General features: G+C 36.7%; 81 protein-coding genes and 3 tRNA genes. 35 read left to right on the top strand and 49 right to left on the bottom strand.

What is annotated here, in order from left to right; all coding sequences use genetic code 11:
* Positions 1-444: 444 nt before the first annotated feature.
* Genes queD through BLS89_RS06335 form a run of 3 tightly spaced genes read left to right on the top strand, consistent with a single transcriptional unit; the run spans position 445 to position 2,352 of the window.
* Positions 445-891: a 6-carboxytetrahydropterin synthase QueD gene (gene queD, locus BLS89_RS06345; RefSeq protein WP_092736694.1), complete on the top strand. Its 447-nt coding sequence runs from the start codon at positions 445-447 to the stop codon at positions 889-891.
* Between the two features lie 4 nt (positions 892-895).
* Positions 896-1,663 carry a UDP-2,3-diacylglucosamine diphosphatase gene (locus BLS89_RS06340; RefSeq protein WP_092736712.1) on the top strand — a complete coding sequence of 256 codons (768 nt, stop codon included), beginning with the start codon at positions 896-898 and terminating at the stop codon, positions 1,661-1,663.
* A gap of 29 nt (positions 1,664-1,692) precedes the next feature.
* Complete coding sequence (locus BLS89_RS06335) at positions 1,693-2,352, top strand: ComF family protein (protein WP_092736692.1); 660 nt, start codon at positions 1,693-1,695, stop codon at positions 2,350-2,352.
* Here the strand turns inward: BLS89_RS06335 and BLS89_RS06330 are convergent.
* From BLS89_RS06330 to BLS89_RS06320, 3 genes are read right to left on the bottom strand one after another with little or no spacing between them, the layout of a single operon-like run.
* Positions 2,349-3,128 carry a rhomboid family intramembrane serine protease gene (locus tag BLS89_RS06330; protein ID WP_092736690.1) on the bottom strand — a complete coding sequence of 260 codons (780 nt, stop codon included), beginning with the start codon at positions 3,126-3,128 and terminating at the stop codon, positions 2,349-2,351. The two genes, BLS89_RS06335 and BLS89_RS06330, sit on opposite strands and share 4 nt — an antisense overlap.
* Positions 3,129-3,134: 6 nt before the next feature.
* Positions 3,135-3,638, bottom strand: a complete 504-nt coding sequence (locus tag BLS89_RS06325) for a hypothetical protein (protein WP_176763264.1) — start codon at positions 3,636-3,638, stop codon at positions 3,135-3,137.
* The gene (locus tag BLS89_RS06320) at positions 3,639-3,980 is read right to left on the bottom strand and encodes a phosphomannose isomerase type II C-terminal cupin domain (protein ID WP_092736688.1); all 342 of its coding nucleotides are present in this window, start codon (positions 3,978-3,980) and stop codon (positions 3,639-3,641) included.
* Positions 3,981-4,157: 177 nt separating this feature from the next.
* Between BLS89_RS06320 and gltX the strand changes: the two genes are divergently transcribed.
* The 8 genes from gltX (at position 4,158) to BLS89_RS06280 (ending at position 12,609) form a co-directional block, all read left to right on the top strand.
* The gene (gene gltX / locus BLS89_RS06315; protein ID WP_092736686.1) at positions 4,158-5,669 is read left to right on the top strand and encodes a glutamate--tRNA ligase; all 1,512 of its coding nucleotides are present in this window, start codon (positions 4,158-4,160) and stop codon (positions 5,667-5,669) included.
* 50 nt (positions 5,670-5,719) lie between these two features.
* The gene (locus tag BLS89_RS06310; protein ID WP_092736684.1) at positions 5,720-6,676 is read left to right on the top strand and encodes an acetyl-CoA carboxylase carboxyltransferase subunit alpha; all 957 of its coding nucleotides are present in this window, start codon (positions 5,720-5,722) and stop codon (positions 6,674-6,676) included.
* Between the two features lie 108 nt (positions 6,677-6,784).
* Positions 6,785-7,660 (top strand): GTPase Era, encoded by an 876-nt coding sequence (gene era / locus BLS89_RS06305; RefSeq protein WP_092736682.1) that lies wholly within the window; start codon positions 6,785-6,787, stop codon positions 7,658-7,660.
* Positions 7,661-7,954: 294 nt separating this feature from the next.
* Positions 7,955-9,610 (top strand): DNA repair protein RecN, encoded by a 1,656-nt coding sequence (locus BLS89_RS06300; protein ID WP_092736680.1) that lies wholly within the window; start codon positions 7,955-7,957, stop codon positions 9,608-9,610.
* A gap of 85 nt (positions 9,611-9,695) precedes the next feature.
* Positions 9,696-10,958 (top strand): DUF2851 family protein, encoded by a 1,263-nt coding sequence (locus BLS89_RS06295; RefSeq protein ID WP_092736678.1) that lies wholly within the window; start codon positions 9,696-9,698, stop codon positions 10,956-10,958.
* A 2-nt stretch (positions 10,959-10,960) separates the two neighbouring features.
* The gene (locus BLS89_RS06290) at positions 10,961-11,182 is read left to right on the top strand and encodes a PspC family transcriptional regulator (RefSeq protein WP_092736676.1); all 222 of its coding nucleotides are present in this window, start codon (positions 10,961-10,963) and stop codon (positions 11,180-11,182) included.
* Positions 11,183-11,185: 3 nt separating this feature from the next.
* Entirely contained in the window at positions 11,186-11,719 is a 534-nt protein-coding gene (locus BLS89_RS06285; protein ID WP_092736674.1) for a GNAT family N-acetyltransferase, read from the top strand.
* Positions 11,720-11,733: 14 nt separating this feature from the next.
* Entirely contained in the window at positions 11,734-12,609 is an 876-nt protein-coding gene (locus BLS89_RS06280; protein WP_092736672.1) for an SDR family oxidoreductase, read from the top strand.
* Between the two features lie 748 nt (positions 12,610-13,357).
* Here the strand turns inward: BLS89_RS06280 and BLS89_RS06275 are convergent.
* The 14 genes from BLS89_RS06275 to aroC all read right to left on the bottom strand — a co-directional run bounded on the left by BLS89_RS06275 (position 13,358) and on the right by aroC (position 24,772).
* Positions 13,358-13,777, bottom strand: coding sequence for a nucleoside-diphosphate kinase (locus tag BLS89_RS06275; RefSeq protein ID WP_092736670.1), 420 nt, complete (start codon positions 13,775-13,777; stop codon positions 13,358-13,360).
* Between the two features lie 517 nt (positions 13,778-14,294).
* The gene (locus BLS89_RS06265; RefSeq protein WP_092736666.1) at positions 14,295-14,585 is read right to left on the bottom strand and encodes a hypothetical protein; all 291 of its coding nucleotides are present in this window, start codon (positions 14,583-14,585) and stop codon (positions 14,295-14,297) included.
* 115 nt (positions 14,586-14,700) lie between these two features.
* Entirely contained in the window at positions 14,701-15,471 is a 771-nt protein-coding gene (locus tag BLS89_RS06260; RefSeq protein ID WP_092736664.1) for a succinate dehydrogenase/fumarate reductase iron-sulfur subunit, read from the bottom strand.
* A gap of 25 nt (positions 15,472-15,496) precedes the next feature.
* Positions 15,497-17,509: a fumarate reductase/succinate dehydrogenase flavoprotein subunit gene (locus BLS89_RS06255; RefSeq protein ID WP_092736662.1), complete on the bottom strand. Its 2,013-nt coding sequence runs from the start codon at positions 17,507-17,509 to the stop codon at positions 15,497-15,499.
* Positions 17,510-17,557: 48 nt separating this feature from the next.
* A complete protein-coding gene (locus BLS89_RS06250; protein WP_092736708.1) occupies positions 17,558-18,235 on the bottom strand; it encodes a succinate dehydrogenase cytochrome b subunit in 678 nt (225 codons plus the stop codon).
* A gap of 109 nt (positions 18,236-18,344) precedes the next feature.
* Positions 18,345-20,108 carry a ComEC/Rec2 family competence protein gene (locus BLS89_RS06245; RefSeq protein ID WP_092736660.1) on the bottom strand — a complete coding sequence of 588 codons (1,764 nt, stop codon included), beginning with the start codon at positions 20,106-20,108 and terminating at the stop codon, positions 18,345-18,347.
* Positions 20,098-21,207, bottom strand: coding sequence for a lipid-A-disaccharide synthase (lpxB, locus tag BLS89_RS06240; protein ID WP_092736658.1), 1,110 nt, complete (start codon positions 21,205-21,207; stop codon positions 20,098-20,100). The genes BLS89_RS06245 and lpxB overlap by 11 nt, the downstream gene beginning before the upstream one ends.
* 98 nt (positions 21,208-21,305) lie before the next feature.
* A tRNA-Val gene (locus tag BLS89_RS06235) sits at positions 21,306-21,380 on the bottom strand.
* A 5-nt stretch (positions 21,381-21,385) separates the two neighbouring features.
* Positions 21,386-21,460, bottom strand: a tRNA-Val gene (locus BLS89_RS06230).
* Positions 21,461-21,630: 170 nt separating this feature from the next.
* Positions 21,631-22,116, bottom strand: coding sequence for a YkgJ family cysteine cluster protein (locus BLS89_RS06225; RefSeq protein WP_092736656.1), 486 nt, complete (start codon positions 22,114-22,116; stop codon positions 21,631-21,633).
* A 54-nt stretch (positions 22,117-22,170) separates the two neighbouring features.
* Positions 22,171-22,491, bottom strand: coding sequence for a YkvA family protein (locus BLS89_RS06220; RefSeq protein ID WP_092736654.1), 321 nt, complete (start codon positions 22,489-22,491; stop codon positions 22,171-22,173).
* Between the two features lie 59 nt (positions 22,492-22,550).
* Positions 22,551-23,111, bottom strand: coding sequence for a TlpA family protein disulfide reductase (locus BLS89_RS06215; RefSeq protein ID WP_092736652.1), 561 nt, complete (start codon positions 23,109-23,111; stop codon positions 22,551-22,553).
* Between the two features lie 9 nt (positions 23,112-23,120).
* A complete protein-coding gene (locus tag BLS89_RS06210; RefSeq protein ID WP_092736650.1) occupies positions 23,121-23,684 on the bottom strand; it encodes a thioredoxin family protein in 564 nt (187 codons plus the stop codon).
* Positions 23,685-23,707: 23 nt separating this feature from the next.
* On the bottom strand, positions 23,708-24,772 hold the full coding sequence (aroC, locus tag BLS89_RS06205) for a chorismate synthase (RefSeq protein WP_092736648.1): 1,065 nt from the start codon (positions 24,770-24,772) through the stop codon (positions 23,708-23,710).
* 182 nt (positions 24,773-24,954) lie between these two features.
* On the opposite strand from aroC, the gene BLS89_RS06200 reads away from it, so the two are divergent.
* A complete protein-coding gene (locus BLS89_RS06200) occupies positions 24,955-25,743 on the top strand; it encodes a DUF2797 domain-containing protein (protein ID WP_092736646.1) in 789 nt (262 codons plus the stop codon).
* A 30-nt stretch (positions 25,744-25,773) separates the two neighbouring features.
* Here BLS89_RS06200 and BLS89_RS06195 read toward each other — a convergent pair whose 3' ends face one another.
* From BLS89_RS06195 to BLS89_RS06170, 6 genes are read right to left on the bottom strand one after another with little or no spacing between them, the layout of a single operon-like run.
* Positions 25,774-26,640 carry an NAD kinase gene (locus BLS89_RS06195; protein WP_092736644.1) on the bottom strand — a complete coding sequence of 289 codons (867 nt, stop codon included), beginning with the start codon at positions 26,638-26,640 and terminating at the stop codon, positions 25,774-25,776.
* A 37-nt stretch (positions 26,641-26,677) separates the two neighbouring features.
* Complete coding sequence (locus BLS89_RS06190; RefSeq protein WP_092736642.1) at positions 26,678-27,370, bottom strand: CBS domain-containing protein; 693 nt, start codon at positions 27,368-27,370, stop codon at positions 26,678-26,680.
* A gap of 36 nt (positions 27,371-27,406) precedes the next feature.
* Positions 27,407-28,180, bottom strand: a complete 774-nt coding sequence (locus tag BLS89_RS06185) for a TrmH family RNA methyltransferase (protein ID WP_176763263.1) — start codon at positions 28,178-28,180, stop codon at positions 27,407-27,409.
* A gap of 21 nt (positions 28,181-28,201) precedes the next feature.
* Positions 28,202-29,338 carry a tRNA guanosine(34) transglycosylase Tgt gene (tgt, locus tag BLS89_RS06180; RefSeq protein ID WP_092736704.1) on the bottom strand — a complete coding sequence of 379 codons (1,137 nt, stop codon included), beginning with the start codon at positions 29,336-29,338 and terminating at the stop codon, positions 28,202-28,204.
* On the bottom strand, positions 29,331-29,696 hold the full coding sequence (locus BLS89_RS06175) for a DUF4296 domain-containing protein (protein WP_092736640.1): 366 nt from the start codon (positions 29,694-29,696) through the stop codon (positions 29,331-29,333). Before BLS89_RS06175 ends, tgt begins: the two co-directional genes overlap by 8 nt.
* A complete protein-coding gene (locus BLS89_RS06170) occupies positions 29,693-30,409 on the bottom strand; it encodes a polyprenol monophosphomannose synthase (RefSeq protein WP_092736638.1) in 717 nt (238 codons plus the stop codon). The genes BLS89_RS06175 and BLS89_RS06170 overlap by 4 nt, the downstream gene beginning before the upstream one ends.
* A gap of 139 nt (positions 30,410-30,548) precedes the next feature.
* On the opposite strand from BLS89_RS06170, the gene hemN reads away from it, so the two are divergent.
* The 3 genes from hemN to BLS89_RS06155 all read left to right on the top strand — a co-directional run bounded on the left by hemN (position 30,549) and on the right by BLS89_RS06155 (position 35,776).
* On the top strand, positions 30,549-31,907 hold the full coding sequence (hemN, locus tag BLS89_RS06165; protein ID WP_092736636.1) for an oxygen-independent coproporphyrinogen III oxidase: 1,359 nt from the start codon (positions 30,549-30,551) through the stop codon (positions 31,905-31,907).
* 1,100 nt (positions 31,908-33,007) lie between these two features.
* Entirely contained in the window at positions 33,008-34,243 is a 1,236-nt protein-coding gene (locus tag BLS89_RS06160; RefSeq protein ID WP_092736634.1) for an OmpP1/FadL family transporter, read from the top strand.
* Between the two features lie 12 nt (positions 34,244-34,255).
* Positions 34,256-35,776: an SGNH/GDSL hydrolase family protein gene (locus BLS89_RS06155; RefSeq protein ID WP_092736632.1), complete on the top strand. Its 1,521-nt coding sequence runs from the start codon at positions 34,256-34,258 to the stop codon at positions 35,774-35,776.
* Between the two features lie 87 nt (positions 35,777-35,863).
* Here BLS89_RS06155 and clpB read toward each other — a convergent pair whose 3' ends face one another.
* Positions 35,864-38,455, bottom strand: a complete 2,592-nt coding sequence (gene clpB, locus BLS89_RS06150) for an ATP-dependent chaperone ClpB (protein ID WP_092736630.1) — start codon at positions 38,453-38,455, stop codon at positions 35,864-35,866.
* A gap of 251 nt (positions 38,456-38,706) precedes the next feature.
* On the opposite strand from clpB, the gene BLS89_RS06145 reads away from it, so the two are divergent.
* Positions 38,707-39,171: a regulatory protein RecX gene (locus tag BLS89_RS06145; protein ID WP_176763262.1), complete on the top strand. Its 465-nt coding sequence runs from the start codon at positions 38,707-38,709 to the stop codon at positions 39,169-39,171.
* Here the strand turns inward: BLS89_RS06145 and BLS89_RS06140 are convergent.
* Positions 39,166-39,927, bottom strand: a complete 762-nt coding sequence (locus tag BLS89_RS06140; protein ID WP_092736628.1) for an amidohydrolase — start codon at positions 39,925-39,927, stop codon at positions 39,166-39,168. The two genes, BLS89_RS06145 and BLS89_RS06140, sit on opposite strands and share 6 nt — an antisense overlap.
* 60 nt (positions 39,928-39,987) lie before the next feature.
* Between BLS89_RS06140 and BLS89_RS06135 the strand changes: the two genes are divergently transcribed.
* The 5 genes from BLS89_RS06135 (at position 39,988) to BLS89_RS06115 (ending at position 46,704) form a co-directional block, all read left to right on the top strand.
* Positions 39,988-40,425, top strand: coding sequence for a DUF6646 family protein (locus BLS89_RS06135; protein WP_245688900.1), 438 nt, complete (start codon positions 39,988-39,990; stop codon positions 40,423-40,425).
* Between the two features lie 116 nt (positions 40,426-40,541).
* Complete coding sequence (locus BLS89_RS06130) at positions 40,542-41,867, top strand: UDP-glucose dehydrogenase family protein (RefSeq protein ID WP_092736626.1); 1,326 nt, start codon at positions 40,542-40,544, stop codon at positions 41,865-41,867.
* Positions 41,868-43,658, top strand: coding sequence for an ABC transporter ATP-binding protein (locus BLS89_RS06125; protein WP_092736624.1), 1,791 nt, complete (start codon positions 41,868-41,870; stop codon positions 43,656-43,658).
* A gap of 23 nt (positions 43,659-43,681) precedes the next feature.
* Positions 43,682-44,359 (top strand): NAD-dependent epimerase/dehydratase family protein, encoded by a 678-nt coding sequence (locus tag BLS89_RS06120; RefSeq protein WP_092736622.1) that lies wholly within the window; start codon positions 43,682-43,684, stop codon positions 44,357-44,359.
* A gap of 143 nt (positions 44,360-44,502) precedes the next feature.
* Positions 44,503-46,704 carry a glutamine synthetase III family protein gene (locus BLS89_RS06115; protein WP_092736620.1) on the top strand — a complete coding sequence of 734 codons (2,202 nt, stop codon included), beginning with the start codon at positions 44,503-44,505 and terminating at the stop codon, positions 46,702-46,704.
* A 414-nt stretch (positions 46,705-47,118) separates the two neighbouring features.
* On the opposite strand, the gene BLS89_RS06110 is transcribed toward BLS89_RS06115, so the two are convergent.
* The 13 genes from BLS89_RS06110 to BLS89_RS06050 all read right to left on the bottom strand — a co-directional run bounded on the left by BLS89_RS06110 (position 47,119) and on the right by BLS89_RS06050 (position 58,734).
* Positions 47,119-47,613: a 5-methylcytosine restriction system specificity protein McrC gene (locus BLS89_RS06110; RefSeq protein WP_092736618.1), complete on the bottom strand. Its 495-nt coding sequence runs from the start codon at positions 47,611-47,613 to the stop codon at positions 47,119-47,121.
* Positions 47,614-47,702: 89 nt separating this feature from the next.
* Complete coding sequence (locus tag BLS89_RS06105; protein ID WP_092736616.1) at positions 47,703-49,235, bottom strand: YifB family Mg chelatase-like AAA ATPase; 1,533 nt, start codon at positions 49,233-49,235, stop codon at positions 47,703-47,705.
* Positions 49,236-49,712: 477 nt separating this feature from the next.
* Positions 49,713-50,315 (bottom strand): GTP cyclohydrolase II, encoded by a 603-nt coding sequence (gene ribA, locus BLS89_RS06100; protein WP_092736614.1) that lies wholly within the window; start codon positions 50,313-50,315, stop codon positions 49,713-49,715.
* Positions 50,316-50,333: 18 nt separating this feature from the next.
* Complete coding sequence (locus BLS89_RS06095) at positions 50,334-50,720, bottom strand: hypothetical protein (protein WP_143017737.1); 387 nt, start codon at positions 50,718-50,720, stop codon at positions 50,334-50,336.
* 73 nt (positions 50,721-50,793) lie between these two features.
* Entirely contained in the window at positions 50,794-51,408 is a 615-nt protein-coding gene (locus BLS89_RS06090; RefSeq protein ID WP_092736610.1) for a DUF4254 domain-containing protein, read from the bottom strand.
* A 29-nt stretch (positions 51,409-51,437) separates the two neighbouring features.
* Complete coding sequence (gene tatA, locus BLS89_RS06085; protein ID WP_092736608.1) at positions 51,438-51,632, bottom strand: twin-arginine translocase TatA/TatE family subunit; 195 nt, start codon at positions 51,630-51,632, stop codon at positions 51,438-51,440.
* Between the two features lie 34 nt (positions 51,633-51,666).
* A complete protein-coding gene (locus BLS89_RS06080; protein ID WP_092736606.1) occupies positions 51,667-53,202 on the bottom strand; it encodes a murein hydrolase activator EnvC family protein in 1,536 nt (511 codons plus the stop codon).
* Positions 53,199-54,008 (bottom strand): lipoprotein insertase outer membrane protein LolB1, encoded by an 810-nt coding sequence (locus BLS89_RS06075; RefSeq protein ID WP_092736604.1) that lies wholly within the window; start codon positions 54,006-54,008, stop codon positions 53,199-53,201. Before BLS89_RS06075 ends, BLS89_RS06080 begins: the two co-directional genes overlap by 4 nt.
* A gap of 42 nt (positions 54,009-54,050) precedes the next feature.
* Positions 54,051-55,067, bottom strand: coding sequence for a sugar phosphate nucleotidyltransferase (locus BLS89_RS06070; protein WP_092736602.1), 1,017 nt, complete (start codon positions 55,065-55,067; stop codon positions 54,051-54,053).
* Between the two features lie 945 nt (positions 55,068-56,012).
* Positions 56,013-56,882, bottom strand: a complete 870-nt coding sequence (locus tag BLS89_RS06065) for a DUF3078 domain-containing protein (RefSeq protein WP_092736600.1) — start codon at positions 56,880-56,882, stop codon at positions 56,013-56,015.
* A gap of 44 nt (positions 56,883-56,926) precedes the next feature.
* Positions 56,927-58,063 carry a DUF3078 domain-containing protein gene (locus tag BLS89_RS06060; RefSeq protein ID WP_092736598.1) on the bottom strand — a complete coding sequence of 379 codons (1,137 nt, stop codon included), beginning with the start codon at positions 58,061-58,063 and terminating at the stop codon, positions 56,927-56,929.
* 63 nt (positions 58,064-58,126) lie between these two features.
* Positions 58,127-58,426 (bottom strand): thioredoxin, encoded by a 300-nt coding sequence (gene trxA / locus BLS89_RS06055; protein ID WP_092736597.1) that lies wholly within the window; start codon positions 58,424-58,426, stop codon positions 58,127-58,129.
* An 11-nt stretch (positions 58,427-58,437) separates the two neighbouring features.
* The gene (locus BLS89_RS06050) at positions 58,438-58,734 is read right to left on the bottom strand and encodes a cupin domain-containing protein (protein ID WP_092736596.1); all 297 of its coding nucleotides are present in this window, start codon (positions 58,732-58,734) and stop codon (positions 58,438-58,440) included.
* A 3-nt stretch (positions 58,735-58,737) separates the two neighbouring features.
* Between BLS89_RS06050 and BLS89_RS10640 the strand changes: the two genes are divergently transcribed.
* The gene (locus tag BLS89_RS10640) at positions 58,738-58,911 is read left to right on the top strand and encodes a hypothetical protein (protein ID WP_176763261.1); all 174 of its coding nucleotides are present in this window, start codon (positions 58,738-58,740) and stop codon (positions 58,909-58,911) included.
* Between the two features lie 1,079 nt (positions 58,912-59,990).
* Here BLS89_RS10640 and groL read toward each other — a convergent pair.
* The 7 genes from groL to der all read right to left on the bottom strand — a co-directional run bounded on the left by groL (position 59,991) and on the right by der (position 68,489).
* Positions 59,991-61,619, bottom strand: coding sequence for a chaperonin GroEL (gene groL / locus BLS89_RS06040; protein WP_092736594.1), 1,629 nt, complete (start codon positions 61,617-61,619; stop codon positions 59,991-59,993).
* Between the two features lie 51 nt (positions 61,620-61,670).
* Complete coding sequence (gene groES, locus BLS89_RS06035) at positions 61,671-61,949, bottom strand: co-chaperone GroES (protein WP_092736593.1); 279 nt, start codon at positions 61,947-61,949, stop codon at positions 61,671-61,673.
* Positions 61,950-62,067: 118 nt separating this feature from the next.
* The gene (locus BLS89_RS06030; protein ID WP_092736592.1) at positions 62,068-63,402 is read right to left on the bottom strand and encodes a dihydroorotase; all 1,335 of its coding nucleotides are present in this window, start codon (positions 63,400-63,402) and stop codon (positions 62,068-62,070) included.
* 12 nt (positions 63,403-63,414) lie between these two features.
* A complete protein-coding gene (locus BLS89_RS06025; protein ID WP_092736698.1) occupies positions 63,415-64,329 on the bottom strand; it encodes a dimethylarginine dimethylaminohydrolase family protein in 915 nt (304 codons plus the stop codon).
* A gap of 113 nt (positions 64,330-64,442) precedes the next feature.
* Positions 64,443-65,729, bottom strand: coding sequence for a citrate synthase (locus tag BLS89_RS06020; protein WP_092736696.1), 1,287 nt, complete (start codon positions 65,727-65,729; stop codon positions 64,443-64,445).
* Positions 65,730-65,828: 99 nt separating this feature from the next.
* Entirely contained in the window at positions 65,829-67,121 is a 1,293-nt protein-coding gene (gene eno / locus BLS89_RS06015; protein ID WP_092736591.1) for a phosphopyruvate hydratase, read from the bottom strand.
* A 60-nt stretch (positions 67,122-67,181) separates the two neighbouring features.
* The gene (der, locus tag BLS89_RS06010) at positions 67,182-68,489 is read right to left on the bottom strand and encodes a ribosome biogenesis GTPase Der (RefSeq protein ID WP_092736590.1); all 1,308 of its coding nucleotides are present in this window, start codon (positions 68,487-68,489) and stop codon (positions 67,182-67,184) included.
* 140 nt (positions 68,490-68,629) lie between these two features.
* Here der and BLS89_RS06005 point away from each other — a divergent pair, with 140 nt between their 5' ends.
* Positions 68,630-69,070, top strand: a complete 441-nt coding sequence (locus BLS89_RS06005) for a thiol-disulfide oxidoreductase DCC family protein (protein WP_092736589.1) — start codon at positions 68,630-68,632, stop codon at positions 69,068-69,070.
* Positions 69,060-69,320, top strand: coding sequence for a hypothetical protein (locus tag BLS89_RS06000; protein ID WP_092736588.1), 261 nt, complete (start codon positions 69,060-69,062; stop codon positions 69,318-69,320). Before BLS89_RS06005 ends, BLS89_RS06000 begins: the two co-directional genes overlap by 11 nt.
* 453 nt (positions 69,321-69,773) lie before the next feature.
* Here BLS89_RS06000 and msrB read toward each other — a convergent pair whose 3' ends face one another.
* Positions 69,774-70,235, bottom strand: a complete 462-nt coding sequence (gene msrB, locus BLS89_RS05995; RefSeq protein WP_245688902.1) for a peptide-methionine (R)-S-oxide reductase MsrB — start codon at positions 70,233-70,235, stop codon at positions 69,774-69,776.
* A 222-nt stretch (positions 70,236-70,457) separates the two neighbouring features.
* Between msrB and trxB the strand changes: the two genes are divergently transcribed.
* The 11 genes from trxB (at position 70,458) to BLS89_RS05940 (ending at position 79,856) form a co-directional block, all read left to right on the top strand.
* Complete coding sequence (gene trxB / locus BLS89_RS05990) at positions 70,458-71,402, top strand: thioredoxin-disulfide reductase (RefSeq protein ID WP_092736586.1); 945 nt, start codon at positions 70,458-70,460, stop codon at positions 71,400-71,402.
* Between the two features lie 54 nt (positions 71,403-71,456).
* Complete coding sequence (gene crcB / locus BLS89_RS05985) at positions 71,457-71,825, top strand: fluoride efflux transporter CrcB (protein ID WP_092736585.1); 369 nt, start codon at positions 71,457-71,459, stop codon at positions 71,823-71,825.
* Between the two features lie 119 nt (positions 71,826-71,944).
* Positions 71,945-72,029, top strand: a tRNA-Ser gene (locus BLS89_RS05980).
* Positions 72,030-72,109: 80 nt separating this feature from the next.
* Positions 72,110-72,640, top strand: a complete 531-nt coding sequence (locus tag BLS89_RS05975) for a hypothetical protein (protein WP_092736584.1) — start codon at positions 72,110-72,112, stop codon at positions 72,638-72,640.
* Positions 72,641-72,821: 181 nt separating this feature from the next.
* Positions 72,822-75,086 carry an LPD23 domain-containing protein gene (locus BLS89_RS05970; protein ID WP_092736583.1) on the top strand — a complete coding sequence of 755 codons (2,265 nt, stop codon included), beginning with the start codon at positions 72,822-72,824 and terminating at the stop codon, positions 75,084-75,086.
* 110 nt (positions 75,087-75,196) lie between these two features.
* Positions 75,197-75,478, top strand: coding sequence for a hypothetical protein (locus BLS89_RS05965; RefSeq protein ID WP_092736582.1), 282 nt, complete (start codon positions 75,197-75,199; stop codon positions 75,476-75,478).
* Position 75,479: 1 nt separating this feature from the next.
* Positions 75,480-75,977: a hypothetical protein gene (locus BLS89_RS05960; protein WP_143017735.1), complete on the top strand. Its 498-nt coding sequence runs from the start codon at positions 75,480-75,482 to the stop codon at positions 75,975-75,977.
* Between the two features lie 100 nt (positions 75,978-76,077).
* Positions 76,078-76,731, top strand: coding sequence for a DUF7689 domain-containing protein (locus tag BLS89_RS05955; RefSeq protein WP_092736580.1), 654 nt, complete (start codon positions 76,078-76,080; stop codon positions 76,729-76,731).
* A 1,091-nt stretch (positions 76,732-77,822) separates the two neighbouring features.
* Positions 77,823-78,497 carry a hypothetical protein gene (locus BLS89_RS05950; RefSeq protein ID WP_092736579.1) on the top strand — a complete coding sequence of 225 codons (675 nt, stop codon included), beginning with the start codon at positions 77,823-77,825 and terminating at the stop codon, positions 78,495-78,497.
* 5 nt (positions 78,498-78,502) lie between these two features.
* A complete protein-coding gene (locus tag BLS89_RS05945) occupies positions 78,503-79,117 on the top strand; it encodes a hypothetical protein (RefSeq protein WP_143017734.1) in 615 nt (204 codons plus the stop codon).
* A gap of 10 nt (positions 79,118-79,127) precedes the next feature.
* On the top strand, positions 79,128-79,856 hold the full coding sequence (locus BLS89_RS05940; protein ID WP_092736577.1) for a hypothetical protein: 729 nt from the start codon (positions 79,128-79,130) through the stop codon (positions 79,854-79,856).
* A gap of 70 nt (positions 79,857-79,926) precedes the next feature.
* On the opposite strand, the gene BLS89_RS05935 is transcribed toward BLS89_RS05940, so the two are convergent.
* The 3 genes from BLS89_RS05935 to BLS89_RS05925 all read right to left on the bottom strand — a co-directional run bounded on the left by BLS89_RS05935 (position 79,927) and on the right by BLS89_RS05925 (position 83,238).
* Positions 79,927-81,399: a lipopolysaccharide biosynthesis protein gene (locus BLS89_RS05935; RefSeq protein WP_092736576.1), complete on the bottom strand. Its 1,473-nt coding sequence runs from the start codon at positions 81,397-81,399 to the stop codon at positions 79,927-79,929.
* Positions 81,400-81,414: 15 nt separating this feature from the next.
* A complete protein-coding gene (locus BLS89_RS05930) occupies positions 81,415-82,440 on the bottom strand; it encodes a hypothetical protein (protein ID WP_092736575.1) in 1,026 nt (341 codons plus the stop codon).
* Positions 82,441-82,557: 117 nt separating this feature from the next.
* Complete coding sequence (locus BLS89_RS05925; protein ID WP_092736574.1) at positions 82,558-83,238, bottom strand: C40 family peptidase; 681 nt, start codon at positions 83,236-83,238, stop codon at positions 82,558-82,560.
* Positions 83,239-83,715: the final 477 nt, after the last annotated feature.

The raw sequence follows: 83,715 nt of genomic DNA, 5'->3' as shown, positions 1-83,715 counted from the left end.
TGCTTTTTGTTCTTTTTGTTTCCGTTTTTGACTATCTTTGTACCTTGACAATTGGGGCAGTGGAGTTTAATTATTATTAACATTCAACAAAAATAGAACTTTATTTCCTGATTGTCAAATTTTTATATCATCATACTTTTTAAAACACGACCAAATATATAAAAGGAAACTACTAACTATCTACATACGTAAAAACTTATGATGAGCTTGCTGATCTAGGATACAAAAACATTGTAGTATTAAATATAATAAAATGAATTTACTTTAAATAGGCATCTATTCAATGGAATAGAGAGTTCTGGCTATGTAGTAAATTGATACAAAACAACCCGCTTAAATTATCTTGAACTTTTTATTTACAGTAGATTTTAGCTAAGAAGAGGCAATCTCGTTAACCAAACCAAAACTCACTCCTACATTCCCAAAAATAGTTATCTTTGCAAAATGATAAGAATTACTAAAATTTTCACTTTTGAAACCGCCCATGTACTCTATAATTACGATGGAAAGTGCAAAAATATGCATGGGCATTCTTACAAACTTTTTGTAACGGTAAAGGGAAAACCAATATCCGACCTCAACCACCCTAAAAATGGTATGGTAGTAGATTTCGGAGATATCAAAAAGATTGTAAAAGAGGAAATTGTAGACTGCTGGGATCACGCCGTCCTCGTAAATGGACTTTCCCCTCATAAGGAATTGGGTGATGAGCTTGCAAGTAAAGGGCATAAAGTCATTTATTGTGATTATCAACCCACTTGCGAGAATATGCTTTACGACATTGCTGAAAAAATAAAACAGCGGCTGCCCAGCCCTTTACAATTAGCCTACCTCAAACTTCACGAAACCGAGAACTCCTATGGCGAATGGCTGGCTGAAGAAAATCCATAAAACTATGGAAACGATATCCCTGAAAATTGGTAAAAAAATATACTTTGCTTCCGACCAACACTTCGGTGCGCCATCTCCGGAGGAAAGCAAGGTTCGCGAAGAGCGTTTTATCCGTTGGCTGGACAGCATAAAAAAAGACGCACAAGCTGTTTTTCTTATGGGAGATTTGTTCGATTTTTGGCACGAATGGCAATATGTGGTACCCAAAGGCTATGTGCGGCTGCTGGGAAAACTCGCGGAACTAAAAGACAGCGGCATTGATATCTTTTTCTTTGTAGGCAACCACGACCTCTGGATGAAAGACTATTTCGAAAAAGAATTGGGAATACCTGTTTATTTTGAAAAAAGATATTATTCTGTCAACAAAAAAATATTTCTTCTTGCCCACGGAGACGGATTGGGCCCCGGAGATAAAGGCTACAAAAGAATGAAAAAAGTTTTTACCAATCCATTAGCACAATGGGCTTTTCGATGGCTCCACCCGGACATTGCTATGAAATTAGCACTTTATCTTTCTCAAAAAAACAAGCTCATCAGCGGAGAAGAAGATAAAAAATTTTTAGGAGAAGACAAGGAATTTCTTATCCTCTATTCTAAAAAGAAATTAGAAACAGAAAAAATTGATTATTTTGTTTATGGACATCGCCATCTCCCGATGATTTTAGGCTTAGAAAAAAATGCCCAATATGTCAATCTTGGGGATTGGATAAGCTATTTTACCTACGCTGTTTTTGATGGTGAAAATATAGAACTTTTAAAATGGAAAGAATGATTTTGGCATTAAAAAAGTAAGAACTTTGTATGAATCTGATATTGGATCTACTTTTTCCCAACCGCTGTTTAGGATGTCAAAATATTATTGATGCAAATGACGCAGTATGCGATGCTTGTGTGTCTTTAATTGATTTTGCAAATTTCTCTTTTACGGAAACCAACCTACTGGAACAGAAATGCCGTCTTTTATTCCCTACCGAGAAAGCTGTAGCCCTTATGCTCTACCAAAAGAGTGGGCTTAGCCAAAAAATCATTCACGAACTAAAATACAACGGCAGAAGTATCATAGGAAAAACACTTGCGAAATGGACCGTAGAGAAAAATATTTTATCCTCTTTCGGAATAGACATTATCACGAGTATTCCTTTACATCCTCGTAAGCAAAAAGAGCGTGGATACAACCAGCTTCATCATTTTGTAGAATATATTTCAAAAGAGACTAAAATCCCTTATTCTCATAATCTTCTTAAAAGAAATTTTTATTCAAAACCTCAAGCTCAAAAAGACCGAGAACACCGTTCTGAAATTAAAAACTTGTTTTCGGTACAATGTGCTATACAAGATAAACATATTCTTCTCATAGATGATGTTTATACCACAGGAAACACTATAAGCAGTGCGGCTTGGGAACTCATTAAAAAAGGGAATAATAAAATCAGTATTTTGGTAATGGCGGTAGATTTTTAATGCTCATTTTTTCTAATTTCCTCCAGCCTGTCCCATATGTCCGGCTCTTTCATTCGCGGCAATTCATTGAAATCTTCCGGAAAACGAGCTTTGTACTCCTGCCAAAGTTTGTCGTCTTTCTCACTATAATAGTTGGGGTATTGCCATATAAATTTATTCTTATTTTCCTCGTTATATTTACGATACATAAACGCCAAAATGCTCCCCACTACAGCACCCGACAAATGTGCTTGCCAAGAGATATTGCTCCTATATTCCGGAGGCAAAAACAGTTCTTCGGGAAATATCCCCCAAATCAATCCTCCATAGTATAAAGCCACAATCAAAGAAATGGCCATAAGCCTGATGTCCCATCTGAATATTCCACTAAAAAATAAATAAAATGCCAAAACATAAACTACTCCGCTCGCACCAATAATACAAGTATAAGGAGATGCATCGTAAAAACTTATCGGAGGCATCAGCCAGAGTAAAAAACCGCTTACCAGCCACCCTGTTATAAATATGGTATCTGCTATTTTGGGATAAAACTGATAAAGCAGGAAAAGCAATACCACCATAGGTACAGAGTTTCCTGTAATGTGATTTATATTGGCGTGTAGGAGAGGCGAAAAGAAAATGCCTTTAAGCCCCTGCGGCACTAATGGAATGAGGGCTCCTTCGCAAGGCTCTATCAACCCTATCACTTGAAAAAAGAAAACAATCCACATCGCAGATAACACCAATATAGGTACTACAATTGCACGAATAGAAAAGTTTCTAAAAAGAGATTTCATAAGACCCTAACTTTTCTTACCGAAGAAAACGACTAAAGGAATATTGAAAGTACAATTAAAATTAACCCCTTTGAGGGTTTTTCCATTAAGCGTTTGGTTATTCCAAGGGAAAGCATACCCTCCCGAAAGTTCTATTAACCCAAATGCACTTATTCCTAATTTTGGAGAAAAAAACTTATTTGTGGCTTCTGCTCCCAAAACAAAGTAATGAGGCTGTTTTACACTATGCCCCTTGCTGAAATTAAATAAAACATCTGTTTGTAATTTAGGTATCACAGAGATTTTGCCTTTCACGCTGCCTATCAGAGCAGAGGCTCCTATGCGATATAGCATTTCATCTTTTTTTAAGAATAAAAGTTTCCCTCCAAGCTCTCCAAAATTTTGGTTTTGATACGTATAGCCTACAGTTGCCATAGGGTGCATTGTGAGCTGTGCTTGGGCTTTGCCCCCTAAAAGAAATAATGCAAAAATTAAAAAATACAGAACACTATGGAACATCAATCTTTTCATTCAATCTCTACTATAATCATCTTCTAACCTAATGATGTCATCTTCCCCAAAATATGTTCCGGTTTGGACTTCTATAAACACTAAAATATCTTCGCCGATATTTTGAATGCGGTGTTTAATCTGTCGGGGAATCTGCACTGTTTCTCCATACTTGAATACAATTTCTTCTCCGTCTAATGTTACCTTTGCTGTCCCTTGTATAATTGTCCAAGCCTCTTGTCTCTTATGATGATACTGATAAGAGAGTCTATGCCCAGGATTTACTTCTATTCTTTTTAGTTTGTAATTTGGCTGGTCTTCTAACACAAAATATTTCCCCCAAGGTCTTTCTCCTATTTCCATAAATTTCAAATTTAAATACAAAACTAAGCATTTTTTTGTTATTGAATATACTGATAGTTGAGATTAAACTCTGGCAAATACCCTTTTCTATACCTTCAACAAAAAAGTCTCTATGCAGAATCTTTATATTTTCTGTAAATTTGCGTTTTAATAATAGTTTATAATCCGAAAATTATCATGGAAAAAGTGAGAGTTCGTTTTGCCCCAAGTCCCACAGGAGCACTACATTTAGGAGGTGTAAGAACAGCCCTTTACGATTATCTTTTCGCTAAACATAATGGCGGAGATTTCGTCTTAAGAATAGAAGATACAGACACCGCCAGATATGTAGAAGGTGCCGAAGAGTATATTAGCAAATCTTTGGAATGGTGCGGAATAATACCGGATGAAAGCCCGGAGAAAGGAGGACCGTATGCCCCATACAGGCAATCTGAAAGGCGAGATATATACGATAAATATACCGCTCATATCTTAAAAACCAATTATGCCTATATGGCTTTTGACACCCCTGAAGAACTTGAACAAATCCGAAAAGAATACGAGGCAAGAGGAGAAGTTTTTGCCTATAATTACATTACCAGAAACCAACTGAGAAACAGCATATCTCTACCGGAAGAAGAGGTTCGGAAACTTTTGGATAACAATACCCCTTATGTGATAAGGTTCAAAATGCCGGTGGACAGAGTGGTTCAGATGGAAGATATTATCCGTGGTAAATTTAGTATTAACACTAATGATTTGGACGATAAGGTTTTGGTGAAAAATGACGGTATGCCTACCTATCATTTTGCCAACATCATCGATGATCACGAAATGAAAATATCGCATGTAATCCGTGGTGAGGAATGGCTGCCTTCTCTGCCGCTGCATCTTTTGCTCTACGAAGCTATGGGGTGGGAAGCACCTCAGTTCGCCCACCTTTCTCTTATCCTAAAACCGGAAGGTAAAGGAAAACTTTCCAAAAGAGACGGTGCAAAATTCGGTTTCCCTGTTTTTCCTATGGATTTTTACGACAAAGCTACAGATACAACCTACAAAGGTTACAGGGACGAAGGCTACTTCCCCGATGCCTTTATCAATATGGTGGCATTACTTGGGTGGTCGCCGGCAAATGACCGCGAAATCCTCTCTATGGAGGAAATGATAAACGAGTTCGACCTGTATAAAGTCCATAAAGCAGGAGCAAGGTTCAGTATCGAAAAAGCAAAGTGGTTCAATCAGCAGTACCTCCACAAAAAATCCAATGATGAGATTTTATCAATCATTAAAAAAGATGCAAATATTCCTCTGGAAAGCACAAACGATGATAAACTTCTAAAAATAATAGGACTGATGAAGGAGAGAGCTACTTTCGTGAAAGATATTTATAACGAAGGAAAATTCTTCTTCCACGCACCGCAAGAGTATGATGAGAAAGGCATAAAAAAGGCATGGAAAGAAGGCTCCAAAGACACACTTTCCAGCCTAAGCCAAGTATTAGAACAAACGGACTTTGAGGCAGAGAATTTGAAACAAACAATCCACCATTTCGTGGAAGAGAGATCAATGGGAATGGGTAAGGTAATGATGCCTCTCCGATTGGCTTTGGTAGGAGAACTGAAAGGCCCCGATATTCCCGATTTAATGGAAATATTAGGCAAAGAAGAAACATTAGAAAGAATACATAAAGCCATTACAACTATTAATTAAATTTGCTTTAGAAAAATTTCATTAAATTTGAGGCATAATTTTCATTAAATATGGAATACTTAGAATTTGAAACCCCAATAAAAGAGCTCATGGAGCAATACCAAACTTGTACTTTGGTAGGAGAAGAAAGTGGCGTAGATGTGAAGCTCGCATGCAGCCAGATAGAAGATAAAATCATAGAAAAGAAAAAAGAGATCTATGGTAACCTTACCCCTTGGCAGAGGGTGCAGCTGTCCAGACATCCGGATCGCCCTTATACTTTAGACTATATAAAAGGAATTGCCGATGAAGGTAGTTTTTTGGAATTGCACGGCGACCGTAATTTTGCCGATGACCCTGCAATGGTAGGAGGTTTGGCCAAAATAAACGGACAATCTGTAATGTTCATAGGAACACAAAAAGGAAGAACCACCAAAGAACGACAGCACCGGAGATTCGGAATGAGCAATCCGGAAGGCTATCGCAAGGCTCTTAGGCTGATGAAAATGGCTGAAAAATTCAACATCCCTATCGTTTGCTTTATCGATACTCCGGGAGCTTATCCGGGATTGGAAGCCGAAGAACGCGGACAGGGCGAAGCCATTGCAAGAAATATCTTTGAAATGTTTACTCTAAAAACCCCCGTTCTGTGCTATATCATAGGGGAAGGTGCCAGCGGAGGTGCGTTGGGAATAGGTGTGGGGAATAAAGTTTATATGATGGAGAATTCTTGGTACTCTGTGATTTCCCCCGAAAACTGTTCGGCAATTCTTTGGAGAAACTGGGAACACAAGGAGGAAGCTGCCTCTACGATGAAACTTACAGCACAAGATTCTTTGAAAGAAAAAATTATAGACGGTATAATAGAAGAGCCTCTGGGCGGTGCACACTACGACCCGAAAACAACTTTTGAAAATGTAAAGAAATCTATCCTCAGCAACATTAAAGCTTTCAAAAAATTCTCAAGAGAAGAACTGGAAGCCCAAAGACAGGAGAAATTTATCGCAATAGGTAAATACAAAGGCTAAACAGAGCTTTGTTATCATATTCAAGAGGGCGGTTAGCATAAATCGTCCTCTTTATATTTTGAAAATCATATTTAAAGTATATTCTTAAATTTGCAAAAATATCAACCAATGCACAAAGCCGGATTTGTAAATATAGTAGGAAAACCCAATGCTGGGAAATCTACACTGCTCAATCAATTGATGGGAGAGAAACTCGCCATCGTTACTCAAAAAGCACAAACCACAAGACACAGAATATTCGGAATCTATAATGAACCCGACTTACAGATTGTTTTTTCGGATACCCCGGGCGTCTTAGACCCTAAGTATCAGCTTCAAGAAAAAATGATGGATTTTGTAAAAGATTCTTTGCAAGATGCAGATGTCTTTTTGTTTATAGTAGATGTAACGGACAAGGAGATCCCTTCGGAATTTTTAACAGAAAAACTTAATAAAATCCCCGTACCGGTACTGATTTTAGTCAACAAGATAGATAAAAGCAACCAAGAGGAATTAGAAAAAGCGATGCTTTTTTGGCATCAGCAAATACCTAAGGCAGAAATCCTTCCTATATCTGCGTTGGAAGGATTCAATACCGATGCTATTTTACCGAAACTCAAATCTCTGCTGCCCGAGAATCCGCCGTACTACGACAAAGACCAATATACAGATAAGCCGGAGCGATTCTTCGTTAATGAAACGATTCGGGAAAAAATTCTTCTTAATTACGAGAAAGAAATCCCTTATTCTGTAGAAGTTGTCACAGAACTATTCAAAGAAAAGGAAAGTATTATATTTATTGATTCCATTATCTATGTAGAAAGAGAATCCCAGAAAGGAATAATAATAGGACATAAGGGTGAGGCTATCAAAAGAGTGGGTACACAGGCAAGAGAAGATTTAGAGAAATTCTTTGCAAAAAAAATACACCTCAATCTTTTTGTAAAAGTAAAAAAAGATTGGCGTAAAAATGAGCGAGATCTGAAAAACTTCGGATACAGATAGAAAAAACTCCAGCCCTATTGGACCGGAGTAAAAACTAATAACCATGAAAACTCAAATTAAACATGAGAATCCTGCAAAATAGTTCGCAATTATCGTGCCAATCACTGCATTACTAAAAGCCCGATGTTTTTTGACAGATAAGCGGACGTAACAACCAAATTAAAAAATATCATACACAGAAAATCATCACTTAGAATTTATTGGCGATAGAACTCCTCTTCTCTCGTTTTAGCCTAATACCAATTGGAAAAGGTAGGTGTTTTTTTCGAGGCGGTTTTTTCTTATCTTTGCCTAATGCTAAATAGGATTTTCATACAGAATTTTGCTTTGATAGATACCCTTGATATTCATCTGAACAAGGGGCTGCAAGTAATTACAGGTGAGACCGGTGCCGGAAAATCTATCATACTCGGTGCGTTGCGCCTTATACTCGGCGAAAGGGCAGATATTAAGTCTATTGCCAACCAAGATAAAAAAAGTGTGGTAGAGGCGGAGTTTGTGGCATCGGAGCGTCTTACCCCTTTCTTTGATGAGCACGATTTGGATTTTGAAAACCCTACCATCATACGCAGGGAAATTCTACCAAGTGGCAAATCCAGAGCTTTTGTAAACGATGTTCCCGTTACTTTGGATGTCCTGAAAATGCTCTCTTCCAAGCTGATTGATATCCACTCTCAGTTTGAGACTTCACAGCTATTCACCGATGCTTTTCAGTTCAAAATGATAGACCGACTCTGTGATAATAAATTGATTATAGAGGACTACCAAAAGCATTTCAGGGTTTACAAATCGCTAACGAAAGTGCTAAACAGCCTTCGGGAAAAACTGGCACAGAGCAACAAGGAAAGCGATTACAACAATTTTCTATTGCAAGAATTAGAGGAACTTCCTTTGGAGGATTTAGACTGGGAGGAGCTGCAAAATCAGCTGTCCATACAGGAAAATACGGAAGCGATAGCGGAGAATGTCAATCAAATTTTGAATTCGTTCTACCAAGAGGAATATGGCGTAGAGCCTCAGCTGAATGACATTAATAATAAACTCTCAAAGCTAGCCTCTTTTTCGTCTGCATTTGAGGAGCTCTATGCCCGCTGGGAGTCGGCGGTGCTGGAGATGAAAGATATCGTGAATGAAATATCCAACGAAAGCGACAAAATAAGCGTAAACCCCGAAGAAATCTTTATCCTTACAGAAAAGATAAATAAGATAAATGCTCTTTTCCTAAAACACCAAGTCCATTCCATAGAAGAGCTTATCGATATACGCCAAAATCTTGAAACCGAAAAAAATAGTTTTGACGATTTGGAGGCTCAAATAGAGGAAACACAGGCGACTATAGAGCGAGAACTTGCGGCTATGCGAGAGCTTTCGGAAACTTTGCATCGTCATCGTGAAGAAGCGGCGGAAACCTTTAAGGCTAAAATACAAGCGTTACTTTCTCAATTGGGATTAGACAAAGCCAAAATAGAAGTGAAATTTACCCCATCCGAAGACTACAACCTCTATGGCAAAGAAGATATAGAAATACTATTCCAAGCCAACTCCGGATTTCCACTAAAACCCATACATTCGGCTATTTCCGGTGGAGAACGCTCAAGGGTGATGCTTGCCATAAAGAAGATAATGGCAGAAAACGAGGAGCTTCCTACGCTTATTTTAGATGAAATAGACACGGGGGTTTCTGGGCGTATCGCCGAAGAAATAGGAAAAGTGATGAGGGAAATGTCTAAGGATATGCAGCTGATCGTCATTACGCACCTTGCTCAGGTTGCCGCAAAAGGCAGCCACCACTACAAAGTGATAAAAGAAGACTACGAAGGACGTACCCGCTCGAATATTATACCACTGTCCGCAGAAGAAAAACTAAAAGAAATAGCACAGCTTATCTCCGGAAGTAAAATTACAGATGCCGCTATCCAGCAAGCAAAGGAACTTATGGCTAAGGAATGATTTTACTCATTAAGAGCCTGTTTAAAATAATATTTTTTCAAAGTTAATAAAAATTACTATATTGGCACTGTAAAATCGGTCTTAGATGAACGAGAGTCTATTGCAATACTTTTGGAACTATAAAATATTCAAATCCTTTGATTTTAAGGATACGGAGGGGAATGTGATAGAGATTATGGACTTTGGAGAATGGAATCTCGATGCGGGACCGGATTTTCTCTTTGCAAAGATTAAAACCAAAAATCTCTGTTTTGTAGGAAACATAGAGCTTCATCTAAAGTCTTCGGATTATCTTTTGCATAAACACCATTTGGATAAAAATTTTGGTAATCTTATTCTGCACGCTGTTTATGAGCACGATAGAGATATTCCCCACCTTGTTCGGAATCATATTCCTACTTTGGAGCTAAAATCTTATATAGAGCCCTCTGTATTTGAAAAATACAAAATCCTTTCTTCCGAAAGGACCTTTATTCCTTGTACTCCTATTTTTGATAAGGATAAGGTACCCTTTCAATTTGCAGAGCATATACTTCTAAAGAAGCTTGAAGAAAAAGCCGATGTCATAGCAGAATATCTGAAGCGGTATAGAAATAATTACGAAGCGGTACTTTTTCATCTTCTTGCGTACGCCTTTGGACTGAAAGTGAATGCCCCTATCTTCCTGCAAACAGCCCAGAGTGTAGAGTATGCGGTCATCAACAAAATTAGGCAGAACAAGACGCAGTTGGAAGCACTTTTTTACGGAATAAGTGGCTGGCTGAACGAGCCTTTGGACGAGACAATGGAGATTTGGAAAAAAGAGTTTGACTACCTAAGAGTCAAGTTTCAGCTACCGGACATTACCATTACGCCAAAATTTTTAAGGCTTCGTCCGCCAAACTTTCCTACAATAAGATTTTCCCAGCTTGCAAGTCTTTACCACAGACATCAAAATTTATTTTCAAAATTAGTAAAGGCAGACGACTTGGGAGCACTGTATCAGGTTTTTGAGCCAATCTCCGCTTCCGAATATTGGGATAATCGTTATTCTTTCGGAAAAATTACGGCTAAAGAATATCCGAAAATACTTTCCAAAGATTTTATTCATCTGATATTGCTTAATGTGGTTTTGCCATTCAAATATGCTTACTATCGGGATATGCAGGAGGATACGCCGGATAAGATTTTGTCTTTCTATGAAAAGATACCGGTAGAAAAAAATAGTATCATCAGCGAATGGAAAAAGATGGGGCTTAGGATTAACAATGCCTTGGAGAGCCAAGCGTTACTTTTTCATCATAAAAATTCTTGTAGTCAGAAAAAATGTCTAAATTGCGGCATCGGTTATCATTTATTAAAAACTTAAAGATGTTCAGTAATATCAGGCATCGTTTCGAGAGAGAGTGGTTCGGCGTACTTACGCGTATGGGGGCGAAAATCGGGATACCGGTTTCCAAGCTGAGGGTGTTCTTTATCTACTCTACTTTTGCTACGGCAGGAGTTTTCTTTTTGATTTATTTGGGGTTGGCATTTACGCTTTGGATTAAGGATATGTTCATTACCAGACGACCGAGCGTTTTTGATTTGTAAATTATGTTAAGTATCAGAGATATCCTTTGTAAAGATGTTTTAGCCCAAGAAATCTATCAATGCTATTGCCGAACATTTCCACCTGATGAACGCCGAGATGAGGGGCAATTTTTTTCTTTGTTTGTTAATGAAAAAGTAGAAGTTCTCAGTATTCATCACAAAGATGCTATCGTTGGTTATTTGATTATTTGGCATTTGCAGGATTTTGTGTTTTTAGAACATTTTGAAATTTTTTCTCATTTCCGAGGACAAGGATTGGGCAGCGAGGTTCTTCAATTATTAAAGAATGAATATCGGCACATTGTTTTAGAATCTGAGCCCGACAGCCTTAGCAAAATTGCCAAAAAGCGGATTGAGTTTTATCAAAGAAATAGTTTTCGAATCATAGATGAGAACTATATTCAGCCCCCTTATTCAAAAGATAAAAATGCTTTGCCGCTGTTTCTGTTGGCTAATTTTAGCGATGCAGACAAGGCGGTGATTAAAGAGAATATTTATACTGTCGTTTATAATCAAGATAAAAAATCATTAACCTAAAAATTAGAAATCTTATGAATACTTATACAAACCCAATGCTGAGAGAAGATGCGCTAAAGGATAAAATCATCATTGTGACCGGAGGCGGCAGCGGCCTTGGTAAAGCAATGTCTAAGTACTTTTTGGAATTAGGCGCCAAGGTGGCTATCTCATCGAGGAATTTAGAAAAACTAAATAATACAGCCCAAGAGCTTGAGAACGAAACCGGCGGCGAGGTACTGCCTATTTCCTGTGATATCCCCCATTATGATGAAGTGGAAGCAATGAAAAATGCGGTGATTGAAAGATTTGGTAAAATAGATATTTTGGTGAACAATGCTGCGGGGAACTTTATATCCCCTACCGAAAGACTTTCGCCAAACGCCTTTGATGTGATTATCGATATTGTATTGAAGGGAACTAAAAACTGTACGCTTGCCGTTGGTAAACATTGGATAAACCAAAAAGAACGAGGCACGGTGCTCAATATTGTTACCACCTACTCTTGGACGGGGTCTGGCTATGTAGTGCCGTCAGCTTGTGCCAAAGCGGGGGTTTTGGCAATGACGAGAAGCCTTGCCGTAGAATGGGCGAAATATGGTATTCGGTTTAATGCCATTGCACCCGGTCCGTTTCCCACAAAAGGAGCGTGGGACAGATTGCTTCCGGGGAATCTGAAAGAGCAATTTGATATGACGAAAAAGATACCCCTTGGTAGAGTGGGCGTTCATCAGGAATTGGCGAATCTTGCGGCGTATTTGGTGTCGGATTTTTCAGCGTTTATCAATGGAGAAGTGGTTACCATAGATGGGGGAGAGTGGCTGCAAGGCGCAGGAGAATTCAATATGCTGGAGCAAATCCCGACAGAGATGTGGGACGCTTTAGAAATGATGATTAAAGCTAAGAAGTAGAGGATATATTTGTTGAAGTAATTATAATTTTAAATGTATTATAAAAAATAAAAATATACTATGGTGTTATTTAATCTTTTCTGAAATAGAAAAAAATAAATAATTCAAAGACAATAATAGGTTCTGTAATCGGTGATTTTATTGGTTCGGTATATGAGTGGCATAATCGAAAAACTACAGAATTTGATTTATTTAATCCTGATTCATGTTTTACGGATGACACAGTACTGACGATATCGATTACGAATAGTATTTAAACAAAAAAATATTTTGCCAACTGGAATATATTTAAGACTTAAGATAATTTTAAAAATATATCTTCTTATTTTATCAAATATCTTATTTGTAGTCAAGAAGGAAGATTCTAATAATATTACCCGTTTTTTTTGATTTCAATAGTCAATAAGAAGAAGTTAAAATCTTACAGAATTTTGTGTCAGAAATTCTTGAATGGACAATACACGTATTTTTCACATACTAAGAATAATTTACAAAATTATTTAAACTTTTAAATTATCTTAAACCTAAAATAATAATGAGTATCATAATGTATGATACTCAATAAAATCTAATTATCCCATAATCAAAATATAGTTTTTTTAGGGATACCTAAATCCAATTTCATGCATTTGATCTCAAGAAAATAATTCAATTATAAAAAATACTATCTTTATCATGAATCAATTATTATTTCGATCTATACATTTGTAATTTAAATCTAATATTTCTTAGACTACCTTGAAGCAAATTAAAATATTTCTCTTCCTGAAAAATGAAACTGAACTTCTATTTTTGCATTTTCATCAGAATCGGAACCATGAACAGCATTCTCTCCCACGCTCCTTGCAAACATTTTTCTGATAGTCCCCTCTGCTGCCTCTACAGGATTAGTAGCTCCAATAAGTTTTCTAAAATCTTCTACTGCATTTTCTTTTTCTAGAACTGCTGCTACGATAGGCCCTGAAGACATAAATGTAACCAATTCATCATAAAAAGGTCTTTCTGCGTGTACTTCATAAAATTTTTTTGCATCATCTACTGTAAGTTGAGTAAGCTTCATTGCTCTAAATTTAAATCCAGCTTTAGAAATTTTTCCGATAATCGCACCGATATGCCCATCTGCTACAGCATCAGGCTTAATCATTGTAAATGTAATTTTTCCTGCCATTTTAATCTATTTTTTACAAATGCAAAAATACAAACTTATTTATAAAAATTAAGAGTATGTTTAATATTTAATTTTTCTATTGTTTTTATTTTTGTTCAAGTTTATTATTTTTAGTTTTTTATACAGCTTTCTTTGTCGGAGTTATCTATTTCTATAGTGCTGTATTTCATATTTTTACCTTTATTAAAGTAATATCTTTTCGAGAAAACAATGCTCCTTGTAGAGAAATTACTGTATCTGTATGAATGGATGCCATTGATATTGCCAGTAAGCTCATTGTGATAAGTATTAAACAAATTATTTACTGAAATTGAGTCATTAAGTTTATTATCAAAAAATTTCGAGCTAATTTTATTATTGTTAAATGATACTTCAGGAATGATTTTCACAGTATTCTCAAAAGACGAATTCTAGAAGAAAGGATTATTATCGATTTCAATATCGTTGTCCCAAAACTTCTGCTCAGATTGCTTTTTCTCACTTTCATTACGACCCCTTGTATCCCTGCACTGCTTTTCTATAAATGAAATGCTTTGGAAGTGTTATCTACATTAATGGTTTCTTGATAAGGGGCAAAAATCCTTTTTTGGTTATGTTTACTGTGTAAATACCTTTGGCTAATGATGTGGTGTATATCTTTCTCTTCTTCATTAGAGGTGAGGCATAGTGTATCTTTATCTTTGGAAAAACAGACCTTTGCATCTGAAATTGGTTTATTTTGATTAACCGAAGATACGCTATATTCTATTTTTTGAGAGAAAAAAGCACAGGAAATCAACGAAGCTGAAAAAAGTAATAATGTTCTCATTTCTTACAATAGTGTATAATAATGTCGTTATATATTTGTTATAGTGGTTAAAACTAAAAAAAATCATTCTACGCAAGTTTACGCAGAATGATTTAAAAATATAACCAATTAAAATTTATTCTTTTGTAGAAAGTTTGGCACTTAGATATTCTCTGTTCATTCTTGCAATATTTTCCAAAGAAATACCTTTCGGGCATTCTACCTCGCAAGCACCGGTGTTAGAACAGTTACCAAATCCTTCTTCATCCATCGCGGCTACCATTTTTAGTACTCTTCTCTTAGCTTCCACACGTCCCTGAGGCAGGAGTGCAAACTGAGAAACCTTAGCACCTACAAACAGCATAGCAGAGCCGTTCTTACAAGTAGCCACGCAAGCACCACAACCGATACAAGCGGCAGCATCCATTGCTTTGTCGGCATTTTCTTTAGGAATTGGAATATTATTGGCATCTGTAGTATTACCAGAAGTGTTTACAGAAATAAATCCACCTGCAGCCATTACTCTGTCAAACGCACTTCTGTCCACTACAAGATCCTTAATCACAGGGAAAGCGGCACTTCTCCAAGGCTCAATGTGTATTGTTTCGCCATCTTTGAACATACGCATATGCAGCTGGCAAGTTGTAACTCCTGTATCTGGTCCGTGTGCTCTACCATTGATATAGAGCGAGCACATACCGCAGATACCCTCGCGACAGTCGTGGTCGAAAGCTACAGGCTCTTTACCCTCTTCTACCAAGTTTTCATTGAGCATATCAAGCATTTCAAGGAATGATGAATCCGGAGAAACATCAGACACTTTATAAGTCTCGAATTGCCCTTTTGATTTATTGTTTTTCTGTCTCCAAATTTTTAGAGTCAGGTTTAATCCTTTTTTAGCACTCATTTTTTTAGATTTTATTTATTGGAGATTATTTATAACTTCTTGTTTTCACTTCAATGTTCTCGTAAACCAATTCTTCTTTATGCAACGTTTCTGCATTGATGTCTTTTCCTTGATATTCCCAGGCAGATACATACATATAGTTTTGGTCGTCTCTTTTTGCCTCTCCATCTTCTGTAGAGTGATCCCAGCGAAAATGTCCGCCACAAGATTCCTCTCTTTTCAGAGCGTCCATTGCCATCAGCTGCCCTAACTCCAAGAAATCTGCTACTCTGCATGCTTTTTCCAGCTCAGGATTCATACTATTGGCTTCTCCGGGTACTTTTACATTTTTCCAGAAATCGTTTCTTACTTCTTCTATTTCTTTGATGGCTTCTTTTAACCCTTCCGGAGTTCTACCCATACCTACTTTGTTCCACATAATGTGCCCTAACTTTTTATGGAAATAATCAACGGAATGAGTTCCCTTATTAGTCATAAAGAAATTAATTCTTTCTTTAACACCCTTCTCTGCTTCATCAAAAGCCTCTGTATCGGTAGGGATAGCCCCTGTTCTAATATCAGCGGCCAGATAGTCTGCGATGGTATAAGGAAGTACAAAGTAACCGTCTGCAAGACCTTGCATCAATGCAGAGGCTCCAAGTCTGTTGGCACCGTGGTCTGAGAAATTGGCTTCTCCGATCACGAAACATCCAGGGATAGTGGACATCAAGTTGTAATCTACCCAAACGCCTCCCATAGAGTAGTGAACGGCAGGATATATTTTCATTGGTGTTTTGTAAGGGTTATCGGCGGTAATTTTTTCATACATTTGGAAAAGGTTACCATATTTTTCTTCTACCCATTTTTTACCAAGATCATAAATCTGTTGTTCAGAAGGATTGTGAATATTTTGTTCCAATACCGCTTCTTTACCTTTTTTCATAATCTCGGTGGAGAAATCAAGGAATACTCCTTCTTTGGTCTCATTATTTTCGATACCGAAACCGGCATCGCATCTTTCTTTTGCCGCTCTGGAAGCCACATCACGAGGAACGAGGTTACCAAATGCAGGATATCTTCTTTCGAGATAGTAGTCTCTGTCTTCTTCTTTTATGTTTTCCGGTTTCAATTTTCCTTCGCGGATGGCCACTGCATCTTCTATCTTTTTAGGTACCCAGATTCTTCCGGAGTTTCTAAGAGACTCAGACATCAAAGTCAGTTTAGACTGTTGCGTACCATGTACCGGGATACAAGTCGGGTGAATCTGAACGAAACAAGGGTTAGCAAAGAAAGCTCCTTTTTTGTGGATTTTCCAAGCTGCAGAGCAGTTTGATCCCATCGCATTCGTAGAAAGGAAATAAACATTTCCGTATCCACCGGAAGCGATTACCACTGCGTGAGCAGAGTGTCTCTCTATTTCACCGGTCACCAAGTTTCTGGCAATGATACCTCTTGCTTTTCCGTCCACGATAACCAAGTCCATCATCTCGTGACGGTTGTACATTTTGATTCTACCTTTACCTATCTGTCTGCTCATCGCTGCATAAGCACCGAGCAATAGCTGCTGCCCTGTTTGCCCTTTTGCGTAGAAAGTTCTTTTTACCTGAACCCCTCCAAACGAACGGTTGTCCAGCTGGCCGCCGTAATCACGCCCGAAAGGAACCCCCTGAGACACACATTGGTCAATAATATTGGCAGAAACCTCCGCAAGGCGATATACATTAGCCTCTCTGGCACGATAGTCTCCACCTTTTATAGTATCGTAGAAAAGTCTGTAGATAGAGTCGCCGTCACCTTGATAATTTTTAGCAGCATTGATCCCCCCTTGAGCAGCAATAGAGTGGGCTCTTCTTGGCGAATCTTGATAGCAGAATGCTTTTACATTATAACCTTGTTCTGCTAAGGTAGCTGCAGCAGAACCTCCCGCCAAACCCGTACCGATAACGATAATGTCTATCTTGTCTCGGTTATTAGGCGCTACCAAGTTCATATGGTCTTTATGATTTTTCCATTTATCCTTAAGCGGACCTGCTGGAATTTTAGAATCTAATTTACTCATTGTTATGTTGTTTTTAAAAAAAACTTTAAATTAAAACTAATCTAAAATTTAATGATGAGATTGAGTTACGAAATGGAATACTGCTACAAAAACAAATCCTAATGGGATAAGGATAGAATACCAAGTTCCCAACGCTTTGATGAAAGGCGTATATTTAGGGTGTCTTGCACCTATTGATTGGAATGAAGACTGGAATCCGTGTGCCAAGTGCAATCCCAATAAAACGAATGCCACAACATATGCTGCCACTCTAATCGGGTCTGCAAATTTCTCGTGAAGCTCTATCCAAAATCTTTCTATATCTTGAGAATCTCCGCCTCCAGGAAAATACTTATAAGACATCTCGTGAGCCCAAAAATCATACATATGAAGCACCAAAAATGCCAAAACAACCAAACCGGAATATATCATATTCCTTGACATCCAAGTAGAGTTTGCATTTGCTCCGTTTACAAGATATTTTACGGGTCTCGCCTTTCTGTTTTTGATTTCCAAAACAAATCCCATAATGAAGTGAAAAAACACCGCAAAGATGAGAATAGGCTGCATCAAAAACTGAACAAGAGGATTGTACCCCATAAAATAAGATGCCTCATCAAATGCTCCTTTGCTGAATACAGAGAGCATATTCACAGATAGGTGCATCACTAGGAAAACCAGCAAAAACAACGCTGAAAATGCCATTGCGTACTTTCTACCTATTGTAGAACTCGTTAAACCTGCCATAAGTTGATTTTTAATTTTGTACAAAGTTAAAAAATTGCTTATATTCATAAAAATGAGAATCGTCATTAAACGGTAGTTTATAATTTTTCTAAATAATTAACCTGCTTTCTTATAGAGGTTGCAAAATGTATTTTTCTCCGTTAAATACTATGGTATTCGTGCCTTTGGGCAAGAAATAAATATGGTATGAGGGCATTCGCTCTGCAATTTGTATAGGCAAAATCATTTTCTTAATATCTGCTTTCTCGGTATAATGGACAAAAAAGTAGAGCTTTCCTACTTCTTTTATCGCCAGCCCGTGCTCTCTGCCGTAGCTAAAGTGTATGGTTTCTTGTTTCTGATAATAATAAATATCTGTCAGTATCCTTAGCGCAAAGAATAATATCAATACCGCTCCAAATTTTAGAATATTTTTCAGACTTTGGTTTAGAATTAAAAATCTTAAAACATAGACCACTACAAACAGCGATAAGCATTCCAATAAGGTCATAGAAATTTCCGAGTGATAAGCCCCAGGAATATTAGCAAAGAAATGAATGCCTTTTAGCATAAAACCAATGCACCAATCATAAATATAAAAAAGCACATAAAAGCCCATATTTAAACCAATCAATATTGCGGCAACAAAAGAAAACATTATAATAATCTGAGCAAAAGGAATAATGACAATATTGGTAACAATTGCAATAAGCGAATATTGATGAAAATAATACAAAACAATAGGCATCGTGCCAAGCTGTGCCGAAATAGTAAGAGCTACCACAGAAATAAAAAACCTGTGAAATCTATTTTTAGAAAAAGAAAACCGTTTTTTTATAGGTCTATTAAACCAATAAACACCTAATACCGCCGCAAAGCTCAATTGAAATCCCAAATCAAACAACTGCTGCGGGCTAACGACTAAAATCCCCAATGCTGCCAAAGACAAACTATGCAAAACATCTTGCTTTCTCTGAATTATTTGATAAACAGCATAGACAGAAAGCATCAAGCACGCTCTTACGGAAGAACTACCGGCACCTATGAATACAGCAAAAAACCAAATTAGAATTAAACTCATGACAACACTAGTCTTACGGGAAACGAACCTTGACAATAGAAAAAGAAAAGCCTCAAAAATAATGGCAATATGGGTGCCCGAAATAGCTAAAAGATGCATAATACCGCTTTTACGGAAATCTTCGGTAGTAGAACTGTCCAGCTCGGTACGGTCTGCAAGGATAATGCTTTTCAGAAATTCCCGAGTGGACTTACCAAGAGGAGATGCCGAAATCCTAAGGAGCCAATTTTGGCGTTTTTGGTTGAGCCAATCTCGCAGAGAAAGTTTTGGTTTAATAGATTTGTGATAAGGCTCATAGAGGTAGCCTTGATATCCTATTCCCTTTCTTTCGAGATAGTGGGCATAGTCGAATTGATAATTGTTTAGTGGCGGAGATATGGGATATAAATAGGTTTGGGCGGTGTAATAGTGTTGATAATCAAGCTCCGGCTGTTGTGTAGGGATGTTGATAATGGCGTTTATCCATTTTTTATTTTTGAGAATTTGCACTTCATAGCGTTTATATTTTTGGGTGCTTTTTATTTTTTTGTCTAATCTAAAAATGACGCGTTCTTTTTTCTGAAAATCAATACTTTCATTAGAAAAAAATCTAACCGAATAAGAGAACATTCCACACCCCAAAAACAACAACCCCAAAAAGATAGACCTCAGCCTGTGAAATACGACTTTATTAGAAAACAAAATACAAGAAAAAACCAGAAGAAATAAAGCAATGCCGCCACAAAGCCATAAGAACAAATGAAGAAAATCTTCAATCAAAATTCCTAAAATAAATCCCAATACGGCTATTAGTAGAGGCTGTTTATTCATCATTCATTTTTATGATAATTTTGGCAGCTTTTTGGCTGGCTCCTCTTCCGCCCAGTTTTTTGCGAAGAAGGTGATAATCGGATAATATTTTTTCTCTGTTTTGGTCTAAGGTCAAACGGAGCTCGCGGATGAGATGTTCTGTCGTTAAATCATTCTGTATCAATTCCGTCACCACTTCTTTGTCCATAATGAGATTGACCAGCGAAATATAGCGGATATGCTTCACCAGCCGTTTTGCGATGAGGTAAGAGATTTTGCTGCCTCGGTAGCAGACCACTTCCGGGACATTGAGTAGAGCAGTTTCCAGAGTAGCCGTGCCGGAAGTTACCAATGCAGACCGGGCGCACCTCAGCAAGTCGTAAGTTTGATTGGAAACAAAATGAACATTATCATCGGTAAATGCCTTGTAAAATGATTTCGGAAGACTCGGTGCTCCTGCAATTACAAATTGATATTCTTTGAAATAAGGGCGAACCGACAGCATAATATCCAGCATTTTCTTTACCTCTTGTTCTCGTGAGCCAGGCAGCAGGGCAATAATTTCCCTGTCATCTAAATGGTTTTCTTTTCGGAAGGTTTCTGCATCTATCGGCGGTAGATCCGAAATGGCATCCAGCAAAGGATGCCCTACGAAATGAGCATCTACATTGTGTTTGGCGTAAAATTCTTTCTCAAAAGGAAGAATCACCAGCATTTCATCTACATATTTTTTGATGGTATTTACGCGTCCTTCTTTCCACGCCCACAGCTGCGGTGAAATGTAATACACAACTTTTATCCCCAAAGATTTAGCAAACTTTGCAATTCTTAAATTGAACCCCGGATAATCTATTAGAATTAAGACATCGGGGGAAAAGGCTTTGATATCTTGCTTACAAAATTTTATATTATTAAGGATGGTGTTCAGGTTCTGAATCACTTCTACAAAGCCCATAAAAGCAAGTGAGCGATAATGTTTTACCAAAGCACCGCCCTGCTCCGCCATCAGATCTCCTCCCCAAAATCGAAATTCGGCATTAGCATCTTTTTCCTTTAATGCTTTCATCAGGTTGCTTCCGTGCAAATCACCCGAAGCCTCACCAGCTATAATGTAATATTTCATAAGTAACTAATTGCTTCAAATGTAAAAGTTTTCGGTGGGTAAACCAAATCTATAACAAAAAAAAAGCCTCACCTTATACAAGATGAGACCTGAATGTGTGGGCTCTGAGGGATTCGAACCCCCGACCCTCTGGGTGTAAACCAGATGCTCTGAACCAGCTGAGCTAAGAGCCCTAATGTGGGCGGTGAGGGATTCGAACCCCCGACCCTCTGGGTGTAAACCAGATGCTCTGAACCAGCTGAGCTAACCGCCCTCAAAAATTTATCTTTTCGAGTGGTGCAAATATACAACTTGTTTGCAAACCACCAAAGTTTTTGGATCATTTATTTTATTTATAGACTAAAATCTATACAAAAGCAATTGAGAATAACATTCTTAAACACTAATAATCAGACATTAACACAAAAAAAACAACCTAAACTACTAACGAAGTTTCTCCTGCATTTTCTCTACCCACTCTAAGGCAGCAGGGCATACTGCTATATTTTTTATCGTCAAATGATTGATTTGATAGATTTTTTTTCTATCCGTATGAGGAAACTCCCGACAAGCCTTAGGGCGTACTTCGTATATCATACATGTGTTATCGGAAAATAAAAAAGGACAAGGCATAGACTGAAAAACCAAGTCGCCATCTTCATCGGTCTTTAGATATTTTTGCTCAAACTGTGCCGGTTTTATTTTCAGAAATCTGGAAATCCGCTCCACATCTTGCCCTATGATCATCGGTCCTACGGTACGGCAACAATTGGCACACGACAAACAATTTACTTCTTCGAAAACTTCTTCGTGAGCTTCTTGAGCGATATAGTCCAAATTTTTCGGAGGCTTTCTTTTCAACCCTTCCAAAAATTTCCTATGCTCTTTCTCCTTTTGCTTGGCTTTGCTTTTATTTGCCTCTAAATCCATAAACCAACTCCCTTTTACTTAGAGCCTTCTCCTTTTTTTAAGATTTTGCCGATTTTACTCCACAATCTCAGCATCTTCTATATGACGGCTCTTTTCCCATTCCAAGAAACGCTCCGTCTCTTTCATCAGCAATGGCAGAACCATCGCAATCAAAGCGATATCATCCACCTCCCCTATCAGCGGAATCCAATCCGGAATAATATCCAATGGTGATATGATATAAACTAAGACTAAAACAGGTATTATAATGTTTTTGTATTTCGGTTTATACTCTTTCTTCATAATAGCTTTTGCCATTCTGATGATATCCGGTATTCTTCTAAAAAACCCTTTCTGCTTAAATGCCGTAAGGGCTAAGCCAAATTTTGATGCCATATTTATTTTTTATCATTACCAGAAGTTTCTTCTCAAAATCTGTTCCAAATTAACAAAAATCACTTTGAAACATTATCTATAAAGGATATAACAGCTTCTGAACTCCAATTGTTTGCTCCCTCGTCCTTCTTCAAAACCCTACCTTTTTTGTCAATAATAAAAGTGGAGGGAAATACTTGCGGCAAAATTTTATCCGAAAGAGGACTTACGGCAAGATAAACTGGTGCTGTGTAGTTGTTTTCTTTAAGGAAGGCTTCCACATCTTTTCTTTGATCTTGCATCGCTACAAGCACAAACTGCATTTTATCTTTCTCTTGGTCATAGAGCTTCTGTATGCTTCCCCACTCTGCTCTGCACGGCGGACACCAAGTTCCCCAAAAATTTAAGAACAATAATTTGCCTTTGAAGTCTTTTAGATTGGCATTCGGGACATTTATTCCTTCCAGCTCTACATCGTATTCAGAGTCGGAAAGAGCAATATCCTTTGTTACCTCACTCATATCCGGACCGAAAAACAATAATTTACCAGAAATAAAATCTCTAACCTTTGGTACAAATAAAAACACCAAAAGAAGCCCCAAAAGAACAAAATCGATAATCCTTTTCTTAAAAAACTTCATCTCCGTATTCTATATCAGTTCTAAAATTTCTTTAACGGTATCTTTTCCTCTGTTTTTGGCATAATAGACCTGTAAGTCATTATAAAATGTTTCTCTCGGATAATTTTGGGGATCTGCTTTGAATTTTTTGAACAATTCCAATCCATACGCAGGACGAGGCCCCCAAGTATTTTTGACATTAAAGTTTTCATCAAGGATAAGGACTTTAGGTATCGCCCTGGCACCGTTTGTGAGGAATTGGTCTATTAGAGAAGTATCGGCATCTCGGTAAAAAATTCTCACTTCATTTTTATCCTTAAAAAAAGTATCCAATACAGGTACACACTGGCTAGCATCTCCGCACCATCCTTCTGAAATAATGAGGATTTTTCCTTTGAATTTTTTATCTTCCAGCGTTTTCAAATCCTCTTCGCTTGGGCGGAAAACTTTCAGCATTCTTTCCATTCTCTGGATCCCCAGTTCATAGTACGGTTTTTTCTCTCTGTCTTCCTCTGTTTTGGGATTTTCGAATCGGCTTTTAGTTTCCTCTAAATACTGTTCAAAATTTATGGCTTTATTCCAATATTTTTCCATATTATTTAAATTATAAGTTAAAATTAAATTCTTCTTAATCGGTTTATCAAATACATATCTGCCAGTACAAAAGCAGTAAGATTCTCTACTATAGGCACCGCTCTCGGCACGACACAAGGGTCGTGTCTTCCTTTTCCCTCTACAATAGATGCTTTTCCCTCCTTATCAACACTATTTTGGGATTTCATCAGTGTCGCCACAGGTTTGAATGCTACTCGGAAATAAATATCCATTCCATTGGAAATGCCACCTTGTATGCCGCCAGAATGGTTGGTCTCTGTGGTAAAATCTGCCTTGAATACATCATTATGCTCGCTCCCTTTCATCATAGTTCCTGCAAAGCCGCTTCCGTATTCAAACCCTTTACACGCGTTGATATTTAGCATTGCCCGTGCCAGCTCCGCCTGAAGTTTGCCGAAAACAGGCTCTCCCAGACCGATAGGAAGATTTTTAACAACGCAAGTTATCGTACCGCCTATGGTATCGCCGCTTTTTTTAATAGACTTTATTTTCTCTATCATTTTCTCTGCGGAAAAAGAATCTGGACAGCGAACATCATTATGGTCTATTTCATTAAGGCTAAGTTCGCTATAACTTTTGTCGCAAACCACATTGCCTACAGAGGATACATAGGCATAGATTTCTACTTCTTTGGGGAGAATTTGTCTTGCCAAAGCTCCTGCGGCTACCCAATTGACGGTTTCTCTTGCCGAAGACCTGCCGCCGCCGCGGTAATCTCTTAATCCAAATTTTGCATCGTAGGTAAAATCTGCATGGCTCGGGCGGTACCTATCCTCCAGATGATTGTAATCTTTAGATTTTTGATTTTCATTAAAAATAAGAAATCCGATAGGCATTCCTGTAGTTTTTCCCTCAAAAATACCAGACAGAAATCTAATAGTATCACTCTCTTTACGCTGTGTAACGATAGACGACTGTCCTGGTTTCCGCCTATTCAGCTGGTGTTGTACCGCATCAAAATCAATGAAGATACCTGCCGGAAAATGGGTGATAATGCCTCCGTAAGCCTCTCCATGGCTTTCTCCGAAAGTAGATAGCGTAAGAAAATTCCCTAACTGATTTATCATACCGCAAAGTTAATGAATTACAATCGTATTTTATGAATTTATTGTTTTGTCTATAAATAAAATTAGCTTAAAGCAATTTCAAATTATTTAAGAAGAATCATATCTTTATAAATTTTATTTATATTTGTTTTCACAAAAGCAGTGTTTAGATCTCTTTAATAACAACAAAAGTCATTTGAAAAATGAAATTCCAAGGCCAACTTCTGAAAATGAAAACACAGTTTCAATCCCCTGTGCAGTACTATCTTACGCTATCGGGCGACCTTATTCATCTCAATGAGCTTTGGAATAGAAAAATTACCTTACGCCATGTAGGATACGAGTGCGTAAATTGTGGAAGCGATGAACCTATATACTCTATGGGATTTTGCAAAAAATGCTTTTTCGAAAGTCCTTATGCCAGCGAAACCATATTAAAACCAGAGTTGTCCAAAGCTCATCTGGGCATTGAAGAAAGAGATTTAGAAGTAGAAAGGCAAATTCAGATGCAGCCCCATATCGTCTATTTGGCTTATACGGGAGATGTGAAAGTAGGGGTCACCCGAGAGTCTCAAGTTCCCACAAGATGGATAGACCAAGGTGCTACGATGGCTCTTCCCATTGCAAGGACGAACAACCGATACGAGGCCGGCGTAATAGAGGTTTTGCTTAAAAAATACATTACCGATAAAACAAACTGGCGAAAAATGCTCCAAGACATCCCTCCCTCAGAGATTGATTTGATGGCGTATAGAGATGATGTTTGGGATAAAATACCCGAAGAAATTAGAGGATCACGAATAGATGCCCAGTTACTTGACATCCATTATCCATATACCCCGCCTCATAAGATACAATCTTTTAACCTTACAAAAAAACCTGAGTATCAAGGCGTATTAAAAGGAATAAAAGGTCAGTACCTCTGTTTTGAAAACGGTGATGTTTTCAATATCAGAAGACACGAGGGGTTTAGAATTGAATTAGACTTGTAGTCGGCGATGTTAAAATAACTACCGTCGCTATCAGTTGCGTTTATCTTTTCCCCAAAGTAGTTTTTGACGAAGCGTTTCGTAGAAATTTATTTTTTTAGTTAAAAGAATTTTCAACGAAAACGATGCCTTTTTGATATAAAGGTCTTCGCTGATATCCAAATCATAAAGCCTTGAGTCTAAAGCCAAAGAATATTTTGGAACCCTGCTATCCACTTTTAGTTTTATAAAAACATCATCGCCAAGGATGATGGGGCGCATATTGAGATTGTGCGGGGCAATTGGCGTTAAAACTAAATTGTTAGTTCTTGGTGAAATGATAGGGCCTCCACAGCTGAGATTGTACGCCGTAGAGCCGGTAGGCGTGGATACCACCAGCCCGTCTCCCCAAAATACAGTGAGAAACTCATCATCTATATAAGTATCTATAGTTATCATAGAGGTGGTTTCCTTTCTGGTGATACTCAAATCATTTAGGGCAAAAGGAAAATCTATGTTCCCTTTATCCGTGGAAATTTCGATAACAGAGCGCTCACTCACAATCATTTCTCCATTGATAATTCTGTCGATATTCTCAAAAATTTCTTCTTTGGAAAAACAAGCCAAAAATCCTAGCCGCCCTGTATTCACCCCCACTATCGGAATCCCCAAGTCTTGAATAAAAATAAGTGCATTGAGAATGGTGCCGTCGCCGCCAAAACTAAAAAACCAATCGATATTTTGATTTTTCAGCTCTTCTTTGTTGCTAAAGGTGCTAAAGTTTCTTGAGAAAGACAAATTCTTTGCAAGACTCTCATACAAAACAGATTCTACACCTCTTTTTTCCAATTCGGATATGAAACGACTCAAATATAAAAATGTATCCAAGTCTTTTTTCTGAGAGTATATCGCCGCTTTCATTCTTATTAACTTATAAATCCAAACTCCAAAAGTACAACTAAAATTCCAAATATTTCTTGAAATAATGATAGTTCTCTTTCAGAGCCTCTTCTTGTTCATCGGTATAAAACTTTTGTGCAATACGATAGCCGTACCTTTTGAAGGTTTCTCCAATAGAAGAGATATTGCCACCACTTATTTTTAGCGTGATTTTCAGGCTGTCATTCTGCCATTCGCTTACAAATGCACCATATAGTTTTCCATTGTTGCTTTCCACAATCTGAGAAATTTCGGACATAGAATATTGCCCCGGTATGGTTTCTACGATCAGTATAAACCCCGACTCGGTGCATATCGGCATATTGGCGATGCTGCCTATAAAATCATCTAAAGTAACCACTGAAACTAACTTTTGATTTTTATCAATAATGGGAATGATATTCGCCTCGTTATCTCTAAATGCTTTCGGATATTCAAAAAAAGAGGTTTTTTCTAAGACTGCAAACTTTTCTATCACTACCGTTTCAGCATTTAGAAGTTGGGCTATTGACAGTGTTTTGTCGGTATAATCAGAAAGACTTTGGATATCAGCTGCTCTGATGGCTCCCAAGAAAACTGCCTCGTCTTCTATAAAAAAATGAGAGGCATTCATCTCGTCAAAATCTTCCAATCCTGCAAGGACTTCGCCTATCGTATCAGATATACTGAAACAATAAAGTTTTTTTTTCGGATAGACTTCTTCTATTAACATAATTAAGCGAAGTTACGAAAAAAATTAAATAGTCCCTTAGAACAACCTCTTTTTCTGTCTTAAAATTTCATAACAGCATATTGCGACGGCATTGCTCAGATTGAGAGAGTCTATACTTCCTGCCATTGGAATTAGCACATTATCCGTTTTATCCATCCAATATTTGCCTATGCCGGAATGCTCCGTTCCGAAGATAATTGCCGATTTTTTGGTATAGTCTTTTTGGCTGATGTCCTCAGCTTTTTCACTCATATATGTAGAGAAAATTTGGTAGCCTTCTTTCTGTAAAAAATGAAATACCTCTTCATTGGTCTCTTGGTAAATATTCATTCCGAAAAGACAGCCCACGCTTGAGCGGATAACATTAGGGTTATAGAAATCTGCACGGGCATCGGTTACGATAAGGGCATCAATGCCAAAGGCCTCACAACTCCTGAGTATAGCTCCTAAGTTACCAGGTTTTTCTACGCTTTCCACAATGATAACCGACGAATCTTTTTTAGGCTTAAAATGCTCAAGAGACTCATTTTTCGGGGTATATATCCCGATGATGCCTTCCGTTTTACTTCTGTAAGCAATTTTTTCGTACACTTTTTTGGACACGAGATGGACTTCTCCCTGCGGCAAAGTATCGCCATAAATATCTTGACAAACGAAAAATGACTCCGGCTCAAAGCCAAAAGACAATGCCCTCTTGTTCTCTTGCCGTCCTTCCACGCAAAACAGTTTGCTTTTTTTACGAAAACGATTGTCCGAACTTAGCCTTACCAAGCGTTTTACCTTGTCGTTATGTAAACTCTCTATCATCATTTTGGATAAGTTAGTCCTACATTAAAGCCTCTGTTTAAGGACAGGGACAATACTTTTCTTCCATTCGTAGAAATCGCCTGCTAAAATATGCTCTCTCGCGACCCTTACAAGGTCTAAGTAGAACGCTAAATTATGGATAGAGGCAATCTGTTTTCCCAAATACTCTTTGGCAATAAAAAGATGTCGTACATAAGCTTTGGAATATTCCCTATCCACAAAACTCACGCCTGTCTCGTCGAGTGGCGAAAAGTCTTGCTTCCATTTTTCGTTTTTAATATTCATTACTCCTTGCCAGGTGAAGAGCATTCCGTTTCTTGCATTCCGAGTCGGCATTACGCAGTCCATCATATCCACGCCCAGACCTATACTCTCCAAGATATTCCACGGAGTACCCACGCCCATCAGATAACAGGGGCGTTCTTTTGGGAGAATATCCGTCACTTCATTGGTTATTCTGTACATTTCCTCTTCCGGTTCTCCCACAGAAAGTCCTCCTATGGCATTCCCCTCTGCCTCGGACTCTGCTACTACCTCGGCAGATATTTTCCTCAAATCCGAATAAGTAGATCCCTGAACAATGGGAAACAATCGCTGCCTATGCCCATACAATTCCAAATTTTCTTTGGTCCATTGTATGCATCTTTTCAGCCAACGGTGCGTAAGTTCCATCGAGGCTTTGGCTTGGTTGTATTCACAAGGAAAAGGGGTACATTCATCAAACGCCATAAAAATATCGCCGCCTATCTGCCTTTGTATTTCCATAGATTTTTCGGGAGATATATGGTGATAGCTTCCATCAATATGAGATTTGAACCGTACTCCTTCTTCGCTCATCTTTCTACTTGATGATAAAGAAAATACTTGATACCCCCCAGAATCCGTGAGAATGGGTCTATCCCAATTCATAAATTTGTGTAATCCTCCGGCATTTTGCATTACCTCCATTCCCGGACGCAGGTAAAGATGATAGGTGTTCCCAAGAATAATTTGCGCCTTTATATCGTCTTTCAACTCTCTCTGGTGTACGGTTTTCACCGATGCCATTGTACCTACGGGCATAAATATAGGGGTTTTTATTGTGCCGTGGTCGGTAGAGATGACACCTGCTCTGGCTTTGGATTCAGATTGTTTTTCTACACTAAAAAATCGTCTATTCATTATTGGATATTTGGGATATTTTGTTTCTATTTTTAATGACATTTTCCAGCTTAGGGGCTTTCTTCAAAAGGATTTTCTGGGCTTTATCATAGATTTCCTGTATATTATCGGGGTCGTGCAAGTAGTACTCAAAACTCGCTTTGTATTGTTTTAGGCTAATGTTGTTTTTTTTCAGGATAGACGCATTTACTTTGTAACTATCATAGTTCATATCCGAATTGTACCGCTGGTCATATATGCAGAGTTCTGCCACCACTTTTGCCATTTGGTCTTTGGATAAAAGATCTTTGGGTTTAGGCTCCCCTGAGTTACAAGCGATTAAAAGCCCTGATAGCAATAAAACTAAAATACGATTCATAGCTTCCCTGTTATTGATTTTAGTTTAAGATTAAGCACCCCAAATACAGCTTCTTTGATAATACCGCCATTCATCTTGGACTGCCCTTTCATTCGGTCTGTAAATACTATGGGTATTTCTATAATCTTCAGTCCTTTCTTAAATACCCTATACTTCATTTCTACTTGGAAGGCATAGCCTTTGAGCTTCACTTCTCCAATGTTTATTTTCTCTAAAGTCTCTCGCCTGAAACACACAAACCCCGCCGTAGTATCGTGTACTGGCATTCCTAAAATAAAACGCACATACTTAGAGGCAAAAAACGAGAGCAAAACCCTACTCATAGGCCAATTGACGACATTCACGCCTTGGCAGTAGCGAGAGCCGATGACCATATCTGCATCTTGGCAGGCGTTATACAGTCTCACCAAATCTTTAGGATTGTGAGAAAAATCGGCATCCATCTCAAAAATATAGTCATAGCTTTTTTCTATTGCCCACTGAAAGCCGTGTATATAAGCTTTTCCCAGTCCGTCTTTTACTTTTCTTATCGTCAGGTGCAAAGCACTGGGATAGTGATATTGCAATGTTTTCACAATATCTGCCGTACCGTCCGGAGAAGAATCATCTACCACCAAAATATGAAAGTCTTCATTAAGACCAAAGACAGCCGAAATGATAGCACTGATATTTTCCTTTTCGTTGTAAGTCGGGATAATGACTAATTTTTTCATTAAGAGATAATAATGTGCAAATATAATACATTCAGAAAACTATACGAATTTTAAGAGACAGTAGTTTCAAAAATATTCATTGAATCAAAATATAATCAATAAAATTTTGTAGAATACAAATGCATCGTATTTTTGCACTATGAATTCTTTAATCGACAAATATAATATTCCGGGACCTCGTTACACCTCATATCCTACTGTGCCTTATTGGGATAATGATTCTTTCACTCCTGAAAAGTGGAAACAATCTGTGATAAAATCCTATAACGAGTCCAACTCAAAAGAGGGTATATCCATCTATATCCACCTTCCTTTCTGCGAACAGCTCTGCACCTTCTGTGCCTGCCACAAGAGAATCACAAAGCAGCATTCTGTAGAGAGACCCTATATAGAAAGCGTACTGAAAGAATGGGATTTGTATTTGGAAATCTTTAGTGAAAAACCTAAGATTAAAGAACTTCATTTGGGAGGAGGGACGCCTACATTTTTCTCACCCGAAAATCTAAAATTCCTTTTAGAAGGAATTTTTACTAAATCCCAAATAATGGACGAATACGAGTTTTCCTTTGAAGGACACCCGAATAACACGACCAAAGAACATTTAAAAACTCTTTATGATTTAGGGTTCAGAAGAGTGAGTTTCGGTGTTCAAGACTATGATGAAAAAGTTCAAAAAGCCATTAACAGAATACAGCCCTATGAAAGTGTAGAGAGAGTGACCAACTGGGCAAGAGAGGTAGGCTACACCAGTATCTCGCACGATTTAGTATTCGGACTTCCTTTCCACAGTTGGGAGAAAATGGAAAAAACCATACGCAGAACGATGTCTCTGAAACCTGACCGCATCGCATTCTATTCTTATGCTCATGTGCCATGGATAAAGGGCGTAGGACAAAGAGGGTTCGACGAAAACGATTTACCAAGCGGTGAAGAAAAACGAAAACTTTACGAAAACGGCAAACAATTACTCCAAAAACTTGGCTACAAAGAAATCGGTATGGATCACTTCTCTTTAGAGCACGATGAGCTTTACCAATCTATACTCAACAAAAAAATTCATCGTAACTTTATGGGATACACATCCGGCAAAACTCAGCTGATGGTAGGACTCGGGATGAGTGCCATTTCTGATTCTTGGTATGCTTTTGCTCAAAATGAAAAAACAGTAGAGGGCTATCAAAAGATGATAAACGAAAGAGTACTTCCTGTGGTTAAAGGTCATATTCTCACCAATGAAGACTTGATCATTCGCCGTCATATTCTCAACTTAATGTGTCAGCTTGAAACCTCTTGGGACAGCCAAACCATATTCCCAGAAATAGAGATTGCTATGGAAAAACTTAAGGAAATGCAATCCGACGGCTTGGTAGAGATCCTTGAAAATAAAATTAAAATCACTGATAAAGGCAGAGCTTTTACCCGAAATGTAGCCATGACTTTTGACCTTAGAATGCTAAGAAAAATACCTGAAACCCGTATTTTCTCTATGACTGTATGAAAAACAACTCTTTATTCCTTGTGTATTTAGGATTTAAGCCTCTATCTAAATTTTATTGAGCAAAATTTTATGACAGATAATTAGGTCCTATTTTCTGAGTTTTTCTGTCAGAAGTTCTTAATTTCTGCATAGTTTTAGTCTTTTGTCTTTGTCAAACCATGAAAAGATGCGTTCTATAATAAGTCTTTTGAAAACAGTCTGAAAATCTGTTTTTCTTTTCTGAACTTTGTATCGCTACATTGATTAAATAGTCGAATTTGTTTTTTTTTATTACTGACAGAAATCCGTTTTTGCCCATTTGCTGTAGTAGTAATTAACCAGTTCCCACTTTGGAAAATCATTAGGACGCTTCCGTCATTAGTAGCCCGTTTTCACTATGTACACAATGGCATTTTAGACGATTTTCAAATGATATTTTCACTTTCTATTGCTGAAAGCCAAAGTATTTTTTATAAATTACCACTGATCATCAGTAATGTTGGCTGGATAATTTTTCATTGTAACTTAATTTGTAGATTTCTATAAAATTATGAAAAATGCTTAATATAAATAACTTATAATCACCTTTAATGAAATTTTTACCATGCGTTTTTTTTGAATTTAATTTTTAAACAGACTCTTAAATCAGTTCAAGATAACTTAAGAAGATTTATAGTTTTGTAAATCATTCTTAATCAATAAAAAATAAATATATTGCCTATTCAAGAATTTCCGAGGCAAAATTTAGAGAAATCTTAAATCTAATTTGTATTAATATTAAAGCCCAAAATAAGTGATATTTTTGTGATGTTTCCACCTGATAATCAATAAAAATTTGATAAAATAAGAGAGTGAATTGCAGAAGAATGCGAGAAAGATAAAGGTGAAATAGAACTTGATGAGAGCTATTCGGAAAAACCAGTTCGAGAAAAAAAAGAAAGGAAAGATATATACTCAAATCATAAAAACTATTCTATTACCAAAATATAAAGACTTTAACCTTTTTCATTAAAAAAACAATCAACAAATAAAACCCAATCATCAAACCAATATCTAATTGAGAATATTTTTTTGTTTATCTAAAAAATAATTTTATATTTGGCTAAATTATTTAACGAAATATGAAGAAATTTTTAATACCAGCCACATTGATATGTGGGCTATTAGCACAAGCGGGAGGCTTCAGGGTTTCCCTTCAGGGAGTTAAGCAGCTTGCTATGGCACATACCAGTGCTCACGCAGAAGATGCAAGCGTTACTTTTTTTAATCCAGCAGGGATGTCCTTTATCCCTAATAAAATCAGTGTCGTTGCAGGTGGATTTGCTACAAAAACGCGAATAGACTACCAAAATATAGAAACACGCGAAAGCTATTCTACCAACAATCCTATAGGAACGCCTCTGTACGCTGCCTTTGCTTACAAAGTAGCAGACAATGTTTCAGTAGGATTCAATTTTGCCACACCTTTTGGAAACACCATCAAATGGCCAAAGGGCTGGACAGGTGAAGAAATGGTAGAAAAATTAGAACTCAAAAGCTTCTATTTTCAGCCGATGGTTTCCTTTAAACTATCGGACAATGTAGCCATAGGCGGAAGCTACATCTACGCCAAAGGATCTGTAGACTGGGATTTAGCAAGCAGAAAGATAGGAGGAGGAGTAAACCTTAAAGACAACAATGCTTCCGGACAAGGGTTCGCCATAGGATTTTATTTCCGTCCATCGGAAAAAATAGATGTGAGCGTAAGCTATCGCTCGCCTGTAGATATGAAAGCAGAAAATGGAAAAGTTACCATGAAAGCTTCCAATATTTTTTATCCTCTGCTAGGTCTGGACAGCAATGGGCAAGACAACTTCAAAGCAACATTACCATTAGTAGACGAGTACATTATAGGAGCCACATATAAAGTTACTCCAAAATGGCAACTCTCTGCAGATTTCGATTATTCAGGATGGGAAAGATACAACAGCTTAGTATTACATTTTCAAAATGCAAAATTGGGCAATCAGCCTAACTATCCAAAAGAAAAAGTTACTCCTAAAAATTTCAAAAACACTACTACCTGGAGATTCGGAACCCAATATATGCTGACAGACAATATTGCAGCAAGGCTTGGATATTACTATGACGAATCCCCTTATGCCGACAAAGATTTCATCCCAGAAACTCCTTCTTTCAATTCCAATGTGATTACAGGAGGATTAGGGTTCAAACTAAACAACTTCGGAATAGATATCTCAGGAGGATATTTGTTTGCTAAACATAGAGATTTTGACAATCAATACTATAATTTCAAAGGCCAAGCCAAAGTCAATGCATTTTTCTTAGGTTTAGGTCTTTCTTATAATGCTTTTTAATTCAGATAAATTATGAAAAAATTATTCACACCACTATTAGCCACATCTCTTGTACTAACTCTTAGCAGCTGCCATACAGACTTCCCTACGGATGTCGCGAATATAAAAACCACCAGCGGAGAAGCTGATTTCTCCAGATATGTCGCACTCGGAAATTCTCTTACTTCAGGATTTAGAGATGGTACTTTATATGCCGATGGCCAAAAAGAATCTTACCCGAATATCATTGCCGAACAAATGAAAAAAGCAGGCGGAGGGTATTTTACCCAGCCTATGATGCCCAACAATGTGGGAGGATTCAAAAACATTCCTGGATTTAGCGGGAAATATGTGCTAAAAGCCGTTAATGGACAGCTTGCACCCGTTGCTCTACCCGCAGAAGCAGATTTAGATATGGTAAAAGGTCAATTCAATAATATGGGCGTACCGGGAGCAAAGTCTTATCATCTTTTGGCTTCCGGATATGGTAATCAAGCAGGGTTAGCCTTAGGTAAAGCCAATCCTTATTTCGTGAGATTTGCTTCTTCTCCCTCATCATCTGTAATTCAAGATGCAATGACTCAGAAGCCTACCTTCTTTTCCCTTTGGATTGGAAACAATGATGTTCTTACCTATGCTACTAATGGCGGTGACGGCGTAGACCAAACAGGGAATACTAATCCTACAACTTACGGAAATGCCGATATTTCAGACCCTATGGTGGTTGCTGGCTCTATCGAAACCCTTATTCGAGGAATGCAGTCAGCAGGGGCAAGACAAGGCGTCATTGCCAATATTCCTAATGTAACTTCCATTCCTTTTTTCACGACTATTCCTTACAACCCTGTCCCACTAACAGCTATAGAAGCAGAAGAGCTCAACAAGAGAGTCTATGCACCGCTAATAGCAATCCTGAAAATGTACGGACAAGAAGGACGTTTTAACTTAGTGAAAGAAGGCGAAGGCAACCCTCTTTTGATAAAGGACAAATCTTTAGTAGATTATTCCACACAGATTACAGCAGCACTTATCCAAGCTAAAGCATTGCCATCTAATTTGGCTGCTATAGTAGGAAATCTCTACGGACAAGCAAGACAAACCACCAAGGAAGACCTTATCCCGCTTACGACGCGTTCTGTGATAGGCGCACCTTCGCCATCGCCTTACGATAAAACACCTTTCGATAGATATGGGGTCACTTATCCATTGGACGACAAATATGTGCTTACCAAAGATGAAACTGCCAATGTACTGAAAGCTACAGCTGCCTACAATGCCGCAATAAAACAATTGGCAGACAAGTATCAATTGGCTTTCGTAGATGCCAATGCTAAAATGCAAGAGCTAAGCTCACAATCCGGAATACAATACAATGGCGTAAACTACGGTGCGAAGTATATCACAGGAGGTGCGTTCTCTTTAGACGGCGTACACCTTACCGGTAGAGGCTATTCCATTATCGCTAATGAATTTATCAAAGCGATTAATGCTAAATACCATTCTACTTTACCGGAAGTAAATCCTAATCGATATTCCGGCGTTACATTCCCATAGGAATTTAATGCTTAAATTTATAAAAATAGCCACCTTTTTTCGGTGGCTTTTCTCATTATACTCTATAATAAATTATTAGCTGACTCCTTACTTTTCATTCACGAAAACCAGTCCGCTTCCATCGAAATAGTCTAATGTAACCCTATCCCCATCATTTACTTTACCTGCAAGGATATCCTTAGAAAGACGGTTGAGTACCTCTTGCTGCAATACCCTTTTGAGTGGCCTTGCACCGAAAATAGGGTCGTAGCCTTTTTCGGTAAGATAGGCAATAACGTCTTTGCTGGCAGTCATTATAATTCTGCGTTTTTCAAGCATATTATTAAAACTTCTAAGCTGGTATTTCACTATTTTCCCGATATCGCTTTTACTCAATGGCTGAAACAATACCACCTCGTCTATACGGTTGATAAACTCAGGGCGAAGCGTTTGTTTCAATAATCCAAATACCTCTTCTTTGGTTTTTTCTACCACTTCATTTAGATTTTCATCTGTAAGGGTTTCAAAGTTCTCTTGGATAATATGCGAGCCAAGGTTAGAAGTCATGATGATAATGGTATTTTTGAAATTCACCACACGCCCTTTATTATCCGTAAGCCGTCCATCATCTAAAACCTGTAGAAGTGTATTAAACACATCCGGGTGAGCTTTCTCTATTTCGTCCAAAAGGATTACAGAATATGGTCTTCTCCGTACCGCTTCGGTTAATTGCCCACCTTCATCATATCCTACATATCCCGGGGGGGCACCTACCAGACGGGACACAGAATGGCGTTCCTGATACTCACTCATATCGATACGCGTCATATTGTTTTCGTCATCAAAGAGGAACTCCGCCAACGCCTTTGCAAGCTCTGTTTTACCCACTCCCGTAGTCCCGAGAAATAAGAAAGAGCCTATTGGCTTCTTCTCGTCATTGAGCCCTGCACGATTTCGCCTTATCGCATCAGCTACAGCCTGTATAGCTTCCTCCTGCCCTACTACACGCTTGTGAAGTTCGTCTTCCAAGTTTAGCAGTTTTTCTCTTTCACTCTGCAAAAGTTTTGTTACCGGTATGCCCGTCCATTTAGAAATAACTTCCGATATGTTTTCAGCCGTTACTTCTTCTTTTATCAGCTCGTTTTGGTTGTTTTGCATTTCCAGTTCCAATGTCTTCAGTGCCTCTTCTTTCTCTCTAAGTTTGCCATACTGGATTTCTGATACTTTGGCATAATCGCCGGCTCTCTGAGCTCTATCTGCCTCTAATTTTAGGGCTTCTATATCTTTTTTAACCTGAGTTAAGTCCTCTGATTTTTGTTTCTCCTGGAGCCATTTGGCATTGATTTGATTTCGCTCCTCGGATACCTTTGCGATATCTTCTTTCAGATGGCCTATTTTCGTTTGGTTGCCCTCCCTTGATATTGCGGCAAGCTCTATCTCCAGCTGCATCAATTTTCGGTCTAAGACATCTAATTCCTCCGGTTTAGAATTAATTTCCATTCTAAGCTTTGCGGAAGCCTCATCGATAAGGTCAATGGCTTTATCCGGCAAGAAACGGTCTGAGATATAACGCTGAGACATCTCCACAGCAGCAATAATAGCCTCATCTTTAATTCTGATTTTGTGGTGAAACTCGTACTTATCTTTTATTCCCCTAAGGATAGAGATGGCACTTTCCACATCTGGTTCTTCTACCATTACTTTTTGAAAACGTCTTTCCAATGCTTTGTCTTTCTCAAAATACTTTTGGTATTCATTGAGCGTGGTTGCTCCAATGGCTCTCAGCTCTCCTCTTGCCAATGCAGGTTTCAGAATATTAGCGGCATCCATAGCTCCCTCTCCTCCTCCGGCACCTACCAGAGTATGTATTTCATCAATGAAAAGAATAATCTGCCCGTTAGACTTCGTCACTTCATTCACCACAGATTTTAGGCGTTCCTCGAACTCTCCTTTGTACTTAGCTCCTGCCACGAGAGCCCCCATATCCAGAGAATAAAGTGTTTTATCCATAAGATTTTCCGGCACATCTCCCGATACAATACGATGGGCAATACCCTCTGCAATAGCTGTTTTACCTACCCCAGGCTCACCTATCAAGATAGGATTGTTTTTGGTTCTCCGTGATAATATTTGCAACACCCTGCGGATTTCCTCATCTCTTCCGATGACGGGATCTAATTTTCCCTCTGCCGCTAATTCATTGAAGTTTTTAGCATATTTGCTAAGGCTTTGATAGGTCTCCTCTGAGCTTGCAGAAGTCGCCTTAGAGCCTTTTCGCATTTCTTTGATTCCCGCTTCCAAGAGGGTTTTTGTCACGCCCATATCTTTAAGCACCTTGGAAACAGAAGAAGACACCTCTATAAGAGCCAGCCAGAGATGTTCTATCGTAACATACTCATCTCCCATTTTTTTAGCGATGCTTAATGCCTCTAAAAGAACTTTATTCCCACTCTGAGACAGATAAAGTTCGCCGCCCTCCACCTTAGGAAGACTTTCTATTTGTTCTCTATTCCGCTCCCTCACGAGAGCAGCATCTGCCTCCGATTTTTTCAATAAAAATTTAGAAATTGTTTCGTCACATTGGAAGATACCCTCCAAAATGTGTTGTGGTTCTATACTCTGGTTGCCAAATTCCATAGCAATTTGTTGTGCTTTCTGGATGGCTTCTTGTGATTTTACTGTGAATTGATTAAGATTCATATCGTTTGTGATTTTTTTTATTAAACATTATTTTCGATAACGCTAACATCAACTCAAAAAGTATTCTATTGTAATTTCTCATTAAAAATGAGACAAAATTTCATATTTTTATTTTCAAATATTCGTTTTTAAGAAATTTTGACACTTATTTCAGGTATTTCAAACTAAACCCCTTTCATAATTATATCTGTACTAAAAATTCCTTATGATTAAAATCACTAAATATTTTATCTTTGTGCAAATCTTGTTTTATGGAAAAAAGGTCATTTACTTTTGAAGAGATAAAACTTAAAATGGCTCGCTACTGTGCCTACCAAGACCGCTGCCATAAAGAGGTAGAACAGAAAATGAAAGAATTCCTACTAATCCCCGAAGCCAAAGACGAGATACTGCTGTTTTTGATAAGGGAGAATTATCTCAACGAAGAGCGATTCGTAAGGAGCTATATTCGCGGAAAGTTTAATATTAAAAAATGGGGACGGAACAAGATAAAGAGCCATCTAAAAGGCAAAGGCATTACAGAAAAACTAATTCTCAAATGTTTCGATGAAATAGATTACGAAGATTACTATAATACTATTAAGGCTCTCTATGAGAAGTATTATACCAAACAAACTTCGGGCAGTTCATTCGATAAAAAGCAAAAAACCATTCGCTACCTTATAGGAAAGGGATACGAGTATGATGCCGTCTTAGACTCTATATCGGAACTATAAATTTAATTCAAAGGAATCTCTATCAGCCAGAAAACAAAATCTTTTCCGAAACTCAAATAGTTTTTCCAAACTAACTTCGGCAGAGATGATACTCCCGTCTCTTTGGGAAACCAATTGCCCATCTGCAAAAAAACATTGCGTGCTTTCGGGGTAATGGAGGCCATTCTTATCAGTGCCTATCCTATTGACACCAAAAATATAAGCTTGATTTTCTATGGCTCGTGCTTTCAATAAGGTATTCCATGCTTCTATTCTTTGTTTTGGCCAGTTGGCAAGATACAATGCAATGTCATAATCATTATTATTCCTGCTGAAAACAGGAAATCTAAGGTCGTAGCAAATTTGCAGCAAAAACCGAGAACCATTGTATTCTACTATTTTACGAGTATTTCCGGCTGTATAAATGTTTTGCTCCCCCGAATATGAAAAAAGATGTCTTTTATCGTAGCTCACAAATTCACCGCTTGGCTTTACAAAATAACATCGATTAAAAAAGAGGCTGTTCTCTTTAACCGAAATACTCCCACAGACTGCAGCATTTTTTTTCTTTGCAAAGTTTTTCATCCACAAAAGAGTTTCCATATTTTGCTCGGCAATAGCCCCTGTATCCATATAAAATCCGGTGGTAAACATTTCCGGAAGGAGTATAACATCTGAAACACTGTTTTCTAATGCCCTTTCTATATTGATAAGATTCCTCTCCCTATCTTTAGACTGAGTATCAATATTTAAAGCAGAAATTTTTAGTGTTGCCATAATTTTTAGGATAGAATTTCGTTAATTTATTATCTTTGAAAAAAAATTAAAAGCAAAAATATGAAATCTTTAAGAAACAATTTATTGGTATTAGGAATGTTATTTTTAAGCCAATTGACATTTTCCCAAGCATGGAAAGGCACCGGCGACCAAAAAGCACAAGTAGGACTCTCCGCGTGGGGATACGGCGTAGGCCTTACAGGTTCATACGACTATGGAATAAGCTCAATGGTATCCTTAGGAGCCGGAGGGAATTTCTATTTCAGCGACAACAACAAAAGCAACTTCTTTATTTTTGGTAGAGCAAACTTCCATTTACAAGACACTCTCAACTTACCTTCAGAGTGGGATATCTATCCGGGTATAGATTTAGGGGTGTACAACTCAGGACTGGGACTCGCAGCCCACATCGGAGCAAGATATTTCTTCACAGATAAAATAGGTGCTTTTGCCGAAATAGGTAATAATGGAGGAATAGGAGCGGTCTTTAATTTTTAGTAAAGCAAAAACTTCCATCTGCCCCCGCTTAGGAGATTCATCTCTAAGCGGGTTCTTATTTTTGAAAAAAAGATTAATATTTAATTGCTATCTTTGCAATATAATTCTTAATAAGTATGAAAATAACAATTGTCGGAACAGGCTATGTGGGCTTGGTAACAGGAACCACCCTTGCAGAGCTTGGAAATACGGTTTATTGTGTAGATATAGATGCTGAAAAAGTAGAAGGAATGAAAAATGGAAAAGTCCCTATCTATGAGCCTAATTTGGAAGAAATGTTTTTAAGGAACATTCAGGCTGGTCGTTTATTTTTTACTACCGAATTGAAGGAAGCCGTAAGCCAATCTGAAGTTATATTTTTAGCTCTGCCTACCCCGCCCGGAGAGGATGGCTCGGCAGACTTATCGTATGTACTTGCCGTTGCAGAGCAAATAGGAGAGATTATCACCGATTATAAAGTGATAGTTAATAAATCTACCGTTCCGGTAGGAACAGCAGACAAGGTAAGAGAAGTGATTTCTGCTAAAACCGATATCCCATTTGATGTTGTTTCAAACCCTGAATTTCTTCGTGAAGGCTTTGCAGTAAAAGACTCTATGAATCCAGCTCGTGTGATTGTAGGAAGTACCTCCGAAAAGGCTAAAAACATTATGGCTAAAATTTATCAACCTTTTACCAACACGGGAGTTCCTATTATCTTTATGGATGAAAAGTCTTCGGAGCTTACAAAATATGCGTCAAACTCTTTCTTGGCAGTAAAAATTACATTTATGAACGAGATTGCAAACTTTTGTGAAAAAGTCGGGGCAGATGTTGACAAAGTAAGATTAGGAATGGGAAGTGACGACAGGATAGGGAATAGATTTTTATTTCCCGGTATAGGGTATGGCGGTAGCTGTTTCCCTAAAGATGTAAAAGCGCTTGCAAAATCAGGAAAACAAAACGGTTACAACTTTGAAATACTTGAAGCCACAGAGAAAGTTAACAAATCTCAAAAAATAATTTTAGTTTCGGCTATTGAAGATTACTTCGGAGGCGACTTAAAAGGTAAACGCATTGCACTTTGGGGATTGGCATTTAAGGCTAATACGGATGACATTAGAGAAGCCTCTTCTCTTGACAATATTAAGTTATTACTAGAGAAAGGAGCCTCTGTAGTAGCTTATGATAGCGTAGCGGAGGCTAATGTTCGTAAAATATTGGGAAATAAAATAGATTATGCCAAAGATATGTACTCTGCATTAGAAGGAGCAGATGCGCTTTTTATCGCAACAGAATGGCCGGAATTCAAAAATCCAAACCTCGATTTATTAGCTGAAAAAATGAAAGGCAGAGCTATTTTTGATGGTAGGAATGTGCTTTCATTGGACCAAATAAAAAATACTGGTTTCTATTATAAAAGTATAGGAAGAAATACAGTAAAAAATTTTAAAGAAATCTAAATGAAAAAGAAAAAAGAGTCTAAAATAGGATACTTTAGTTATTTTAAGGGGATTATTGGCTGGCATGTTTATTCGTATATTTTTCTGAATATTTTACTTGGTTTTTTAGATGGTATAGGATTGGCATTTTTTGTTCCTCTCTTAAGTATTGCATCCGGAGATGTGAATAAATCCGGAGATAGTTTGGGCAAATTAGAATTTATCATAGAGGGATTTGATAAACTAGGGATAGAACTTAATTTAACAAATGCTTTGTTGTTCTTAACTTTTTTATTTGGTTTTAAAGGAATTATCTATTATTTTAGAATCATCTATTTTTCTAAACTACAATTGAATGCAATTAGTAAATTGAGAATGAAATTAGTTACAGGACTTGAATCCTTATCTTATTCCGGATTTACAAAATTGGATTTAGGAAGAATTCAAAATACAATGATAGGTGAATTGGGTAAATTAATGGGAGCTTTTAATTCTTACTTTGGTGCATTGCAACACCTTATTATGTTACTCACCTATATCGGTTTAGCATTTTTTTCTAATTGGAGATTTGCTATTTTAGTAGCGATAGGAGGAGCTCTCTCTAACATATTGTATAAATTTGTAAATAAATATACGAAGCAGAAAGCTCGTGAAATTTCTAAAAAAGGACATGATTTCAATGGTTTACTTATCCAAGCTCTTCATAATTTCAAATACCTTAAAGCCACAAATTATTTACCCTCTTTCTCTAAAAAATTAGAAACAAATATCTATGAACAAAAAGATCTAAACTTTAAAATATCTAAAGTAGGAGGTATTGCAGAAAGCCTTAGGGAGCCCATGATTATAACAATTATAGCTGTTGTGATTATGATTCAGTTAGCATTCTTCAATAACTCATTTTCATCTATCATTGTTAGTTTATTATTGTTTTATAGAGCTCTGGCTCATCTCGTAACCCTTCAGAATACATGGAATGGATTTTTAGTAAGTACTTCGGGGGTAGAATCGTTCAATACTCTTATGGATGAATTTAAAGATTATCAAGAAAACCAAACCTACAGCGAAACTATAGATAATATAGGAGACATTGAGATTAAAAATATCAACTTGTCTTTTGATGGAGATAAAAAAGTTTTAGATAATATCAATTTTACTATTAAGAAAAATACTTCGGTAGCTTTTGTAGGAGAAAGCGGAGCAGGCAAAACGACTCTTGCCAATATTATTTCGGGGCTTCAACATCCGGATAGCGGAGAAGTTTTGGTAGACGGAAAATCTTTATACAAAACAAGATTAGGAGCTTATAGAAGTCATATTGGATATATCACTCAAGAACCCGTTATTTTTGATGACACTGTTTTTAATAATGTTACTTTTTGGAGTACAAAAAACGAGACTAATCTAAACCGATTTAGAGACATAATGAACAAAGTAGCTCTCAAGCCCTTTCTTGAGAACCTTCCTAAGAAAGAAGACTCCCCATTGGGTAATAATGGAATACTAATTTCCGGAGGACAAAAACAGAGAGTCTCCATCGCTCGAGAATTATACAAAGATGTCGGATTATTAGTAATGGATGAAGCGACTTCCGCTTTGGACTCGGAAACAGAACGACGTATTAAAAACAGTATAGATATGATTCACGGGCAGTCCACGCTTCTTATTATTGCACACCGCCTATCAACAATTAAAGATGTAGATATTATCTATTTGATGGATAAAGGTAAGATAATAGCAAGCGGAAACTTTGGTGAACTATATGAAAAATCCGATAAGTTCAAAAAAATGGTAGAGCTTCAGGAAGTTTAGTATTCCTAATAAAAGGGTTAATAATGATTATAGGTAATGGTCTTGTAGCTTCGTTGTTTAAGGACTACGATAGAGAAGAGGTGGTTTTTTTCGCATCAGGGGTGTCTAATTCCTTGGAAACGGATATCCACCAATTCATCAGAGAAGAAAATCTTCTGCGGAAAACTATTGCCAAAAATCTTAATAAAACATTTATTTATTTTTCTACTTGCAGTATTTATGACTCTTCTAAGGTAGATAGCCCGTATGTCTTGCATAAGCTTAAAATAGAGCAGATTGTAAAAGACTCGTGCCAAAGTTATCTTATTTTGAGAATAAGCAATGTCGTAGGTAAAGGAGGAAACCCAAACTTGCTTATGAATTACCTTGTACGGGAAGTTAAAAGCCAAAGGGTAATCAATGTACACACAAAAGCCACTCGAAATTTAATAGATGCCGATGATGTACGAGATGCCACACTTTTTCTATTGGATAAAAAACTTAATAATATCGTCGTAAATATAGCTTATCCTGAGAATTACACCATTATAGAGATACTGGAAATTTTAGAATCTTATTACAACACCAAGGTTTCTCTCGACCTTTTGAGAAAAGGCTCCGGATATTCTATAGACACAGAATTCTTAGAAGATTTTTTTAATGCGAAAGGGAGCATCAATAAAAGAAAATACTTAACTCAAATTTTAAAAAAATTCTATTAGTCCCATATAGGCTACATCCTTTTACAATAGGGCTACATATATTTTTTTTATAAAAAAAATAAACCACCCCTTAATCCAAATAGGGGTCATTTGGTTTTTATCGTATTTTTTTTATAATTTAGCCCCATAAAAACAAAGTAAAAATGTCTACACTTAGATTCAAAGCACTTTCAGAGTTGCCTTTTAGAGATTATAGAAAAGACAACGCAGTGCAAATTCCGACAAAATTATCCGAAATCTTCTGTCAAAATGTTTTTTCAGAAGAAACTATGAGAGAGTACCTTACGAAAGAGGCGTTTAATTCCATTATGGACGCCATAAAAAAAGGAACTAAAATCCAAAGACACATTGCAGACCAGGTAGCTGTGGCAATGAAAGACTGGGCTATGTCCAAGGGCGTAACACACTACACGCACTGGTTTCAGCCGCTTACAGGTTCTACTGCAGAGAAGCACGATTCGTTTTTTACCCCTATCGATGGTGGAAGGGCTATCGAAAGATTTAATGGAAGTATGCTTATTCAGCAGGAGCCAGATGCCTCCTCATTTCCAAACGGAGGCATCCGTAATACTTTTGAGGCAAGAGGCTATACAGCGTGGGACCCTACTTCACCTGCCTTTATTATGGGTACCACACTTTGTATCCCTTCTATTTTCATTTCTTATACCGGAGAAACTTTAGACTACAAAACACCTTTACTAAGGGCATTACAAGCAGTTGATAATGCTGCAACGGATGTTTGCAGAGCTTATTTTGATAAAAATGTCAGTAAAGTAGTTCCAACCTTAGGCTGGGAGCAAGAATATTTTTTGATAGACTCCGCGCTTTATCAGTCTCGTCCAGATTTGGTTTTAACTGGAAAAACTCTATTGGGGCATGCTCCAGCGAAAGGACAGCAGCTGGACGACCACTACTTCGGCTCTATCCCAACAAGGGTTATGAACTTTATGAAAGAACTAGAAGTAGAATGTATGAAACTCGGTATTCCTGTAACGACTAGGCATAATGAGGTAGCTCCTAACCAGTTTGAGCTTGCACCAATGTTTGAAGAAGCCAATGTGGCTGTGGACCATAACTCTCTGCTAATGGATTTGATGGCAAGAGTAGCACACAAGCATCACTTCCATATCCTTCTCCACGAGAAACCCTTTGCAGGGGTCAATGGTAGTGGAAAACACAACAATTGGTCGCTTTCTACAGACACTGGAGAAAACCTTTTAAGCCCGGGTAAAAACCCTAAGAAAAACCTTCAGTTCTTGACATTTTTTGTCAATACCATCAAAGCGGTATATGAATACGCAGACCTTCTAAGAGCTGGTATTGCATCTGCAAGTAATGATCACCGTCTGGGGGCTAATGAGGCTCCACCCGCTATTATCTCTGTGTTTATAGGAAGCCAGCTGTTCAGTGTTTTGGAAGAATTAGAAAAAGTGACCGAGGGAAAACTTTCTCCTGACGAAAAAACAGAACTCAAACTAAATGTAGTAGGTAAAATCCCTGAAATTCTTTTGGATAACACCGATAGAAACCGTACTTCGCCATTCGCCTTTACAGGGAATAAATTTGAAATTCGGGCCGTAGGCTCTTCCGCAAACTGTGCTGAAACGATGACGATAATGAATGCTATTGCGGCTAAGCAATTAAGGGATTTCAAAAAAGATGTGGATAATTTAATTGAGGCTAAAAAGCTCAAAAAAGACGAAGCCATTTTCAATATTCTCAGAGAATATATAAAACAATGCAAGTCTATAATGTTTGAAGGAGATGGCTATTCCGATGACTGGGCAAAAGAAGCTAAAAAAAGAGGATTAAGTAATCTAAAAACAACTCCAGAAGCATTAAAGAGAGAGAAAGACGAAAAATTCATCACACTTTATACAGAAGTAGGTGTGTTTAGCCCAATAGAAATAGAAGCACGAAATGAAATAAAACTGGAAAAATACTCTACCGTTATCGATATAGAAGCAAGAGTTTTGGCAGATATTGCAAGAAATCACATTGTACCATCAGCACTGAATTACCAAAATAGACTTATAGAGAATGTAAAAGGATTGAAAGAGATATTTGGGGATAAAGAGTACAAAGAGCTCGCTAAAGAACAAATTAATCTCATACAAAGGATATCTGAAAACATTTCTAATATCAAAATAGGCGTAGATGAACTTCTAGAAGCCAAAGAAAAAGCAAGAAATATTAAAAATTCCCAAAAACAGGCAGAAGCTTATTGCAATAACGTAAAACCTATCTTTGATAAAATACGAGAAGTTTCTGATACTCTAGAGATGATGGTGGACGATGAGCTTTGGCCACTTACAAAATACCGAGAACTATTATTTACAAGGTAAAACAATCTCAATAAAAAAATAAGAAATAGGTCAGATTATTATATTTGTCCTATTTTTTTGTTTATTTTAAAAATATTATTATAAAATTGATCGTTAGTTATTTATGTAAACCTATTTTTGTAAATAATTAATAATCAATAAATTAAGTCACGATAAAAAAATTATCTAATGAACATTACTGGCAATCAACAACAGTTTATAAAAATCCTTTAAATTATAGAAAATATAATTTAAGAACCTAATGTATATCGTGAAAATAGACTTAGCAAATACTCTCCAATGGATATTTCTGATATGGGAAATATAGAGATAACATAAAATAAAGCAGAGTAACATCCGTTGAGGCAAACTGTACCTAATAAAACTTAGATGAGAACAAAAATTTAAATAACAATATTTATATTCATTACCTTATCATCTACTAGGCAACTTAATCCTACATTTATAAAACTTTGTAAACTGTTTTATGGCTGTTTCTTTTAATTCCTTGTTTTTGAAATGCTCATTAGCATTTTTATCCGGACATATAATTATGCAATCCATAATCTTATCACTTTCAATACTTCGATTTTTCCCAATGCAGTAATCTCTTGCATAGCCACTCAACTGCCGAATATCTTCAATTTTATATTCGTCTTTGTAAACCTCTTTATACTTAGTATCATTCAATATTTTCTCATCCAACTTCAGAAAATCAATATCACCATAACATCCATGATTCTGTCTTTTGACATCTTTGGATGGCTGATATTGAATCGTTGAACCGTGAGCGTCTTTTAATAGACTGTAAACATACAATTCAAACAATTTACTCATATCAATCCAAAAAAGCAATCTAATTAATATAGCTCTTGACATTCTAAATAAAGAAGATAATAAAATAATTTCCTCAAAAATAGCAAAATCCATAGAAAAATTAAAGAAAAACAAGAAGCTATAATTCAAACAAAAGTATGCAATTACATACTTTCGTTTGAATATGGACTATAAAACCTCCTCTACACATTCCAAAAATCCCTGTCTAAGCTACGGTATTGTATTGCTTCGGCGATATGGACAGAGGTTATCTGCTTCTCTTGGGAAAGATCTGCTATGGTTCTTGCGACTTTCAAAATCCTATCGTAGGCTCTCGCCGAAAGATTTAGTTTTTCCATAGCGTTTTTGATAAGGGCTAAGGAAGTGTCGTTTAAACAGCAAAACTGCTCTATTTCTTTAGGTCCCATTTGAGCATTGTAGTTTATGCTGTGGTTTTTGTAGCGTTCTTCCTGTATTTTTCGAGCATTCATCACGCGAGCTCTTATTGTTTGGCTATTTTCCCCTTTCCGCTTATCTGCCAATTGCTGAAACTCTACTTTTTGTACCTCTATATGAATGTCTATTCTGTCCAAAAGAGGCCCTGATAGTTTATTCATATACCGCTGCATCTCGTAGGGCGAAGAGGTATTATTGGGATCGTCTGGGAAATATCCGCTCGGACTTGGGTTCATTGAAGCCACTAGCATAAAGCTTGCCGGATAGTTTACAGAAAACTTAGAGCGGGATATAGTTACCTCTCTGTTCTCCAAAGGCTGTCTCATCACTTCTAATACCGTTCTTTTAAACTCAGGCATTTCATCTAAGAATAATACACCGTTATGAGCCAGAGAAATTTCTCCGGGCTGTGGATAAGAACCACCTCCCACCAGAGCCACATCCGAAATGGTATGATGCGGTGCACGGAATGGCCTTACAGTCATCAGGGAAGTTTCCGCACCTATTTTTCCGACAACGGAATGAATCTTTGTGGTCTCTAAGGCTTCTTTCAGCGTAAGAGGAGGCAGAATGCTCGGTATTCTTTTGGCAAGCATTGTTTTACCACTTCCCGGTGGACCGATAAGGATAATGTTATGCCCGCCTGCTGCGGCTACTTCCATAGCTCTTTTGGCGGTTTCCTGTCCTTTTACTTCTGAGAAATCAAAAGGAAAATAGTTGATTTTCTCTTGGAATTCTTTGCGGGTATCGATTTCTACTTTTTGCAAAGGCTTGGCTTTGTCAAAAAACTCTATTACCTCCTTTATGTTTTCTACGCCATAGACCTCCAAATCATTTACTATGGCTGCCTCTTTGGCATTTTGTTTAGGGAGTATGAATCCTTTGTATCCTTCTTCTCTGGCTTTTATGGCAATCGGCAGTACGCCTTTTATAGGCTGTAGGCTGCCATCTAAGGATAGTTCTCCCATGATGACATACTCGGATAAATTTGGGGCTTTTATTTGCTCCGAAGCAGCCAATATTCCTATAGCAATGCTTAGGTCGTATGCAGAGCCTTCTTTTCTAAGGTCTGCGGGTGCCATATTTATGGTGATTTTTTTGCCAGGCATTTTGTATCCTACATTTTTTAATGCCGCAGAAATTCTATGGCTGCTTTCTTTGATGGCGCTATCCGGCAGTCCTACCAAATAATACCCTACCCCTTGATCAGAATTTACTTCTATGGTAATGGTTTGTGCAGAGACACCGTGTATTGCACTTCCGTAAACTTTTACAAGCATATCATTCTAATTTTTAGGATACTAATATAGTCAATTTTTGTAAATTCGTGTACAAAATTCTTGTTAGAAAATATTTTATTGTATATATATGATTATCACATGTTTTTTAAACTTTCTTAATTGAGATAGTAGATAAACAATGGTTTACAATATTTTAGTAATCATTCAAAATAATATAGCTCATTGAAAAATAAGATTCAAAATGATTTAAGAAGATTTATTTCTTTGTAAATCACCCTTGTATTTATTAAAAATTAATATGAATAAAAAAAGCTGGAATAATTTCAATATTAGTCTTGGAAAGTGATTTAATGATATTCGACGAGCCATACGCTTACTCGGACAAGCTTTCTTGCGATACATTAGACTATTTGTTTTCCAATAAAAAGCGTCTTCTACCATCATCTTTTCATCTCATCAAGAAAATAAAGCTACCACTAATTCGTATGAGATTTAGAGTTTGAAAACCATAGGGAATCATCTACTTTCATCTTCCTCCAAAAGATGCCCAAAATAATTTTTCTTTACTTGCAGATAGTCTGCATTCGTTTCATTAGATTTTATCTGCAAAGGAATTCTTTTATTGAGCTTTATATCACTGTTTTCTACATATCTCAACTTTTCTGGATTATTTGTAAGCAAGTTTATGGTATTTATTTCCAATTGTTTTAGAATATCTATGCCCACTTGGAAATTCCTGCCATCTGCAGGCAGCCCCAGCTTTAGGTTGGCTTCTACCGTATCAAGACCTTGTTCTTGCAATGCATAGGCTTTTAGTTTATTGATAATACCAATATTTCTTCCCTCCTGCCTTAAATAGATAATGATGCCTCCGTGTTTTTCCATATATTCCATTGCTGCTTCTAATTGCGGACCGCATTCACATTTTCTGGAATGAAACACCTCGCCCGTAATACATTCCGAGTGAAAGCGTACATTAACAGGAGCTGAAAAATCTGTGTTTTCAGCGACTAAAGCAATATGAGGCATCCAGTTACTTTCTTCTTCAGAAAAAGCAATAATTTTAAAAACTCCGAAATCTGTAGGCACATTAGCCTCAGCTTGTATTTTTAACGACATAGTATAATAAGTAAAATTTTATTGAATATTTATATTTTCAAAAAAAGCTCGAGATTCCAGCATAGAAATGTCTGTCTTTATTTTCACCAAATAGACATTTAGTTTGGCGTCATCATCGCGAGAAAGCATTTTTCTCAGTTTTTGTATAAGCCTATAGCCCTCTTTTATCTCATTGAGAGCTGCATATTTTGCTTTTTGATCATTAGCCTTCCGTGCATAAATATAGTCCGATAATGATTGTTTCATCTGGGCTATGGCACTGTTTATTTTTATATATTGAAACTCTGGTATTTCAGCCATTGTATTCGTAATATCAGAAGTATATCTTATTTTATCTATACTATCTGTATTTATAAGTTCTTTAGTATTTTCCTCTATTTTTTCTTTAGACAACTCTTTAGACAATGGTGATAAATTAACTTTCTCTACAGAACACGAGAAACAAATCAAAAAGCATAAAAAAAATAAATAAAATATTTTATACATCTTTTTTGTTTTGGTACAGAACAGGGTTCAGGCTCTCATCATTATACATTTTCATTTGCTTATAAGTTTTTAACTTATTGTTACCGTTTTCTATATCCAACAACAAGCGGTCTATGGCTTGGAAAAGGTCCTTCTTCTGTTCTTTCAGTACAAATAACTTTTGTGCACACTTAGTTTTATGGTTTTCATCTGCAGAAATTCTTTCGGTTTCTATCTGCATATGGTATATCTTAAGTGCCAGAATAGACAGTCTATCAATAGCCCAAGCCGGACTTTCGGTGTTGATAATGGCTTCTTTCTTAGGGACAATGTCCTTGTATTTTTCAAGGAAAAAATCATCTAAAAACTCTACCAAATCGGTTCTTTTTTGATTAGAAGAATCTATTCTTCTCTTAATCTTAAGAGCTTCTTCAGGAGATATGTTTTCATCTCGGATAATGTCCTCCAAATGCCACTGAACGGTATCAATCCAATTTTTGGAATACAAAATATGTTCCAAACTATCCTTTTCATAAGGATTGGACTCTGGTGTATCCACATCATCCGTCTTGTGATAGTCCGTTATCGCTTCATTGAAAACTATCCATGCATCTTCAGTAAAAGACATATCCAAAATAATTTAGGTTAAGAAAAAGATTAGTTCTGCTGCTGATCTCTATTATCTTGCTTTTTGTCGTCATCATCTTTCATTGCTCCTTTGAATTCTTTGATACCGGAGCCTAATCCTTTCATTAGTTCAGGGATTTTTCTTCCTCCGAATAGTAAAAGTAGAACAACAACAATGGCAAGTACTTGATAAATACCAAACTCGCCTAAAACAATTGCTAACATATATATAATTTTTTACAAAGTTAATCAATTTTTATTATCTGGAAATCCAGCCTTGCGGATCTATCGGCGTAGTACCGTTCCAAATCTGAAAGTCCAAAATATAGGCTCCGTCATAGTCTTGTGCCACAGTACCGACAGTCATTCCGGCAGATACAGATTGATTTTCAGAAACCGAAGTATTTGCAAGATTCCCATAAATGGAAAAATAGGCCCCGTGTTTTATGATGACGGTTTTTGCTCCTCCTGCCAATACAACTTTTGAAACTATTCCTGAAAATACGCAACGAGCTTTCCCTCCTGCAGGGACGGCAATTTTTATACCGTTGTTTTCCTCCATTATGTGTTTGTATACAGGGTGGGGGTGTCTCCCAAAATAGCTAACAATCTGCCCTCCTGCTGCAGGGAATAGCAATTTGCCTCTATTGGCGGCAAAATCTGCAGATGAATTTGTATCTAAATTAAAGCTTTTTCGAGCTTGCAAATCCACTTCTTTTTTCTCTGCGGCTTTCTTCTTTTCCAAATCGTTTTCTGCAGCTTTTGCTGTGGCCAATTTCTGTGCTGCGGCTTTCGCTTCGTTCGCGGCATCATTAGCGGCTTTTTCTGCAGCTTGTCTATTGGCTTCATTCTGAGCATCTATTTTTGCTTTTTCAGCGGCGGCGGCTTTTTCCCTTTCAAGTTTAGCTAATCTTGCAGCTTCGGCTTCTGCAGCTTCTCTTTGCTTTCTTAGGGCTTCGGCTTTGGCTTTATTTTCAGCATCTATTCTTGCTTTTTCTCGAGCTGCGGCTTCTCTTGCCAATCGTTCCCTCTCTAACCTTGCCTTTTTCTCAGCTTCGGCTTTTGCTTTTGCGGCAGCTATCTCTTCTCTAATGATTTTTCGGATTTGAGATTCTAACGCCGTAGACTGAGCTTGTTTTTGTTTAAGCTCTGCGGTCAGCTGGGTTTCATTTTTCTTAAATTCTTCCAAAAGAGCGGCTTTGTCATCTCTATCGGTCTGAATATCGGCTAAATTTTTCTGTTGCTGAGCGAGTAGTTGTTCTTTTTCTTGAACACTTTTTTTCTTAAGGTTGATAACTTGTGATATCTGTTTCGTCTTATCATTGATTTCGGATGCTTTTTTGTCCTGATAATCAGAATATTGTTTAAGGTATTGTATCCGGCGAAGAGCTTGTCCCAAATTTTTGGCAGAGAGAATGAAAGTAACTTTATTCTGAATGCCTTTGTTTTTGTAAGCATTTACCAAAATACGCTCATAGTTTTGTCTCAGTACAGAAAGCTCTCGTTTTAGTTTATTTATTTCTAACTGTTTTAGATAAATATCATCTTCTATAAAGCGTTTCTCTTTCTGTGTATTTTGATAGACACTCTCCCCCAGACTTATTTTTTTATTCAAAGAAGTTAAATACGCTACAGAAAGCCTAGCCTCTTTTTTTGTTTTGGCTAAGTTTTTACTAATTTCTTTGATTTGTTTTTTTAATTCGGCATTTTGTTTCTGTAATTTTTCTTTCTGCTGCGAGAACAAAAGTCCAAAAAACAGTATGGCAAACGCTGAAAAAAACTTTTTTATGGTCATTTAATTGTAATCTTTTTATAGTTACCCGGAACGCTGTATGAGGCATTCATTTTAGAAAAATCAAATTTCGTGTTTTCTATCAGAATGTCCATGTTTTTTTGCCCTTTTATAATTATTTTAACATTTTTCGGTAAAAATATATTATTTACCATTATCCAACCGCTATAATCTATATCTAAAGAATTTTTAGTTCCTTCCTCTACAATATGTGAGTTTTCCAGCTGAAAATGAGTATTATAAACAAAATTTATTTGATATGTTTTTTCTATCCCATTAACCATCATTTTTATTCCATCTTTAGATTTCAGTGTATATCCTTCCGTATCTTTTTTTATAAGTTCATAGTTTCTGTCGTTTTTCACATCTACGAAAGTTCTCCCTAAAAGTAAATTTTGGAAAGATTTATAATCAATGAAATTTACATTAAGTAACTGATTAAGATACGAATAATCTGTATCAATATAGTTTTTCCCAATTTTTTCGTACCCTTGTACTTTGGATGGCGTCGCCAATCCTCGGGCTACAGAAAAAAACATTACCGAAAAATTTGCCCAAATCTTCTGTTGATTCTCAATATAAAATACGGCATCTACATTATTGATAGATAATTTATTTCCCTTTATCTCGAGTTTGCTGTTTATCTTTAGAGCATCAAAAGAGACCGGCTCCGAAACCTTCTCAAAAAAGAGTTTCTCACCAGATACAGACTTGTTTATACTCGTAGATTCTACGCTTTTCGTTGCGTTCTGCTGTGTAGAGCAAGCCGTAACCAATAAAGCTAAACCGAGTAATACTGCTTTTTTCATTCGTTGCTGTTTTCTAAAGGATAATTCAAATACCTTACCAAATTATTTGGATAAAAAATCTAAAACAGAGTAATCTCCTAAAGAAATTTCTCTGGAAACGCCATAATATTTTGCGGAATTACCAATCATAGAGTTGCTGAGGTTTCCATGGTTGATAAGAGTATTTTCTTGTATTAGAGAGTTGTGTATATTAGAATTTACTACTTCTGTACCGTTCCCCAAAGATACATGAGGTCCTATTTTGGAATTTTTAACCACCACATTCTCACCGATAAAGCAAGGTGGAATGATCAAACTATTTTCAATTTTTGCGGAAGCCGGATAGAGAGACATCGCTTCTTTCTCGTATTCCAATATCTTACTATTTGTTTCCACAGTAGCATTTTTATTTCCACAGTCCATCCAGTCGTCTACCTTTCCAAGAGAGAACTTTGCTCCTTTTTTTCTTAAAGATTCCAAAGCGGTCGTCAGCTGATATTCGCCTCCTTGGATGATATTATTATCCATAATGTGGTTAATTTCTTCCATCAATTTTTCAGCAGATTTGAAATAATAAATTCCAATAATTGCCAAATCTGAAACGAAAGTTTGCGGCTTTTCTACAAAGTCTGCAATAAAGCCATAGTCATCTAATTTTACCACTCCGAACGCTGATGGATCTTCTACTTTTTTTACCCAAATAACACCGTCGGAATTCGTATCCAAAACAAAATCCGCACGAAACAAAGTATCTGCAAATGCCACTACGACATCTCCCGTCATAGAAGCCTCTGCACATTTTATGGCATGTGCTGTTCCTAATGGTTCATCTTGTGTATAGACACTACCCTTAGCATTTAATTTTTCAGCAATATCTATTAGAGAAGCTTTTACTTCATCTCCGAAATCTCCGATAATGAAAGCTACTTCCTCGATGGGCTGCCCAGCCACCTTAGCAATATCTTCTACAAGCCTTTGGACTATAGGTTTTCCTGCAATAGGGATTAGTGGTTTAGGGACTGTAAGTGTATGCGGTCTCAGCCTAGAGCCTCTACCCGCCATTGGAACAATGATTTTCATGTCTTTGTATTTTAGTTTTAAGCCTCCCTCTCTGATTTTTCGTTAAGCGAGGAAAGTTTTTTAGTTTAAAAAAATATCTGCCAAAGATAGCATTTTAATTTTAATTTATGAATTATCCTATTCTCCAAACTATAAACAGATTTGAAAAGATTTCAAATTGATAGGGATTAAGGCTACACACTGACAATAAGGATTTAAATATTTCTATAGAGCCTATTTAAATTTTATTGAGTAGAAGTTTTATGTTGGATAATTAATCTCTATTTTCTGAGTTTTTCTGTCAGAAGTTCTTAATTTCTGCATAGTCTTAGCCTTCTGTCTTTGTCAAACTATGAAAAGATGCGTTCTATAATCAGTCTTTTGAAAATAGTCTGAAAAACTGTTTTTCTTTTCTGAACTTTGTATCGCTACATTGATTAAATAGTCGAATTTGTTTTTTTTATTACTGACAGAAATCCGTTTTTACCCATTTGCTGTAGTAGTAATTAACCAGTTCCCACTTTGGAAAATCATTAGGACGCTTCCGTCATTAGTAGCCCGTTTTCACTATGTACACAATGGCATTTTAGACGATTTTCAAATGATATTTTCACTTTCTATTGCTGAAAGCCAAAGTATTTTTTATAAATTACTACTGATCATCGGTAATGTTGATTGGATAACTTAACAGACAACTTATTGATTTGCATAAAGTTACAAACACCCATATATAAAAAGCAGAAAAATCAATTCCATAACAAAACATTATGCCATACAAATTCTTAGATTTTAATTTTTGAACAAGGGCTTATTCTCGGTCAATATAGTTTACTTTAAAAACTATTAAATAAAAATACCTTGATTAAAAATGATTTACAAGGTTATAAGTGTTCTTAAATTATTTTGAAATAAAAAGAACCGCCCTTATATTAGAGCGGTTCTTAGATTATTCTCTTATGAGCGTTTTTACATTTTAGAGTTGATATTATATGCAATACCGACACCTAAAGTTTGTTTTAGCTGAGTTCTCTTGATTTGATTGTGATCATACATCAAATCTAATGTTATAAGAGAAGAAATGTATTTATTGATTTTCATATTAAGCACTCCGTTGTAGCTTAGCACAAGTCTTTCTGGGTGAGAAAGGTAGTTGGAGAAAACAGAGGCAGAGTTAGTAAGAGTAACGTTATCCATAAGTTTAACATTATACACCGCTGTCCCCAAGAACCCGAATTGGAATAGAGAAGAATCTCCTTCTTTTTTCAGTCCAAAGAAACCTTCGTGCTGTAAGTCTTTGTCTAAGACAAAAGTCCATCTCGCATTAGCTGGGCGAAGAGTCATAGTAAAATTGTCATTAGGCTTGTAAGTAAAACCTACACCTGCAGTAAGATATCCCGGTGCCATAAAATTAGATATTTTAGTAGCTTTAGGATCGTTCCCGTTTTCATATCCAGGAGCAAATTGAGTCTGAAGACCAAGACCTCCGGATGCATACCAATGGTTTGATATTTTTCTACCGTAGTTTGTAGATAGGTTGATGATATCCTGAGTTTTTCTTGTTCCTATTTTTTCGGTATTGTTTTGTCCGTAGCCTAATATTACTACATTTTCCCAAAGGTTATCCCCTTTTTCATAATTGATGCGATAGTTTGCACCAGCAAGCCAACCTACATTGTTAGCACCGCCGCCTACCCAGTTTGAGAAGGCTGTCTGGTTCAGCATAAGAGTGTTTTGCCCTACGATAGACCAATTTTTAGTACTATCCGAAACTGGTTTTTCTTGAGCGTAAGCCATTGTTGCAACAACTATTCCTGCAGCTAATAGTAAATTTTTCATTTTATCAAATTAAAAAATAAGGCTACAAAGTTACGAAATTTATTTTATTTGGCGATGAAAGGCTTTAACCCATTGGTTTCGGGGGCTAATTTTTTATCGTTAATTCCAAAATCATAGGAGATCCCAACACCAAGTGTCTGCTTTAGCTGGAGGCGTTTTACTTGGTCGTGATCGTAGAGAAGATTGATATTGACAACAGTATTGATAAATTTATTAAATTTAAGATTGAGCATTCCTTCATAGTTTATATCCACGCGTTCCGGATGAGAAATATAATTTGAAAATAAGCCTAATTGATTCGTATAGCTTATGTTTTTATAGATATTCAATTTATAGGAAATATTCATCATTGCTCCGAGCTCTTTTCTTAGGATTTGTCCATCTTTTTCCAAACCATAAAGCCCTGCTTTTTGAAGATGAGGATCCAAAATAAGCGTAAATCTGGCATTGATGGGGCGAAAAGTAACTTGGAAGTTTTCATTTGGATTGTATGCCACACCCATTCCGGCATTGATATATCCGGGGGCCATAAACTTAGATATCCGATCACTATAGTGAGGCTTAGGCGTTATTTTATAGTTGAATCCCGGTGTAAACTGGGTAATAACCTGAGCCCCTACAGAAAGATAAAAGTTTTTTTCTACACCATAGCCATAGTTGATAGTAAAACTAATATAATCATCTGTTTTTCTTACCGCTTCTCCTTCTGTAATTACAATACCGTATCCCAATTGCAAAATGTTTTCTAAATAAGAATTCACATTTTTGTAACTAAGATTGTAATTTATTCTTCCAATAGCACCAACATTGTTATTTCCTCCGGCGTTCCAGTGCGAAAAACTTGACTGGTTAAAAAGAAAATTATTCTTTCCCCAGAAGAAAAACTTTTTATTGGTATTCATTCTGGTGAGGTTATACGGCGTCATAGGAACATCTTTAGCCTTTTCTACAACAATTTCTGAAAGTAGATTTTTTTTTAGTATTAAATTTGGGGTAAGCTTCACTCTTATAGGTTGTATTTTGAGTTTCGAAATACTATCAATATCTACTTCAACATTTTGTTGCCAGTTTTTCTGGGAGAGAATATTTATGACTTGTTTAGTCGTTAAACTGTCTCTTCCTGTATTCTGGGCAGATGCCAAAGTCGAAATTAAAATTAAAGCTAAAATCTCAAATTTCATTTTTATACAAAAAAAAGGAACCAGATACAAAAATACTTTAGATTTATTTAAAAATATAAACTTTTAGGAATAATTTTCAAGAAGTTCCGTAAGTGTTTTCACATCGTGTACGCCGCTACCTTTCCAGAGCAACTCTCCTTTCTTAAATATCATAAGTGTAGGAACGCTTCTTACAGAGTATTGGGCGGCAATCTGCGGATAGATGTCAATATCTATTTTTACGATTCTCGCTTGGTCTTTTATATTTTCTTTTACGCTGTTTAGTACCGAAGACTGTACCTTGCAAGGCTGGCACCAAGAGGCAAAAAAATCTATTAACACAGGTCTTTCAGACAGAATCAGTTCCTGAAATTTTTGGGACATAATCGTACAAATTAAAGTTCTTGGGTAATTAGGAACATATTTTCTTCGGATGCACCTACCACTTCGTGTTCCACATCCACCGGAATTTCATAGACATCGTAAGCAGAGAATTTCAAAATTTCACCATTGATAAAGAAATTTATTTCCCCTTTCAGCATTACCAATGTCGCCGGAACGGGGGTAGTGTGTTTTTTTAGAACAGCATCCTTACCCAGAGCTACTACAAATTGTTTGATGCGTTCGTTCTTTTTTACTATTGCTATTGTGGGCTTCTCATTATTAAATGAGATCTGTTCTTTGATATTCATATTATGACAATTAAAATAGGGTGTAAAGATAGACATTATTTTGTAATCTTGAATGTAATGGACAAAATAGTTTCGGATATACTATTCTTTAATGTGAATATTTTTTTATACCTCTTGCAGGTCTATGCGGAACAGAAGCAAATCCTGCTGGAGGATAACCTGCCAAGGATAGTGTAGATGCTCGACAAAAGTGTCTATTCAATAGCTTGTTTTACAATACAGTTTATTGATATTTTAGAAAGCTTTATATAAATAAAATATAATGATAAAATTTAAATACATATTTTTGGATTTTTTCATCATAAAGAACATCATCGCTCAGCAGAAAAGAAAATTAGTATCAATACAAAAATCCACAAATAGCTTTAAATAGAAATGGAAATACTATATTGACAGATATTTCGAGATTTTCTAAAGACTTGCTTATATTAATGATTGAGCCTGATGGAAAAATATCTAGATCAAGCGATAGTAATAAATTAGTATACCTTCTTACTATACAAGTAGACACAAAAGGCTGTTGGGATTATTCAAAAGTGCTATACATAAAGGATTATATCAGTGACTATAATATTTTTAAGTTAAAAAAAAAGATGCTAATGAAACAGTTCTTATTCACCACTCCTACCTATGACAGTATTAAACTACTATCTGCTTATCCCATAGCACAACCTTAGCTAGACGGTAAAACAGCACATAGAAAATCATAGCCGGCTATTGGAATAAAAATTTAAAGTATCAAAATACTGATCTATTAGGTATTTTATTGGTTACCAAACCTCGTTGTAGCAGAAAAAAATCCTTCATGATAGATGAAAAAAACAATAAATGTTCGAGCAAGAGAAGAATTCAACTTTAACATAAGTACCGGACACACAGATGTAGCAAGTACCAGCCCACTTTCACAAGTGTACTATGTCAATATTTAAACAAAGTTTCGGATTTTTGTTTTAAAAGGGTTTACCCTTCTGTGTTTAAGACATTTGTTCTTCCTATAAGGAGAGAAAGTTTATTTATCTACAAACTACATAAATCTCGCCATCCGAAAGCAAAGCTACGGTTACGAATCTATCTTATCATCAATTGATGATTTGTGTTTTGCAAGCTCCTTTGTTTGGTTATTTGTGCTAAAGGTTAAACTAAAATGCAAGACAAAAACTATTTATAAGACCTAATATTTTAGACTAAAATACAAAAACCGCCTTAACTTAGGTTAAAGCGGTTTTTCAGAAGTTTAAAATCTAACCTCTAAAAAATTACATCATTCCCGGCATACCTCCTCCCATAGGCGGCATTGCAGGTTCATCTTTTGGTAGCTCTGTAATTACGCACTCTGTTGTCAAAAGCATCCCTGCAACAGATGCTGCGTTTTCAAGGGCTACACGAGTTACTTTAGTTGGGTCGATGATTCCAGCTTCCAACATATTTACAAACTCATCTGTTTTTGCATTGTAACCATAGTCTCCTTTACCTTCGGCTACTTTTGCTACGATAACGGAACCTTCTCCTCCAGCATTTGCCACGATTTGTCTCAATGGTTCTTCAATCGCTCTTTTTACAATTTTAATACCAGTATTCTCATCTTGATTAACTCCGGAAAGGTTATCTAACGAATCAATAGCTCTTACTAACGCCACACCACCACCTGCAACAATTCCTTCTTCTACTGCCGCTCTCGTAGCGTGAAGCGCATCATCTACACGGTCTTTTTTCTCTTTCATTTCCACCTCGGAAGCCGCTCCTACATAGAGAACAGCCACTCCACCGGCTAATTTAGCCAATCTTTCTTGAAGTTTTTCTCTATCGTAGTCGGAAGTAGTGGTTTCCATTTGGGCTTTGATTTGATTCACTCTTCCTTTGATTTGAGCTTCATCTCCAGCACCATTTACGATAGTTGTATTATCTTTATCTATTACTACTTTTTCGGCTTTACCAAGCATTTCCACAGTAGCATTTTCCATTGTGAAACCTCTCTCTTCAGAGATCACTTGTCCACCTGTAAGGATGGCAATATCCTCCAACATTGCTTTTCTTCTGTCTCCGAAACCTGGTGCTTTTACTGCTGCAATTTTTAGAGAACCTCTTAGTTTATTTACTACCAAAGTCGCAAGCGCTTCGCCTTCTACCTCTTCAGAGATGATTAATAATGATTTTCCTTGTTGTGCTACTGGTTCCAAAACAGGTAACAATTCTTTCATAGAAGAGATTTTTTTCTCCACTAAAAGAATATAAGGATTATCTAATTCTGTTACCATTTTTTCAGGATTAGTAACGAAGTAAGGTGACTGATAGCCTCTGTCAAACTGCATTCCTTCCACTACATCTACTGTGGTATCTATACCTTTTGCTTCTTCTACGGTGATTACACCTTCTTTTCCTACTTTCCCGAAAGCCTCAGCTATAAGCGCACCTATGTTTTCATCATTATTTGCAGAAACAGATGCTACTTGCTTAATTTTTTCTGTAGAATCCCCTACGGCTTGAGATTGAGATTTAAGATTTTCCACAACGGAAGAAACCGCTTTGTCAATCCCTCTTTTCAAGTCCATTGGGTTGGCACCTGCAGCTACATTTTTAAGACCTTCTCTCACGATAGCTTGTGCCAAAACTGTTGCTGTAGTAGTCCCATCACCAGCCAAATCGTTGGTTTTAGAAGCTACTTCTTTCACCATCTGTGCACCCATATTTTCTACTTTGTCCTCTAGCTCGATTTCTTTCGCTACGGAAACTCCGTCCTTAGTTACATGCGGTGCACCGAAAGATTTTTCAATTACCACATTTCTACCTTTAGGTCCTAAGGTTACTTTTACTGCATTTGCTAATGCATCTACACCTCTTTTTAGAGCATCTCTTGATTCTATATCAAATTTAATTTCTTTTGCCATTTTAATTCTTTGTTTTTATTAATTAATTATCTTAATTTAAAACCCTTAGGATTATTCTAATATCCCCAATAAATCACTTTCTCTTACGATAAGATAGTCTTTACCGTCCAATTTTAATTCAGTTCCTGAATATTTTCCGTAGAGCACTTTGTCACCTACCTTTACAGTCATTGATTCATCTTTTTTACCAGCACCTACTGCTACCACTGTTCCTTCTTGTGGTTTCTCTTTAGCGGTATCCGGGATAATGATTCCTGATGCGGTTTTAGTCTCTGCTGCCATAGGTTCTACAAGAACTCTATCTGCTAATGGTTTAAAATTTACTGACATATTATTTTTGATTTAATTTTTAATTTACTCTTTTTAACACCACGAAAAAAGTGCCAATTTCCTAAATTAGAAAAATTGGCAGAATTTAATTTTTTAATCAGAATTTTTGGCAGACAAATTATCTCTCAAAGGAAAGACGCTTACCGTGTCTTTCTTCAGAAATTTTCCCATTTTCGTATGCGAGATGTCCATTTACAAAGGTATGCGTAACCGTAGAGTGGAACACTTCTCCCTCCAGCGGACTCCAGCCGCATTTGTAGAATAGCGTGCCTTTGGTTACGGATTGTGATTGATCCAAATCCACTAATACCAAATCAGCTTTGTATCCTTCTCGAATAAAGCCTCTTTTCTCAATCTGAAAAAGGATAGCCGGATTATGACACATTTTCTCTACAATTTTTTCTAAAGATATTTTACCAAGCCTGTGAGCTTCCAGCATCACTTGCAACGAGTGCTGTACCAATGGAGCCCCCGATGGACATTGGGTATATGGATTTTTCTTTTCTTCAATGGTGTGGGGTGCGTGGTCTGTAGCGACTACATCTATTCTGTCGTCTAAAAGAGCTTCCCAAAGCCCGTCTTTATCCTTTTGCGTTTTTACCGCCGGATTCCATTTGATAAAAGCGCCTTTCGTTTCGTAATCGGCATCTGTAAACCAAAGATGATTCACACAGACTTCCGCAGTTATTTTTTTGTCTTTCAAAGGAATATCATTCCTAAAAAGTTCGGTTTCTTTAGCCGTAGATATGTGGTACAGATGTAGTCTTGCCCCCGTTTTTTTTGCTAAAGCAATGGCTTTGGAAGAAGAAGTATAACACGCCTCTTCACTCCTTATCAAGTGATGGTATTTTACCGGAATATCATCACCATACTTGTCTTTATATAATTGTGTATTTTTTATAATGGTACTCTCGTCTTCACAATGTACGCATATCGGCATTTTCACTTTACTGAATATATATTCGAGAGTCTCGGGGTCATCTACCAGCATATTCCCCGTGGACGAGCCTAAAAATAATTTTACGGCAGCTACATTCTTTGGATTGGTTTTCAATACTTCTTCCAAATTATCATTAGTCCCTCCCATAGAGAAAGAATAATTGGCAAAGGAATTATTTTCAGCCAATTTATATTTAACCTCCAGAAGCTCCTGAGTTACGGCATTTGGTACGGTATTCGGCTGGTCTATATAGCTTGTAACACCGCCTGCTACAGCAGCTCTGCTCTCTGTTTCTATTGTTGCCTTGTGGGTAAGTCCGGGTTCTCGGAAATGCACTTGGTCGTCTATCACACCGGGCATTAAGTATTGCCCTTCTCCTTCGATGATTCTGTCAATGTCTGCCGTGGGTAGATTTTTCCCAATCGTTTTAATGCTATCTTCTTCTATGAGCACATCACCTACGATTATTTTGTTTTCGTTGATGATTTTAGCATTTCTTATCAAAGTTTTCATAAAGGTTGTATTTTATTCTCTTACCAAAGGCATTGTAGAGCATCGGAGCAATCCGCCCATTTTTGATATTTCCCGATACGGAATTTCCTCCACGGTGAATCCCCATTCATCTCTTAAATGGTTGTTCATACGGATGAATGCCTTATCTGAAACCACCACTTCTGGCGAAATGGAAAAGATATTAGGGAACATACCGAACATTTCCTCATCATTGACATAGAAACAATTTTCTTCCCCGAATATATCTAACAGAAGCTTGTAATCGCTTTCATCAACAAAACCGTTTTTATAAAGGATACACTTATCTTTTCCTACGATATTGAAAGTGCAGTCTAAATGTAAAATCCCTTTGTAGGGTACGCGGTCATTCTTTTTCAAGTCAAAATCCAAAATTCGTTTTTTAGGGAAAAATTCTTTCAGAATTTCTATCGCATATTCATTGGTTCTTGCTGTTTTGAAATTTCTATAATCCTCGCTAAAACAAGTTCCGACGAATAAGAAGTCGTTATAGACAAGTACATCGCCTCCTTCTATATGAGCAGATTCTGGAAGATTGATGATTTTTCTCCACTCTACTTTCTCAAATATTTTTTGATAAGCCTCCTGTTCATCTGCTCTATCGGAAATCAGATTAGAGATAATCATTTTATCTTCTATCACAAATGCCACATCTCTTGCGAAGACTTGGTTGTAATTTTGTATCACATCAGGGCGATAGACTTCCACACCATATTTTTTTAGCACCGTATCAAATGTTTCCATTTCGGCTATAATATCCTTTTCCACAGGATAAATATTGTTTTCTATGGAATGATAAGATTTTGCATCATAGCTTTCCTCGAGGGTAGGTGTAGGACCATTAGAGTTTGGTTGCCCTAAAACTACGGCTTTCAGTTTCCCTGTTTCGTTTTTTACATTTAATTTTATAGAATTATTCATATATCTAAAACTTATCCAACAAAGTTAAAAAAAATTATGAGATACCGATAAAAATAAAAATCTCCTCAAAAAGAGGAGATAAATTATGGTTTATAAAATGATTACCTTTCTTCAATAGGAACATATTCTCTCTTAGGGCTTCCTTGGTACACCTGTCTTGGTCTTCCAATAGGGTCTTCTCTAAGCCTCATTTCCTTCCATTGAGAGATCCAGCCCGGCAGTCTTCCTAAAGCGAACATTACGGTAAACATCTCTGTAGGAATACCTAAAGCACGGTAAATAATACCAGAGTAGAAATCTACATTTGGATAAAGTTTTTTCTCGATGAAGTAAGGGTCTTCCAACGCTACTTTTTCTAACTGCATTGCGATATCAAGAGCTTTATCATGAATCCCCAATTTTCCGAGTATGTCATCTGCTGCTTTTTTGATGATTTTAGCTCTCGGATCAAAGTTTTTGTAAACTCTGTGTCCGAAGCCCATTAGACGGAAGCTATCGTTTTTATCTTTAGCTTTTTCTATGTATTTTTCTACATTTCCACCATCTTTTTCTATCATTTCCAACATCTCTATCACGGCTTGGTTAGCTCCACCATGAAGCGGCCCCCATAGTGCAGAAACACCGGCAGATATAGATGCAAAAAGCCCCGTTCTGGCAGAGCCTACCATTCTCACGGTAGAAGTAGAGCAGTTTTGCTCGTGGTCTGCGTGAAGGATTAAAAGTTTTTCTAAAGCTCCTACCACCACAGGGTCTAAATGGAATTCTTCATTAGGTCTTCTGAACATCATTCTGTAGAAGTTTTCCACATAGCTCAGTCTATTATCGCCGTGGTTTAGAGAATAGCCTTGAGTTTTTCTGTAAGTCCAAGCACAAAGATGTGCAAACTTAGCAATCATCATTTCAGAAGCATGGTCTAAATCTTCTTTGTTTCTAATGTCCACAGCCCTAGGATTAAATGCCGTAAGAGCCGAAGTAAGAGAAGACAGCACTCCCATAGGGTGGGCAGAACGAGGGAATACATCCAAAATCTTTTTCATTTCCTCTGCCACCCAGTTGTAATGTTTTATATTTTTTTCAAACTCATCAAACTGAGCCTTGCCAGGAAGCTCCCCATGAAGAAGAAGATACATCACTTCCGTAAAATTAGATTTTTCAGCAATTTGCTCGATAGGGTAACCTCTATAGAAAAGCTCTCCTTTATCTCCGTCAAGATAGGTAATGCCACTTACCGTAGCCCCTGTATTCTTGTAGCCTAAATCTAATGTAATAAGACCTGTTTGGTTTCTTAGTTTAGAGATATCTATACCTCTGTCTCCCATTACACTATCTACGATTGGATATTCATATTCCTGTCCATCGTATTTTAAGTAAACTTTGTTATCCGACATATTATTATATTTTTGTTTAGTTAAAAAATTTTTGTAAATGTACAAAAAAATAGCATTCATCACAAATGATAAATGCTATTGATATTTTCTATAATGATTTTATCTTTTTACTTTAAAGGCATCTAAGCCCGGAAAAACAGCTGTTTCACCGAGAGCCTCCTCTATTCTTAGCAATTGGTTGTATTTCGCCATTCTGTCTGAGCGAGATGCAGAGCCTGTTTTTATCTGTCCGCAATTACATGCCACTGCCAAATCTGCAATAGTAGCATCTTCTGTCTCTCCAGAACGATGAGACATTACAGAAGTATAACGGTTGTTTTGTGCCATTCTCACAGCGTCCATTGTTTCGGATAGAGAACCGATCTGATTAACTTTAACCAAGATAGAATTAGCCACACCCTCTTTTATCCCTCTGGATAGTCTTTCTACATTAGTTACAAATAAATCGTCTCCTACCAGCTGAACTCTGTTACCGATTTTGTCTGTAAGCATTTTCCAGCCTTGCCAGTCGTCTTCGTGCATACCGTCTTCTATAGAGATAATAGGGTATTTTTCTGTAAGCTCTGCCAAATAAGAAACTTGTTCCTCTCTACTGCGGTGAGCTCCTTTGTCTCCTTCAAATTTTCTATAATCGTAAGTGCCATCTACATAGAATTCGGAAGAAGCACAGTCTAAAGCAAGCATTACATCATCACCAGGCTTGTAACCTGCTTTTTCTATGGCTTGGAGTAATGTATCCAAAGCATCTTCAGTCCCTTTGAAAGTAGGGGCAAAACCACCTTCGTCCCCTACGGCAGTAGAAAGCCCACGCCCTTTCAAAATGGATTTGAGATTATGGAAAATCTCCGTTCCTTTTCTCAAAGCATGTGAGAAAGAATCTGCTTTTACAGGCATAATCATAAATTCTTGGAATGCGATAGGCGCATCGGAGTGCGAGCCACCATTGATGACATTCATCATCGGTACGGGTAGTGTATTGGCATTTACGCCGCCTACATATTTGTAAAGAGGCATTTTCAGTTCTTTAGCGGCAGCTTTGGCAGCGGCTAAGGAAACACCTAGAATGGCATTAGCCCCTAATTTCCCTTTATTGGAAGTCCCGTCTAAGTCTATCATAATTTGATCCAAAAGATTTTGTTCAAATACAGGAAGACCTATCAGCTCGGGTGCGATGATTTCTCTCACATTTTCTACGGCTTTCATTACGCCTTTGCCCATAAATTCCGCTCCGCCATCTCTTAGCTCTACGGCTTCGTGTTCCCCTGTGGAAGCCCCCGAAGGAACTGCGGAACGCCCCATTGTTCCGTTTTCTGTAAATACATCTACCTCTACCGTGGGATTTCCACGAGAGTCTAAAATCTGTCTTGCTTCAATGTATGAAATGTAACTCATTGTATTAGATTTATATTAAAATTAACGACTACAAAGTTATGGAATAATATTGATTAAACTTTATTTCTGTCTAAAATAAACTTCGATAGGTACGCCGGTAAACCCAAACTCTTTTCTCAACTGATTCTCCGTAAATCTCTTGTACGGTTCTTTCACATACTGCGGAAGATTGCAAAAGAATACAAACTGAGGTGAAGGCGTAGGCAGCTGTACGCAATATTTTATCTTAATATACTTGCCCTTGATAGAAGGTGGAGGAATATGCTCAAAGATAGGCAGCATCACTTCGTTTAGCTTAGAAGTTTTTATTTTTTTCTTTCTGTTCTCATAAACTTCCATAGCGGTATCCACAGCCTTCAGTATTCTCTGTTTTGTAAGGGCAGAAATGAATAATATAGGTACATCGCTGAACTGTCCTATCCTATTTTTAATGACTTGCTCAAAATCTCTCATCGTGTTGGTAGATTTTTCCACCAAATCCCATTTGTTCACTAAGATGACGATTCCTTTCCTGTTTTTCTGAGCAATGCCAAAGATATTCATATCCTGAGACTCCCAGCCCTGAGTGGCATCCACCATAATGATAACGACATCGGAGTTTTCTATGGCACGCACGGACCTCATCACAGAGTAAAATTCCAGATTCTCGTTTACCTTAGATTTCTTTCTTATTCCGGCAGTATCCACCAAAACAAACTCATGCCCGAATTTATTGTAAAGCGTTTCTATACTGTCTCTCGTAGTTCCGGCAATATCCGTAACGATATTTCTTTTGTTGTCCAATAGGGCATTTGTAAGCGTAGATTTCCCTACATTTGGTCGCCCTGCAATCGTAATTCGCGGAAGCCCTTCAAAGGGGTCTTTGTATTCCGTATTTGGAAAATCCGCTACGATATCGTCCAGCAGCTCACCCGTTCCGGAGCCGGTGGCAGAAGAAAGTGTATAATACTTCTCTATTCCCAACTGATAAAATTCGGTAGCCGGTAATTCTTCTTTGGGAGAATCTACCTTATTGACTACAATATAAAAAGGCTTATTAGAACGCCTAAGGAGATGGAATATTTCTTGATCCGTATCCGTAAGTCCTTCTTCCACATTCATCATAAATATAATGGAAGTAGCCTCGTCTATCGCCAGTTCTACTTGGTTTCTTATCTCTTCCTCGAAGATATCATCAGAGCCCACATCGTACCCTCCTGTATCTATTACGGTGAAATCCACGCCATTCCAGTCGGATTTTCCATAATGGCGGTCTCTGGTAACGCCGGCAGTAGAATCTACTATCGCCTGTCTTCGCTCTATTAGCCGGTTGAATAAGGTCGATTTCCCAACATTGGGACGCCCTACAATTGCAACAATATTTGACATAAAAAATGTTTAATAAATCATTATTAATGAGTTTCTTCACTTCCAAAAAATAAAGTAAAGCTCAATTTTTGGCAAAGATACGGTTTAATTTTTTGTTGATTTTTTCCTTATCCTTTTTTTTCTTACTTTTGGATAAGAAAATGATAGACTCGTCGAAATATTATCTGTTTTATGACGGAGGTTGCGGACTTTGCAATCGCTGGGTGCAGTGGGTACTGAGGAACGACAAAAAAGACCGCTTTCGTTTTGCCGCATTACAGTCAGATTTTGGGAAGCACTTCTTATCCGAAAGAGGGCTGGACATAGATTCTTTCAGTACACTATACCTTTGGAAGCCCGATGCATTCTATCTCACAAAATCTGATGCGGTCTTAGAAATATCAAGGCTGTTGGGAGGAAGGTTTTATCCTATTTATTTAGGGAAAATTATTCCAAGATTTGTCCGAAATGCTATTTATGATAAAGTTGCCGAGAGGCGTATGAAGCTCGTATCCCCACATTGTATGGTCCCTACGGCGGAAGAGCGGAGAAAGTTTGTCTCGAAGCTGTCACCTCAAAACAAAAATATTAATGATGAATAGAAAAATATCAATTCCCTTATTTGTACTCTTAGGTGCGGCTGCATTCTTTATGACATTCTCACGAGGAATATTTTCTAAAGACAACACCGATAAAAAGCTGAAACAAAGAGCTCAAGAAGCATACAGCTACTGCAAAAAAAATCATATGAATACTAACTATTGTATTTTGGTTGATTTTAATATCCATTCTGGAAAAATAGGATGTTTGCATGGAATTTTAAAGAAAATTGAATTGAACGAGCAGGCTTAGTCTCCCATAGAATCAGAAAACACTTAAAAATCAAGAGTTCGACAATTTTTTAGCTTATATTAACTCAAAAGAGCACAAAAATATAATAAAAAAATCAGCTTAATTCTGAATAAACCAAAGAGAAGTAAATAAAATTATCAAAAAAGACATATCTAATGGCACGAAATTGCTGTACGGCAGATTTTAAGCCTATTTGATTACTCAATTCATTAATGCCCAAAATAACGCCCTTCTATTTAGAGTATTATTGTTCTTTTTGTTTGTGTCTATTAGTGTGTATCTTGCTATATATCTTGCTATATATATTTACGCGTCAAAAAAGTGAGGTATAACATTATTGTTATCCTTAACTAATAAAAGCGGTGGGATTCAAAGCAGATACTGGATAAAATAATCTTCGGAAAATAAATTAAGGATTGTATTTACTTTCTCAAATTACAATGTTGAAGTGTTTTAGAATGTTTTTTTAGCGTCAGGTACGAAATCCAAACAGATAGAATTCATACAATAACGAACTCCTGTGGGCAGCGGACCGTCATCAAACACATGTCCCAAATGGGAATCGCATCTTTGGCAACATACTTCCACACGCTCCATTCCGTGAGAAGAATCTCGTTTATAGACAACTCCTCTTCCGTCTGCTTCGAAAAAACTCGGCCACCCGCAAGAAGATGCAAACTTTGCCTCGGAACGAAATAAATGATTGCCACAAACAGCACAGTAATATTCCCCTTTTTGGTCAAAATCGTAATACTGACCGGTAAACGGCATCTCTGTAGCTGCTTCTCGAGCTACAGCGTAAAGATCAGGAGATAATATTTTTTTCCATTCGGTATTACTTACATTTAAACGAGTTTTATCCGTTCTTGAGTAATACGGATTTTTTAGATGATTGCTTTCCACTCTATCATTCATTGGCTTTAAAGACTGATGGCATTGTACAAAACATATTGCCAGCAAAAGAGATAAGATAATATTTTTCATTTGGTACAAAGGTAGGATAATTTGTTTATTACAACCAATAAAAACCTCAATCTAATTTATAAATACTCTCATTAGATTTTTTTTATCATTTTTTTGAGATTGTGCTATTCCACGATTTCGTATCTTTGCCCCAATTATAAAATTACGAAAGAGATGGAAGAAGAAAATATTTTAGATTGTGTCATTATCGGTTCTGGGCCTTCGGGATATACCGCTGCGATATATGCTGCCAGAGCAGATTTGAAACCGGAGCTTTTTACAGGTCTTCAGCCGGGCGGGCAGCTTACTACAACCACAGAAGTGGATAATTTCCCAGGATACCCACAAGGCATTACAGGTCCCGAGATGATGATGGATCTACAAAAACAAGCCGAACGCTTCAATACTAAAATCCACTACGAAATGATTACTTCCGTAGAGTTTTCTAAAGAAGTGGGAGGTATTCATAAGTTGTCCACCGACAGCCGAAATATCTTTGCAAGAACGGTAATTATTTCTACCGGAGCAACAGCAAAGTATTTAGGCTTGGAAGACGAAAAAAAATATTCCGGCGGAGGAGTCTCAGCGTGTGCTACTTGTGATGGCTTTTTCTATAAAGGGAAAGAGGTAATAGTAGTAGGTGCAGGAGACACTGCGGCAGAAGAAGCAACTTATCTGGCAAATATCTGCAGCAAGGTGACGATGCTCGTAAGAAAAGACCATTTCCGTGCTTCCAAAGCTATGGCTCACAGAGTAGATAAAACACAAAATATTGAAGTTAAATTTAATCACGAGCTTATAGGGATAAAAGGGGAAAATAATTTAGTAGAAAAGGCCGTCGTTATCAACAACAAGACCCAAGAAACCTCCGAAATCCCTGTTCACGGTATATTTATAGCCATCGGACACAAACCCAATACAGAAATATTCAGAGGGCAAATAGACCTTGATGACAATGGGTATATTATCACAAAAGAGAAATCTTCTAAAACAAATCTTCCGGGAGTCTTTGCTGCTGGAGATGTGCAAGATCATATTTACCGCCAAGCAATCACTGCGGCAGGAAGCGGCTGTATGGCAGCAATAGATGCCGAAAGATATCTGGGAGAGCTTAAATAAAATCTATAACAAAAAAGGCTGTATCCTTTCTGGTTCAGCCTTTTACGATTACTAATGAAAGTATTATATATTTTTTTAGGCGGAGGAATTGGCAGTGTTTTACGATTTTTGATTTCAGGCTACACCCAGAAATTATGGAATATCAATCATTTTCCTGCCGGGACAATGTTGGTTAATGTTTTAGGATGCTTCCTCATAGGTTTAGTATCAGGATTTTTTATAAAGACAGAAGATTATCTCAAATTTTTTCTTGCAGTTGGATTTTGCGGAGGGTTTACTACTTTTTCTACATTTTCAGCAGAAGCCTTATCGCTGTTGGAAAACCATCAGTATACAATGGCTGCAGTTTATGTTTTTTTAAGTATTTTTCTAGGAGTTATTGCAGTCTATTTTGGGGTAAATATTAAACCCCAACAAATGTAAAGAGAACATTATCATACACTTAATATTTAATAAACTAAAATAGTTCTACATTTTTTTGGTATAAAATAAAAATAGTTCTATATTTGCACCACTAAAAAGCAAAGTAATTTGTTTTTTTGGGAGAGATGGCAGAGTGGTCGAATGCGGCGGTCTTGAAAACCGTTGAGGGTAACACCTCCGGGGGTTCGAATCCCTCTCTCTCCGCAAATAAAACCTAACTAATTACTACACAAATAGTTAGGTTTTCTTTTTAAGTTCAAATAGAACAAAATAGAACACTTCCTATGGCACTTGGCATCATAAAATTAAAAATGATGCAAGACAAAAATTACTATTATACAGAACCAAAAATTTCTAAAGGTAAAAAATGGTGCGTTTACTTCAGATTTAACGGCGTACTCCGAAAATACTACTTCGGTATCGCACAAGACGCTGAATTTGAAGAGAAGTTGGAATCCGCTATAATACTAAAACAGGCTATCATAAAAAAACTGAAAAAAGGCTGGATTCCTAATGGAATAGAGAAATACGAAATTAAACTTAAAAATATATCTTTCTACAACGCTCTCGAAGAGGTAAAGCCTATTCTAAAGAATAGATTAGCCGCAAGGTCTTATAGTGATTATTGCTGCACTATCCGCTTCGTACAGGACGCTTTAGTCGCTTTGGAATGGAGAAATATTCCTTGTGAAAGGTTAGAAAGACTTCATATAAAAAGAATACCCGCACCTTACCACAGACAGCGACATAGCAGACGAAGCCCTTGCACAATTCTCTGGCAAAAGAGGTGCCGAACGCCTAAGAAAAGGCATTAAAAACCCCACCCTTTTAGGCAGAGTACAGCAGGCGTTACGAGACTTTTGGAGTGCCGTAGCAGAGTTTTTCGGGCTACCGAAATACAGAACTCAGGAAGCCGTAGCAGACCGCACACTCAGAGACCTACTCAGGGGCGTTAATCCTAATGACAACATCAGCAGAACCAAAGCAACATCAGAGGTGAAGTATCACATCATCGGAGAAAAAGGTGCAAGAAATCTTCCTGATGCAGACAAGATACTAAGAGACAAAGACGAAGCCGAGGATATGCTCAGAGGCGGATACGACCCAGAAATCGTAAGACGGCAGACCGGTTGGTACGAAGGAGGAGACGGCAAAATGAGATACGAGTTGCAAGACAAAAACTTCCACCTAAATCCAAATGCCGTAGACAGACTCGTTGCCATTACCAAGAACCTAAAAGAAGGTGAAATTTTTAGAACAAGACTAAAACTTTCTGACTTAGTTGACAAAAATTTTAGTACATTTGCAGCATACGACGATGCCAAAAACATCAGAATAAAAGTAACAAAAGACAGCGGAGATGGCGCTTTTTATGCCGCCTACGACGCAAAAGAAAACGCAATAGTATTTAACCTTTCTAAAGAACTAAATAATGAAAGAGATAGAGCAGCATTTGAAAGAAATATCAGAAAAGACATTGCTCACGAACTCCAGCACTACATCCAAAAACAAGAAGAATTTGCAGAAGGAAGTACCATCGAGCGAGAAAAAAATTTACTATCGCAGTCCGCAAATAGGGGAAGAGCTCAGGAGGTGGATGAAGGAGCGTTACCACTGGACAAAACTCTTTTAGAGAAACAAGCTAAATTTAACTACGAACACCAATACGGAGAGGCAGAAGCAAGAGCGGCAGAAGACCGTTTAGACTTTACACCGGAACAGCGTAGGGATACGCCTATATTCCGCACAGAGCAAAACAGCGAATACAACCCGAAAGACTTTATCGTAAGAACTAAAGACGGAAATACAGACCCCGTAGATGGTTCCTATTATGCCAAAGAAAACTTGTCAGGAGATGACTTGTCGCATAATGACCCTATGCCTCAGAAAACTCTCAGAGAAGTTAGAGAAGCCCTCAGAAACAGAGGTGAACAACAAGCAAGGAATATATTAGAGCAGAGCAGTTGGTACAAAAATAATCCCCGCCAAGAGGAAATAGACAACGCCTCTATCATAGATATTCTCTTAGACCACTTAGACAGAATCAATCAGAAAACTAAAGAACAAGCTAAGGCAAAAGCACAGCAGATAAGAGATAAGAAAAACAACGAAATCAAAGACCTTAAACAACAGCACCGTGCCAAGCTAAAAGCCATCAGAGAAGACTATCAAGCAAAGATAGACGAGCTGAAACAACAAAACATACCAAACGAGCAAGCCCGCAGAGAAGCAAGAAACATTGCCGTAAACAAAATAAAACAGCTCCTTCGCGATAGAAAGGTAACCAAAAACCTTACCCCGTACCAGATGGTAAGATTAGGGAGATATGCCGAGCGTATATTGAAGGCTAAAAATTTCCAAGACGAAGCCGATAAGTTCGATAAGCTTTTCGATAAAGTCAGCGACATCGTAAACCAAAAGATAAACAAGCAGAAAACACAGCAAGACAAAAGCAAAGCTAAATACGACAAAATAGAGTCTAAGGTTAGAGAGTTTTTGAATGCAGACCCGAATATGTCTTTAGATAGTATTCAGAAAAAAATAGCTCCATTAGGAGAACCTATCGCTTTAGACTATGCAGAGAGAGCATATCGTAGAGTGAAAAACGAAAACATCACTCCACAAGAAGCCAGAGCCAAACGCCAAAATGTCAAAAAAAGAGACAAAGAAACCTCAGAAAAGAGAATAAATTTGGAGGACGCCAAAAGAAAGCTAATCCAAAAAACACTCGACAGGCAGTACATTCCAAAGCAACTACTCAGAGCCATAGAAGCCACAAGAACAGAAGACCGTATGGTAAATCTCAACGGGGCATCGGGATGGGCAAAAGAAGTCTACGACCAAGCCGAAAAGAAAATATACGGCGGACTGAATGCAAAAGAAAAAGAAGCATTAGACGACATCATCAAGAATAGGCGTGTCATCACCATAGACGAGCAAAGAGAAAGAAACAGCAAAGTCCCTATCAAACACGAGGACGGCACAGACCAAAATAGAGCAAGAAAAGAATTAGAGAGTATCCTCGAAGACTTTGGCAGTGCAAAATACAAAGAACTATACGACCGTTCAGAAGAATACGGAAAAACAATGAAAGAACTCTTAACCGAAATGAAAGAAAACAGTATCATTTCACAAGAAGCCTATGATAGTATGAAAGACTCTTTCTACTCCCCAAGATTCTTCTTAGAACACTTCTTAGATATTTATGAGCAAGTAAAAAACGAAAAAACAGATCGCGCCAGCAATTCCACAGGACTATAGAAGCCATCAAAATCCTCAAAGACGGTAGCTACGGACTGCTCTTCAGTGATACTTCAAAGCTACTCGCAAATGCCATTGCATCGCAGTACAGAACTATTGCCGTCAATAGAATGAACAGCCTTTTTGCAACCGCAGATTTCCCACAAGCCAAAGCCAAATTTGAAGCCATTCCGGATACCGTAAAAGACCAATACGAACAAAACATAGAGGACGGAAAACGCTCATCCGGAAAAGAAGAAGACTTTTACAGAGCTTTCCGAGAGCTTAACGACAAAATAAAGTTCCCGGCCCCTAAAGAATACGACAAAAACGGACGACCCGTTTACGAAAATCCATACTCTAATAATTTCTCACCTGCCTATTACTATGTGGACCTTCTATATCGAAAATGAGTTGCACAGACTATGGCACGATAATATCGACAGAGGACTAAGTAGCCATACCAAAAACACTATCTCAAAATATACCGGTAACAAAGTAGTTAAAATGGCTGCCACAGGATACAACCCCGCCTTTTCTCTCATAAATGCCTTTAGAGACTCCCAAAGTATCATCCTAAATAGCGATGTATATTCAGACTTCATCATAAAATCCTCATTCCAAATAATCAGAGATGCAAGTATAGGTATCCGAGAATTAGTAAAACACGATAGGAATATGGACTCTTTACTAAAAAAATACTTAGAGTATGGCGGAAGTATGGAGTGGCTGAGTCAGCAGAGTATGTTTGATACTAAAAAAACTATGGGAAAAATCGTGGACAATAGCGTTACCAACAAAGGAACAAAAATATTAAAATATATTTTCGGAAAAGTAAACACTCTCAATAAATATTCCGAAATGATGTTTCGTTTAGGCGTATTCAATAGTAAAATATTTGGTATCAAATAACCCTCTTAAATTATTTTGCCCCTTATTAAATATATTTTTTAACAAAAAAATTCGATTTTAAACATAAATTAGTATTATTTGTAGAATAAAATTAAATACTATGAAAATAAACTATTTAGCAGTGATATTATTTGTAATTTTATTTTTATTTAATTGCTGTAACTCTATAGAGAATATAACAATCAATCAACTAGAAATGCAGTTGAGAAGTTTTTATGAAGGGAGAAACAAACCTTTATTAGGGAAAGCTAATGATCAAACAACACCTGATCTTTATCCTCATTGTGATAATATCCCTACCTTTTCTCATTCGTTGGACCAAAATGAAATTTTCTTTTACACTTCATTTTTTTCAAAATTAGATACTAATCTTTCAAGAAGAACTAGTATTAGTACTCAATGCTATAACTGTGTTTCATGGACACTTGGAATTACCAATGAATGGCTATGGCCTGATGGAGAATTTATATTACCTTCTGAAAAATCTACTAAACCAGAGTTTTTTGATGAATTTTATAAAAAATTAGGATATACAAAAACAACAGATATAAAGGATGCTGATATAGAAGCTTGGGGTGTAGACAATGGCATAGACCCTCTTTACATGACTCACGCATCTGTAAGATATGCTCCAGACAGAAGTATTTGGGAATCTAAACTAGGGGCATTACAACGTTTAACTCATATAGCCGATGGTTTAGAAAGTGACATTTACGGTAAAGTGAGAATTTACTATAAAAAACATCTAATATAAATATTAAGGAACTTGTAAAAAGACATCAAACGCCTAGTTTTCTGCCTACTCATACCCAATATGATGCTTTACTTAGACAACTTTTACCTCTTTCTAATGAGGATATAGAAGAATTTAACGATCTTTATTTCGATTGGAAATCAAAATGGTTTGAAGGTAAACTCGGATTAAGTTCTAACCCTACAGATAGGAAATTAACTCCTTCGTATCAGAAATTAAAAAATTTAGGAGATAAAATAATTCCATTAGTAGTAGGACGAATGTTATTATATGATGATGAATTTTTTGCTTTACAATTATATAATGATTTACAAAAGAATCCTGACCTAAAAATATCGAATAAACATAATATTTTGGAAGGAGAAAAAGGTAAAACTAATAGAAGTGTTGCTTTATATTTAAGATCCTTAAAATAAATTTGTTATAAATCATATTATTTAGTCAGTAGAAAGGGAGGATATAAATACCTCCTTTCTATATATCAATATATTCAAGAAACAAAGCGAGGGAAAAGATTTATAAAGTCTGCATTGCCTTAAATACAGAAAATGTCCAGTATCAGGTAAGCATCAAATCATAAAAATAGAGCTTCCATAAAGAAAAGACAAAATGAGATTAACAATAAACAATATTTTAAATACTAAGAAATAGACTTGATTGTAAACAAAAACAATTGAAAGGCTATAAATTATATTAGTAGAAATAACATCCTTAAAAAAATTCTTAAGTATCGGTACTATGCTACTTTACAAAGACTCGGCTAAAGTCCATTACTAGTGATAATGGTGCTGAGTTTGCACATCATTAAATAATTTCAAAAAACTATAGACTGAATTTTATTTTGCTTATCCGTATAATTTTTGAGAAAATGGGTTGAGTAAATACAATAATTAATTAAACAATAGCCAGTAATCATTAAAATTTAATGCTTTTATAACAAATTCACAAAACAAGTATAATAAAATTAATCTATTTTTTAATATTCCTAATTTTTTTTTTAATTCTCACATTGGAGAGTTAAAAAGTTCATCTGTAATATTTGTGTATTTATTACAAAAAATATATTTTTGTCGCCCAAAAAAATAGAATTTATGAATAGAGTATATTTTTTATTGTCTTTGATTTTATCAACGAAAATAGTTTTTGCTCAGCAAAAGTATACAGGAAATGTAGGAATCAACACAGACACTCCTGAAAAAACACTACATATCAAAGGAAATATGCATTTTCAGGACATAAACATTAAAAATATCGATAGGCTTGATGATGGAGAGCCTTTTCGATATTTAATAAGAGATAGTGGAGATTTAAATAAAATAATCCCCTATACAGAGGCATTTACTAAAACTGTAGACCCTGTGGAAACGACATATATTGATAGTACAGAAACGGGCGAGAGAACAAATCATGATGACTATTACCCAGATGTTAGAATAAGAGGTGCTCATTCAAATTCTAACTATTATATGATATTACTGGATGTTTATATCAATAGTACTATTGATAACGCTCAAGATACATACAGAGGACAAAATTTCGGAAGCAATCTTATTCCGTGGGCTAATTGTAAACTCGATAATGGTCGCAAGAGAATAACTTATGATTATCCCATTTTAAATTATCCTGCTAATGGGAAGAGAAAGAAATGGACAGCTCATATTTTGACTTTTGAAAATAAAGGAGGTTTTGAGATCAAAACTCAAGAAATAAATATGAGAGGAAGAAATGTAGAAAATATAACAGTAGCAAATCCTTTAGTAAATTAAAATAAATGATGAAAAAAAGTATTTTATTTGTTCTGTTGCTTAACTCTGTACTATTAGTGGCACAGAGGGTCGGTATTAATACAGAAACTCCTGACCACCGATACCAACTCGATGTTAACGGAGATATTTTGGTGGAACAGAGCAATCAGGAAGGTGGGTATTTGAGACAAGATGATAAAAATACATTAAACTTTTCTTTTGACCATTTAGTAGTTAGTGAAAAACAAGGCGAAGATTTTGGAAAAATAAAAAAAATAGAGCCTTTCTATGGAAAGCTTGCTCCAGCAGTGGTTGTAAGTCTTAATATCAAAAATGTAAATGGAGTGAATGTTGATCTAAATACAGGTCTCCCAGATAGCGATTACATCGTATATGTAGCAGAAGCTATATTTAGAGGAAGAATTCCAAGAAATGCTTCAGGCGATAATATAATAAATGTTTATCCCACGGAATATTCTTATGTGGAATCCGTAGATGGAACTTATAGATTGAAGTTAGGATTTAATGGAATAGATCAAACTACTTTGGGAGATATAGAAGGAACTTTTCCGGAAGGAAAACAGAATACCGGTGTTAAAGGCTGGACATGTAAATTAATAATTTTATCTAAAAAGAAATAAGGAATAAATCATGTATACAAATAAAATCAAACCAATAACTTTTTTCGTTATATTTTGTTTCTTTAATACAGTTTATGCACAAGTCGGTGTAAATACAGAAAGTCCTGATGAAACTTTGCAGGTAAAAGGTATAGCGAATACTAAATCTCTCTTTTTGAGAACAGACATTAAAACAAATGGAACCCTGACCGAAGACCAAAAGCGAGTGGGGACCACAAAAATAGAATCCCATAGAATATATGAAACACAGATAGAAAATTCCCCTCAATTGATATTTCCAATTACTTATAAGATTACAAATCCAACACTTAGCGAGAATTTTATTCGGGATTTTGATACCAAAATACCTGTAGAGAAATATCAATTAGTAGTGCACTCTTTCTATATTTCCTCCAGAGATTACTATAAAACTCTAATGCCTGTTTATGCAAGTAAAGCAAATGAAAAGAAAACAACATCTGTTAAACTTGTTGCTTTTCCTGGAGATAATGGAACATGGCATATCAAATATGACTCCGGATATCCCGTGCAATTTAAAGGTGCTTTTGGAACTTTTATTCCAGAAGCATCTTCTATAGAGATTTATTGTACAGCTTACAAAGATGTTTATTTCAGAGGGAATTTATCCTTAGATATAGATTTAAACAATGCTGAAGACGGCGGATCAGGCAAAAACCTTAAAGAAGAACTTTTACACTTAATGGGTAAAAGAGATGCCGAGCTTAATCTTTTACAATAATTTCCTTTATGACGGAGAAAAAGATGATTGTTATTCTTTAAGCTATAAAGGTTCCTGAAGAAAAGTACGATTATTTCTTTTTTTTCAATTTTTCAAAAACAAAATCTGCCAATGGGTATATTTTGAGGAAATGATTACCTAAAAGAGCTATTATTAGAACAACAAAAGGCTTATAAACGAGATTATAAAAAGGAATATTCAATTCAGGTAAAAAAAAGGCACCCCCTAAAGCTATCCCCCCAACAATCAGAACATAAAGCATAGGCATACTTAGTGGAAAAACTTTAAATTTAATGTAATTAAAAATAATTTTTACAATATTGAACAAAGTAAGTGAAACAGCATACGCAATTCCCACTCCTAAAATACCAAGGTTTGTAAATTTAATAAAGAAAAAATTCAGCCCAATCGTTACCATTGCCAAAACCAGCATAACAATGATACTAAAGCGATAATATTTAGACATAGAAATAATATAGCCATTGAAACCCGTCGCCAGCTCAAACAAGGTGGCAGCCCCGATAATCCAAACTAAAGACTGTGCCTCGCGAATGGCTCCCCCACTTTTGGGCATATAGAAAGTAAGATATGGAAATCCCACACAGATACAGCATAGCAGTACCAGTCCTATGGAAAAAAGAACAAGAGAAGTCTTCTTATGATAGTGATTCAGCTCTGCCATTGTGCCCTCTGCAAAGTGTTTGTTGATAATGGGAGCCGAGATGCTGTAAAGCCCCATTGCCGGCACACTGACCAGAGAAATGATAGAGTATATCGTACTATAAACACCGTTTTGCTGGAAACCGATATGCTCGCTAATCATATAATTGTCAATACTCAAAGCGAGATAACTTCCCAAATTTCCTAAAAAGCCATAAAAACTGTAATCAAGAAACGGCTTCCACCGGCTATTTTCCTTAAAATAATCCAATGAAAAATCAAAATTGATACCCTCCAGCTTATTTGCGTAATAATAGTAACCCAAAAGAGCGGATAAAAATACCAAAAAGAAAAATAAATAAGCCCAACTCTCTGAAAATCCTAAGAAAAAAAACAAACAAAAAGCCCCTATATTAGCAAGCTTTGGAAATAGATTTTCAAAGATATTGGATATTGCTATTCGCTTGTAATTAGAAATATATTTATTAAATACTGCCGATAGTGCCGATACAAGCACCAGCGGCAATATAAGCCCTTTCATTTCCCATGTTTTGGAATTTTGATAATTGGGAAAAAGCAGATAAAAACAGAAAAAGCAGATACAAAATAGTATAAAATTAAAGACGATACCCAGCAAAGATACCGAGAGCATATTGTGATGCTTGCCGTCCTTCTGCATCTCTTGAAAAAACTTCACATTGGAATAAGATATCCCAAAAACAGCAATAGGAAGGAATAGCTGTGCCGTAGGCAATATAAACCTTAGCTTTCCGTAAAACGATAAATCATTGGTAAATAAGAAAAATGTAGATAGCGTCCCGAGTAAAAAACCGAGATACCCCACAAGGGAATACTTGAAACTTTGTCTTGCCACTACACTCATATACCGCAAAAATAGTTATTTACACGCTTTCAATAGCTTTTTTTCTAAATCTTTTCTAATTTTATCTTTGGTAAAATCTTCAAAAGCAAAGTTGAATACCGGCTTTTTTCCACTGAAATAGCCCTCTTCCAAAAGGATAAAAGGATATTTATTTTGATAAAACTTAGGGAATATAGCTCTTTTCCCGTATCTAATGGCATCACCGATATTTCCACTCGTTTTGGTAATCCCGTAGTTTTCTTTTATCCCCAAAAATTTTGTTTCATCTTGTATCGGGCACCAGAGAATATCTGCCTTTTTCATCCAATCATCAAAAACAGGCTGTGGAACCATCTCTGTAAAATAGACAATATCCAAAACCGTTTTTTCCGATTTTAATTTCTTTATTTTTTCGAGCTCCTGTCCTGAAGCTTTACCTAAAAAGATAACTTTCAGAGGAAGAGTAGCATTATACAGACGATTTATAACACGCTCATAATCACGCCTAAGTTGAGAGACAGAGCCAGGAATTACGATTGTCGGAATTTCATTTTCAGCAGCAGAATCAAATTCATTATAGAAAAGAGGAAGATATTCGTATTTTTCTTGAGCGAGTTCTTGAGACAATACCCATAGGCTTTGTGCCTGTTTATAAACTTTGTCCTTAAGAAAAAGTTTTTCTTTTAATAATAATTTTAACCGGTAGCGGGTTTCTTTTTCCAAAATCCCATTAAGCAGATCTAATTTAGATGCTTTAATGAAATTAAGATTATGGCAAATGACAGCCGTGTGGTAGCGTTTCGTAATGCGGAAAAATAAATCAAAATAACGATGCACCGTACCTATTACGACCAAATCATAATGCCGTTGATTTAATTGTTTTAGAATATCAGAATTACTGGAAAGAAATATGTTGTCTCCATCTACTTCAAGTATTTCTAAAATTCGTTTAGAGAAATAATAATCCACGCTAAACGCTTCTGATTGCAGCATTAGATCGTGAAACCGGTTTGCAATTTCAGCGTGTGTATCCAGTTCTATGTAGGCAATCCTTGCAGGCATTTTAATGTTCTCAAATGAATCAACAAAAAGATAATAGAGTATATTCTGATATTTGTATCGTCCTAAAAAACCGCCTCATATTTTGGGGCGGTTTTATTTATAGGTATTTAAACATTTTTATTGTATAATGCGTTTTCCAAAACGGTATTTCAAACTCCAATATCCGCTATTGAGTGTAGATATCGTAACTCCATTAGATGAAGATGCGTGGATAAATTTAACATCTCCATTAGGTTCTACATTCTCTACAATCCCCACATGTGAAATTCTATTTCCCCCACGAGTAGAAAAAAACACTAAATCTCCTTTCCTAAGATCACCCATACTATCTATCCTTTCTCCTTCCCGAGATTGCTCTGAAGCCACTCTTGGCAAATCTATTCCTATCGCTTCATTGAATACAGAAAGAACAAATGCCGAACAATCTATCCCTCTTCTTGACATTCCACCAAATCTATATGGAGTTCCTATATATGTTTTAGCTTCTTTTAGAATATCATCTACTGTTTTTTCATATTTTATAGCCTCTGCGATGGCAGTATTCGTTTCATATGATTTTTCTAAAACAAATGTATTTTCTGGCATAGGTTTTGAGATATCCAAATCGGCATACAAAGAGCTTTTGGCTTTATGAAGACTCTCTCTATTTATTTTGCCATAGTTTGAGTTTGTTTTAGGGATAGCAGCTATATTAGTAGTGGTACTCGGTGTGGCAGATACTACATAGTTTGTGGCACAAGATTCTAATAAAACGCCCATTACAGCGATGATGATATAGACTAAAAAATGTTTTCTCATTGCGGGGTTTGTTTTTATTATTATCAGTTGACAAGGCAAAAGTATCAAATTCAAACGATTTATGATTTTTTATTTATGCCTAAAACTCACACTTTAACATTTTTTAACATTTTTTTGAAGCTTTTTTAGATTAAAGCCTTAAAAAACAGATGTATTTGCTCATTTCCACAATTATAATCTTAAATTTCTTTAACATTCTTACATTGAACATAGAAAAAACACTATTGAATATATATGGTACAATGACTTGGAAAACAGATTCATTTATTTTGTTTATGAGAAAAGGGATATAAAAACATCTGAAAAATAACAAATAGAATTATTTAATTTTAAACCTAAGTTCAAATATAAAAAGCGACAAGTGGAATAGAAGTTTTATTTTTATTAAAAGAATTCTTTTAAGGTAAAAATACATAAGCACTGGTACAAACCATGATAGATATCCTGTTGCCTTACAAAGACTCGGTAAAGTCCATT

This window comes from Riemerella columbipharyngis (assembly GCF_900101995.1).
GTDB lineage: Bacteria > Bacteroidota > Bacteroidia > Flavobacteriales > Weeksellaceae > Riemerella > Riemerella columbipharyngis.
This window is presented reverse-complemented; position numbering and strand designations above follow the sequence as displayed.

Bases quoted from the DNA above. Each gene is read 5' to 3' on its own strand.
- BLS89_RS06170 (WP_092736638.1), bottom strand. From the start codon at position 30,409: ATGAAAAAATTAGTCATTATCCCGACTTACAACGAAAAGGAAAATATC.
- BLS89_RS06225 (WP_092736656.1), bottom strand. From the start codon at position 22,116: ATGGATTTAGAGGCAAATAAAAGCAAAGCCAAGCAAAAGGAGAAAGAG.
- BLS89_RS06005 (WP_092736589.1), top strand. From the start codon at position 68,630: ATGATAGACTCGTCGAAATATTATCTGTTTTATGACGGAGGTTGCGGA.
- BLS89_RS06295 (WP_092736678.1), top strand. From the start codon at position 9,696: ATGAACGAGAGTCTATTGCAATACTTTTGGAACTATAAAATATTCAAA.
- BLS89_RS06265 (WP_092736666.1), bottom strand. From the start codon at position 14,585: ATGAGAACATTATTACTTTTTTCAGCTTCGTTGATTTCCTGTGCTTTT.
- clpB (WP_092736630.1), bottom strand. From the start codon at position 38,455: ATGAATCTTAATCAATTCACAGTAAAATCACAAGAAGCCATCCAGAAA.
- queD (WP_092736694.1), top strand. From the start codon at position 445: ATGATAAGAATTACTAAAATTTTCACTTTTGAAACCGCCCATGTACTC.
- BLS89_RS06285 (WP_092736674.1), top strand. From the start codon at position 11,186: ATGTTAAGTATCAGAGATATCCTTTGTAAAGATGTTTTAGCCCAAGAA.
- BLS89_RS06065 (WP_092736600.1), bottom strand. From the start codon at position 56,882: ATGAAAAATTTACTATTAGCTGCAGGAATAGTTGTTGCAACAATGGCT.
- BLS89_RS10640 (WP_176763261.1), top strand. From the start codon at position 58,738: ATGACAATTAAAATAGGGTGTAAAGATAGACATTATTTTGTAATCTTG.
- BLS89_RS06185 (WP_176763263.1), bottom strand. From the start codon at position 28,180: ATGATGATAGAGAGTTTACATAACGACAAGGTAAAACGCTTGGTAAGG.
- crcB (WP_092736585.1), top strand. From the start codon at position 71,457: ATGAAAGTATTATATATTTTTTTAGGCGGAGGAATTGGCAGTGTTTTA.
- BLS89_RS06325 (WP_176763264.1), bottom strand. From the start codon at position 3,638: ATGAAAAGATTGATGTTCCATAGTGTTCTGTATTTTTTAATTTTTGCA.
- BLS89_RS05935 (WP_092736576.1), bottom strand. From the start codon at position 81,399: ATGAGTGTAGTGGCAAGACAAAGTTTCAAGTATTCCCTTGTGGGGTAT.
- BLS89_RS06160 (WP_092736634.1), top strand. From the start codon at position 33,008: ATGAAGAAATTTTTAATACCAGCCACATTGATATGTGGGCTATTAGCA.
- groL (WP_092736594.1), bottom strand. From the start codon at position 61,619: ATGGCAAAAGAAATTAAATTTGATATAGAATCAAGAGATGCTCTAAAA.
- BLS89_RS06310 (WP_092736684.1), top strand. From the start codon at position 5,720: ATGGAATACTTAGAATTTGAAACCCCAATAAAAGAGCTCATGGAGCAA.
- der (WP_092736590.1), bottom strand. From the start codon at position 68,489: ATGTCAAATATTGTTGCAATTGTAGGGCGTCCCAATGTTGGGAAATCG.
- BLS89_RS06115 (WP_092736620.1), top strand. From the start codon at position 44,503: ATGTCTACACTTAGATTCAAAGCACTTTCAGAGTTGCCTTTTAGAGAT.
- BLS89_RS06155 (WP_092736632.1), top strand. From the start codon at position 34,256: ATGAAAAAATTATTCACACCACTATTAGCCACATCTCTTGTACTAACT.
- trxB (WP_092736586.1), top strand. From the start codon at position 70,458: ATGGAAGAAGAAAATATTTTAGATTGTGTCATTATCGGTTCTGGGCCT.
- BLS89_RS06080 (WP_092736606.1), bottom strand. From the start codon at position 53,202: ATGACCATAAAAAAGTTTTTTTCAGCGTTTGCCATACTGTTTTTTGGA.
- BLS89_RS05955 (WP_092736580.1), top strand. From the start codon at position 76,078: ATGAAAATAAACTATTTAGCAGTGATATTATTTGTAATTTTATTTTTA.
- BLS89_RS06195 (WP_092736644.1), bottom strand. From the start codon at position 26,640: ATGAAAGCGGCGATATACTCTCAGAAAAAAGACTTGGATACATTTTTA.
- BLS89_RS06340 (WP_092736712.1), top strand. From the start codon at position 896: ATGGAAACGATATCCCTGAAAATTGGTAAAAAAATATACTTTGCTTCC.
- BLS89_RS06140 (WP_092736628.1), bottom strand. From the start codon at position 39,927: ATGGCAACACTAAAAATTTCTGCTTTAAATATTGATACTCAGTCTAAA.
- BLS89_RS06215 (WP_092736652.1), bottom strand. From the start codon at position 23,111: ATGAAGTTTTTTAAGAAAAGGATTATCGATTTTGTTCTTTTGGGGCTT.
- BLS89_RS06330 (WP_092736690.1), bottom strand. From the start codon at position 3,128: ATGAAATCTCTTTTTAGAAACTTTTCTATTCGTGCAATTGTAGTACCT.
- BLS89_RS06280 (WP_092736672.1), top strand. From the start codon at position 11,734: ATGAATACTTATACAAACCCAATGCTGAGAGAAGATGCGCTAAAGGAT.
- BLS89_RS05940 (WP_092736577.1), top strand. From the start codon at position 79,128: ATGTATACAAATAAAATCAAACCAATAACTTTTTTCGTTATATTTTGT.
- BLS89_RS06335 (WP_092736692.1), top strand. From the start codon at position 1,693: ATGAATCTGATATTGGATCTACTTTTTCCCAACCGCTGTTTAGGATGT.
- gltX (WP_092736686.1), top strand. From the start codon at position 4,158: ATGGAAAAAGTGAGAGTTCGTTTTGCCCCAAGTCCCACAGGAGCACTA.
- BLS89_RS06250 (WP_092736708.1), bottom strand. From the start codon at position 18,235: ATGGCAGGTTTAACGAGTTCTACAATAGGTAGAAAGTACGCAATGGCA.
- BLS89_RS06090 (WP_092736610.1), bottom strand. From the start codon at position 51,408: ATGTCTTTTACTGAAGATGCATGGATAGTTTTCAATGAAGCGATAACG.
- BLS89_RS06070 (WP_092736602.1), bottom strand. From the start codon at position 55,067: ATGAAAATCATTGTTCCAATGGCGGGTAGAGGCTCTAGGCTGAGACCG.
- BLS89_RS06190 (WP_092736642.1), bottom strand. From the start codon at position 27,370: ATGTTAATAGAAGAAGTCTATCCGAAAAAAAAACTTTATTGTTTCAGT.
- BLS89_RS06020 (WP_092736696.1), bottom strand. From the start codon at position 65,729: ATGTCGGATAACAAAGTTTACTTAAAATACGATGGACAGGAATATGAA.
- BLS89_RS06110 (WP_092736618.1), bottom strand. From the start codon at position 47,613: ATGGATTTTGCTATTTTTGAGGAAATTATTTTATTATCTTCTTTATTT.
- eno (WP_092736591.1), bottom strand. From the start codon at position 67,121: ATGAGTTACATTTCATACATTGAAGCAAGACAGATTTTAGACTCTCGT.
- BLS89_RS06075 (WP_092736604.1), bottom strand. From the start codon at position 54,008: ATGAAAAAAGCAGTATTACTCGGTTTAGCTTTATTGGTTACGGCTTGC.
- BLS89_RS06050 (WP_092736596.1), bottom strand. From the start codon at position 58,734: ATGAATATCAAAGAACAGATCTCATTTAATAATGAGAAGCCCACAATA.
- lpxB (WP_092736658.1), bottom strand. From the start codon at position 21,207: ATGAAATATTACATTATAGCTGGTGAGGCTTCGGGTGATTTGCACGGA.
- BLS89_RS06000 (WP_092736588.1), top strand. From the start codon at position 69,060: ATGATGAATAGAAAAATATCAATTCCCTTATTTGTACTCTTAGGTGCG.
- BLS89_RS06260 (WP_092736664.1), bottom strand. From the start codon at position 15,471: ATGAGTGCTAAAAAAGGATTAAACCTGACTCTAAAAATTTGGAGACAG.
- era (WP_092736682.1), top strand. From the start codon at position 6,785: ATGCACAAAGCCGGATTTGTAAATATAGTAGGAAAACCCAATGCTGGG.
- BLS89_RS05975 (WP_092736584.1), top strand. From the start codon at position 72,110: ATGGCACTTGGCATCATAAAATTAAAAATGATGCAAGACAAAAATTAC.
- BLS89_RS06255 (WP_092736662.1), bottom strand. From the start codon at position 17,509: ATGAGTAAATTAGATTCTAAAATTCCAGCAGGTCCGCTTAAGGATAAA.
- BLS89_RS06200 (WP_092736646.1), top strand. From the start codon at position 24,955: ATGAAATTCCAAGGCCAACTTCTGAAAATGAAAACACAGTTTCAATCC.
- hemN (WP_092736636.1), top strand. From the start codon at position 30,549: ATGAATTCTTTAATCGACAAATATAATATTCCGGGACCTCGTTACACC.
- trxA (WP_092736597.1), bottom strand. From the start codon at position 58,426: ATGTCCCAAAAATTTCAGGAACTGATTCTGTCTGAAAGACCTGTGTTA.
- BLS89_RS06245 (WP_092736660.1), bottom strand. From the start codon at position 20,108: ATGATGAATAAACAGCCTCTACTAATAGCCGTATTGGGATTTATTTTA.
- groES (WP_092736593.1), bottom strand. From the start codon at position 61,949: ATGTCAGTAAATTTTAAACCATTAGCAGATAGAGTTCTTGTAGAACCT.
- BLS89_RS06060 (WP_092736598.1), bottom strand. From the start codon at position 58,063: ATGAAATTTGAGATTTTAGCTTTAATTTTAATTTCGACTTTGGCATCT.
- BLS89_RS06320 (WP_092736688.1), bottom strand. From the start codon at position 3,980: ATGGAAATAGGAGAAAGACCTTGGGGGAAATATTTTGTGTTAGAAGAC.
- aroC (WP_092736648.1), bottom strand. From the start codon at position 24,772: ATGATAAATCAGTTAGGGAATTTTCTTACGCTATCTACTTTCGGAGAA.
- BLS89_RS06030 (WP_092736592.1), bottom strand. From the start codon at position 63,402: ATGAAAACTTTGATAAGAAATGCTAAAATCATCAACGAAAACAAAATA.
- BLS89_RS05965 (WP_092736582.1), top strand. From the start codon at position 75,197: ATGAACAGCCTTTTTGCAACCGCAGATTTCCCACAAGCCAAAGCCAAA.
- BLS89_RS06300 (WP_092736680.1), top strand. From the start codon at position 7,955: ATGCTAAATAGGATTTTCATACAGAATTTTGCTTTGATAGATACCCTT.
- BLS89_RS05925 (WP_092736574.1), bottom strand. From the start codon at position 83,238: ATGAGAAAACATTTTTTAGTCTATATCATCATCGCTGTAATGGGCGTT.
- BLS89_RS05950 (WP_092736579.1), top strand. From the start codon at position 77,823: ATGAATAGAGTATATTTTTTATTGTCTTTGATTTTATCAACGAAAATA.
- ribA (WP_092736614.1), bottom strand. From the start codon at position 50,315: ATGTCGTTAAAAATACAAGCTGAGGCTAATGTGCCTACAGATTTCGGA.
- BLS89_RS05945 (WP_143017734.1), top strand. From the start codon at position 78,503: ATGATGAAAAAAAGTATTTTATTTGTTCTGTTGCTTAACTCTGTACTA.
- BLS89_RS06120 (WP_092736622.1), top strand. From the start codon at position 43,682: ATGATTATAGGTAATGGTCTTGTAGCTTCGTTGTTTAAGGACTACGAT.
- tatA (WP_092736608.1), bottom strand. From the start codon at position 51,632: ATGTTAGCAATTGTTTTAGGCGAGTTTGGTATTTATCAAGTACTTGCC.
- BLS89_RS06105 (WP_092736616.1), bottom strand. From the start codon at position 49,235: ATGCTTGTAAAAGTTTACGGAAGTGCAATACACGGTGTCTCTGCACAA.
- BLS89_RS06145 (WP_176763262.1), top strand. From the start codon at position 38,707: ATGGAAAAAAGGTCATTTACTTTTGAAGAGATAAAACTTAAAATGGCT.
- msrB (WP_245688902.1), bottom strand. From the start codon at position 70,235: ATGAATGATAGAGTGGAAAGCAATCATCTAAAAAATCCGTATTACTCA.
- tgt (WP_092736704.1), bottom strand. From the start codon at position 29,338: ATGAATAGACGATTTTTTAGTGTAGAAAAACAATCTGAATCCAAAGCC.
- BLS89_RS06290 (WP_092736676.1), top strand. From the start codon at position 10,961: ATGTTCAGTAATATCAGGCATCGTTTCGAGAGAGAGTGGTTCGGCGTA.
- BLS89_RS06210 (WP_092736650.1), bottom strand. From the start codon at position 23,684: ATGGAAAAATATTGGAATAAAGCCATAAATTTTGAACAGTATTTAGAG.
- BLS89_RS06130 (WP_092736626.1), top strand. From the start codon at position 40,542: ATGAAAATAACAATTGTCGGAACAGGCTATGTGGGCTTGGTAACAGGA.
- BLS89_RS06220 (WP_092736654.1), bottom strand. From the start codon at position 22,491: ATGGCATCAAAATTTGGCTTAGCCCTTACGGCATTTAAGCAGAAAGGG.
- BLS89_RS06275 (WP_092736670.1), bottom strand. From the start codon at position 13,777: ATGGCAGGAAAAATTACATTTACAATGATTAAGCCTGATGCTGTAGCA.
- BLS89_RS06135 (WP_245688900.1), top strand. From the start codon at position 39,988: ATGAAATCTTTAAGAAACAATTTATTGGTATTAGGAATGTTATTTTTA.
- BLS89_RS06175 (WP_092736640.1), bottom strand. From the start codon at position 29,696: ATGAATCGTATTTTAGTTTTATTGCTATCAGGGCTTTTAATCGCTTGT.
- BLS89_RS06125 (WP_092736624.1), top strand. From the start codon at position 41,868: ATGAAAAAGAAAAAAGAGTCTAAAATAGGATACTTTAGTTATTTTAAG.
- BLS89_RS05930 (WP_092736575.1), bottom strand. From the start codon at position 82,440: ATGCCTGCAAGGATTGCCTACATAGAACTGGATACACACGCTGAAATT.